At 67.3% G+C, this 112,035-nt stretch carries 105 protein-coding genes and 6 tRNA genes (1 of these 111 cut by a window edge); 57 read left to right on the top strand and 54 right to left on the bottom strand.

Translation table 11 applies throughout. From position 1 onward, the window contains the following. Positions 1-753, top strand: partial view of a phosphocholine-specific phospholipase C gene (locus tag AC1RSI_RS04485; RefSeq protein WP_154725413.1) — the final stretch only. 1,236 nt of this gene lie to the left of the window's left edge; the window shows 753 of its 1,989 coding nt (coding positions 1,237-1,989); its start codon lies beyond the left edge, outside the window; its stop codon occupies positions 751-753. Between the two features lie 62 nt (positions 754-815). Here the strand turns inward: AC1RSI_RS04485 and AC1RSI_RS04480 are convergent, their stop codons facing one another. The 3 genes from AC1RSI_RS04480 to AC1RSI_RS04470 form a co-directional block, all read right to left on the bottom strand. Then, positions 816-2,846, bottom strand: a complete 2,031-nt coding sequence (locus tag AC1RSI_RS04480) for a TonB-dependent receptor (protein ID WP_154725412.1) — start codon at positions 2,844-2,846, stop codon at positions 816-818. A gap of 148 nt (positions 2,847-2,994) precedes the next feature. After that, complete coding sequence (locus AC1RSI_RS04475; protein WP_035310276.1) at positions 2,995-3,189, bottom strand: DUF2842 domain-containing protein; 195 nt, start codon at positions 3,187-3,189, stop codon at positions 2,995-2,997. Beyond that, entirely contained in the window at positions 3,189-3,440 is a 252-nt protein-coding gene (locus AC1RSI_RS04470) for a hypothetical protein (RefSeq protein WP_008260584.1), read from the bottom strand. The genes AC1RSI_RS04475 and AC1RSI_RS04470 overlap by 1 nt, the downstream gene beginning before the upstream one ends. 135 nt (positions 3,441-3,575) lie before the next feature. Between AC1RSI_RS04470 and AC1RSI_RS04465 the strand changes: the two genes are divergently transcribed. Further along, positions 3,576-4,676, top strand: a complete 1,101-nt coding sequence (locus AC1RSI_RS04465) for a COX15/CtaA family protein (RefSeq protein WP_008259416.1) — start codon at positions 3,576-3,578, stop codon at positions 4,674-4,676. Here the strand turns inward: AC1RSI_RS04465 and AC1RSI_RS04460 are convergent. Then, positions 4,645-6,030 carry an alkaline phosphatase PhoX gene (locus AC1RSI_RS04460; protein WP_008264151.1) on the bottom strand — a complete coding sequence of 462 codons (1,386 nt, stop codon included), beginning with the start codon at positions 6,028-6,030 and terminating at the stop codon, positions 4,645-4,647. The two genes, AC1RSI_RS04465 and AC1RSI_RS04460, sit on opposite strands and share 32 nt — an antisense overlap. 265 nt (positions 6,031-6,295) lie before the next feature. On the opposite strand from AC1RSI_RS04460, the gene rplM reads away from it, so the two are divergent. The 4 genes from rplM to msrB all read left to right on the top strand — a co-directional run bounded on the left by rplM (position 6,296) and on the right by msrB (position 8,871). Further along, a complete protein-coding gene (rplM, locus tag AC1RSI_RS04455; RefSeq protein ID WP_183196355.1) occupies positions 6,296-6,769 on the top strand; it encodes a 50S ribosomal protein L13 in 474 nt (157 codons plus the stop codon). Positions 6,770-6,771: 2 nt separating this feature from the next. Then, positions 6,772-7,266 (top strand): 30S ribosomal protein S9, encoded by a 495-nt coding sequence (gene rpsI / locus AC1RSI_RS04450; RefSeq protein ID WP_008260755.1) that lies wholly within the window; start codon positions 6,772-6,774, stop codon positions 7,264-7,266. A 101-nt stretch (positions 7,267-7,367) separates the two neighbouring features. Further along, positions 7,368-8,303, top strand: a complete 936-nt coding sequence (gene argC / locus AC1RSI_RS04445) for an N-acetyl-gamma-glutamyl-phosphate reductase (RefSeq protein ID WP_008261009.1) — start codon at positions 7,368-7,370, stop codon at positions 8,301-8,303. Positions 8,304-8,367: 64 nt separating this feature from the next. After that, positions 8,368-8,871, top strand: a complete 504-nt coding sequence (gene msrB, locus AC1RSI_RS04440; protein ID WP_008263426.1) for a peptide-methionine (R)-S-oxide reductase MsrB — start codon at positions 8,368-8,370, stop codon at positions 8,869-8,871. Here msrB and AC1RSI_RS04435 read toward each other — a convergent pair. Next, the gene (locus AC1RSI_RS04435; protein WP_230307516.1) at positions 8,868-9,071 is read right to left on the bottom strand and encodes a hypothetical protein; all 204 of its coding nucleotides are present in this window, start codon (positions 9,069-9,071) and stop codon (positions 8,868-8,870) included. The genes msrB and AC1RSI_RS04435 overlap by 4 nt on opposite strands. A gap of 168 nt (positions 9,072-9,239) precedes the next feature. Beyond that, entirely contained in the window at positions 9,240-11,324 is a 2,085-nt protein-coding gene (gene phaC, locus AC1RSI_RS04430) for a class I poly(R)-hydroxyalkanoic acid synthase (RefSeq protein ID WP_154725411.1), read from the bottom strand. 89 nt (positions 11,325-11,413) lie between these two features. Between phaC and AC1RSI_RS04425 the strand changes: the two genes are divergently transcribed. From AC1RSI_RS04425 to trhO, 9 genes are all read left to right on the top strand, one after another. Further along, complete coding sequence (locus AC1RSI_RS04425; RefSeq protein WP_230307515.1) at positions 11,414-11,875, top strand: hypothetical protein; 462 nt, start codon at positions 11,414-11,416, stop codon at positions 11,873-11,875. A 40-nt stretch (positions 11,876-11,915) separates the two neighbouring features. Beyond that, entirely contained in the window at positions 11,916-13,727 is a 1,812-nt protein-coding gene (recJ, locus tag AC1RSI_RS04420; RefSeq protein ID WP_035308637.1) for a single-stranded-DNA-specific exonuclease RecJ, read from the top strand. A 96-nt stretch (positions 13,728-13,823) separates the two neighbouring features. Next, positions 13,824-13,898 (top strand) — tRNA-Glu (locus tag AC1RSI_RS04415). Between the two features lie 274 nt (positions 13,899-14,172). Continuing rightward, on the top strand, positions 14,173-14,697 hold the full coding sequence (locus tag AC1RSI_RS04410) for a cold-shock protein (protein WP_008264262.1): 525 nt from the start codon (positions 14,173-14,175) through the stop codon (positions 14,695-14,697). Positions 14,698-14,719: 22 nt separating this feature from the next. Then, positions 14,720-15,199 carry a DUF192 domain-containing protein gene (locus AC1RSI_RS04405; RefSeq protein ID WP_008262859.1) on the top strand — a complete coding sequence of 160 codons (480 nt, stop codon included), beginning with the start codon at positions 14,720-14,722 and terminating at the stop codon, positions 15,197-15,199. A 45-nt stretch (positions 15,200-15,244) separates the two neighbouring features. Beyond that, positions 15,245-15,321, top strand: a tRNA-Pro gene (locus tag AC1RSI_RS04400). 78 nt (positions 15,322-15,399) lie between these two features. After that, positions 15,400-15,705 (top strand): ETC complex I subunit, encoded by a 306-nt coding sequence (locus tag AC1RSI_RS04395; RefSeq protein WP_008258669.1) that lies wholly within the window; start codon positions 15,400-15,402, stop codon positions 15,703-15,705. Between the two features lie 18 nt (positions 15,706-15,723). Beyond that, positions 15,724-15,800: transfer RNA gene (locus AC1RSI_RS04390), tRNA-Arg, on the top strand. Between the two features lie 31 nt (positions 15,801-15,831). Beyond that, positions 15,832-16,788 (top strand): oxygen-dependent tRNA uridine(34) hydroxylase TrhO, encoded by a 957-nt coding sequence (gene trhO / locus AC1RSI_RS04385; protein ID WP_008261535.1) that lies wholly within the window; start codon positions 15,832-15,834, stop codon positions 16,786-16,788. A 148-nt stretch (positions 16,789-16,936) separates the two neighbouring features. On the opposite strand, the gene AC1RSI_RS04380 is transcribed toward trhO, so the two are convergent. Further along, positions 16,937-17,011 (bottom strand) — tRNA-Asn (locus tag AC1RSI_RS04380). Between the two features lie 62 nt (positions 17,012-17,073). Here AC1RSI_RS04380 and AC1RSI_RS04375 point away from each other — a divergent pair. After that, positions 17,074-17,886 (top strand): TrmH family RNA methyltransferase, encoded by an 813-nt coding sequence (locus AC1RSI_RS04375; RefSeq protein WP_154725410.1) that lies wholly within the window; start codon positions 17,074-17,076, stop codon positions 17,884-17,886. Between the two features lie 288 nt (positions 17,887-18,174). On the opposite strand, the gene AC1RSI_RS04370 is transcribed toward AC1RSI_RS04375, so the two are convergent. Further along, positions 18,175-18,248, bottom strand: a tRNA-Cys gene (locus AC1RSI_RS04370). A 133-nt stretch (positions 18,249-18,381) separates the two neighbouring features. Here AC1RSI_RS04370 and AC1RSI_RS04365 point away from each other — a divergent pair. The 5 genes from AC1RSI_RS04365 (at position 18,382) to AC1RSI_RS04345 (ending at position 25,027) form a co-directional block, all read left to right on the top strand. Beyond that, positions 18,382-19,011 carry a protein-L-isoaspartate O-methyltransferase family protein gene (locus tag AC1RSI_RS04365; RefSeq protein ID WP_154725409.1) on the top strand — a complete coding sequence of 210 codons (630 nt, stop codon included), beginning with the start codon at positions 18,382-18,384 and terminating at the stop codon, positions 19,009-19,011. 121 nt (positions 19,012-19,132) lie between these two features. Continuing rightward, positions 19,133-20,668 (top strand): TolC family outer membrane protein, encoded by a 1,536-nt coding sequence (locus AC1RSI_RS04360; RefSeq protein WP_154725408.1) that lies wholly within the window; start codon positions 19,133-19,135, stop codon positions 20,666-20,668. 173 nt (positions 20,669-20,841) lie between these two features. Then, complete coding sequence (locus tag AC1RSI_RS04355) at positions 20,842-21,471, top strand: DUF2497 domain-containing protein (protein WP_154725407.1); 630 nt, start codon at positions 20,842-20,844, stop codon at positions 21,469-21,471. A gap of 104 nt (positions 21,472-21,575) precedes the next feature. Continuing rightward, positions 21,576-24,305: a valine--tRNA ligase gene (locus AC1RSI_RS04350; RefSeq protein WP_154725406.1), complete on the top strand. Its 2,730-nt coding sequence runs from the start codon at positions 21,576-21,578 to the stop codon at positions 24,303-24,305. Beyond that, positions 24,302-25,027 (top strand): TlyA family RNA methyltransferase, encoded by a 726-nt coding sequence (locus AC1RSI_RS04345; protein ID WP_154725405.1) that lies wholly within the window; start codon positions 24,302-24,304, stop codon positions 25,025-25,027. Before AC1RSI_RS04350 ends, AC1RSI_RS04345 begins: the two co-directional genes overlap by 4 nt. 168 nt (positions 25,028-25,195) lie before the next feature. On the opposite strand, the gene AC1RSI_RS04340 is transcribed toward AC1RSI_RS04345, so the two are convergent. Next, positions 25,196-25,867 carry a glycine zipper 2TM domain-containing protein gene (locus tag AC1RSI_RS04340; RefSeq protein ID WP_154725404.1) on the bottom strand — a complete coding sequence of 224 codons (672 nt, stop codon included), beginning with the start codon at positions 25,865-25,867 and terminating at the stop codon, positions 25,196-25,198. A gap of 245 nt (positions 25,868-26,112) precedes the next feature. Here AC1RSI_RS04340 and AC1RSI_RS04335 point away from each other — a divergent pair, with 245 nt between their 5' ends. Both AC1RSI_RS04335 and AC1RSI_RS04330 read left to right on the top strand, forming a co-directional pair. Continuing rightward, positions 26,113-27,357: a class I SAM-dependent RNA methyltransferase gene (locus AC1RSI_RS04335; RefSeq protein ID WP_154725403.1), complete on the top strand. Its 1,245-nt coding sequence runs from the start codon at positions 26,113-26,115 to the stop codon at positions 27,355-27,357. 9 nt (positions 27,358-27,366) lie between these two features. After that, entirely contained in the window at positions 27,367-27,777 is a 411-nt protein-coding gene (locus AC1RSI_RS04330) for a hypothetical protein (RefSeq protein WP_035308614.1), read from the top strand. Here AC1RSI_RS04330 and AC1RSI_RS04325 read toward each other — a convergent pair. After that, complete coding sequence (locus AC1RSI_RS04325) at positions 27,774-28,838, bottom strand: PA0069 family radical SAM protein (RefSeq protein WP_154725402.1); 1,065 nt, start codon at positions 28,836-28,838, stop codon at positions 27,774-27,776. The genes AC1RSI_RS04330 and AC1RSI_RS04325 overlap by 4 nt on opposite strands. 144 nt (positions 28,839-28,982) lie before the next feature. On the opposite strand from AC1RSI_RS04325, the gene AC1RSI_RS04320 reads away from it, so the two are divergent. The 9 genes from AC1RSI_RS04320 (at position 28,983) to gmk (ending at position 37,526) form a co-directional block, all read left to right on the top strand. After that, on the top strand, positions 28,983-29,681 hold the full coding sequence (locus AC1RSI_RS04320; RefSeq protein ID WP_154725401.1) for a YceI family protein: 699 nt from the start codon (positions 28,983-28,985) through the stop codon (positions 29,679-29,681). Positions 29,682-29,763: 82 nt separating this feature from the next. Next, positions 29,764-31,089, top strand: a complete 1,326-nt coding sequence (locus tag AC1RSI_RS04315) for a cytochrome b/b6 domain-containing protein (protein ID WP_035308608.1) — start codon at positions 29,764-29,766, stop codon at positions 31,087-31,089. Between the two features lie 83 nt (positions 31,090-31,172). Then, positions 31,173-32,132, top strand: coding sequence for an ACP S-malonyltransferase (gene fabD, locus AC1RSI_RS04310; RefSeq protein ID WP_035308606.1), 960 nt, complete (start codon positions 31,173-31,175; stop codon positions 32,130-32,132). A 142-nt stretch (positions 32,133-32,274) separates the two neighbouring features. Continuing rightward, positions 32,275-33,015 (top strand): 3-oxoacyl-[acyl-carrier-protein] reductase, encoded by a 741-nt coding sequence (gene fabG, locus AC1RSI_RS04305; protein ID WP_035308603.1) that lies wholly within the window; start codon positions 32,275-32,277, stop codon positions 33,013-33,015. Between the two features lie 170 nt (positions 33,016-33,185). Then, positions 33,186-33,425 (top strand): acyl carrier protein, encoded by a 240-nt coding sequence (locus AC1RSI_RS04300; RefSeq protein WP_008264317.1) that lies wholly within the window; start codon positions 33,186-33,188, stop codon positions 33,423-33,425. Between the two features lie 155 nt (positions 33,426-33,580). Beyond that, positions 33,581-34,852 (top strand): beta-ketoacyl-ACP synthase II, encoded by a 1,272-nt coding sequence (fabF, locus tag AC1RSI_RS04295; RefSeq protein WP_008261779.1) that lies wholly within the window; start codon positions 33,581-33,583, stop codon positions 34,850-34,852. Position 34,853: 1 nt separating this feature from the next. Further along, a complete protein-coding gene (mltG, locus tag AC1RSI_RS04290) occupies positions 34,854-36,014 on the top strand; it encodes an endolytic transglycosylase MltG (protein ID WP_008263944.1) in 1,161 nt (386 codons plus the stop codon). After that, positions 36,011-36,895 (top strand): YicC/YloC family endoribonuclease, encoded by an 885-nt coding sequence (locus tag AC1RSI_RS04285; RefSeq protein WP_035308452.1) that lies wholly within the window; start codon positions 36,011-36,013, stop codon positions 36,893-36,895. The genes mltG and AC1RSI_RS04285 overlap by 4 nt, the downstream gene beginning before the upstream one ends. Beyond that, entirely contained in the window at positions 36,885-37,526 is a 642-nt protein-coding gene (gmk, locus tag AC1RSI_RS04280; protein WP_008262586.1) for a guanylate kinase, read from the top strand. Before AC1RSI_RS04285 ends, gmk begins: the two co-directional genes overlap by 11 nt. 265 nt (positions 37,527-37,791) lie before the next feature. Here gmk and AC1RSI_RS04275 read toward each other — a convergent pair whose 3' ends face one another. The 7 genes from AC1RSI_RS04275 to AC1RSI_RS04245 form a co-directional block, all read right to left on the bottom strand. Beyond that, complete coding sequence (locus AC1RSI_RS04275) at positions 37,792-38,922, bottom strand: pyridoxal phosphate-dependent aminotransferase (RefSeq protein WP_035308454.1); 1,131 nt, start codon at positions 38,920-38,922, stop codon at positions 37,792-37,794. After that, positions 38,919-39,728, bottom strand: a complete 810-nt coding sequence (gene rsmA, locus AC1RSI_RS04270) for a 16S rRNA (adenine(1518)-N(6)/adenine(1519)-N(6))-dimethyltransferase RsmA (protein ID WP_008262691.1) — start codon at positions 39,726-39,728, stop codon at positions 38,919-38,921. Before rsmA ends, AC1RSI_RS04275 begins: the two co-directional genes overlap by 4 nt. An 8-nt stretch (positions 39,729-39,736) precedes the next feature. After that, positions 39,737-40,732 (bottom strand): 4-hydroxythreonine-4-phosphate dehydrogenase PdxA, encoded by a 996-nt coding sequence (gene pdxA, locus AC1RSI_RS04265; protein WP_008264061.1) that lies wholly within the window; start codon positions 40,730-40,732, stop codon positions 39,737-39,739. Further along, a complete protein-coding gene (locus AC1RSI_RS04260) occupies positions 40,729-42,084 on the bottom strand; it encodes a peptidylprolyl isomerase (protein WP_230307514.1) in 1,356 nt (451 codons plus the stop codon). Before AC1RSI_RS04260 ends, pdxA begins: the two co-directional genes overlap by 4 nt. Before the next feature lie 72 nt (positions 42,085-42,156). Continuing rightward, positions 42,157-44,589 carry an LPS-assembly protein LptD gene (locus tag AC1RSI_RS04255; protein ID WP_447941501.1) on the bottom strand — a complete coding sequence of 811 codons (2,433 nt, stop codon included), beginning with the start codon at positions 44,587-44,589 and terminating at the stop codon, positions 42,157-42,159. A 33-nt stretch (positions 44,590-44,622) separates the two neighbouring features. Further along, positions 44,623-45,759, bottom strand: a complete 1,137-nt coding sequence (gene lptG, locus AC1RSI_RS04250; RefSeq protein WP_052005010.1) for an LPS export ABC transporter permease LptG — start codon at positions 45,757-45,759, stop codon at positions 44,623-44,625. Next, positions 45,756-46,892 carry an LptF/LptG family permease gene (locus tag AC1RSI_RS04245; protein WP_035308460.1) on the bottom strand — a complete coding sequence of 379 codons (1,137 nt, stop codon included), beginning with the start codon at positions 46,890-46,892 and terminating at the stop codon, positions 45,756-45,758. The genes lptG and AC1RSI_RS04245 overlap by 4 nt, the downstream gene beginning before the upstream one ends. Positions 46,893-47,036: 144 nt before the next feature. Between AC1RSI_RS04245 and AC1RSI_RS04240 the strand changes: the two genes are divergently transcribed. Genes AC1RSI_RS04240 through AC1RSI_RS04225 form a run of 4 tightly spaced genes read left to right on the top strand, consistent with a single transcriptional unit; the run spans position 47,037 to position 49,642 of the window. Beyond that, on the top strand, positions 47,037-48,512 hold the full coding sequence (locus tag AC1RSI_RS04240) for a leucyl aminopeptidase (RefSeq protein ID WP_154725400.1): 1,476 nt from the start codon (positions 47,037-47,039) through the stop codon (positions 48,510-48,512). 20 nt (positions 48,513-48,532) lie between these two features. Continuing rightward, a complete protein-coding gene (locus tag AC1RSI_RS04235; protein ID WP_035308464.1) occupies positions 48,533-48,991 on the top strand; it encodes a DNA polymerase III subunit chi in 459 nt (152 codons plus the stop codon). Positions 48,992-49,002: 11 nt separating this feature from the next. Continuing rightward, complete coding sequence (locus AC1RSI_RS04230) at positions 49,003-49,317, top strand: hypothetical protein (protein WP_008259400.1); 315 nt, start codon at positions 49,003-49,005, stop codon at positions 49,315-49,317. 25 nt (positions 49,318-49,342) lie between these two features. After that, a complete protein-coding gene (locus tag AC1RSI_RS04225) occupies positions 49,343-49,642 on the top strand; it encodes a hypothetical protein (protein ID WP_008260357.1) in 300 nt (99 codons plus the stop codon). Positions 49,643-49,646: 4 nt separating this feature from the next. On the opposite strand, the gene AC1RSI_RS04220 is transcribed toward AC1RSI_RS04225, so the two are convergent. Further along, positions 49,647-50,573: a LysR family transcriptional regulator gene (locus tag AC1RSI_RS04220; RefSeq protein WP_154725399.1), complete on the bottom strand. Its 927-nt coding sequence runs from the start codon at positions 50,571-50,573 to the stop codon at positions 49,647-49,649. Between the two features lie 117 nt (positions 50,574-50,690). On the opposite strand from AC1RSI_RS04220, the gene AC1RSI_RS04215 reads away from it, so the two are divergent. Further along, positions 50,691-51,389: a pirin family protein gene (locus AC1RSI_RS04215; RefSeq protein ID WP_154725398.1), complete on the top strand. Its 699-nt coding sequence runs from the start codon at positions 50,691-50,693 to the stop codon at positions 51,387-51,389. Positions 51,390-51,449: 60 nt separating this feature from the next. On the opposite strand, the gene pip is transcribed toward AC1RSI_RS04215, so the two are convergent. Both pip and AC1RSI_RS04205 read right to left on the bottom strand, forming a co-directional pair. Further along, positions 51,450-52,424: a prolyl aminopeptidase gene (gene pip / locus AC1RSI_RS04210; protein WP_008260638.1), complete on the bottom strand. Its 975-nt coding sequence runs from the start codon at positions 52,422-52,424 to the stop codon at positions 51,450-51,452. A 46-nt stretch (positions 52,425-52,470) separates the two neighbouring features. Beyond that, positions 52,471-52,827, bottom strand: a complete 357-nt coding sequence (locus AC1RSI_RS04205; protein WP_008260335.1) for a DUF423 domain-containing protein — start codon at positions 52,825-52,827, stop codon at positions 52,471-52,473. A gap of 48 nt (positions 52,828-52,875) precedes the next feature. Here AC1RSI_RS04205 and AC1RSI_RS04200 point away from each other — a divergent pair, with 48 nt between their 5' ends. Next, positions 52,876-54,078 (top strand): MFS transporter, encoded by a 1,203-nt coding sequence (locus AC1RSI_RS04200; protein WP_035308472.1) that lies wholly within the window; start codon positions 52,876-52,878, stop codon positions 54,076-54,078. On the opposite strand, the gene AC1RSI_RS04195 is transcribed toward AC1RSI_RS04200, so the two are convergent. From AC1RSI_RS04195 to AC1RSI_RS04185, 3 genes are all read right to left on the bottom strand, one after another. Next, positions 54,041-54,631 carry a C15 family peptidase gene (locus AC1RSI_RS04195; protein WP_154725397.1) on the bottom strand — a complete coding sequence of 197 codons (591 nt, stop codon included), beginning with the start codon at positions 54,629-54,631 and terminating at the stop codon, positions 54,041-54,043. The genes AC1RSI_RS04200 and AC1RSI_RS04195 overlap by 38 nt on opposite strands. A gap of 79 nt (positions 54,632-54,710) precedes the next feature. After that, positions 54,711-57,386, bottom strand: coding sequence for a tipN (locus tag AC1RSI_RS04190; RefSeq protein ID WP_230307512.1), 2,676 nt, complete (start codon positions 57,384-57,386; stop codon positions 54,711-54,713). 115 nt (positions 57,387-57,501) lie between these two features. Next, positions 57,502-57,681, bottom strand: a complete 180-nt coding sequence (locus AC1RSI_RS04185) for a hypothetical protein (protein WP_008260729.1) — start codon at positions 57,679-57,681, stop codon at positions 57,502-57,504. Positions 57,682-57,843: 162 nt separating this feature from the next. Here AC1RSI_RS04185 and AC1RSI_RS04180 point away from each other — a divergent pair, with 162 nt between their 5' ends. Then, positions 57,844-59,322 (top strand): phospholipase D-like domain-containing protein, encoded by a 1,479-nt coding sequence (locus AC1RSI_RS04180; RefSeq protein ID WP_154725395.1) that lies wholly within the window; start codon positions 57,844-57,846, stop codon positions 59,320-59,322. A 10-nt stretch (positions 59,323-59,332) separates the two neighbouring features. Here the strand turns inward: AC1RSI_RS04180 and AC1RSI_RS04175 are convergent, their stop codons facing one another. The 5 genes from AC1RSI_RS04175 to AC1RSI_RS04155 form a co-directional block, all read right to left on the bottom strand. Next, positions 59,333-60,070 (bottom strand): endonuclease/exonuclease/phosphatase family protein, encoded by a 738-nt coding sequence (locus AC1RSI_RS04175; protein ID WP_154725394.1) that lies wholly within the window; start codon positions 60,068-60,070, stop codon positions 59,333-59,335. 75 nt (positions 60,071-60,145) lie between these two features. Further along, entirely contained in the window at positions 60,146-60,826 is a 681-nt protein-coding gene (locus AC1RSI_RS04170) for a TPM domain-containing protein (RefSeq protein ID WP_230307511.1), read from the bottom strand. Further along, positions 60,826-61,656, bottom strand: a complete 831-nt coding sequence (locus AC1RSI_RS04165) for a TPM domain-containing protein (RefSeq protein WP_447941503.1) — start codon at positions 61,654-61,656, stop codon at positions 60,826-60,828. The genes AC1RSI_RS04170 and AC1RSI_RS04165 overlap by 1 nt, the downstream gene beginning before the upstream one ends. After that, positions 61,653-62,330 carry a LemA family protein gene (locus AC1RSI_RS04160; protein WP_154726525.1) on the bottom strand — a complete coding sequence of 226 codons (678 nt, stop codon included), beginning with the start codon at positions 62,328-62,330 and terminating at the stop codon, positions 61,653-61,655. Before AC1RSI_RS04160 ends, AC1RSI_RS04165 begins: the two co-directional genes overlap by 4 nt. A gap of 61 nt (positions 62,331-62,391) precedes the next feature. Continuing rightward, entirely contained in the window at positions 62,392-63,315 is a 924-nt protein-coding gene (locus AC1RSI_RS04155) for a bifunctional methylenetetrahydrofolate dehydrogenase/methenyltetrahydrofolate cyclohydrolase (protein WP_008259940.1), read from the bottom strand. Positions 63,316-63,405: 90 nt separating this feature from the next. On the opposite strand from AC1RSI_RS04155, the gene AC1RSI_RS04150 reads away from it, so the two are divergent. Beyond that, the gene (locus AC1RSI_RS04150; protein ID WP_154726524.1) at positions 63,406-65,235 is read left to right on the top strand and encodes a PPC domain-containing protein; all 1,830 of its coding nucleotides are present in this window, start codon (positions 63,406-63,408) and stop codon (positions 65,233-65,235) included. Positions 65,236-65,275: 40 nt separating this feature from the next. After that, complete coding sequence (fni, locus tag AC1RSI_RS04145; protein WP_035308902.1) at positions 65,276-66,319, top strand: type 2 isopentenyl-diphosphate Delta-isomerase; 1,044 nt, start codon at positions 65,276-65,278, stop codon at positions 66,317-66,319. An 11-nt stretch (positions 66,320-66,330) separates the two neighbouring features. Here fni and hutH read toward each other — a convergent pair whose 3' ends face one another. From hutH to hutG, 3 genes are read right to left on the bottom strand one after another with little or no spacing between them, the layout of a single operon-like run. Further along, positions 66,331-67,860, bottom strand: a complete 1,530-nt coding sequence (hutH, locus tag AC1RSI_RS04140) for a histidine ammonia-lyase (RefSeq protein WP_035308899.1) — start codon at positions 67,858-67,860, stop codon at positions 66,331-66,333. Between the two features lie 5 nt (positions 67,861-67,865). Next, on the bottom strand, positions 67,866-69,530 hold the full coding sequence (hutU, locus tag AC1RSI_RS04135) for a urocanate hydratase (RefSeq protein ID WP_154726523.1): 1,665 nt from the start codon (positions 69,528-69,530) through the stop codon (positions 67,866-67,868). Continuing rightward, positions 69,527-70,348: an N-formylglutamate deformylase gene (hutG, locus tag AC1RSI_RS04130; protein ID WP_035308895.1), complete on the bottom strand. Its 822-nt coding sequence runs from the start codon at positions 70,346-70,348 to the stop codon at positions 69,527-69,529. The genes hutU and hutG overlap by 4 nt, the downstream gene beginning before the upstream one ends. Before the next feature lie 74 nt (positions 70,349-70,422). Between hutG and AC1RSI_RS04125 the strand changes: the two genes are divergently transcribed. Genes AC1RSI_RS04125 through hutI form a run of 3 tightly spaced genes read left to right on the top strand, consistent with a single transcriptional unit; the run spans position 70,423 to position 73,777 of the window. Next, positions 70,423-71,811, top strand: coding sequence for a formimidoylglutamate deiminase (locus tag AC1RSI_RS04125; RefSeq protein ID WP_230307682.1), 1,389 nt, complete (start codon positions 70,423-70,425; stop codon positions 71,809-71,811). After that, the gene (hutC, locus tag AC1RSI_RS04120) at positions 71,808-72,530 is read left to right on the top strand and encodes a histidine utilization transcriptional repressor HutC (RefSeq protein WP_008263981.1); all 723 of its coding nucleotides are present in this window, start codon (positions 71,808-71,810) and stop codon (positions 72,528-72,530) included. Before AC1RSI_RS04125 ends, hutC begins: the two co-directional genes overlap by 4 nt. Then, the gene (hutI, locus tag AC1RSI_RS04115) at positions 72,527-73,777 is read left to right on the top strand and encodes an imidazolonepropionase (protein WP_008261768.1); all 1,251 of its coding nucleotides are present in this window, start codon (positions 72,527-72,529) and stop codon (positions 73,775-73,777) included. Before hutC ends, hutI begins: the two co-directional genes overlap by 4 nt. Here the strand turns inward: hutI and AC1RSI_RS04110 are convergent. Together AC1RSI_RS04110 and AC1RSI_RS04105 are read right to left on the bottom strand one after the other, a co-directional pair. Then, positions 73,774-74,151: a response regulator gene (locus AC1RSI_RS04110; RefSeq protein ID WP_035308891.1), complete on the bottom strand. Its 378-nt coding sequence runs from the start codon at positions 74,149-74,151 to the stop codon at positions 73,774-73,776. The genes hutI and AC1RSI_RS04110 overlap by 4 nt on opposite strands. Further along, positions 74,148-75,644: a sensor histidine kinase gene (locus AC1RSI_RS04105; RefSeq protein ID WP_230307681.1), complete on the bottom strand. Its 1,497-nt coding sequence runs from the start codon at positions 75,642-75,644 to the stop codon at positions 74,148-74,150. Before AC1RSI_RS04105 ends, AC1RSI_RS04110 begins: the two co-directional genes overlap by 4 nt. Positions 75,645-75,778: 134 nt before the next feature. On the opposite strand from AC1RSI_RS04105, the gene AC1RSI_RS04100 reads away from it, so the two are divergent. Continuing rightward, a complete protein-coding gene (locus tag AC1RSI_RS04100; protein WP_230307680.1) occupies positions 75,779-77,356 on the top strand; it encodes a carboxylesterase/lipase family protein in 1,578 nt (525 codons plus the stop codon). Positions 77,357-77,387: 31 nt separating this feature from the next. Here the strand turns inward: AC1RSI_RS04100 and gor are convergent, their stop codons facing one another. The 4 genes from gor to glmU form a co-directional block, all read right to left on the bottom strand. Then, on the bottom strand, positions 77,388-78,770 hold the full coding sequence (gene gor / locus AC1RSI_RS04095; protein WP_154726521.1) for a glutathione-disulfide reductase: 1,383 nt from the start codon (positions 78,768-78,770) through the stop codon (positions 77,388-77,390). 164 nt (positions 78,771-78,934) lie between these two features. Further along, positions 78,935-79,519 (bottom strand): energy transducer TonB family protein, encoded by a 585-nt coding sequence (locus AC1RSI_RS04090; protein WP_154726520.1) that lies wholly within the window; start codon positions 79,517-79,519, stop codon positions 78,935-78,937. After that, positions 79,516-80,199 (bottom strand): ribose-5-phosphate isomerase RpiA, encoded by a 684-nt coding sequence (gene rpiA / locus AC1RSI_RS04085; protein ID WP_154726519.1) that lies wholly within the window; start codon positions 80,197-80,199, stop codon positions 79,516-79,518. The genes AC1RSI_RS04090 and rpiA overlap by 4 nt, the downstream gene beginning before the upstream one ends. Beyond that, a complete protein-coding gene (gene glmU / locus AC1RSI_RS04080; RefSeq protein ID WP_154726518.1) occupies positions 80,196-81,560 on the bottom strand; it encodes a bifunctional UDP-N-acetylglucosamine diphosphorylase/glucosamine-1-phosphate N-acetyltransferase GlmU in 1,365 nt (454 codons plus the stop codon). Before glmU ends, rpiA begins: the two co-directional genes overlap by 4 nt. A gap of 58 nt (positions 81,561-81,618) precedes the next feature. Here glmU and AC1RSI_RS04075 point away from each other — a divergent pair, with 58 nt between their 5' ends. The 4 genes from AC1RSI_RS04075 to AC1RSI_RS04060 all read left to right on the top strand — a co-directional run bounded on the left by AC1RSI_RS04075 (position 81,619) and on the right by AC1RSI_RS04060 (position 84,138). Continuing rightward, the gene (locus tag AC1RSI_RS04075) at positions 81,619-82,338 is read left to right on the top strand and encodes an HAD-IA family hydrolase (protein ID WP_154726517.1); all 720 of its coding nucleotides are present in this window, start codon (positions 81,619-81,621) and stop codon (positions 82,336-82,338) included. Positions 82,339-82,439: 101 nt separating this feature from the next. After that, positions 82,440-83,729, top strand: coding sequence for a dicarboxylate/amino acid:cation symporter (locus AC1RSI_RS04070; RefSeq protein ID WP_447941505.1), 1,290 nt, complete (start codon positions 82,440-82,442; stop codon positions 83,727-83,729). A 56-nt stretch (positions 83,730-83,785) separates the two neighbouring features. Further along, positions 83,786-83,860, top strand: a tRNA-Val gene (locus AC1RSI_RS04065). Positions 83,861-83,925: 65 nt separating this feature from the next. Further along, a complete protein-coding gene (locus AC1RSI_RS04060; RefSeq protein WP_035306857.1) occupies positions 83,926-84,138 on the top strand; it encodes a hypothetical protein in 213 nt (70 codons plus the stop codon). Positions 84,139-84,163: 25 nt separating this feature from the next. On the opposite strand, the gene AC1RSI_RS04055 is transcribed toward AC1RSI_RS04060, so the two are convergent. Both AC1RSI_RS04055 and AC1RSI_RS04050 read right to left on the bottom strand, forming a co-directional pair. Next, the gene (locus AC1RSI_RS04055) at positions 84,164-85,381 is read right to left on the bottom strand and encodes an LL-diaminopimelate aminotransferase (RefSeq protein WP_154726004.1); all 1,218 of its coding nucleotides are present in this window, start codon (positions 85,379-85,381) and stop codon (positions 84,164-84,166) included. A 162-nt stretch (positions 85,382-85,543) separates the two neighbouring features. After that, on the bottom strand, positions 85,544-85,756 hold the full coding sequence (locus AC1RSI_RS04050; RefSeq protein WP_154726003.1) for a hypothetical protein: 213 nt from the start codon (positions 85,754-85,756) through the stop codon (positions 85,544-85,546). 377 nt (positions 85,757-86,133) lie between these two features. Between AC1RSI_RS04050 and AC1RSI_RS04045 the strand changes: the two genes are divergently transcribed. Continuing rightward, a complete protein-coding gene (locus AC1RSI_RS04045) occupies positions 86,134-86,274 on the top strand; it encodes a hypothetical protein (protein WP_008261426.1) in 141 nt (46 codons plus the stop codon). 66 nt (positions 86,275-86,340) lie between these two features. Next, positions 86,341-87,711, top strand: coding sequence for a class II 3-deoxy-7-phosphoheptulonate synthase (locus tag AC1RSI_RS04040; protein ID WP_154726002.1), 1,371 nt, complete (start codon positions 86,341-86,343; stop codon positions 87,709-87,711). On the opposite strand, the gene AC1RSI_RS04035 is transcribed toward AC1RSI_RS04040, so the two are convergent. Continuing rightward, a complete protein-coding gene (locus AC1RSI_RS04035) occupies positions 87,689-88,900 on the bottom strand; it encodes an FAD-dependent oxidoreductase (RefSeq protein ID WP_230307603.1) in 1,212 nt (403 codons plus the stop codon). The genes AC1RSI_RS04040 and AC1RSI_RS04035 overlap by 23 nt on opposite strands. A 202-nt stretch (positions 88,901-89,102) precedes the next feature. Here AC1RSI_RS04035 and AC1RSI_RS04030 point away from each other — a divergent pair, with 202 nt between their 5' ends. Together AC1RSI_RS04030 and AC1RSI_RS04025 are read left to right on the top strand one after the other, a co-directional pair. Continuing rightward, the gene (locus AC1RSI_RS04030) at positions 89,103-89,669 is read left to right on the top strand and encodes a prephenate dehydratase domain-containing protein (RefSeq protein ID WP_008261806.1); all 567 of its coding nucleotides are present in this window, start codon (positions 89,103-89,105) and stop codon (positions 89,667-89,669) included. Positions 89,670-89,958: 289 nt separating this feature from the next. After that, positions 89,959-90,717, top strand: a complete 759-nt coding sequence (locus AC1RSI_RS04025) for a chorismate mutase (protein WP_008261594.1) — start codon at positions 89,959-89,961, stop codon at positions 90,715-90,717. A 33-nt stretch (positions 90,718-90,750) separates the two neighbouring features. On the opposite strand, the gene AC1RSI_RS04020 is transcribed toward AC1RSI_RS04025, so the two are convergent. From AC1RSI_RS04020 to AC1RSI_RS04010, 3 genes are all read right to left on the bottom strand, one after another. Next, the gene (locus AC1RSI_RS04020; RefSeq protein WP_035306848.1) at positions 90,751-91,656 is read right to left on the bottom strand and encodes an SDR family NAD(P)-dependent oxidoreductase; all 906 of its coding nucleotides are present in this window, start codon (positions 91,654-91,656) and stop codon (positions 90,751-90,753) included. A gap of 102 nt (positions 91,657-91,758) precedes the next feature. Further along, the gene (acs, locus tag AC1RSI_RS04015; protein ID WP_035306845.1) at positions 91,759-93,711 is read right to left on the bottom strand and encodes an acetate--CoA ligase; all 1,953 of its coding nucleotides are present in this window, start codon (positions 93,709-93,711) and stop codon (positions 91,759-91,761) included. Positions 93,712-93,713: 2 nt separating this feature from the next. After that, positions 93,714-95,063 (bottom strand): DcaP family trimeric outer membrane transporter, encoded by a 1,350-nt coding sequence (locus tag AC1RSI_RS04010; protein ID WP_154726000.1) that lies wholly within the window; start codon positions 95,061-95,063, stop codon positions 93,714-93,716. Between the two features lie 160 nt (positions 95,064-95,223). Here AC1RSI_RS04010 and AC1RSI_RS04005 point away from each other — a divergent pair, with 160 nt between their 5' ends. Next, positions 95,224-95,835 carry a response regulator transcription factor gene (locus tag AC1RSI_RS04005; RefSeq protein ID WP_008262719.1) on the top strand — a complete coding sequence of 204 codons (612 nt, stop codon included), beginning with the start codon at positions 95,224-95,226 and terminating at the stop codon, positions 95,833-95,835. Here AC1RSI_RS04005 and AC1RSI_RS04000 read toward each other — a convergent pair. The 4 genes from AC1RSI_RS04000 to AC1RSI_RS03985 form a co-directional block, all read right to left on the bottom strand. Continuing rightward, positions 95,832-99,212 (bottom strand): hybrid sensor histidine kinase/response regulator, encoded by a 3,381-nt coding sequence (locus tag AC1RSI_RS04000; RefSeq protein ID WP_492322660.1) that lies wholly within the window; start codon positions 99,210-99,212, stop codon positions 95,832-95,834. The genes AC1RSI_RS04005 and AC1RSI_RS04000 overlap by 4 nt on opposite strands. A gap of 106 nt (positions 99,213-99,318) precedes the next feature. Next, positions 99,319-100,992 carry an MFS transporter gene (locus AC1RSI_RS03995; RefSeq protein WP_008262186.1) on the bottom strand — a complete coding sequence of 558 codons (1,674 nt, stop codon included), beginning with the start codon at positions 100,990-100,992 and terminating at the stop codon, positions 99,319-99,321. A 169-nt stretch (positions 100,993-101,161) separates the two neighbouring features. Beyond that, positions 101,162-101,488, bottom strand: a complete 327-nt coding sequence (locus AC1RSI_RS03990; RefSeq protein WP_154725997.1) for a hypothetical protein — start codon at positions 101,486-101,488, stop codon at positions 101,162-101,164. Positions 101,489-101,596: 108 nt separating this feature from the next. Then, on the bottom strand, positions 101,597-102,283 hold the full coding sequence (locus AC1RSI_RS03985; RefSeq protein WP_447941507.1) for an AAA family ATPase: 687 nt from the start codon (positions 102,281-102,283) through the stop codon (positions 101,597-101,599). A 649-nt stretch (positions 102,284-102,932) separates the two neighbouring features. On the opposite strand from AC1RSI_RS03985, the gene AC1RSI_RS03980 reads away from it, so the two are divergent. Next, positions 102,933-103,544, top strand: a complete 612-nt coding sequence (locus AC1RSI_RS03980; protein ID WP_152950467.1) for a type IV toxin-antitoxin system AbiEi family antitoxin domain-containing protein — start codon at positions 102,933-102,935, stop codon at positions 103,542-103,544. A 77-nt stretch (positions 103,545-103,621) separates the two neighbouring features. Then, the gene (locus tag AC1RSI_RS03975; protein ID WP_447941508.1) at positions 103,622-104,266 is read left to right on the top strand and encodes a nucleotidyl transferase AbiEii/AbiGii toxin family protein; all 645 of its coding nucleotides are present in this window, start codon (positions 103,622-103,624) and stop codon (positions 104,264-104,266) included. Here the strand turns inward: AC1RSI_RS03975 and AC1RSI_RS03970 are convergent. The 7 genes from AC1RSI_RS03970 to AC1RSI_RS03940 all read right to left on the bottom strand — a co-directional run bounded on the left by AC1RSI_RS03970 (position 104,238) and on the right by AC1RSI_RS03940 (position 111,510). Continuing rightward, positions 104,238-104,756: a TrbJ/VirB5 family protein gene (locus AC1RSI_RS03970; RefSeq protein WP_492322659.1), complete on the bottom strand. Its 519-nt coding sequence runs from the start codon at positions 104,754-104,756 to the stop codon at positions 104,238-104,240. The genes AC1RSI_RS03975 and AC1RSI_RS03970 overlap by 29 nt on opposite strands. Positions 104,757-104,862: 106 nt before the next feature. Next, positions 104,863-107,370, bottom strand: a complete 2,508-nt coding sequence (gene trbE, locus AC1RSI_RS03965; RefSeq protein WP_291755534.1) for a conjugal transfer protein TrbE — start codon at positions 107,368-107,370, stop codon at positions 104,863-104,865. Next, positions 107,324-107,602: a VirB3 family type IV secretion system protein gene (locus AC1RSI_RS03960; RefSeq protein ID WP_152950474.1), complete on the bottom strand. Its 279-nt coding sequence runs from the start codon at positions 107,600-107,602 to the stop codon at positions 107,324-107,326. The genes trbE and AC1RSI_RS03960 overlap by 47 nt, the downstream gene beginning before the upstream one ends. After that, positions 107,602-107,922 (bottom strand): TrbC/VirB2 family type IV secretion system protein, encoded by a 321-nt coding sequence (locus AC1RSI_RS03955; RefSeq protein WP_050771641.1) that lies wholly within the window; start codon positions 107,920-107,922, stop codon positions 107,602-107,604. The genes AC1RSI_RS03960 and AC1RSI_RS03955 overlap by 1 nt, the downstream gene beginning before the upstream one ends. Positions 107,923-108,195: 273 nt before the next feature. After that, a complete protein-coding gene (gene trbB / locus AC1RSI_RS03950; protein ID WP_313552878.1) occupies positions 108,196-109,152 on the bottom strand; it encodes a P-type conjugative transfer ATPase TrbB in 957 nt (318 codons plus the stop codon). Position 109,153: 1 nt separating this feature from the next. Continuing rightward, positions 109,154-109,606, bottom strand: coding sequence for a hypothetical protein (locus AC1RSI_RS03945; RefSeq protein WP_152950476.1), 453 nt, complete (start codon positions 109,604-109,606; stop codon positions 109,154-109,156). Between the two features lie 11 nt (positions 109,607-109,617). Then, positions 109,618-111,510, bottom strand: coding sequence for a type IV secretory system conjugative DNA transfer family protein (locus AC1RSI_RS03940; protein WP_313552877.1), 1,893 nt, complete (start codon positions 111,508-111,510; stop codon positions 109,618-109,620). Between the two features lie 15 nt (positions 111,511-111,525). Between AC1RSI_RS03940 and AC1RSI_RS03935 the strand changes: the two genes are divergently transcribed. Further along, positions 111,526-111,948 (top strand): SRPBCC family protein, encoded by a 423-nt coding sequence (locus tag AC1RSI_RS03935; protein ID WP_291755544.1) that lies wholly within the window; start codon positions 111,526-111,528, stop codon positions 111,946-111,948. The last annotated feature ends 87 nt before the right edge of the window (positions 111,949-112,035 follow it).

The following is a 112,035-nucleotide window of genomic DNA, read 5'->3' as shown; positions in this document are numbered from 1 at the left end:
AGCCGGGGCGGTCGGGTCAATTCCGAGGTGTTCGACCACACCTCGGTGATCCGGTTCCTGGAGGCCCGTTTCGGGGTCATGGAGCCCAATATCTCGCCCTGGCGGCGCGCAGTGTGCGGCGACCTGACGTCCTGCCTCGACTTCTCCGGCGTGGACGCCCGGCCCGTGCCTCTGCCGGCGACCCAGGCAGACGCGGCGCGTGCCGCCGCCCTGGACGGCCGCACCACCCCGCCGACTCCCGCCGAACCGACACGCCCGCACCAGGTCGCCGGCTTCCGCCCGGCCTGTCCCGGCGTCTACGCCCTGGAATGCGAGCGCGAGACGGCGGGCGACCGGGTGCGGTTGAGCTTCGTCAACACGGGCAACCGCACAGCGGTCTTTCATGTCTATGACCGGATGAACCTGGAGGCCGGGCCGCGCCGCTATACGGTCGAAGGCGGCCAACGGCTTCAGGACGACTGGAGCACGGCCGGCGGCGTCGATCTGCAGGTCATGGGGCCGGACGGCTTTCACCGACGGTTCGTCGGCGCGGGGGACGAAGTCGTGTCGGCGCGGCTGGACTGGCGCGGCGCGGCGCCTGTTCTGGTCCTGACAGGCAGGGGCGAGGCGGAGGTGACGGCCGGCGCAGGCGTTCGATCCCTCGCCGTCGACGGCGAACACCGGATGGATCTCGCCTGGGACGACGCCAACCATCGCTATGATATTGCGGTCGAAGCTGCGGGTTGGCGAAGCGAGTTCGCCGGGCGCGGGTGATCAATACAAAAAAAGGGGCGGCGCGCTGATGCGACGCCGCCCCGACATGGTTTCCGCCCGGATCAGAAGCGGTAGGCGACGCCGACCCGCAGGTTGCGGCCCGGCAGAGGCGCGATGTCCTTGAGGAAGGAGACGTGTTCGCGGGCTTCCTCGTCGGTCAGGTTGCGCGCCTCGGCGAAGACGGTGACGTTTCGATCCGTCAGCGGACGCCAGGCGGCGGCCAGGTTCAGCAGGGTGTAGTCGTCGGTCGGCAGTTCGTATTCGTTCGCGACCCGGTCCTGTTCCCCGACATGGCGCACCTCGACGCTGGCGTCGAACGGCGTGGAGGTCCAGGCGACGCGGCCGGTCAGGGAATAGGGCGGAATACGCGCTGCCGGACCCAGGTCCGTCTGGGCGTGGACAAAGTCGGCGGCGGCTTCCAGCGACAGTTTGCGGTCGCCGTTCTGCCAGGCCGTGTAGGAGCCTTCGGCCTCGAAACCATAGAAGCGGGCGTCGGTCTGGACGAACTGATAGACCGGGAATTCCTCGTTCTCTTCCTCGAACAGGAAGGTTTCGCCGGTGGCCCGCTCGTCGATGAAACCGTCGTACCACGAGTGGTAGACGTGCAGGTCGCCCGTGAACCGTCCGCGATCATAGTGCGCCGTGGCTTCGAGCGTATTGACCTTTTCGCTGTTCAGATTGACGTCGCCGGTCTCGTAGGCGGCGGTGGCGATGTGCACCCCGTCGGCGAAAAGCTCCACCTCGCTGGGCGCGCGTTCGTTGTGCGCCAGGCTCAGGCCCAGGAACAGGCCGGGCGCGGGCCGCAGGAAGGCGGCGGCCGAGGCCGACCAGTTGTCGAACGTGCGATCCACCTGGCGGTCTTCGCCGATCGGCGTGGCGCTCAGTTCGCGACGATCATAACGCAGGCCGCCCTCGAAGCCGTAACCCTGGCGGTCCAGACGCTGGACCGTGTAGACGCCCAGTTCGTCGATGTCGGTCGTCGGAACGAAGGCTTCCTCGCCGATGGCCTGGAAGTTGCGCGAAAGGGATTGCACCCCGACCGCGCCGTTCCAGTCGCCGCGCGTGCGTTGCACCAGGTCGGCGCGGCCTTCCCAGCCGTCCGAGTTGAAGACCGTGCCGGGCTCGCCGACATCCTCAAACTCGGTGTGGGTGTAGTCCGCGTGGCCGTAGGATCCGCGCAAGGCCGAGAAGGGGCCGTCGTCGAAGCGATATTCGCCCCGAACATCATAGCGTTCCTGGTTCAGCTTGATGAAGACGGTCTCCTCGGCGACCGTGCCGTATTCACTATCGGTATTCTTGTAGGAGGCGCCCAGGAATCCCTTGTCGCCGATATAGGAACCGCCGACGCCCCAGGCCTCCAGATCCGAATAACTGTTGGGCTGGGATCCGCCTTCGCCCCGTTCCACGCCGTCGGCTGCGGCCTTGCGGGCGGACAGGGCCGGGGCGGGAATGTCGTAATCGTCCGACTTGCGCTTCACGCCATCGATGTTGAAGGCGAAATTGCCGCTGCCGAGGGTGACGCGGCCGAACGCGCTGCGGCCGTCGTCGACGCTGGACGCCTGGGTGGAGACGACGCCTGACATCCCGCCCTCGGGAATGGACGTGGGGATGCGTTCGTCGATGACATTGACCACGCCGCCGATGGCCGATCCGCCATACACCAGCGTCGCCGGCCCGCGGATGATTTCGATGCGGCTGGCCTCGGCCGGGTCGGTGGCTACGGCGTGGTCGGGCGAGACCGAGCTGGCGTCGATCAAGCCGATGCCGTTGGTCAACACCTGCACGCGGGGGCCGGAGAGACCGCGAATGACCGGGCGGCTCGCGCCGGGGGCGAAGTCGGTCGAACGGATGCCGGGGCGAGTGCTGACCAGATCGCCCAGAGACACGGCCGGCGCGGTGGCCAGGGTCTGGGCGTCGATCACGTCTGTGGCGATCGTCGTGGCGCGCTGGCTTATGCCATAGGGCGCGCCGGTGACGATGATGTCGTCAAGATCGACGGGCTTGGGGGCGGTCTGGGCCGAAGCGGCGCCCGCGAGCAAGGCGGAGGCGGCGGCTCCAAGCAGCAAGGAGCGGGAGGAGGAAGTCAGACGCATGAGAAATCTTTCACCGGAGGGTGATGTAGTTATGAGATAACATCACACTTGGTCAAGACTGTCGCAACCCCGCGCGTTTCATCCTCAAGGCCTGTGGCGGATGGGAGACTGTGATCGGTGACCTGGAACGGTCAGGTCCCATGAAGGGTCAGCCCCGCTCGGCCCACTTCAACAGGGGAATGAGCGGCAGGCCCCAGGCTGTGCCGCCGACGCCGAAGAACAGGAAGTCGATCCAGGGGGAGGCTGGCAGAAGCCCGCGCAGGGCGATCAGGCCCCAGACCCAGAAGATCAAAAAGGCCAGCACGCCGACCGCCGCGACGAATCGGCGCGCACGGGGCGGCATCAGCGCTTGTTCCGGAACAGGAAGAAGGCGACCAGGCAGACGCCGGAGCCGATCAGGGCCCAGGGCACCCAGGCCCAGCTGTCCATGGTGCTGACGGCGAAAACCCGCACCGCCAGGAACCAGCCGCAGGCCAGGCCCACGCCGGACACCAGGCTGGTTCCGCCAAAGCCACGGCGGCCGGTGAGCAGATCGGCGATCCAGGCCAGCAGAAGTCCGCCCAGCACGGCGGCGACGATGTCGGCGTATTCCAACCCTGATCTCCTGCGGCGTCAGCGCCGTTAACTCAATCCGACTCGATCTTGTCGCGTCGGGCGGGCATACCGCCACGGTCGCGATTTGGTCACGGTCGAGCGCGACACCATATCCGGGTCAGTGTCGGGCGTCGAATGAACCGTTTCGGAAATCCAGATCGCAATCGCGCCGTCGCCGTGTGGCTGTTCGCCACGGCGGCCGTCGTCTTCCTGATGGTGGTGGTCGGCGGCATCACCCGCCTGACCGGATCGGGTCTGTCGATCACGGAATGGCAGCCCATCATGGGCGCGGTTCCGCCGCTGAACGACGCCCAGTGGGCCGAGGCCTTCGACAAGTACAAACAGATTCCCCAGTACGCCCAGATCAACGCCGGCATGAGCCTGGGCGAATTCCAGGGCATCTTCTGGTGGGAATGGCTGCACCGCCTGATCGGGCGTGTGGTCGGCCTGGTGTTCGCCCTGCCGCTGGTCTTCTTCCTGGCGTGCAGGATGTCGCCGCAGCGTTCGGTCCTGCGGCAATGGGCCATGCCCGACCGGCTGATCTGGCGCTGCGTGTTGCTGCTGGCCCTGGGCGGGCTTCAGGGGCTGATCGGCTGGTGGATGGTGTCCAGCGGCCTGTCGGAGCGGGTCAGCGTCGCGCCCGAGCGTCTGGCGACCCACCTGGGCCTGGCCTTCGTTCTGTTCGCCGCCCTGATCTGGACCGGGCTTGAGGCCTGGAACGGCGAGGATCACGGGCGCGCGCCGGGCGGATGGGCGCGCGGTGCCGGGATTCTGCTGGGCGTGGTCTTCGTCCAGTGTCTGCTGGGCGCCCTGGTCGCGGGCGGTCACGCGGGACTGGTCTATACCGACTGGCCGCTGATGGACGGGGCGATCCTGCCGCCGGCCGACTGGAGCCTGGGCGCCGGGGCCTTCCTGCATGACAAGGCCCTGATTCAGTTCAATCACCGGCTTGTGGCCTATGGGCTGCTGATCGCCGTCAGCATCTACGCCTTCCAGGCCTGGCGCTGGCGCGTGGCCGAAGGAATGGGGCTGGCGGCCTTTGTCCTGGCCGCCGTGGTCTGGCTTCAGGCCGTGCTGGGGATCGTCACCCTGATGCACGCCGTGCCGGTATGGCTGGGCGTGCTGCACCAGGCCGGGGCCGCCGTCGTCCTGGCTGTGGCGACGGCGAACCTTTGGCTGGTGCTGCGGGCTCAGCCCCGGATTTTCATGTCCGGACCGAGGACCATGGGCCTCTGATCGCCAGGGTCATGCCCGGGTACATGATGTTGACGAACAGCACCTCGCCGTCGGGCGAGAAACAGGCGCCCGCGAACTCGGAGTTGCCGGTGAAGACGTTGCGCCCGATCGTATAGACCTTGCCGTCCGGGGTGACGCCCTTCAGGTGGTTGCGGACGTCGGTGGAGTAGTTGTCCTCGCACAGGATCAGATGGCCCCACGGCGCGACGGTGATATTGTCGGCCATGTTCATGGTCTTCAGGTCCGTGCTTTCCACGAACAACTGGAGCCTATCCGCGGCGCCGTTCAGGCCCGGAACCAGCCGCATGACCTGGCCGCGATGGATCGGCCCGCCCGAGGTGGCGGTGAAGTACATTTCATTGTCGCCCCACCACACGCCTTCGCCGCGCGCCACCAGGGCCGCGCCCGCGGCGTGGCCGCGTTTGGCCAGGTCGCCGTTCGGGGATTCGACGTCGTCCAGGTCGATCCATTCGATCTCGCGCCAGTCGCCGACCTCCCACGTGCGGGCGTCATGGTTGCGGGTGTCCGCCGCGGGGACGCCCTTCCAGGCCAGGGCCTGAAGCTTGCCGCCCCGGACCAGTTCGCCGGGCGTGTTGGGAATGAAGCGGTAGAAGAGGCCGGTGTGATCGTCCTCGGTCAGATAGACCATGCCGGTGCGCGGATCGATGCAGACGGCCTCGTGATCGAACCGGCCCATGGCCTTCAGCGGCACGGGATCCACCAGGCCGGTGGCTGTCGCCGGCACTTCGAACACCCAGCCGTGGTTCTTGGCCACGTCCGCGTCGGCCGGCGTTTCAAGGGTTTCCTCGCAGCTGAGCCAGCTGCCCCAGGGCGTCGGGCCGCCGCAGCAGTTGGTCGAGGTGCCGGCCAGGGTCAGGTGCTGGCTGACCTTCTGGCGGGTTTGAAGATCATAGATGATTGTGGAGCATCCGCCGGGCAGGGGGCGGCCGTCCTTGTAGGTGTCATAGGCCTTGGCCGCATCCAGCAGACCGAGACGTTCTTCATGCAGACCGCCTGGGCCCAGATTGCGGTGCAGGCCGGAAGAACCCTTCAGCTCGTGATTGACCACCAGGGCGACCCTAGATCCTTCCAGCGGGAAACAGGCCATGCCGTCGGGTTGACCCGGCACGAACAGTCCGTCGTCCATGGTGTCGCCGCCTTGGACCACCACTTGGTAGGAGAAGCCCTCGGGCAGATCGAGCAGTCGGTTCGGATCGGTGATCAGCGGGCCATAGCCGTGAACCTCGTTGACATAGGTTTCTTCGCCGGCGGTCTGGGCGGAGGCGTGGCGGGCCAGTCCTGCAAAGGCGAGGGCGGCGCTCGAGGCGATCAGGCCGCGACGGTGAAGATTCATAAGGAGGCTCCGAAGGGTTTGGTCCCCGATGACTGCAAATGGCTATGGTTTGATGACGAACGCCGTTAATTTGTAACGGAGAGACGGCTCGTTTCGACGGGTATTTTAATACCGTATATAGAATATCGCTTCAAAACAGTAGTTTGCGCCACATGTCGCGCTTTTCGACGCGTTGACGCGGCGTATCGTCTCCTGTATCAGCGCGCCTTCATTCGGTTCCCTCGGGGGCCGGACCCGATTTTCGTCTCCAGGAACCCCCTCAATGCTGAAGAGCACCACGGCTTCGTTGAAGCCGGCCGAGGTCGAGAAGAAATGGATCCACATCGACGCCGAAGGCGTCGTGGTGGGCCGTCTCGCGACCTTCATCGCCAACCGTCTGCGCGGCAAGCACCGCGGCGACTACACCCCGCACGTTGACTGCGGCGACTATGTCGTCGTCACCAACGTCGACAAGGTGGTGTTCACCGGCAAGAAGTCGACCGACAAGGTCTATTATCGCCACACCGGCCACCCGGGCGGCGTCAAGTCGACGACCCCGGAGAAGGTTCTGGGCGGTCGCTTCCCCGAGCGCGTGCTCGAGAAGGCCGTCGAGCGCATGCTGCCGAAGGAAAGCCCGCTGGCCCGCAAGCAGATGACGCACCTGCGCCTGTTCGCCGGCGGCGCGCACGAACATGAAGCCCAGCAACCGGAAACGATCGACTTCAAGTCGGCGTCGCCCAAGAACACCCGGAGCGTCTGAGCATGACCGACGTGACCAACACCGAAGCCGCCACCGGTTTCGACGCCCTGAAGGGCCTGAGCTCTTCGGTCGAGAACGACGCCCCCGTCTATGTCCAGAAGCTGGACGCCCAGGGCCGCGCCTATTCGACCGGCAAGCGCAAGAACGCCATCGCCCGCGTCTGGGTGAAGCCCGGCACCGGCAAGATCACCATCAACGGCAAGGACCAAGAGCAGTATTTCGCTCGTCCCGTGCTGCGCATGATGATCGCCCAGCCGCTGACCGTCTCGGACCGCGCCACCCAGTATGACGTCGTCTGCACCGTCGAAGGTTCGGGCCTGTCCGGCCAGGCCGGCGCCATCCGCCACGGCCTCTCGCACGCCCTGACGCATTTCGAACCGGAACTGCGCAAGGTCCTGAAGCCGCACGGCTTCCTGACCCGCGACAGCCGCGTCGTCGAGCGCAAGAAGTACGGCCGCGCCAAGGCTCGCCGTTCGTTCCAGTTCTCGAAGCGCTAATCGCGTTCACGCGGTTTGGATTTGGGGCGCTTCGGGGAGACCCGGAGCGCCCTTTTTCTTGTCTATCTTCTCCCGCATGGGGGAAGGGTCAGGAGCAGCCTATGACCCACACCATCTTCATCGACGGCGAAGCCGGCACCACGGGCCTCGAAATCCGCGAGCGGCTGGAGGCGCGCTCGGATCTGGAGCTGATCCTGCTGGGCGACCGTCGGCGCGACGTCGAGGCGCGGCGCGAGGCCCTGAACAGCGCCGATGCGGTGATCCTGTGCCTGCCGGACGACGCGGCGCGCGAGGCGGTGGCCATGGTCGAGAACCCGTCGGTCAAGGTGATCGACGCCTCGACCGCCTATCGGGTCGCGCCGGGCTGGGCCTATGGCTTCCCCGAAATGGACGCAGGCCAGCGCGATCTGATCGCGCGGTCGCAATTCGTGTCCAACCCTGGCTGCTATCCGACCGGCTTCATCGGCCTGATGCGGCCGCTGGTGAAGGCGGGCCTGGTTCCGGCCGGCCATCCGGTCACGGTCAATGCGGTCTCGGGCTATTCCGGCGGCGGCAAGGCCATGATCGCCGAATTCGAAGCGGAAGGCGCTGCAACCGCCTATCGCGCCTATGGTCTGTCGCTGAAGCACAAGCATGTGCCGGAGATGACGAAACACACGGGGCTGAGCCGCGAGGTGCTGTTCGCCCCCGCAGTGGGGAATTACCGCCAGGGCATGCTGGTCGAGGTTCCGCTGCACCTGGCCGCCCTCCCGGAAACCCCGTCGGTCGAGCGGATCCACGGCGCCCTGGTCGAGGCTTATGACGGCCAGTATTTCGTCGAGGTGGCCGATCTGGACGAGACCGAGGCCATGACCGGTCTGGAGCCCGAGGGGCTGAACAGCACCAACCGCCTGCGTCTGCATGTGTTCGGCGACCGATCCGGCGAACAGGCGCGTCTGATCGCTCTGCTGGACAACCTGGGCAAGGGGGCCTCGGGCGCGGCGGTGCAGAACCTCAACATCCTGCTGGGCCTGGATGAGGCGACCGGTCTGATCTGAAACCCTGATCGGGAGAAGAAACGAGGCGAGAAACCTTTCCCCTCGTCCCGTCGTACTGGGTGGCATGACCCAGTCCCCGATCCTCCATCGACGCGGCCTTCTGGCAGGCGCCGGCGCGCTGGCCCTGGCCGCCTGTTCGCCCGAACCGTCCCAGGCGGGGCAGGGGGCCTACGCCGCCTCGCTCTATCGTCGCGTGTCGGACGCCGACTGGCGACGGCGGCTCGGCGACGCGGCCTGGCGCGTGATGCGTCACGAGGACACCGAACGCCCCTACACCAGTCCGCTGAACGACGAACATCGCCGTGGGACCTTCGTCTGCAAGGGGTGCGACCTGGCGCTGTTCCGCTCGAACTGGAAGTTTGACTCCCACACCGGCTGGCCCAGCTTCTATCAGGTCATCGCCGCCAACATCGGCCGCAAGCGCGACCTGGCCATCGGCATTCCCCGCACCGAATACCACTGCGCCCGCTGCCTGGGGCATCAGGGGCATGTGTTCAACGACGGACCGCGGCCCACAGGCCTGCGCTATTGCAACAACGGCGTGGCGCTGAAGTTCGTGGCCGCCTAGCCGCGATTGGCGCGTACAGCCGAATCGACCGTCACCCCGAACCAGACCGCCGCAATGATGATCAGCAGGCCGTAGTCGTGGCCCGGCAGGAAGACCGGGGCGACGGCGGCGGCGATGACCAGCGCGGGAAACAGGCCGGCCCAGGCGGCGGTTCCGGGCGAGGCCGCACGGATGACCGGCTGCGGCGTCGGGCGGTTCATCCGGCGGGCCATCCAGCCGTTCAGGGCGACGCAGGACCGAACAGACGACGGCGCTGATCATATATTTCGCCGTATTGCCCGGCTCGCCGAAGGTGGCCGCCGTCATGATCAGCAGGATCAGGGCGACGCCCGTGCTGACGGCCAGCAGGATATTGGGTTCGATACGGTTCAAGACTTCACTTTCACATACAGACCCGGCGCCGGCGCCAGGGGCGGGAGCGGACCCTTAGCAGGGTCGCGCGCCGGAATCCTGGACCCCGAACGATCATGCAGCCAGCCGGCCCAGTGGTCCCACCAGCTGCCCGGATGTTCGACGGCCCCGGCCTGCCACTCGGCCAGGGTCCCGGGCAGGGCGGGGTTGGTCCAGTGCTGGTATTTCCGCGCCGCCGGGGCGTTGATCACCCCGGCGATATGGCCGGACCCGGCCAGGGTGAAGGTCACGTCCGGGCTGCCGAACAGACGGGCCGAGCGATAGACCGAGTTCATCGGGGCGATGTGATCCTCGCGGCTGGCCTGGAAATACAGGGGGATGGCGACCTTCGACAGGTCCGCCGTCAGGCCGCCGATCTCGAACACGCCGCGCGCCAGGGCGTTGGCGCCGTACATCTGGCGCAGATAGGCCAGGTGCAGGGTCTTTGGCATTCGGGTCTGGTCCGCGTTCCAGAACAGCAGGTCGAAAGCGGGCGGATCCTTGCCCAGCAGGTAGTTGCTGATGAAGAAGGACCAGATCAGGTCGTTGGAGCGCAGGGCGTTGAAGGTGTCGGCCATGGCGGCGCCGGGCAGGACCCCGCCGGCGGCGTCCATCTGGCGTTCGATCTCGGCGATCCAGTGTTCGTCGGTGAACAGCAGCAGATCGCCGGCCTCGGCGAAGTCGTGCTGGGCGGCGAAGAAGGTGGCGGCGGCGACGCGCGTGTCGCCCTTCGCCGCCATATGGGCCAGAGCTGCGCCCAGCAGGGTGCCGCCGATGCAATAGCCGACCGCGTTCAGCCGGTCTGCGCCGGTCTGCTCCAGCGTCTTGTCGATGGCGCGATAGACGCCTTTTTCGAGATAGTCGTCGAAGCCGAGGCCCGCCTTGTCGAGGCCCGGATTGACCCAGGAACAGACGAAGACGGTGAAGCCCTGGGCCGACAGCCAGCGGATCATCGAATTGGTCGGCTGGAGGTCGAGAATATAGAATTTGTTGATCCAGGGCGGGAAGATCAGCAGGGGGATCTGATGCTGGGTCTCGGTCGCCGCATCGTACTGGATCAGTTCGAACAGGTCGTCGCGCCACACCACCTGGCCCGGCGCGGTGGCGACGTTCTCGCCGACGACGAACTTGCCGTCGTCGGCCTGGCTGATGCGCAGCGAACCGCCGCCGCGTTCCAGATCGGCGGCGAAATTCTGCATCCCCTTCACCAGGGATTCGCCGCTGGTCTCGGCCAGGGCCTTCAGGGCCACCGGGTTGGAGGCCAGGAAGTTGGACGGCGAGAAGGCGTCGGTCAGCAGGCGGGTGAAGAACTGGGCGCGCTGCTTGACCGCCGGATCGACGTCCTCGACCCCCGCGATCAGGCCGTTCATCCAGTCCGAGGTCAGCAGATAGGAGCGGCGCATCATGTCGAACATCGGATTGTCCGACCAGGCGGGATCCTTGAACCGCTTGTCGGCGGGGGCGGGCGGCATCGGCTCGCCGGCCGCCTGACGCGCCGTGCCGGTCCACAGATCCATATAGCGGCTGAACAGGTCGGCCTGGGCCTGCAAGAGCTTTTCGGGACGGGAGGCCAGGCTGCTCATGACCGAGGTCATGGCGGGGCCGACATGGAACGGGTCGGGCGACAGGGCGGCGGGGCGGTCGGCCTGGAACAGGGCGGCCTCGGCGAGCGCGCTCTGGGCCATCATGGCCGCCTTGGCCAGGTTCATCGACAGGGTTTCGAGCAGTTGGGCCTGGTCGGCGCCGGGGAAGGGGGCGGGGGCGGGTTCAGCAGGCGTCTCGGCGGAAGGAGCGGCGTCCGACGAGTCGATCCTGGGATCAGGCGCCGGAGTCTTGGCGCGGGGCGGGCGGGGCTTGGCCGAGGTCGGGCGACCGGGCTTGCGCGGCGTCTTGGCGACCGGGGCGTCGTCAAGCGCCATGGGCCCGGGCGTCTTGGCCGCTGCGGGTTTGGACGCCGCCGACTTGGACACCGCTGACTTGGACGCGCCGGGCTTGGCCTTCCGGGCGTCGCCCTTTGGAGCGGGCTGGGACGTCGGGGTCTTGTTCTTCGGAGCTTGGGCCATGAATTTCCTTCGCCTTCCTGGGTTCGGAGGGCTGGTTCGACGCCTCGCCCTTCCGCACGAAGCGATGATGGCATAAGACCGACCCCGACATGAACGCGCACTTTCGAAAAAGAACGGGGCTGACGGCTTCTTTGCTCTGCCTGGCGACGCTGTCGGCGTCTCTGGGGGGCTGTGCGCGCGCGTTTGCGCCGAGCACCGATCCGACGTCGCCGATCGCGCCGCGGGTTCAGGCCCTGGTCGACGCCAATCGCCATTATCCCAGTTGGGAGAACTTCCCCGCCGCGCCGGCCGATCTGCCGCAGGCGGCCCAGGTGGCCGCCCGGGTCCAGGCTCTGGAAGGTCAGGGCGGGGCCTTGGGCGGCGAGGTGGCGCGGATCGACTGGACGCTGGGCGACGCCGAAACCCTGGCCGCCGAGACCCGCGCCCAGGTCGGAGCCGTTCCCGTGTCGCCGGATGCGGCCCGCACCGAGGCCGAGATCGACGCCTTCGCCCAAAGCCTGCGGGATCGCGCCAAGGCCCCGCCGCCGATTGATCGGCGTCCGATTGAATGAGCTTGTCGCCGGGGCTCGAGAATCCCCGGATGATGCGACGATGGCGGACGACGGCGGCTTCAAGATCGATAACGCATTTCTGGGTGTGACCCAGTCCCTGTCCGGTCGGGCCTGGCGTCAGCGCCCGGCCGAGGCCGCGACCATCCGCGCCCATATGCAGGGTCTGGGCCTGGAGGAGCCGCTGGCGCGGGCCCTGGCCTCGCGCGGCGTGCGGGCCGACCAGGGCGCCGACTTCCTGACCCCGACCCTGCGCGCCCTGTTTCCCGATCCGTCCAGCTTCATGGACATGGACGCCGCCGCCGAGGCCTTGCTGGATGCGTTCCAGGCCAAGTCTCAGGTTCACATCTTCGCCGACTATGATGTGGACGGCGCCTCCAGCGCGGCCCTGTTGGTGCGCTGGTTCCGGGCCATGGGGGCGGACCTGCCCATCTATGTTCCTGACCGGCTGACCGAGGGCTATGGCCCCAGCGCCAAGGCCTTCGACACCCTGAAGGCGGCCGGCGCCGACCTGGTGGTGACGGTCGATTGCGGCGCGGCGGCGAACGAGGCCCTGGCCCATGCGGCGGCCATCGACTTGAACGTCGTCGTCATCGACCACCATCTGATGCGCAGCGAACCGCCCAGGGCGCTGGCGGTCGTCAATCCGAATCGGCCGGGCTGCAACTCGGGCCAGGGCAATCTGGCGGCGGCCGGGGTGGTCTTTGTTCTATTGGCCGCCCTGAACCGCGAGGCGCGGCGGCGCGGCCTGTTCGCGGACCGGCCCGAGCCCGATATTCGCCAGTGGCTGGATCTGGCCGCCCTGGGCGCTATCTGCGACGTCACGGCCCTGACCGGGTTCAACCGCGCCCTGACGGGGTTGGGACTGAAGGTCATGAGCGACTGGAAGAACCCGGGCCTGCGCGCCCTGCTGGCCGCCGCCGGCGCCGAACAAGGGCCGGCCAAGAGCAACCACGCCGGCTTTATACTGGGGCCACGCATCAACGCCGGCGGGCGGATCGGCCGATCGGACCTGGGCGCGCGGCTATTGTCGACCGACGATCCTGCAGAGGCCCAGGCCCTGGCGCTGGAGCTGGACGCCCTGAACCTGTCGCGCCGCGAGGTCGAACGCGCCGTGACGGAGGCCGCCGTCCGCCGCGTCGAGGCGACCGGCGCCCACGCCGACGAGACGGCCCTGGTCGTCGTGGCGGGCGAGGACTGGCACCCCGGCGTGGTCGGCATCGTCGCCGGGCGCCTGCGCGAACGCTGGCGCAAGCCGGTGATCGTCATCGGGCTGGATCCGGTGACGGGTCTGGGCAAGGGGTCGGGCCGGTCGCAGCCGGGCATGAACCTGGGCCGCGCCATTCAGGCGGCGTGGGAGGCGGGTATTCTTTTGGCCGGCGGCGGGCACGCCATGGCGGCCGGTCTGACGATGGACGGCGCACGACTGGCTGAACTGACCGACTTCCTGAACGACCGGCTGGCCGGCGAACGGATCGAGGCGGTGGCGATGGATGCGCTGGAGATCGACGCCCTGATCGATCCAGGCGCAGCGACCCGGGCCCTGTTCGAATCCTTCGAGCAACTGGCCCCCTTCGGCCCCTCCAACCCCGAGCCGGTCTTCGCCCTGAACGGGGTTCAGGCGCGCGAACCGGTGCAGATGAACGGCGGCCATGTCCGCTGTCGCCTGGTCGGGCCGGACGGCGCCTCGGTGCGGGCCGTGGCTTGGCGATGCGCCGATCTGCCGACCGGCCAGGCGCTGCTGAGCGGGCAGGGCGGGCTGAATGTCGTCGGCCGTCTGAAGGCGGACGACTGGAACGGCCGTCGCGGCGTGCAGTTCGAGATCGAGGACGTCGCCGATCCGCGCAGGGTTTGAGCGGCGCGGGCACGCCCTGGACCGTCGCAAAAAACTCGAAATCCGCGCTTGCACCCGTCCGAGGGCGCGGCTATATCGCCGGCTCTCCCGCGCAGCGGTCCCTTCGTCTATCGGTTAGGACGTCAGGTTTTCAACCTGAAAAGAGGGGTTCGACTCCCCTAGGGACTGCCACGCGGGATGAATACGGGCCGTGCCGATAGGCCGCCCGAGCGGCGGTCGCCTCTTCATTTGAGTCCTGCACCAACCCCGTCGTCGCCATGGGCGAAAACCATCACGGGTGGTGTCATTCGTGCGACACAACTGGAAGCTTTCCGCCAGAAGGTGCAAGTTTCGGGCGCCTTTCCCCCATTTTGACCTTTCCAAAGATTCGCGGAACAGTGTTAAACGTAATCGTGTCCGTAAGAGGAGCGGACGGGGGTTTGATAATTTGTCTGACTACGATGAGATGGAGACGGCGGAGACCGTTCGTGTCGTCGGGCGCGTGAAGTGGTTCGATCCGGCGAAGGGCTATGGCTTCATCGTGCCGGATGACCCGACGTTGACCGAGCTACGGGATGTTCTTCTGCACATCAGCAGTCTGCGCGACACCGGCCGCGAAACGGCAGATGAAGGCGCGCCTATTGTCTGCGATTGTGTTCGGCGATCCAAAGGCTGGCAGGCCGTCGAGATCCATGACCTGGGAGCGGGCGAGGCGAGCGTCATCGTGCGTCGTTCGGCGCCCATGGCCGAGGCTATCGCGACGTCGCCCGAAATCGATGCGGTCCTGGAGCCGGCCGTGGTCAAATGGTTCAATCGGACCAAGGGCTATGGATTCGTGGTGCGTGATCGCGAACCGGGCGATATCTTCGTCCACATCGAAACCCTGCGGCGCTGCGGCCTGGACGATCTGGTGCCAGGCGACACGGTGCAGGTGCGATTCGCCAGCGGTCCCAAGGGGCTGGTGGTGGCTGAAATCAGACCGGGCGGCTGATCGGTCGCTCCAGGAGGGGCGCATGATCGACGCGACGAGACGTTTTGTTGTGGCCGGCCTGATGGCGCTCGCCGTCGCCGGATGCGCCGCGAAAGCGCCGGCCGGGCCGAATGGCGAGCCCCTGCAGAAGCTGGCCGTGGTGACGGCGTCCGGCGAGCACCCGTTCTGGGTCGAAATCGCCGACGAAGAGCCTGAACGTCAGCGGGGCCTGATGTTCCGCCCGCCGCTGGGCGATGATCGCGGCATGCTGTTCCAGTGGCCCGGAGAGGCGCCGCGGGAACAGAGCTTCTGGATGCGCAATACGCCCAGTTCTCTGGACATTCTCTATATCGATCCGAAAGGCCGGATCGTCTCGATCGCCTCCCACGCCACGCCCTTTTCCGAGGTTCCGATACCGTCGAACGGGGCCGCGAACGGCGTGCTGGAGCTTCGCGCGGGTCGCGCGGCCGAGATCGGCGCCAAGCCCGGCGACAGGATTTTGCATCCTTATTTCAAGCCTTGATTGCGGATCGCGCGACGAAGTGCCAATAGAGCGCTCCGTTCGGTCCGGGGTGTAGCGCAGCCTGGTAGCGCATCTGGTTTGGGACCAGAGGGTCGGAGGTTCGAATCCTCTCGCCCCGACCAATGGACGGCCGCTGGATTCCGTGTCCCGCGCGCGTTATGGCAGGTCCACTGGACCTGCCGATCACTAGGGATTTCGCCATGCTCGCCCGCATCTACCGCCCAGCCAAGACCGCTATGCAGTCCGGCAAGGCCAAGAGCCGCGACTGGCGTCTGGAGTTTGAACCGGCCTCGGCCCGCAGCCTCGATCCGCTGATGGGCTGGACCAGTTCGTCGGACATGAACGGTCAGGTGCGTCTCGCCTTTGATTCGAAGGAAGAAGCCGTCGCCTATGCCGAACGCCACGGCATTCCGTTCCGCCTGCACGAGCCGAACGAGCCCCCGACGATCCTGAAGGCCTACGCCGACAATTTCGCCCCCAATCGCAAACAGCCCTGGACGCATTGACGCCCGGCTCGCTGCCGAGCGCCCTTAGCTCAACCGGATAGAGCACCCGCCTTCTAAGCGGACGGTTGCAGGTTCGAGTCCTGCAGGGCGCGCCACTCTCGCGACGGCGCCGCTGAAAGCCACGCCATGACCGACTCAAAATCCCTGAACCCCGGCGAGATTCGCGTCGCCGCCCTGTATCGATTCGCCGCGATCAAGGACGTCGAGGCGGTGCAGGCGCGGCTGCATAGCGTGTGCGAAGCCGGCGCGGTCAAAGGCACGCTGCTGGTTGCGACCGAGGGGCTGAACGGCACGATCGCCGGTCCTGAATCGGGTATTGAAGCGGTGTTGGCCGACATCCGCGCCATTCCGGGCTTCGCCGATCTGGAGGTCAAATACGCCTGGACCGGCGACATGCCGTTTCTGCGGCTGAAGGTCCGGATCAAGCGCGAGATCGTGACCATGGGTCAGCCGGACCTGGATCCGGCGCGACAGGCCGGAGTCTATGTCGCGCCTCAGGACTGGAACGCCCTGATCGCCGATCCGACCACCCTGGTGATCGACACCCGCAACGACTACGAGGGCGAAATCGGCTCCTTCGAGCGGGCGGTGCAGCCGAACACCCGCAGCTTCCGCGACTTTCCCGACTGGTTCCGCACGGATGGCCGCGCCTTGATGGACCAGATGAAGCCGCAGCGGGTGGCCATGTACTGCACCGGCGGCATCCGCTGCGAAAAATCGACCGCCTTCCTGAAGGCCGAGGGAGTCGAGAACGTCCACCATCTGGAAGGCGGGATCCTGCGCTATCTGGAAGAGGTCGAACCGGCCGACAGCCTGTGGCGCGGCGACTGTTTCGTCTTCGACGAGCGGGTCTCGGTCGGTCATGGCCTGGTGCAGGGCGATCACACCCTGTGCCGGGGGTGCCGTATGCCCCTGGACGCCGAAGGCCGGGCGTCGCCCCATTTCATCGAGGGCGTCTGCTGCAAACGCTGCCGGGATACGCGCGACGACGCGCAGAGGCTACGCTACGCCGAACGTCAGAGACAGATTGAGCTCGCCCGTCTGCGCGGGACGGAACATCTGGGGCGACGCGAAGACGGGTGAACGTCAGGCCCAGGCGCGGCGATGAGGGGGAGAAGAGAACCGGCCAGGGCGTCGCCAACGAAAGAGCGGTCTTTGCTAAACCCGCCGATTTTCAGGCCAAAACAGCGCTGGCGGCGAGATGTCTGATGCCGACAGTCTTAGCCCCGAGTGGCTCCGCGGGTAGGATTCGAACCTACGACCAGCCGATTAACAGTCGGCTGCTCTACCACTGAGCTACCGCGGAACTGCTCGGGAGGCGGGCCTATAGCAGCGGCCATTCGATTCGTGCAATGGGAAAAACGACGAATGCGCACGATCTCCATCAATGACCCCGATGACGCCCGGATCTCCGGCTTTCGCGATATTCGCGAACGCGACCTGACGGGCCGCGAGGGCTTGTTCGTGGCCGAAGGCGAGGTGGTGGTGCGGGTGCTGGCCTCGACCGCCTCACGATGCCGACCCCGCGCCCTGCTGCTGGCGGAGAAACGGGTCGCGGCCCTGAGCGACGTCATCGCAGCGCTTGCGCCGTCGGTTCCCGTCTATGTCGCCGGCCAGACCGTTCTGGACCGGATCGCCGGATTTCCGCTGCATCGGGGCATCCTGGCCCTGGGTGAGAAGCCCGTCGCGCCGCCGGTCGAGCACCTGTTGGCGGCCGTCGCCGACGAGGATGTGTTCGTGATCGCCAGCGGCATCGGCAATCACGACAATATGGGCGGGGTGTTCCGCAATGCGGCGGCCTTCGGGGCGCGGGCCGTCTTGCTGGACGAGACCTGCTGCGACCCCTTCTATCGCAAGGCTATCCGGGTTTCGGTCGGGGCCGTGCTGCGGACACCGTTCACGGTCGGCGGATCGGCCGAGGATCTGGTGGCGGCGATGCAGACGGCGGGGGTGGAGGTGCTGGCCCTGACCCCGTCGGCGACGCTGAGGCTGGCGGACTACCGGCCCAAGGGCCCCGTCGCCCTGATGGTGGGGTCGGAGGGGCCGGGTCTGCCCCGCGCGGTGATTGATCGGTGCCGCGCCGTCGGCGTACCCATGGCGGGGGGCTTTGATTCGTTGAATGTCGCCGTGACCAGCGCCCTGGCGCTTCATCATGTGACCAGCGGGCGGCCCGCAGGCTGACGCCGGCGTTCACCAGGATTTTAGGTCGTTAAGGTTCTGTACACCTTGCGCGGCGGCCGAAACTATGGCGAACCTTGTTCTCGTTGGTGTGGGGGCGCGCAATGAACATTCTGTATTTTCTGAACCGAAACGTCCGGGCGGCGATCTTCATCGCCGCCGGGGTCGCCGGTCTGGGCGCGGCGGGCCTGATCGGCTGGGTGACTGCGCCGATCAGCTGATCCTTCAGGGGCGATAGAGACGAAAAAGGCGCGGATCCCGGGATCCGCGCCTTTTGTTCGTTTGTCGCGATGGAGGCCTGACCGGGAATCGAACCCGGGTGCAAGGATTTGCAGTCCTCTGCGTCACCACTCCGCCATCAGGCCGCCTTGTCCCCGATTTCTCGGGGGCGGTCATCGCGAGGGGCGTTCGCTATCAGATCGGATTGTCCGCTGCAACGCGCGGAACTATAAGCGCGCAAGATTTCCTCCCTGACTACCGATTGAAGGCTGCCCAAAGATGGATTTCACCGCCGAGCGCAAGGCCATGGTCGACTCGCAGGTCCGCGTGAACGATGTGACCAATCACGAGATCCACATGGCCATGATGGCGGTTCCGCGTGAACGCTACTGTGCGCCGGACCGCGTCTTCGCCGCCTATTCGGACGCATCGGTCGAGATCGCGGGCGACCGCAAGCTGATGCCGGCGCGCGACGTCTCCAAGCTGTTGCAGGCCGCCGATGCGCGGGAAGGGGAGAAGGCCCTGGCCATCGCCGCCCCCTATGCCGCTGCGGTGCTGGCGCGCATGGGTCTGACGGTCACGGCGCAAGAGTCTGACGCGGCCGTGTTCGAGGTCGTGGGCGAGGCCCTGGCGGAGGATGGGGTGACGACGGCGGTCGCGCCTCTGGATGCGCCGGTGGGGGAGGGCTGGGACCTGATCGTCTGCGAAGGCGGCGTGGCGGCCTTGCCGGAAGCCTGGGGGCAGGCCCTGCGGACCGGCGGCCGTCTGGTTGTGGTCGAGCGGCGTGGCGCCATCGGCAAGGCCGCCCTCTATGTTAAGGGCCGCGAAGGCCTGTCGCGTCGCGAACTGTTCGATTCATCCCCGGCCCTTCTCGCGGAACTGACGCCGGCGCCTACATTCGCATTCTGACGTAGTCGGCAGCGCTCGCGGGAAGCGTGAAAAAAACTTAACTGGCGTCAGGTCGACTGAGGCCGCAGTTACGCTTGATGACATTCGGGCGCTCCTCGGGGGCGTCAGGCAAGGACGGACAATGTTGAAACGCTCGCGTGTGCTGGCTTCGGCCGCTGTGGTGGCTCTGGTGACAGGGCTTGGCGCGCCCGCCTGGGCCGAGACGCTGCAGGAAGCGATCGCCCTGGCCTATCAGACCAATCCCAGCCTGCTGGCTCAGCGGGCGAATCAGCGCGCGCTGGACGAAACCGTGGTCCAGGCGCGATCGGGCCTGCGCCCGACGCTGAGCGCCTCGGCCGGGGTCGACTACACCCGCAACGATTTCCCGACCGTCACCCAGTTCGTCGACACGAACAACGACGGCGTGCCGGACACCCAGGTGTCCAGTTCATCGTCCGAGAGCGACGGCGCCACCGTGGGCGTCAGCCTGTCGCAGAACATCTGGACCGCCGGCCGCACTACCCTGGCCATCGACCAGGCCCGGGCCGGCGTGATGGCGGGGCGTGAGAACCTGCGCGAGATCGAACAGTCGGTCATGCTGTCGGTCATCCAGGCCTATGTGAACGTCACCCGCGACATGGAAATCCTGCGCATCCGCCAGGAAAACCTCGCCGTGCTGCAACGCCAGCTGGAAGAGACCAGCGCCCGATTCGAGGTCGGCGAGATCACTCGGACCGACGTGGCCCAGGCCGAGGCCTCCTTGGCCCAGTCCGAAGCCGATCTGGCCAACGCCCAGGCCCAGCTGTCGACCACCCGCGCCGCCTATGCCGCCGTCGTGGGCCAGTCGCCCAGCGACCTTGAGGCGGCCCCGGTCCTGCCGACCGTTCCGAACGATTTCGACGCCGCCATGGAAGTCGCCCTGACGCGTAATCCGGGCGTGCTTTCGGCGACCTATTCCTTGCAGGCCGCCGAAGCCGCCGTCGCCGCCGCGCGGGCCGAATATCTGCCTTCCGTTCGCGCCACCGCCTCCTACGGCGGCACGGCGAACGATCTGGGCAATCTGAGTGAACTGGCCGACCGCCGCAGCTTCACCGCCGGCGCCACGCTGTCGGTGCCGCTGTTCACCGGCGGCCTGAACCGGTCGCGCGTCGCCCAGGCCCTGGAACGGGCCAACGCCGCCCAGATCGCCGTCGAGGGCGAGCGCCGCACTGTGCTGCAGAACGTCAGCTCGGCCTATGCCCAGGTCCTGTCGACCCGGTCGAACGTTGCAGCGGGCGAAGAGGCCGTGCGGGCCGCCTCGGTGGCCGCCGAGGGCGTGCGGCAGGAGGCGCAGGTCGGCCTGCGCACCACGCTGGACGTGCTGAACCAGGAAGTGACCCTGCGGGCGTCGCAGACCTCGTTGGCCGCCGCCCGCGCCGCCGAATATGTGGCCCGCGCCTCGCTGCTGTCGGCGATGGGCCAGCTCGAAGGGCCGAACCTGAACGCCAATCTGGACGTCTATGACGCCAAGACCAACTATGACCGCGTCCGCAATCGCGGCGGCCTGCCCTGGGACGGCGTGATCGAGGCCCTGGACCGGGTCGCCTCGCCGCCGGTCGTCGACGCCGACGACGCGCGGGATGCGCCGATCGACACTCAACTCAAGGGCGATGTGATCCGCACTGCGCCCGGCGCATGACGTCGGCCTGACGAACGAGGGGCAAAACGCCCGTTGATTCCGGCGGGCGTTGATGCGACGACAATATCCTGGGGTCGGGAAGGCTAGGTCTTCCGGTCCCGGACCCGTGCATGGCGTTTGGGGGCGACCTCCACGCCCCCAGTTTCATTCCAGGCCTCTCCCAGGGTTAAGTCATGACCGATCAGTCCGCCCCGGAACCCACCATGGAGGAGATCCTGGCGTCGATTCGCCGGATCATCTCCGAAGACGACGCGCCCGCCGAGACGCCGCCGGTTGCGGCCGCGCCCGAGCCGGCTCCCGCGCCGGAGCCAGCGCCCGAACCCACGCCGGAGCCTGAGCCCGAGCCTGCGGCGGCCGAGAGTATTTTCGCCGCGCCCGCCGAGCCGGAGCCGCAGCCGGAACCCGAGGTCGCCGATGACGATGTCCTCGAGCTGACCGAACTCTATGAGGCGCCCGCATCGGAAACCATCGGCGATCTGGACATCGTCGAGGCCGCGCCCGAGCCGGTCGTTTCCGCGCCCGAACCGGCCGAAACCCCCGCCCCGGCCTATGATGCGCTGGTCGGCGAAAGCGCCGCCGCCAGCGCCGCTTCGGCTTTCGCCGGTCTGGCCGCCTCGTTCAAGAAGCCTGAGCCCGCTGCGGCCTCTTCGACGGAAATGCCCTTCGTCAGCGGCAACACCGTCGAGGCCATGGTCGCCGAGATGCTGCGTCCGATGCTGAAGGACTGGTTGGACAACAACCTGCCCGCCATCGTCGAGGCGGCGGTGCAGAGGGAAGTCGAACGCATCGCGCGCAGCGCCTAGCCCTTCGCTTCACCGCAGACTAATCGAGGGGCGGCTCCTGCAGGGGCCGCCCTTTGTCATTCCAGGCCGCCGTTCGGCCGCACGACAACGATCAAAGAAGTCCCATGCTCGAGAAGACCTTCGAACCCCAGGCCGCCGAACCCCGCCTGTACGCCCAGTGGGAAGAGAGCGGCCTGTTCGCGCCCCGCACGGAAGGGGCCGAAGGCGCCTATTCGATCGTCATCCCGCCGCCGAACGTGACGGGCAGCCTGCACATCGGCCATGCGCTGAACAACACGCTGCAGGACATCCTGGCCCGCTATCACCGGATGAAGGGCAAGGCGGTGCTGTGGCTGCCGGGCACGGACCACGCGGGCATCGCCACCCAGATGGTGGTCGAGCGTCAGTTGGCCGCCGCCGGCAATGTGGGGCGGCGCGACATGGGCCGCGAGGCTTTCATCGACAAGGTCTGGGAGTGGAAGGCCGAGAGCGGCGGCACCATCGTGCGCCAGCTGCGTCGCCTGGGCGCGTCCTGCGACTGGTCGCGCGAGCGATTCACCCTGGACGAGGGGCTGAACGCCGCCGTCCGCAAGGTCTTCGTGCAGCTGCACAAGGAAGGCCTGATCTATCGCGACAAGCGGCTGGTGAACTGGGACCCGCATTTCCAGACCGCCATCTCGGACCTGGAGGTCGAACAGCGCGAGGTGGACGGGGCCTATTGGCATTTCGCCTATCCGCTGGCGGACGGCGTGACCTACGAACACCCCATCGCCTTCGACGAGGAGGGCAAGGCGACCGAGTTCGAGACGCGCGACTTCATCGTGGTCGCCACGACGCGGCCTGAAACGATGCTGGGCGACACCGGCGTGGCCGTGCATCCGGAGGATGAGCGGTATGAGGGCTTGGTCGGCAAGTTCGTGACCCTGCCCATCGTCGGCCGGCGCATCCCCATCGTCGCCGACGACTACGCCGATCCGATTAAGGGCTCGGGCGCGGTGAAGATCACGCCGGCGCATGACTTCAACGACTTCGGCGTGGGCAAGCGGGCGGGCCTGCCGTCGCTGAACATCCTCGACGCCTTCGGCCGCATCACCGACGCCGATACGCCGGACGTGCCGTCGGAATACGTCGGCGTCGACCGCTTCGCCGCGCGCAAGGCCATCGTCGCCCGGGCCGAGGAAGAGGGCTGGCTGCGCGAGATCGAGAAGACCAAGCACGTTGTCCCGCACGGCGACCGCTCCGGCGTGGTTATCGAGCCATGGCTGACGGACCAGTGGTACGTCGACGCCAAGGTCCTGGCCCAGCCCGCCCTGAAGGCGGTGGAGCAGGGCGACACGGTGTTCGAGCCGAAGTCGTACGAGAAGATCTATTTCGAATGGCTGCGCAACATCGAACCCTGGTGCATCAGCCGCCAGCTGTGGTGGGGGCACCGCATCCCGGCCTGGTACGGACCGGGCGGCGAGATCTATGTCGCGGAGACGGAAGAGGACGCCCGCGAACTGGCGATGGCGGATTATGATTCCGAAGTGGCCCTGACCCAGGACGAAGACGTCCTCGACACCTGGTTCAGCTCGGCCCTGTGGCCGTTCTCGACCATGGGCTGGCCCGAGAAGACCGAGGATCTGGAGCGGTTCTATCCGACCAGCGACCTGGTCACGGCGGCGGACATCATCTTCTTCTGGGTCGCCCGGATGATGATGATGGGCCTGCACTTCATGGACGAGGTCCCGTTCAAACGGGTCATCATCAACGGCCTGGTCCGCGACGAGAAGGGCCAGAAGATGAGTAAATCCAAGGGGAACGTCATCGACCCCCTGGGCATCATCGACGAGCTGGGCGCCGATCCGCTGCGCTTCACCATGGCCATCCTGTCGGGCACGCGCGACATCAAGCTGTCGAAGCAACGCATTGAGGGCTACCGCAACTTCGGCACCAAGCTCTGGAACGCCGCCCGCTTCAGCCAGATGAACGAGGCGCGGCGGGTCGAGGGCTTCGATCCCGCGACGGTCGAACAGACGATCAACCGCTGGATTCGCGGCGAACTGACCAAGGCCGAGCGCGCTGTGTCCGAGGCCATCGAGGGCGGGCGGTTCGATGATGCGGCGGGCGCGCTGTATCGGTTCGTCTGGAACGTCTTCTGCGACTGGTATCTGGAATTGGCCAAGCCGGTCTTCAACGGCGCCGACGAGGCCGCCAAGGCCGAGACGCGGGCCATGACCGCCTGGACCCTGGATCAGACGCTGAAGCTGCTGCACCCGGTCATGCCCTTCATCACCGAGGAGCTGTGGGCTGAACTGGGCAAGGAGGGGCCGGCTAGGGAAGGCCTGCTGATCGGCGCCGAATGGCCGGTGCTGCCGGACGGCTTTATCGACGCCTCGGCCGAGGCCGAGATCGGCTGGCTGGTCGACCTGGTCGGCGAGATCCGGGGTCTGCGGGCCGAGATGAACGTGCCGCCGGCGGCCAAGCCGCCGCTGGCCTTTGTCGCGCCGGACGCGGTCACGGCCGAGCGGATCGCGCGCCATCGCGACCTGATCCTGACCCTTGGCCGGGTGTCCGAGGTCGGATCGGCGGACGCCGCGCCGACCGGGGCCGTGACCTTCGTTTCGGGCGGATCGACGGTCGCGCTTTCGCTGGCCGGGATCATCGACCTGACCGCCGAACGGGCGCGGTTGGAGAAGGAGATCGCCGTCTTCGAGAGCGATATCGGCCATGTGAACAAGAAGCTGGGCAATCCCAACTTCGTGTCGCGGGCCGCGCCGGAAGTCGTGGACGAACAGCGGGCCAAACTGGCCGAGGCCGAGGCGGGCAAGGCCAAGCTGCAGGCGGCGCTGGCGCGGCTGAGCGAGATCGGATGAGGCTGGACCAGCTTCTCGTCACGCGCGGCCTGGCGGAAAGCCGGGCCAGGGCGAAGGCGGCCATCGAGGCCGGCGGCGTCACCGTGGACGGCGCGCCGGCCAAGTCCGGCTCCCAGACCGTCGGTGCGAACGCCGAGATCGGCTATGCCGACGCCCACCGCTGGGTCGGGCGCGGGGCGCTGAAGCTGGATCACGCCCTGACCGTCTGGCCGGTGGCGGTCGAGGGACGGGTGGTGCTGGATGTCGGCGCGTCGACCGGCGGCTTCACCGAGGTCTGTCTGGATCGCGGGGCGGCCAAGGTGTTCGCGGTCGATGTCGGCTTCGGCCAGATGCACGAGCGGGTGGCGGCCGATCCGCGGGTGGTCAGCCTTGAGCGGACCGATGCGCGCGACCTGACGCCGGATCTGATCCCGGAGCGGCCTTCGCTGATCGTGTGCGACGCCAGCTTCATCAGCCTGATCAAGGTCCTGCCGGTTGCGCTCGATCTGGCGGCCGATGAGGCGGACCTGATCACCCTGGTCAAGCCGCAGTTCGAGGCTGACGGGCCCGGCGGGGTCGGCAAGAAGGGGGTGGTCAAGGATCCCGTGGCCCATGCCTCCGCCGTGGCGCGCGTCGCCGACTGGCTGGAAGCCCTGGGCTGGGCGGTGCAGGCGACGACCGAGAGCCCCATCACCGGCGGAGACGGCAATATCGAGTTCCTGCTGTGGGCCAGGCGGGTCTGAGCCGGCAATCCCTTCACCACGCTTCGCGCGATCCCCCTCCCTACAAGTGGGGAGGAGACGGGCTCAAGCAGGCCGAAGGCCGATAGCCCCCTTAAAAATAAGAAGCCGCCGGAGGATTTCTCCTCCGGCGGCTTCCGTCACGTCGTCGATCGACAGGGGGGCTGAGAATTAATCGACGACGCGATAGCGGCCGTACTGGTCGGGGCAGGTGCGGACGTAACGGGTGTCCGTGCGACCATCGGGCAGACGGATCTGGCTTTCGGCCAGACGGCATCCATCTGAATTCTGATAGGAATCGACCGGGCGCGACCGGTCGTCGTAGTAGCCGCGATCCTGGACATAGTCGCCGCGACGGTCATAATCGTCGTAGCGATAGCCCTGATCGCCGCTGTAGCGGTTGTCGTAATAGCTCGGCTGGCTGTAGCCGTTCTGGGCATAGCCGTTCTGGTTGTAGTAGCCCTGCTGACCGTAGCTGCTCTGGTACGAGCGGCAGGCGTCGGAGCTGGAGCGGCCGACCTGAGACCCGATCACGGCGCCCAGAACCCCGCCCAGGATGCTGCCCTCGGTACGGCGGCCGCGCGCGGCCAGCTGCGAACCGATGACCGCGCCAGCGCCGCCGCCGACGACGGCTCCGGCGCCCGTGCGGCCCTGACGCTCACGGGCGCAGGGGTCGTATTGCCGTTGCTGGTAGCCATTGCCGTAGGCGTAAGAGGGAGCGTAGGCGCCAGTGCCGTAGTTCTGGCTGTAGCCGTAACTCTGGGCCGAGGCGGCCATGGGCGCGGCGACGGCGCCGAGGGTGAAGGCCGCGACGGCGGCGAGGGACTTGGTGGAAAGACGCATCTTCAACCCCTTATGGTCGGACGTTCAGTGACGAGGGCTGAACGGGTGGACCGGCTGTCTGTTGCATTGGGGTTTAGGGGAGTGAAGCTGAACGGCTTTTGAGCGATCCGTTCATTTTCGTTCATGTTTGTTGGCCTATCGCGCTTCGCGACATCTTTGTTGGCCTATCGCGCTTGGCGCTACTTGAGGCCGTGTTCGTTGGCCGTGGCTTGGCGCGGCGGGGCGGCGGGGCTAGAAGCCCGGCGATGCAGACCTTTACGATCAGCCGCGTCGGCGGACAGGGCGACGGCGTCGCCGAGACGCCGCAGGGGCCGGTCTTCGCCGGCCTGACCCTTCCGGGGGAGACGGTGCGGGGCGAGGTCGTGGACGGGCGGCTGGAGCAGGTCGAGATCGTGACCCCCAGTCCGGACCGGATCGCGCCGGTGTCGCCCCAGTACGGCGACTGCGGCGGGTGCTCGCTGCAACACTGGGCGGACAGGCCTTATCTGGAGTGGAAGCGCGAGCAGGTCCGGCTGGCCCTGGCGCGCGAGGGAATCGAGACCGAGGTCGAGGCGACGGTGGCGAGCCCGGCCGGGACGCGGCGGCGCGCAGCCCTGCACGCGCGCCGGACCCAGGACGGCCGGGTGGTGCTGGGCTTCAAGGCGCGGCGGTCGTGGCGGCTGGTCGAGGTGCGGGAATGCCCGGTGGCCGATCCCCGGATCATCCGCGCCATCCCGGCCCTGACCGAGGTGGCGGCGGCCTTTCTGGAGCATCCCAAGTCGGCGCCGACCCTGCACGTGACCTGGACCCTGTCGGGGCTGGACGTGGATGTGACGGGGGTGGAGCGGCGCTCGGGCGGGGGGCTGTCGGCCGACGCCCAGATGCGGGCCATAGCGGCGGCGCACCGGGCCGATCTGGCGCGGCTGAGTCTGGCCGGCGACACCCTGGTGATGGCGCGCCAGCCGAAGATCGGCTTCGGCCCCGCCACCGTGCCCCTGCCGGCGGGGGGCTTCCTGCAAGCCGTACCCCAGGCCGAGGCGGCCATGGTGGAGCGGGCCGTGGCGGCGGTGAAGGGGGCCAGGAAGATCGCCGACCTGTTCTGCGGCGCCGGGACCTTCACCTTCCCGCTGGCGACCGTGGCGCCGGTGATCGCGGCCGATGCGTCCAAGGCGGGGATCGAGGCGCTGAAGGCGGGCGTGGGGTCGGCCAAGGGGATGAAGGCGATCACGGCGGAGGCGCGCGACCTGTTCCGGCGGCCCCTGACACCCTATGACCTGAAGGGGTGCGAGGCCATCGTGTTCGACCCGCCGCGCGCCGGGGCCATCGACCAGACGGCCCAGATCGCCGGGACCAAGGCCGGGGTGGTGGTCGGGGTGTCGTGCAATCCGCAGACCTTTGCGCGGGATGCGCGGGTGCTGATCGACGCCGGGTTCCGGTTGGAGCGGGTCACGCCGGTGGACCAGTTCCTGTGGTCGGCCCATGTCGAACTGGTCAGTGTTTTCAAGCGGTAGGCCGTGAATATGGACGACGATCTGCAGGACGGGCTTGAAGACGACGGCGGCGGGTTCGACGCCGACGACTGGAGCCGGCTGAAGCCCTTTGTCGGGGCGGTGGCGACGCTGGACGATGTCCAGGCGCGCCGGGCCGTCTTCGCCCTGGGCGAGACCGACGATCCGCGCCCGATCGCCATGGACCTGCCCCAGCCGGTGATCTGGTGGGAAGAGGACGGCGAACAGGCGGCGGTCGCGGTCCAGGCCGAGAGCCATCTGGGGCCGGACGGCGAGGAGATGGAGATCCTGGGCCTGATCCTGCCGGACGGGGAGGGGGCGGTGGCCCTGATGGAGGACGTCGATCTGGTCGACGACACGGACCCGACCTGGCGCGATCTGGTGACGCGGGCCGTCGATCCCTCGGCGGCGGACGCCGATTAACCGAACAACTCCAGCTGCGGCCGGGCGTCGGCGGGGACGCGGAACTGGGTTTCGTCCAGCAGTCGCAGCGGCGTATCCAGGCCGTAGCGTTTGACGGCGGCCTTGAAGCGGGCGCCGATCAGTTCGGCGACGGGGCCGGTCCCTTTCATCCGCTGGGACCAGTCGGCGTCATAGTCCTTCCCCCCGCGGGTCTGGCGGATCAGCGACATGACGCGGGCGGCGCGATCGGGGCGGGCGTCGGCCAGCCATTCGCGAAACAGATCCTTGATCTCCAGCGGCAGGCGCAGGGTGACATACATGGCCCGCGTGGCCCCGGCCTTGGCCGCCGCCTCAAGCACGGATTCCAGTTCGTGGTCGTTCAGGCCGGGAATGACCGGGGCGAATCCGACGCCGACCGGACAGCCCGCGTCGGCCAGGCGACGGATCGCCTCCAGCCGTTTGGCCGGGGTCGAGGCGCGGGGCTCCATGGCGCGGGCCAGGCCCCGGTCCAGGGTGGTGATGGAGACGAAGGCCGAGGCCAGGCCGGCCTGACCCATTGGCCCCAGAATATCGGCGTCGCGCGCGATCAGCACCGACTTGGTGATGATGCTGAAGGGGTGGTTGAAGCGCCGCATGACCTCAAGGATCGAGCGGGTCGATTTCAGTTCGCGTTCGACCGGCTGATAGGGGTCGGTGTTGCCGCCTATGTGGATGCGCTTGCACCGGTATCGGGGGGCGAGGAAGGCCTGTTCCAGCAGACGTGCGCCCTCGGGCTTGAAGAAGATCCGGCTCTCGAAATCCAGGCCCGGGGATAGGCCCATCCAGGCATGGGACGGACGGGCGTAGCAGTAGATACAGCCATGTTCGCAACCCTTGTACGGGTTGATGGAGCGGTCGAAGCCGATGTCGGGACTGTCGTTCCGGGCGATGATGGTGCGGGCGTGTTCGGGCGTGAGAGTGGTGCGCAGCGGCGCGGCCTGGGCGTCGTCGTTCGTCCAGCCATCGTCGAACGACTCATGCTGTTCGGGCTCGTAACGGCCTGTGGCATTCGAACGCGCGCCTCTTCCCTTGGCGGATTTCATGAGACGGAGGATGGATCAGAAAAGAGAACAAAGCAAGAACATTTGTTCTGCATGTCGTTCGCAACAAGCCAAACATAAGACACAGTTTCAGTTGCTGTATGGATATGGCGCCGCTAATGGCGAACCTTAGTCGAGGAGTTTCGCATGACGATCAGACATCTGGCGGCCCTGTCCCTTCTGGCCCTGCTGGCCGCCTGCAACCGTCCGGGCGAGGCGCCGGTCACGGCGCCTGCCGCCGAGGCCGAAGCCGCCGTGGCGCTGAAGGCGCCCGCCGGCGTCTATGCGCTGGATCCGACCCACGCGACGCTGCAATGGTCGGTGCTGCACAACACCATCTCGAACTACACCGCCCGTTTCGACAAGCTTGAGGCGACGCTGACGCTGGATCCGGCCAATCTCGAGAACTCCCGGATCACGGCGACCATCGATCCGACCTCGGTCGACGCCGCCTATCCCGCCGACTACGAGGCCTCGCACGCGGGAACCGGTTTCCACAGCTGGAACGACGACATGGCGAATAACGCCAAGTTCCTGAACGCCAAGGCCTTCCCGACGATCAAATTCGTCTCGACCTCGGTCGAACCGACCGGGGCGCGCACGGCCAAGGTGACGGGCGACCTGACCTTCCTGGGCCAGACCCGTCCGGTGACGCTGGACGCGACCTTCAACGGCGAGATCGAACGGCATCCGTTCGCCCAGGTCCCGGCCGTCGGTTTCGCCGCCGAGGGGCGTTTCAAGCGCAGCGACTTCGGCATGGCCGTGGGCCCGGTCGGCGACGAGGTGACCATCCGTTTCGACGGCGAGTTCATCCAGCAGGCCGCCCCGGCCGCGCCGGCGAACTGATCGTCCGCACCGAGACCACCGAAACGGCGGCGGAGGCAGGCTCCGCCGCCGTGCTCATTTTTCGCCTGATCGAAGACCGCTCATGACCGCCGCCCATCGCTATTCCGCCGTCGCCGTCACCCTGCACTGGGTAATCGCCGTCTGCATCCTGTCGATGATTCCGATGGGGTGGTGGATGACTGCGGCCATCGAACAGCCCGACAGCCAGGCCCTGGCCTATCGGGTGTTTCAGATCCACAAGTCGATCGGTTTCCTGATCCTGGCCCTGACCGTGGTGCGGATCGTCTGGCGGCTGACGCACCGGGGGCCGGCCCTGCCGCGCGGGATGAAGCGGTGGGAGGCCTTCGCCGCCCACACGACCCATGTGGCCTTTTACACCCTGATGCTGGCCCTGCCGCTGACGGGGTGGCTGTATGTCTCGGCCGGCTGGGCCGTGTCGCAGGACCGGGCGCTGGAGGTGGCGACCAGCTGGTTCGGCCTGTTTCCCATCCCGCACCTGCCGGGCGTGGCCGAACTGGCGGCGGGCGTGAAACGGGCCCTGGCGTTCCAGGCCATGGGGGCGCATGCGGCGATGGCCTGGGGCGCGGTCATCCTGGTCGCCCTGCATGTCGGGGCGGCGCTGAAGCATCAGCTCGTGGATCGCGACGGCGTGCTGTCGCACATGGTCCCGTTTCTCAAGCCTGGCCTGAAGGCGGGACACGAGCCGTCGGTTTCGGCGCCGTCCTCCCCCTGGGTCGAGCGGGGCGTGGGCGTGGCCCTGATCGCCGTCGTAGCCGTTGCGGGCGCGGTGGCGGCGCGGCCCTACGCCATGCCCGGTCTGGAGATGACCCGGACGGAGGCGCCCGCTCCGGTCTCGGCGCCGGCGTCAGGCCCGGTCTCGGCGGAGGCGCCGGTCACGCCGGGGACGGCCGCCGGCTGGACCATCGACTCCGCCGCCTCGAGCATCGCCTTCTGCGGAACCCATGCGGGCGCGGCCTTCAAGGGGCGGTTCGAACGCTGGGAGGGCCAGGTCTGGTTCGATCCGACGGATCTGGCGGGATCCAAGGCCGTCATCACGGTGCAGACGGCGTCGGCCCGGACCGGCGACCCGACGCAGGAGGGCTCGCTGCAAGGCGCCGAATGGTTCGATCCGAGCCGGTATCCGACCGCCCGGTTCGAGACCACGGGCTTCCGCGCCCTGGGCGGCGACCGCTATGAGGCGACGGGCAGGCTGCGGGTCAGGACGACCACCGTGCCGGTCGTCCTGCCCTTCACTTTCCGAGAAGCCGGCGGCGTCGCCGCGGTGGACGGCCGGCTGGAGCTGGACCGCACGGCGCTGGACATGGGCATGGAGTCGGACGCGACCGGGGACTGGGTGTCGAAGATGATCGGCGTCCAGATCAAGGTCACGGCGCGACGGGCGGAGTAGGGCGCCGAATGCGCCGCCGCTTGCCCTGAGGGAAGTCAGGCCTTAGGGGTCCGCGCCTTGATCAATGATTCAGGGAGCGGTCGATGACCCTCGCACTTCTGTTTCCGGGACAGGGCAGCCAGGCCGTCGGCATGGGCGCGCAACTGGCCGACGCCTTCGCCTCCGCCCGCGACGTCTTCGCCGAGGTGGACGAGGCTCTGGGTCAGAAGCTGTCGGTGCTGATGCGCGAAGGCCCCGAGGACCAGCTGACCCTGACCGAGAACGCTCAGCCCGCCCTGATGGCGGTCTCCGTGGCGGCGATCCGGGCGCTGAAGGTCGAGTTCGGCTTCGACGTCGCGACGGCGGCCTATGTGGCCGGTCACTCGCTGGGCGAATATTCGGCCCTGGCGGCGGCGGGGGCGATCTCGCTGTCGGACACGGCGCGGCTGCTGAAGCTGCGCGGCCAAGCCATGCAGCGCGCGGTTCCGGTGGGGCAGGGGGCCATGGCCTCGCTGATCGGACCCAAGACCGACCTGGCCCTGGCCGAGGCCGCGGCGGCGGCGGGCGCCGAACTGGGCGTCTGCGTGGTCGCCAATGACAACAACGCCGGGAACATCGTCATCTCGGGCGAGAAGGCGGCCGTGGACCGGGCCATCGAGAAGGCCAAGGAACTGGGGGCGCGGGCGATTCCGCTGAACGTCTCGGCGCCCTTCCACTGCCCGCTGATGCAGCCGGCGGCGGACGAGATGGCGCAGGCCCTGGCGTCGGCGACCATCTTGGCGCCGGTCGTGCCCGTGGTGGCCAATGTGCTGGCGCGGCCGGAAAGCGATCCTGAGGTCATCCGCCGCCTGCTGGTGGAGCAGGTGACCGGCCGTGTGCGCTGGCGCGAGAGCATGGAGTGGATGGCGACCCCAGATTCGCAAGACGGGGGCGGCGTGACGCGCTTCGTCGAGATCGGCTCGGGCAAGGTGCTGACCGGCATGGCCAAGCGGATTGCGCCGGACGCAGAATGCCTGCCGCTGAACACGCCGGAAGAGTTGGAAGCCTTCGCGAAGGCTCTGTAATTTCGCCGCTCATCCCGGCGAAAGCCGGGACCCAGATCTTTGGGCGATGAGCGTTTGGGTTTGCGCAGGAACGGTGATCCCGGCCATCCTGCGCGTGAAAGCACTGGGTCCCGGCTTTCGCCGGGATGAGCGGAGGATTTGAATGTTCAATCTTGCAGGCAAGACCGCGCTGGTGACCGGCGCGACGGGCGGGATCGGCGGGGCGGTGGCGCGGGCGCTGCACGCCCAGGGCGCGACCGTGGTGCTGTCGGGCACGCGCGAGGCGGTGCTGGCGGACCTGGCCAAGGAACTGGGCGAACGAGCGCATTTCGCCACGGCGAACCTGTCGGACCCCGAGTCGGTCGACAATCTGGTGAACGCGGCCGAGACGGCGGCGGGCTCAGCCCTGGACATCCTGGTGGCCAATGCGGGCATCACCAAGGACGGCCTGCTGATGCGGATGAAGGACGAGGACTTCCAGTCGGTCATCCAGATCAATCTGGAGAGCTATTTCCGCCTGACCCGCGCGGCGGTGAAGGGGATGATGAAGCGGCGTTCGGGCCGAATCATCGGCGTGACCTCGGTCGTGGGCGTCACCGGAAATCCGGGCCAGACCAACTATTCCGCGTCCAAGGCCGGGATGATCGGGTTTTCCAAGTCGCTGGCCCAAGAGGTCGGGTCGCGCGGCATTACGGTCAACTGCATCGCGCCGGGCTTCATCGCCTCGCCGATGACCGATGTGCTGAACGAGCAGCAGCGTGAGACCATTCTGGCCCGGATTCCGGCTGGTCGGCTGGGCACCGGCGACGAGATCGCGGCCGCCGCCGTCTATCTTTCGTCGAACGAAGCGGCCTATGTCACGGGCCAGACCCTGCATGTGAACGGCGGCATGGCGATGATCTGATCGCGATCACGAAATTCAACAGACTATTTCTTGCCCGAAAGCCTGTGCTAAAGGGCAGAACGCAACGGCGGTTCGGGCTTTCGGGCTTGCGTCGCCTTCGCTGCCGTGAGACGGCGATTTACAAGCTACCCCCGCCTCTACGGCGATTTCAAACAGGCAGAGAGACACTCATGTCCGACACCCTCGAGCGCGTTCGCAAGATCGTCATCGACCACCTGGACGCCGATCCGGACAAGGTCACGGAAAAAGCCAGCTTCATCGACGACCTGGGCGCCGACTCGCTCGACAACGTCGAGCTGGTGATGGCCTTCGAAGAAGAATTCGACATCGAGATCCCGGATGACGCCGCCGAGCACATCCAGACGGTCGGCGATGCGGTCAAGTTCATCGACGAAAAGTCGGCCGGCTGATTTCAGCCCCCGACTGGCGGCCCGATAGGGCCGACGGTTCACAGGGCCGCCCGGCGCTCCTAGCGGAGACGCCCGGCGGCCTTTACTGTTTCTGACCCATGCGAATCCGAAGTGATTCTCCGGGTTCGGACTGGAGAATTTTAGGAGCACGCACCATGCGCCGCGTCGTCGTTACGGGCATCGGTCTGCTGACCCCCCTGGGTTGGGGTGTCGAGAAGAGCTGGAAGGGCATCGTCGAGGGACGGTCGGGCATCCGCCCGATCACCGCCTTCGACACCACAGGCTATGGCTGCACCATCGCCGGCGAAGTGCCGAGCGTGGATGGGCGCGGCGGCGGCGGCGAAGGCGACTTCGACCCCGAGAAGATCATGTCGGTCAAGGACCGCAAGCGAGTCGACGACTTCATCCTGTACGCCATTGCGGCGGCGGACGAGGCCCTGGCCGACGCGGACTGGAAGCCAGAGACCGACGAGGACAAGGAACGCACCGGGGTCATGGTCGGCTCCGGCATCGGCGGCCTGGGCGCCATCGCCGAGACGGCCATCGTGCTGAAGGAACAGGGGGTGCGCCGCGTCAGCCCCTTCTTCATCCCCAGCGCTCTGATCAATCTGGCCGGCGGGCAGATCTCGATCCGCCACGGCCTGAAGGGACCGAACCATGCGGTCGTGACGGCCTGCGCCACCGGCGCCCACGCCATCGGCGATGCGGCCCGGATGATCGCCCTGGACGACGCCGACGTGATGGTGGCCGGCGGGGCGGAGAGCTCGGTCGTGCCGCTGGGCATCGCCGGCTTCCTGGCCTGCAAGGCTCTGTGCACCGCCTATAACGACACGCCGGACAAGGCGTCTCGTCCCTATGACCGGGGCCACGCCGGCTTCATCATGGGCGAGGGCGCCGGGATCCTGGTGCTGGAGGAATACGAACACGCCAAGGCGCGCGGGGCCAAGATCTACGCCGAGGTCGTGGGCTACGGCATGAGCGGCGACGCCCACCACATCACCGCCCCGTCCGAGGACGGCGAGGGCGGGGTGCGGGCCATGAAGATGGCGCTGAAGCGGGCCGGAATGCAGCCCTCGGACCTCGACTATGTCAACGCCCACGGCACCTCGACCATGGCGGACTGGATCGAGCTGAAGGGGATCGAGGGTCTGGTCGGCGATCACGCCCAGAATCTGGCCGTCAGTTCCACCAAGTCGATGACCGGCCACCTGCTGGGCGCCGCCGGGGCCATAGAAGCGGCCTTCTGTGTCCTGGCCATCCGGGACCAGGTGGCGCCGCCGACGATCAATCTGGATGATCCGGAGATGGAGACGCCGATCGACCTGGTCCCGAACAAGGCCAGGCCGATGAAGATCGATGTCGCCATGTCCAACAGTTTCGGCTTCGGGGGCACAAACGCCTCGGTGATCTTCAAGAAGGTCGACTGACATGTTCGGACGGGGGCGGGTTGAAAGGGTGCGGGGCGGTTCGGGTCTGACGGTGACGTTGCTGACCGCCTCGGCGACGTTCAGCCTGTTCCTGATCGCCGCCCTGGCGATTGTCTGGGGCGTCTACTACGGCCCGGGGCCTGGCGCCCGTCAGGGAGACCGCACGGTCGTGACCCTGGCCAGCGGGTCGGGCGTCTCCGCCATCGCCGCACAGCTGAAGGCGGCGGGGGTCATCCGATCGACCGACCTGTTCAAGGCGGCGGCGACCTTCACCGGGGCGGACCGCAAGCTGCGCGCCGGTGAATACGAGGTGCCGTCGGGCACGTCGCTGGGCGGAGTGCTCAAACTGTTGGTCGATGGCCGGGTGGTGCGCCATTTCGTGACCCTGCCGGAAGGCTGGTCCTCGGCCCAGGCGCTCGACATCCTGAACAAGGAGCCGGTGCTGACCGGCACGGTCGAGGTCCTGCCGGAGGAAGGCAGCCTGTGGCCCGACACCTATGAGATCGCACGCGGCGATACGCGCCAGTCGGTGATCGACCGGATGCAGCGGGCCGCCAGCGAGAATCTTCGACTTCTGTGGGCGCAACGCGGGCCGGGAACCGTGGTGCGAAACCCCGAAGAGGCGGTGATCCTGGCCTCCATCGTCGAAAAGGAGACGGGCCTGGCGGCGGAACGTCCGCGGGTGGCGGCGGTATTTTCCAACCGGCTGCGTCAGGGGATGCGGCTGGAGAGCGATCCGACCATCGTCTATGGCGTCACCCAGGGTCGTCCGCTGGGGCGGGGCATCCGTCGGTCGGAGCTGGACCGTCAGACGCCCTGGAACACCTATCAGATCGATGGTCTGCCGCCGACGCCCATCGCCAATCCGGGCAAGGAGGCGCTGCAGGCCGTGCTGAATCCGCCGGCTGAACAGGCCCTGTTCTTCGTCGCCGACGGATCGGGCGGTCACGCCTTCGCCTCCACCTATGAGGAGCATCTGCGCAATGTCTCCCGCTGGCGTCAGATCGAGCGCCAGAAGGTCGGATTGCCGCCCGAGGCGCCGGCGCCGGTCGCGCCGGGAACCAGCGCTGTCCCCATGGCGGAACCGGTCGAACCGGCGCCTCAGACGTCCGGGCAAGCGACCCTGACCCTTCCCGTCGGCGCCTCGCGGGGCGCGCAATGAGCCGGCTGTCCGGCATGACCGGCTTCGGCCGGGCGGACGGGGCGGGCGAAGGCTGGACCTGGTCTGTCGAGGCCCGCTCGGTCAACGGCCGCAATCTGGAGGTCCGGTTCCGCGGCCCCAATGGGTTCGATGGTCTGGAACGCGCCGCCAAGGCGGCGGCCCAGGCGCGTCTGGCGCGTGGCCAGGTCACCATCGGCGTTCAGGCCAAACGGGTCGAGACCGGCGAGGCGGCTGTCACTATCAATGCGGCGGTCCTGGCCCGCTATCTGACCCTGGCCAATGAGCTGGCCGAGGACGGAGCGACCCCGCCGTCGGCTGATGGCCTTCTGGCCTTGCGCGGGGTGATCGAGGCGCCGGAAGAGGTGGACGATCCCGAGGCCCGCGCCATTCTGGAAGCCGCCATGGCCGGAACGGTCGAAGCGGCGCTGGACGCTCTTAAGACGTCCCGCGAGGGCGAAGGCGTGCAGCTGACGCCGGTGCTGGAAGAATTTATCCGCCGAATCGCGGCCCTGGTTGCCCAGGCGGAAGGCGAAGCCCAGGCCCAGGTCGTCGCCATCCGTGATCGGTTCAGCCGCCGCATGGCCGAACTGGCCCCTGATGCGCCGGGTCTGGAAGACCGAATCTTCCTTGAAGCGGCGGCCCTGGCGACCAAGGCGGATGTACGCGAGGAGCTGGATCGGCTGACGGCCCATATCGATGCGGCGCGCCAACTGCTGGTCTCGGCGCCCGCCGGGCGGAAACTGGACTTTCTGATGCAGGAATTCATGCGTGAGGCCAACACGCTCTGCTCGAAATCGGCTACGACCGCGCTCACCGGAATCGGCCTCGAACTGAAGGCCGTCATCGAACAGTTGCGTGAACAGGTCCAGAATGTCGAATGAACGCACGCCCCGCCGGGGCGTCCTCCTGATCGTCGCCAGCCCGTCGGGCGCGGGCAAGACGTCGCTGTGCCGCCGGTTGATGGCGGATCACGGCGGGCTGGAGCTGTCCGTGTCGATGACGACCCGCGGCATCCGGCCGGGCGAGGTCGATGGGCGCGACTATAATTTCGTCGATCGTGAGCGGTTCCAGAAGCTGATCGACGCCGACGCCTTCCTGGAATGGGCCGATGTGCACGGCAATCTGTACGGCAGCCCGCGCGGCCCCGTGGACCGCGCCCTGGCCGAGGGTCGTGACGTGCTGTTCGACATCGACTGGCAGGGCGCGCGGGACGTGGCCGAGAAATGCCCCGAGGATGCGGTGCGGGTGTTCATCCTGCCGCCCAGCCTGGAAGAACTGCGCCGTCGCCTGATCACCCGGTCGCAGGATTCGGACGACGTCATCGAGCGCCGCGTCGCCAACGCCAAGGGCGAGATCGAACACTGCGACGCCTTTGACTATGTGATCGTCAACGAGGATTTCGACCGGTCTTACGCTGAGCTGGCGCACATCTATCATGCCGAACGGTCGCGTCGTTTCCGCAATCTGTGGGTGGGCGACTACAAGGCCGCCCTGCTGCGCGAGCCGGTCTGAGAAGAACCCGATCCGGGCAATCGACCTGGAAAGAACAACGACACCGCGGCCGGCGGAGGGGGAACAGTGCCGCCGCGGTGTCGTCTTCGGCTGAGAAGCGGCGCCGACATCACGCCAGGCGGGGGCGTCCTACGCGACGTCGACTTCGGCGCTGCTCAACTGCACCCTTTATTCCACAACAGGAGTTCCAGAGGGTAAATTTCTATCTAGGGGCGATTGCTTAGGTACGCCCCACGATTGCCAAGTCGATGTTTTGCGGATGCGATCAGAGCGGCGTGCGCGCAGCGAACCAGGGCGTGAGTCGCGCCAGGGCCGTCTCGACCTCGGGCGTGGAAACGGCGAAGCTGATGCGGATGAAGCGATGGCCGTCGACGGGATCGAAATCGACGCCGGGCGCGGTGGCCACGCCGGTATCGCGCAACAGTTGTTCGCAGAAGGCCACGCTGTCGTCCGTCAGATGGCCGATGTCGGCCCAGATGTAGAAGGCGCCGTCGGGCGGCGCGATCTTCTTCAGACCGAGGGCCGGCAGGGCCGCCAGCATCAGGTCGCGGTTGCGGGCGTAGGTCTGGATATGGCCCTCAAGCTCGTCGATCGCGTCCATGGCGACCAGGCCGGCGTGTTGGCTGAGGCTGGGCGGGGTCAGGAACATGTTGCCGATATAGGCGCGGGCGGCGTCGATCAGGGTCTCGGGAACCAGCAGCCAGCCCAGGCGCCAGCCGGCCATGCTCCAGTATTTGGAGAAGCTGTTGATCACCATGGCGTCGGGCGCGAACTGCAGCATCGACGGCGTCGGGCCGACATAGGACAGGCCGTGGTAGATCTCGTCCGAGACGATGGCGATGTCGCGCGCACGACAGACCTCGGCGATGGCGGCGAGTTCGGCGTCGGGGATGACGGTGCCGGTCGGATTGGCGGGGCTGGCGATGATGACGCCGGCGGGGGCCGGATCCAGGGCTTCCAGTTGAGCGGCGGTCAGCTGGAAACGGGTCTCGGGGCCGCAGGCGATCTCGACTGGTTCAAGGTGCAGGGCGCGCAGGGTGTTGCGATAGGCGACATAGCCGGGGCGGGCCAAAGCGATGCGGTCGCCCGGCCTGAAGCGGGTGCTGAGCGCCAGGACGAGGGCGGGGGAGGCGCCGCAGGTCAGCAGGATGCGGTCGGGATCGACCGTGACGCCATAACGCTCGTCGTACAGGCGCGTGATCCGGGCGCGCAGGTCGGGGCTTTCCCAATAGCCCATGGCGTCGGCGTCCAGCACCTGATGCGCGCGGGCGATGGCCGCGGCGGGCGCGCCGGTCGAGGGCTGGCCGAACTCCATATGGATGATCGACCGGCCTTCGGCTTTCAACTGGTGCGCCAAACGGCTGATGGTGATGGCGCGGAAGGGTTCGACGGTCATGCCAGCGCATCCGCAAGTCGCAGGAAGCCCGCGACGTCCACGGTTTCAGCCCGCACGTCCGGCTCGATGCCGGCGGCCTCGCATAGCTCGGCGCCGCCCAGTTGTTTCAGGCTGGAGCGCAGCATCTTGCGGCGCTGGCCGAAGGCGGCGGCGGTGACGCGTTCCAGCTTCTTCAGGCGTTCAGGCGACGGGCGCTCGTCCAGCGGGACCAGATGGACCACGGCCGAGGCCACCTTGGGCGGCGGGGTGAAGGCGGCGGCGGGCAGGTGCATGACGATGCGGGCGGTGCAGACGGCCTGGGAAATGACCGCCAGCCGGCCATAGGCGTCGTCGCCGGGCCCTGCGGCCACACGCTCGGCGACCTCCTTCTGGAACATCAGGGTCAGGCTGTGGGGCAGCCAGGGACCGGTCAGCCATTTGATCAGCAGGGCCGTGCCGACGTTGTAGGGCAGGTTGGAGACCATGTGGGCGGGGCCGGAGACCAGGTCCGCCTCCTTCACCTTCAGCGCATCGGCCTCGACGATGGTCAGACGGCCGGAGCCGTCGTCCAGTTCGGACAGAAGGGGGATGAAGCGCGGGTCCTTTTCCACCAGGACCACGGGGCCGGCGTCGGATTCCAGCAGGGCGCGGGTCAGGCCGCCGGGGCCGGGGCCGACCTCGATCACGGCGCGGCCCTCGAACGGGCCGGCGAGGCGCACGATCTTGCGCGTCACATTGAGGTCCAGCAGGAAATGCTGGCCGAAGCTCTTCTTGGCCAGCAGGCCGTGGGCGTCGAGGGTTTCGCGGAGGGAAGGAAGGTCGGTCACAGGCCCTGTTAGCGCGCGGCGCGCGCCGCCGCCATCTCCGAAGCCAGTCGGACGGCGGCGATCAGGCTGTCGGCGCGGGCGATCCCCTGGCCGGCGATGTCGAAACCGGTGCCGTGATCGGGCGAAGTGCGGATGATCGGCAGGCCCAGGGAGACGTTCACTCCCCCCCAGAAGTCCAGGGTCTTGACCGGGATCAGGGCCTGATCGTGATACATGCACAGGGCGGCGTCATAGCCGGCCCGCGCCTCGTCGTGGAACAGGGTGTCGGCGGGCCTGGGGTCGGTGATGTCGATTCCCTCGGCCCGCAGCTGCGCAGCCACCGGGCGCAGGGTCTCGATCTCCTCCACACCCAGAGCGCCGCCTTCGCCGGCGTGAGGGTTCAGGGCGGCCATGGCCAGGCGCGGACGGGCGATGGCGAAGTCGCGCTTCAGGCTTTCGTGAACCACGCGGGCGGTGCGGGCCACGCGGTCTGCGGTGATCAGTTCTGCGACCTGTCCCAGGGCGACGTGGATGGTGACCAGGCAGGCCCGCAGATCCTTGGCGGTCAGCATCATCACCGGCCCCCGCGTGCCTGGATAGGGGGCGTCCGCAGTCAGTTCGGCGATGAATTCCGTATGGCCCGGAAAGCGGAAACCCGAGGCGTACATCGGGGCCTTGGCGATCGGCGCGGTCACAAGGCCCGACGCCTCGCCGGACAGGACGAAACTGACCGCTTCTTCGATGCCGTCGGCGACGGCCGGCGCATTGGCCGGATCGGGACGGCCGACCTCGACCGCGGCCGGCAAGGGGCGATGGATCACCGGCAGGGCGCGCCCGAAAGGCTGCAGCGCATCGGCGGGGGTGTTGATTTCGACCACCAGCACGCCCTGAGCGCGGAGCAGGTCCGCGTCGCCGATGACGGCGAAGGCCGGCGGCTCGGTCTTCAGGGCGTTCCAGGCGGCGGCCACGATCTCCGGCCCGACGCCGGCGGGTTCGCCCAGCGTCAGGACCAGAGGCCGGGTCATTTGAACTCGATGAGGGCGTCGCTACGCAGGTCGCGCAGATAGCGGCGCTCGAGCACGGCCAGGTTCTGGGAACGCAGACGACCCTCGACCTGTTGACGGTTCGGAGCCTCGGGGCCCCCGACCCGGCGACCGCAGACGGCGACCAGGTGCAGGCCCAGCGGGGTGCGGATCGGCGTGGAGACCGAGCCGATCTCGCCGGTGCGGGCGAACTGCTGGAACTGGGGCGCGAGGTTGGCGACATCTGATTCGCCGAGGTCCGCTCCGATCACGCCCTGGGTCGCGCGCGCCTGGGACAGGATGTTGTCGCAGTTCAGTCCCTGACGCAGGCCTTCCAGAGTGCGGGTCGCGGCGGCCAGATCGGCTTCCGACGCCGTCTCGGGCAGTTCGACCATCAGTTGCCGCAGAGAGACCAGGCTGGTCGCCGCGCCGTCGCGCTTGTCGCGCATATAGATGATGTACACCCCGCCATCGACGGCGATCGGGTTCGACAGCTGGCCGGGCTGGAGTTGGTCGAAGATGGTCTGAAGCGCGGGCTGGACCGTGCCCTTGACCACCCAGCCGGCGTCGCCGGGCACCCGGGCCGAAGCCGAAGGCGCCGATGAGAACTGTTGGGCGACGGCCTGGAAGGGCGCGCCCTGGATGATCTGCTGCACCAGTTGGCGGGCGCCGTTCATGGCGGCTTCCTGACCGCCGACTCGGGCTGCCTCGATATAGATTTCGCCGATCAGATACTGGGGCTGGGCGGCCGCGTCATTGAGACGACGGACTTCCTGATCGACTTGAAGCGTGCTTGGACGCGCGCGGCTGTTGAAGCGACCGGGCACCAGCTGTCCCCAGCCGATCTCGGTGCGCAGGCTCTCGCGGAAGGCGTTCGGCTGGATGCCGCCCTGCTGAAGGAACTCCATATAGGCGGCGGGGGTGACGCCGGCCTGGCGCGCCATCTGGGCGATTTCCTCGTCGATCTCCTGGTCGGTGACTTTCAGGCTTTCGAACTTGGTGATCTCCTGCGCCTTCAGGCGCTGCTCAATCAGCCGGTTGAGGGCGGCCTGCTGGATCGCCGGCAGGTTCTGCTCGGTCGGCTGGACCTGCGACGAGGCGATCAGCATCAGCATCTGCTGACGCAGATCGAATCCCGTGATGATCTTGTCGTTCACCGTGGCGACGATGCCGTCGGCCATCTCGAACTGGGGGGCGGGGCGAGCCGTTGCGGGACCGTCGCCGGCCGCAGGATTCGGCGCTCCGGCGGCGGACGCCTGCGGAGCGGCCGGAGCGGACGCCGTCTGACCATGAGCCGAACCGGCGAGGAGGACCGCCGCGAGCGCAGCCCCCGTCGAATAACGCATCAAACCCATTGGTCGTCCTGATTCCTCACAGCGGTCCGTTTGCCAGGTCGGCAGACGGTCGCGCCCCGTAAAGCGTCATGCTCAACGCATTTCACCCTGTCCATAACCTGAACCTCCGAAAGTGGCGAGGTTTAGGCGTATATAGACGCCATCCGACGGTCCGCTGGCCCGCACCCGTGTATTGTCGCGGCGATATCCGAACTCGACGCGGAAACAGTCGTCGTCGAACAGCACGCCGACCTCCTGACGGGTGATGACGTTCCGTTCGAGATCGGCGATGCCCGTGACGGCGACGCCCCAGTCGCCATAGACGAACTGTTGTCCCGAAAGCTGGACGAATTCGTAGTTTCGATTCTGATCGCCGGACAAGGGATTGGATCGATCGACGATATAGCTGACGGACGCGAGATTTCGGCGTCCCCAGCGGCCGTCCACTGCGGCCTCGGCGCGACGAATGTCGCCGGACCCGTCAATGGTGGCGTGACCCCAGCTGCGAATTCGGTCGGAAGGAGAGAAATTGCCCTGCACCACCCAGTCCGACGCCGAGGACGCAAGACCGGTCGGATCGTAAAGCGCGCCGGTCGTGCTGTCCGGCACCGTGGTGCGGAAGGCGTCTTCGTCATCGGCGCGATAGCTTCGGCCGATGAACAGGCTGGCGCTACGTCCTTCGGACCAGCGAACCGTCGCACGACCGCCGGCCGTGACCCGCGATCCGCCCTCGACCAGATCGTATCCGGAGAAGCGATCCATGCGGAACAACGATGACTCGTCCAACTCGATGACCTGCGAATCCTCGTTCGGGATGCGGGGATCTATGTCGGTCTTGTTGGAAACCGAAACCTGTACGACCGGCTCGAGGATGATGTCCGCGCGCTGGGTGCGTTTGATCAACGGATAGCTGACATCGACCCCGGCGCTGAAGCGTGTGCGGCTGAGCGACTCGTCGCTGTCGCCCCCCATCATCGGCGGCAGATCGGACAGGGAGTAGAGATCGACCCTCGCGTCGACAAACGGCTCAACCCGCAGACCCAGGCCAGTGATGAAGGTTCGACGCCATTCCGCCTGGGCGGTCACTCGCCGGCTATCCACGCCGGACAAGCCCGTCGTCACCGCCGGCACGATGTCAGGGTTCAGGATCGGCGTGCCGACGAAATTATCGCGGTACAGCGAAACCGCCGATCCCTTCAGCCGCAGTCGACCGCCGAAGACGTAGCCTGCGGGTTCCCAGCGCGCATCGATCAGCGGCGCGACCAGGGGCAGGTCGTCGTCCTCCTCGAACACCTTGAAGCCGGAGGCGTCGCGGAAGTCGTTGGCCTCGAACGCGGGGTCCAGCCGCAGGCTCTGAATGGAGAAGGCGGCGACCGAAACATAGGATTGCTCGGTCTGACGCTCGGCGTAGATCTGGCTGATCAGCCGACGACGGTCACCGTAATACAGCCCGTTGTCCTGATAGGTGTTGCGCACGTCATACCGGTCGAACAGGGTCTTGTCGGACGTGCGCTCCGCCGTGAAGCCGAAACGCCAGGGGCCGTCAGGATCGTATTCGCCGTGGGACAGCAGATAGCTGCGGTGTTCCTTGTCGCCGAAACGGACGTTGCTTTCATAGGCGCCGTCGCCGTTCAGGTCGAAATCGCCGAAATTGCGTTCGTAGGTGTAGCCGCCGCGCGCAAAGATCGAAGCGTTCACGAACCGGCGGCGCCATTGCAGGTTCAGCAGCGGCGCGACGCGCGTGTTGATCTGCGGACTGATGAGCCAGTCCTCGGACGGCGACACGACGTGAAGATAGGGAGCCTCGATCGAGACGCCCCGGCCTTCATCATAGTTGATGATCGGCACCAGCAGGCCAGACGCCCGTTTCACCGTAGGGTCGGGGTGGGCGAAAAACGGGGTGTAGAAGACCGGGACGCCGCCGACCCGGAAGATGGCGTTGCGATAGATGACGGCGCGCAGGGCTTCGTCCTGGACCACCTTTTCCGCCTGGATCGAGATGCTGGGCCGTTTGGGACCGTTTGCATCACAGATCGGGCAGGGGGTGAAAATGGCGTAGTTCAGTTCATTGACGTTTTCGCTGCGCCGCACCGCCGTCGCCGCCATCAGACTGGCGCCGTTCTCGAACCGTGTCGCGAAATCGACCGCTATGGCCGCCTTCAGGTCGCGATCGGTTTCCAGATGGCTGGCGTAGACGATGGTCCCATCCGCCGACACGGCTTCGACGCGCCCGCTGGCCGAGGCGGCGCCGCTGGACAGGTCATAGGCGAGGTTGTCGCCACGCAGCACATTGCCGTCTGCGCGCAGATAGACCCGGTCGCCGCCGTTGCTTTCGGCGGTGATTAGATCGCCGGTGCGGCTGGTGCTGACGGCGTCGACATAGACGGCGCCTTGAGGCAGGCCGTCCGAGGCGGGCGTCGTCTGCGCTGCGGCGACACCGGCGAAGGGGACGCAGACGAACAGGGCCGCGCCGGCCAGAAGCCGCGCCCGGAAGGCCTTCGAACGCTGATCGCGATCACCCTGCATGAACCATCCGTCTGTCTTGAGCGAGGCGCTCGCTTAGCCGTCTTCGGTATAGAACAGCAAGGTGAAGGCGGCGAGCGCCGTCAATATCGGCGGCAACCAGGCCGCCACGAAGGGGGGCACCACCTCGGCCGATCCCATGGCGGACGAAAACTGGTTCAGGAAGAAGAAAGCGAAGCCCAGGACAACGGCCGCCACGCTCATCTTCGCCAGGTCGCCCAGACGCATCAGTCGCAACGAAAACGCCGCCGCCAGGATCGACATGGCCGCAAACACCAGGGGGGTGACCAGCAGCTGCTGGAAGCGCAGGCGATAGGCGGTGGAGGCGAAGCCGGCGTCCTCGATTCGCTGGATCTGATTCGGCAATGACCAGAAGGGCGTCGATTGGGGGCGGGCGAACCGCTCGAAGGCCTCTTCATCCGCCAGGCTGGAGAGGAGGTCGAGGCTGGAATAGGTCACGGCGCGCTGGCCGATGCTGGCGCCCACCGCATCGGTCAACCGCCAGCGGCCGGCGCTGAGAGCGGCGGACCGGGCGTCGATCCGTTCCGAAAAGTCCCGGTTGCCCTCTGCATCGGTCGTGTAGATGAAGAAGGTGACATCCAGCAGCCGGGCGTTGGCGCGGTCCTGCCGCCCGGCGCGAATGATCATCTGCCTCTGGTCGTCGCCCTCGCGCAGCCAGATGGCGTCGTTGGAACTGGCGCCGGGGGCTGTTCCGGAGATGCGCGCCCGTTCGCGCTGCCACAGGCCGTCGCCGGCCGAAGCGAGCGGGCCCAGAACGGTCACGGTCAGAACCCCCAGGACCAAGGCCATGCCTGCAGCCGGCAGCACGAACCGCCAGGCCGAAACGCCCGCCGCCCGCATGGCCACCAGTTCGCTGCGCCGATTCAGGCCGATATAGGCGGCCAAGGTTCCGAACAGGAAGACGAAGGGCAGAAGCTGAACGATCACCGACGGCGACTTCAGGGCTACGAGGCCCAGGATACGCAGGGCGGACAGGTCCTGATCCGAACCCACGCCGCGCGACACCTCGACGAAGTCGATAAGCATGACCAGGGCGGAGATCACGGCCAGGGCCACGCCCAGGGAACGAAGCTGCTGGATCAGCACATAGCGTTCGATCCGCCCCAGCCGAGGCAGGCGCAATCGGGAAGGCGAGAGAAGGGCCAGGGTCATGCGAATCTCGCGCGCAGCCGGTCGATGACCGGCGACTTTCGGCGCTTGCGGGGCTTGAGGGCGCGGAACAGCAGCCGCACGGCCGCTGCGACGACGATCAGGGGCGCCAGATACTGCAGGATGTTCATCCACGGGTTCCAGGCGCTGGCGGCCACCAGTCCGTAGCCGATCACCCGGACCAACAGGAAGACGCCCGCCGCCTTGGCGATCCGCAGCGAATAGCCGGTGCGGCTGAACGATCCGCCCATGATGGCGGCCAGGGCCATGGCCATGGCGACAAGGGCGTAGAGCGGGGCGGCGATGCGGGCGTGGGCCTCGGCCAGCAGCTCGCCGCGCGAGCCGGCGGTCTCCAGCACGCGGGGCGAGGGGTTCAACAACTGGCGAAGATAGAGGTCGGCCGGCTTGTAGCGAATCTGCTCGGTCACGCCGGAGAACTGGCCCAGGGGGAAGTCGTATCTGTCAAAGGACAGTGTCTCGAGCACGCCGCGCGACGAATATTTCTGCCAGGAACCGTCGATCATGGTGAGAACCGGCTCATTGGCGGCGTCACGACCGAAACGCGCCTCGGCGGCGCTCCAGTTCTGGGTCGACTTGCCGTCATCGAGGTAGACGAACAGGTTTTTCAGAAGGCCGTTCTGTTCGATCTGCTGGACATAGACGGTCAAGCCGTCCGGTCCCTGGACGAACTGGCCCTCCTCGACCAGCAGGGCCGCCAGGTCCGTGCGAATGGCGAAAGCCTGGTTGCGGGCTTCACGCTGGGCCCACGGCTGGGCGAACAGGGTCATCACGAGATTCAGAATCAGCACGAGGAACGCCAGTCGCGCCGCGGGCGAGATTACCTGCCATCGCGTCATTCCGCCGGCGAAGGCCGCCGTCAGTTCCTGCTCGCGCTGCATTCGGGTCAGGGCGATGAGGGCGCCGACGAACAGACCGATCGGCAGGATGACCGCCAGCAGCTGGGGCAAGGCCAGCAGGGTCAGTTTCACCATGACCCACACGCTCTGGCCGCGTTCGACAATGACTTCCAGTTGGTCGAGGCTTTGGCTCAGAATTCCGATTCCAGCCAAGGAAGCGCAGGCCGCAACCACGGGCAGCGAGATCTGGCGGAAAAGGTATCTTTGAATCAGGGTCATGGGCGGATGGACTTCGCCCGGTTGCAGGCGGCGATAATGAGGCGCATCTAGTAGCACAGGAGGGCGCGTCCGCGACAAGCAGACGCGCCGTTTGTCTTTTTCTTCCGTTGTAAACGCCGGGTGGGGCCTGGCTGGAGTCACTGTATGAAGATCGAGTTCGTCGCTGCCGTGGACGCCGCTGAAATTCTCGCCGTGCCGGTTCATGAGGACCGCACGCTTGCCGGTTCAGGCCCGGAACTGGACGCCAAGGCCAACGGCGCCCTGACTAGAGCCATGTCCAAGAGCCGTTTCGTCGGCAAGTCTGGACAGACGCTGAGCATCGCCGCGCCGTCGGGTGTGAACGCCGATTGCGTGTTGCTGGTCGGCGCCGGGGCTGCGGACAAGCTGGACGACCTGGCGGTCGAGGCCTTCGGCGGCGCCGCCTATGCGGCGGTGAAACTGTCGGGCGCCGAGGTTCTGACCATCGACGCCTCGGGCCTGACGCCGGAACAGGCGGCCCGCGTTGGCTTCGCCGCCCGTCTGGCCGCCTATCGGTTCGACAAGTACCGGACCACCCAGAAGCCCGACAAGATCCCGTCGATCACCGCGATCCGCGTCGTGACGTCGGACCTGCGCGCCGCCGAGGCCGCGCTGGAGCCCCTCTCGGCCGTCGCCGACGGCGTGATCTTCGCCCGCGACCTGGTGTCCGAACCCGCCAACGTCCTGTACCCGGCCGAGTTCGCCAAACGCGTCAAGGCGCTGGAAAGCCTGGGTCTTGAGGTCGAAATCCTCGGCGAGGCCGAGATGGAGACGCTGGGCATGCGCACCCTTCTGGGCGTCGGCCAGGGCAGCCGTCGCGAAAGCCAGTTGGCGGTCATGAAGTGGAACGGCGGCGAGGCCGGCGGCCAGCCGATCGCCTTCGTCGGCAAGGGCGTCTGCTTCGACACCGGCGGCATCTCGATCAAGCCGGCCGACGGCATGGAAGACATGAAGTGGGACATGGGCGGCGCGGCCGCCGTGACCGGAACCATGATCGCCCTGGCCGGCCGCAAGGCCAAGGTCAACGCCGTCGGCGTGCTGGGTCTGGTCGAGAACATGCCGGACGGCGACGCCCAGCGTCCGGGCGACGTGGTCGTGTCGATGTCGGGTCAGACGGTCGAGGTGATCAACACCGACGCCGAGGGCCGCCTCGTCCTGGCCGACGCCCTCTGGTACACGCAGCAGCGTTTCAAGCCGAAATTCATGATCGACCTGGCCACCCTGACGGGCGCCATGATCGTGGCCCTGGGCCTGGATTACGCCGGCGTCTTCTCCAACTCGGACGCGGTGGCCGATCCGATCCTGGCGGCGTCGAAGAAGGTGGGCGAGAATTTCTGGCGGATGCCGATCCCCGACATCTATGAACAGCACATCGACTCGAAGATCGCCGATGTGAAGAACACCGGCAACGGCCGCGCCGGCGGTTCGATCACCGCCGCCCTGTTCCTGCAGCGCTTCACCAACGGCGTGCCGTGGGCGCACCTGGACATCGCCCCGACCGCCTGGGCCAACAAGAGCCCCAGCCCCACCGTGCCGGAAGGCGGCGTCGGCTTCGCCGTGCGCACGCTGGATCGCATGGTGGCCGACGCCTACGAAGCCTGAGTTCCGGACGGTAGAGCCGGATGAGCGGCAAGCCCGAAATCTGGTTCTACCATCTGGAGCGTTCCACGCTGGACCAGGTGCTGCCGACCCTGCTCGAGAAGACCCTCGAGCGGGGCTGGCGCGCCCTGATCAAGTCGGCGCACGCCCATCGGCTGGACGATGTCGATGAGCGGCTGTGGAGTTTTCATGATGAGAGTTTCCTGCCGCATGGCCGGGCCGATCAGCCCCATGCGGATCGCCAGCCTGTGCTGCTGAGCGAATCGGGAGAGAACCTGAACGGCGCTCAGGCGCTGTTCATCGTCGACGACGCAGAACTGGGCGTGACGGAAGGGTTTGAACGATGCTTCATCATTTTCGACGGTCGGGACGAGCCGGCGCTGCAACACGCGCGCGGGCGCTGGAAGACGCTGAAAGAACAGGGCGCCAATCTGGCCTATTGGCGTCAGACGGACGAAGGGCGCTGGGAAAAGGCGGCCTGATCGCCGGGTTCGTGGGACTGGGTCTGCTGGCGGCCTGTTCGACGCCCGTCGCCGACCAGCCGGCGCCCCGCACGGTCGAACGCGCCCAGCTGAACCCGCCGGTCGGCAGCCGTATGCCGACCGGACAGACGACCGACATCTGCAAGGCCGGCGAAATGCAGTATCTGGTCGGCAAGTCCCGGACCGAGATTCCCGTGCCGGTGGATGTGGTGAACCGCCGCGTCACCTGCACCACCTGTCCTGTCAGCCAGGACTATTCGGCCTATCGGCTGAACATCTTCTACAACGCCGACACCGGCATCATCGAACAGGTCCGCTGCGGCTAGGCCGTGACGGACCCTGGAGACGACCATGAAGACCGCCTTCATCCTGAGTTCCCTGATGGCCGCCGGACTTGCGCTGTCGGCCTGCGCCCAAACGCCCGCAACGCCCCCAGCGCCGGGCGGCGAGACCGCCTTCAAGGCCTGCAGGGTCGAGGATTACCAGGCCTATGTCGGGCGCAATCGTTCGACGCTGCCCGCCGCGCCGCAAGGGCAGAGCTTCAGGGTGCTGTGCACCACCTGCGCCGCGACCATGGACTATCGCGAGAACCGGGTGAACTTCGTCTATGACGAGGCGTCGGGCGTGATCCAGCAGGTGAAGTGCGGCTGAGGCGTCAGCGCCCGACCGTATCACCGGGCCACAGGGGGCCGCTGAACCGTCTGGCCAGATAGTCCATCAGGGCCGTGACCCGCGCCGGTCGCGGCCCGCCGCCCGGCGCGACCAGGTGCAGGGCGATGGGCGCCAGTCGCCAGTCGCTCATCACCGTCTCCAGATGACCGTCGGCGACGTCCTTCCAGTAGATGAAGTCCGGCTGAGGGAAGACTCCCAGGCCCGCGCAAAGCGAGGCGGTCAGGGCGTCTGAGTTGTTGGCCCGAAGCGGGCCGCGCGGTCGGACCGACACTTCCTCCCCCGCGTCATTGATGAACCGCCAGACGTCGGGGGTGGGCATATAGGCGTATCCGAGACAGGCATGACGTTCCAGATCGTGCGGATGGGTCGGGCGGCCGCGCTGGGCCAGATAGTCCGGCGAGGCCACCAGCCGGCGCTCGACAGGCCTCAGGCGACGCGCCGTCAGGGAGGAATCCGGCAGGGTGGCGATGCGCAGGGCGCAATCGAATCCGCCGCCGACCAGGTCGATCACCTCGTCCGACAGATGCAGGTCGACAGAGACGTCGGGATGGGTGGCCAGAAACTCGGGCAGGGCGGGGGCGACATAGGCCATGCCAAAGGACATGGGGGCGGCCACCCGCACGAGGCCGCGCGGCGTTACCGACATGTCCAGGGCCTCCGACACCGCCCCCTCGGCCTCGGCCAGCATCAGGCCCGCGCGCGCCGCCAGGGTCCGACCCGCGTCGGTCAGGGAGAAGCGGCGCGAGGTCCGGTGCAGCAGGGTGGTCTTCAGCTGCTGCTCCAGCCGTGTAACCGCCTTGGACACGGTCGCCTTGGACATTCCCATTACGTCGGCCGCGCCGGAAAAGGACTGGGCCTCCGCCACCTTGGCGAAGATGGCGATGGCCTCGAGGTCGGGCAGGCGGGACATGGCGGCCTCTGCGTTGGAAACGATGAGTTTCAGGTGTTTCTATTTCTGTTCGGTCGTCGATCTCTATCTTGGCGTCAAGTCAATGACGCCGGGACGGCCCGGCCTGAGGATAGACCGATGATCGAGCGTAGACCGTTTGAATCGCTGGGCGGCGCCAACCATGGCTGGCTGAACGCCAAGCATCACTTCTCCTTCGCCAACTATTATGATCCCAAGCGGATGAGCTGGGGCAATCTGCGGGTCTGGAACGACGATGAAATCGCCGCCGGCACCGGTTTCCCGCCCCATCCGCACGCCGATATGGAGATCATCACCTATGTCCGCGACGGGGCCATCACCCATGAGGACAGCCTGGGCAACAAGGGCCGCACCGTGGCCGGGGACGTCCAGGTGATGAGCGCGGGCACCGGCATCCGTCACTCGGAATACAACGCCGAGCCCGATCTGACCCGGATCTTCCAGATCTGGATCGAGCCGACCAAGCGTGGCGAGGCGCCCAGCTGGGGCACCAAACCCTTCCCCAAAGGCGAACGTTCGGGCCAGTTCGTGGTCCTGGCCTCGGGCTTTGCAGGTGATGCGGACGCCTTGTCGATCCGCACCGACGCCCGGATCGTGGCGGCGACCCTGAACGCCGGCGACAGCGCCGACTACGCCCTGGGATCGAACCGCCGCGCCTATCTGGTTCCGGCCAAGGGCGAGATCGAAGTCAATGGCGTTCGCCTGAACGCCCGCGACGGCGCTGCGATCGCCCAGGAGGATGTCGTGACCGTCAGGGCGATCTCGGACGCCGAGGTCGTGCTGGTGGACGCGGCCTGACGACGAACGGCGCCGGGCGGGACGAACCTGCCCGGCGCCGTCATTCGCCCGTTTCTGAGATCAGAGTCCGGCGGCCCAGTCTGTGGCGCGGACCAGGCTGTCGACAATGCCCGGCTCCGACGAGGCGTGGCCGGCGTCGGCGACGATGTCCAGCTTCGCCTCGGGCCAGGCCCGGTGCAGGGACCAGGCGCTGGCGATCGGGGTGACGACATCGAACCGGCCCTGGGCGATCCAGCAGGGGATGTGGCGCATCCGGTCCACATTCTTCACGATCCAGCCATCCTCGGGGAAGAAGCCCGCGTTGGTGAAGAACCAGTTCTCGATCCGGGCGAAGGCGACCGCAAATTCGGGTTCGGCGAACTTGTCCGGCCTGGCGTTGGGGCCCTCGACGCTGACCGTCTCGCCTTCCCAGCTGGACCAGGCGACCGCGCAACGTTCGCGGTCGGCGACGTCGTCACCGATCAGCCGCTTGTAATAGGCGCCCATCAGGTCGCCGCGTTCGGCTTCGGGTATGGGGGCGACGAACCTTTCCCAGGCGTCCGGGAAGATCATCGAGGCGCCGTCCTGATAGAACCAGTGCAACTCCTTCCTGGTCAGCAGGAAGATGCCACGCAGAACCAGGGCCAGGACGCGCTCAGGATGAGTGATGGCGTAGGCCATGGACAGGGTCGAGCCCCAGGACCCGCCGAACACCACCCATTTGTCGACGCCGCACCGTTCCCGCAGCCGCTCAATGTCCTCGATCAGGGTCCAGGTGGTGTTGTTTTCCAGCGAGGCGTGGGGGCGGGATTGGCCGCAGCCGCGCTGATCGAACATGATGATCCGATACTGGGCCGGATCGAAATAGCGGCGCATGCCGGGATTGACGGCGCCGCCGGGTCCGCCGTGCAGCACCAGAACCGGCCGGCCCTGCGGATTGCCGCTTTCCTCGTAATAGATTTCGTGGACGCCGTCGGTGGTCATCCAGCCTGAGGCGAAGGGTTCGATCTCGGGGTAGAGTTCGCGACGCGGCTCGACGGGCGTGGGGAAGGCCATGCTTGCGAGGTCTTTCTATTGGGCCCGTATGCGGCCGTACTGAGGGTTAGGAACGAAATGCCGCAAAGGCCAGGCAAAGCCAACCGGCGATCATGAGCAGGCCGCCGATCGGAGCGACGGCGCCCATGACGGGCAGACTGAGCAGGGCGACGAAGGCCAGGGCGAGCGAGAACACAAGTCCGCCCGCCGCGCCCAGCCAGCCGGCGATCCGCGCCCATCGACCGCCGCCGGTCCACAGGGTGCAGGCCAGGGCGAAGACGGCGTGGGCCAGTTGATAATGGGCGCCGGTGGACAGCAGCGTCTTGACCTGCGGCCCGGCGCCATGGGCCGCAAAGGCGCCCAGGGCGACGGCAAGAGCCCCGTTCAGGGCGGCGAAGACGATCAGATTGCGACTCGGTGTCATGCAAGGAACCTAGCCTGACGAATCCGGGAAGTCTGCTATGCGCGGGCGATGGAATTGGGATCCAGATCGCGCGCGGCGCTGCAATATGTCCTGATGTTCGGCGGATTGGGCGTCAGCCTGCCCTACGCCGGCCTCTGGATGCGCGCCCAGGGACTGAGCGGGGCGGAGATCGGCGTCCTTCTGGCCGCCCCCATGCTGGGACGGCTGATCACGGGGCCTGCCCTGGCCGTCTGGGCCGACGGCTTTCGCTATCGCCGCACGCCTATAGCCCTTCTCGCCGCCCTGGCCGGCCTGGGATACGGAGCGGCGGGTCTGTCCGAAGGATTCGCGGCCTGGGCGGTCTGCTGGTTCATCGGCGCGACAGGCGCGGCGGCGATCATCCCGCTGACGGACGTTCTCACCCTGAGACTGGCCCGTCGTGAAGGATTCAGCTTCGCCGTGCCGCGCGGTTTCGGCTCCGCCGCCTTTGTCGCGACCAATATCGCCGTGGGGTTCGTCCTGCGGGCGACGGGGCCCGAGGCGGTCATCGTCGGCGTGATCCTGGCCTGTCTGGGCATAGCGGTCGTAGCCTGGCGGGTGCTGCCCGCCGAGCCGGTGCATGACGGCCCTCCGATCCCCGGCTGGGATCGGTTTCGGGGCATGGGGCGGCTGTTGAAAGATCCCGTTCTGGTGACGGCCCTGGTCGCCATAGGCGCGGTGCAGGCGGCCCATGCCTTCTACTATGGTTTCTCCGCGATTGTCTGGCGGGGGCAGGGGATTGAACCGCATCTGACGGGGCTGTTGTGGGCCTTCGCCGTGGCGGCCGAGATCGGCTTCATGTGGATTGTCGATCCCTGGCGTCGTCGTCGCGGAATTGGAGCCTGGCCGCTGCTGGCGCTCGCTGCGGCGGCGGCCGTGCTGCGCTGGGGGCTGATGGCGGCGGCGCCCCCGTTGTGGATCCTGTGGCCGCTCCAGGCGCTGCACGCCCTCAGTTTTGCGGCCAGCTATCTGGCCGGGATCGAACTGATCGAACGGCTGGCCCCACGCGACAGCCAGACGGCGGCCCAGACCCTGAGCTCGACCCTGTCGGCGGGGGTGTTGATCGGTCTGGCGACCCTGGCGAGCGGTCCGCTGTACGACGCCTATGGCGCGGGCGGATATCTGGCGATGGCCGGCCTGGCCGGATTGGGCCTGATCGCCGTCATGGCCTTGAAGCCGATGCTGGTTGCTCGGGCTAGGTTCGAGGCGACAGGGCCATATGGCCGGCCATGATCGAGGCGGCGGCCTTGACCGCCTTCTTCACCGCCGTCTCATCGGCGGACGCCGGAGACCGCAACAGGCCCACGGCGGGGGTGTGCGGTCCATCGTCGAGGTCGGCGAGGATGCGATAGAGCAGATAGGAGCCCGCATCGTCCTCAGCCTCTGACGAGGCCTCGGCGGGCAGGCCGGAGGCGTGAAGGGCGCGCAGGATGTCGGCGACGGGAGCGGTGGTGCGGGCCACGCCCGGACCGGTGACAGACAGACGGTCCTTTCGGTCCAAGGCCCTGTTTTCAGCCCGCATCTGGATGCGGAAGGCGGCGCCCTTGTGCGTGCGACCGACCAGGAGAACGGCGCGGCAGCGGCCGTCTTTCAGATCCGCGCCCAAGGTGTCGGCCAGGGCGTCCGGATCGCCCATGGACACCCGGATCGTGCGGGCCCCCGGGGGACTCCAGGCTTCGCCGGAGAGATCCTCGACCAGATCCCAGCCGGAATCGCCGTCATAGGTGCAGATCGCGATTCCGGGGCGTCGGTCAGGCCGGTTGGGGCCTTCGGTCTCGTTCGTCATTTCGACCTTAAACCCCGCCCACCGCGTGACGTTTTCGTGACCGAGGCAGGTGGCTCGAACTTGGGTCCGCCGTCAAGCCTCAACCGAGGTCTCCAACGGCCGCGTCCAACAGCATGAAGGCGCGACCCCCGTCAGAGGCGAGGCGGTTCTGCACGGCCTGAGCGTCGCCGCTGCGCGCGTAGGTGGATATGTCCTGAGAGAAGACGGCCACATAGCGCTCGGCGTCGGCGCGCAGTTCGGGGTCGCTGAGCACACGGCGCGAGACGCTGCGGACGGCGGCCGGCGCCACACGGCGCACGATGCGACGCGCGCCGTCGGCGTCGCCGTCGCCCAGCATACGCGCCGCCTCTTCCACGCGTGAACGGGGCAGGAGCGCATTGGGATCGACGCCCATGCGGCGGATCGCGGCCGCGACCCGGTCCGACAGGGCGGCGGTTTCCGCAGGGCTGGCCGTCGGCGTGTCCAGATCCAGAGGCGGATCGTCGCGGCCGCCGGACACCAGATCGTTCCAGTCGAGGCCGGCGTCCGGCGCGGGCGCAGCGCGCGGCGTTTCCGTCGGGGCCAGACGCAGACGATTGCGAAGCCCGAAGCCCCTGTCGGCCGCCCTGTCTTCCGGCGAGGGCTCGGTCGGCGTGGCGCTTCGCGGCTGCCGATGGCGTTCCGGCTCAGGCGGAAGCTCGCGAATACGGCCGGTCGGGGCGTCGCCCGAGACCACCCCCATCAGGCGCACGGCCTCGGTCAGCATGTCATAGTTGCGGCGGACCCGTTCCTGGAAGCCGACATCCAGGGCCTCCGTGTCTTCGGCGGCCTTGCGTGAGGCGGCGGCGAGGGACGCCAGGCCTTCCTCCACGCTCGCGCGGACGGCGTCGACGCGGGCGCGCGCCTGTTCCGGCAGACGCGCGGCGCGTTCGTCCACATCGGCGACGGCGGTGTCGATCTCGGACAGAGCGGAGTTAAGGCGGTCCACCAGGCTTTCCAGCCGTTTGACCATCCGCTCGCCGGCCTCGTCCACCAGGCCCGAGGTCTCGCCGACGATGCGACGGGCATCCTCGATACGGGCGTCGGCGGCCTGATCGGCCTTTTGGGCCGCCTCGAACAAGGCCTCGCCCAGCCGGTCGGCGCGCAGTCGCGCCTGTTCGGCGGCGTCGGCGGCGGCGGCGCGGGAATCTTCGGCCGTGGCGCGCATCTGTTCCAGCGCCCGGCGGGTTTCCTCCATCAGGGTGTCGCGGGCGTCGGCGGCCAGGGCCTCGAACCGATCCAGCGAAACCTTGGTTGCGGCGTCGAAACCGTCGGCCTCGCGTTGGGACATGTCCACCAGGGCGCGGAACTGGTCGCCGGCGGCTTCCAGGATTTCGCGCAGGCTCTCGATCGACGTCTGAGAGGTCCGGCCCATTTCATCGGCGGCTGTGCGTGTCGCCGACAGATTTTCGACGAACTGGGCCCGCTGGCTCTCGACCTGGGCGGAGAAGTCTTCCTGATCGGTGCGCAGGGCGTAGGCGGCCGTGACCAGGGCGGCGCGCTGCTGGCTCAGCCCCTGTTCGACCGACTGGATCTGTTCGGCCACGCCGGAGCCGGCGTTTTCCAGCCGTATGGTCTGGCGGGCCAGGTCGTCGGCGGCGACGCGGGCGGCGTCCTGGGCCTCGCCGGCCGCGGCGGCCAGATCGGCGGCGCGAGCCGCCAGGGCGGCCTCGGCCTCGCGGAGCTGGGCCTGGGCCAGGTCGGAGGCGTCGGCGACCATTCGCGACTGCCGCTCGACCGCATCGATGACGCCTGTGGCCTGGCTGTCGAGATGGACCCCCAGGGTCTGCATCTGATCACGCTCGCGAGCGAGGTTTTCGGTCAGGCGACGCGCCGTGCGGGCGGCGTTCTCGGCGGCTGCGTTCAGGCGATCCGTCTCCTCGGCCAGGGCCTGGCGCAAAAGGACCATGTCGTTGCGGGCGCGTTCGGCCGCGAGGGCTGCGTGGTCGATATCGGTCCGCAGGGAATTCAGCACCTGGCCGGTCTGCTGGGCGGCCAGGGCGGTGGGGGCGACCAGGGCCTCGGCCATATCGCGGGCGCGCCGTGTCTCGGCGGCCAGACCGGCGCCCTGGCGTACGGCGTGGGCCAGCATTATGGCGAGGCCGGCCGGCGCCAGCGCCATCAGGGCGTAGATGGCGAAGCGCAACGGATCCAGGTCCGCCGCGCCGGAGCCGAACTCATACGCGGCCCATGAAGCGACACCGCCGATCCACAGGGCCGAGGCCAGGACGGCGATCAGATAGGCGGTCCGGCCGCTCGCGGTCGCTGCAGCACGCGCGGAAACGCTTGATCTCAGGGTTTGAGGCGACGACAGCTCGAACGGCGCCGGGGGCTTGCCTGCGGCCACGGCCATCTCGACAGCGGCGGAAGATTCAAACGTCGGTTCCGGATCGATCTCCGGCGCGACGGACGGGACGACGTCGAGGGATTCGACGGGCGGCGGGGCAGGCTCGGCCTCGGGCAGGGGCTCCGGCTTGGGTTTCAGAGCGGCGGCGGCGCGTTCCTCGGCCTGGCGCGCCTCTTCCGCCAGACGGCGGCGGCGGCGTTCGGACATGGGCCGTTCGGGCGGCCTTACGGGCAGAGGCTCCAACTCCGCATGCGGCTCGGCTTCAATCTCGGGCGTCGGCCCGACCTCGACTTCGATCTCGACGTCAGACGCAGGCGTGTCCGGCATCTCGAGGGGCGGGACGGCCTCGTCGTTGGTCAGTTTAAGCGGCGGCCGGTTACGGGATTTCATCAGGCGTCGAGCTCGATTCATGCGCGTGGCGCGCGAGAACGCGCCGATTCGACCCTAGCGGGTCAAAACCCAAGGTCCAAGCCGTACAGATTCAACAGACGTGGACTGTTCGCGATCAGCAATCGCGCCTGGTATCTGCGCTGAAGGCGGCGGACTTGTCCGGACGGCAGTCTGCGCTGCGATGGACTTCGCGTTCCGCAGGCTGGGACGAATGGATGTCGACGCCGAACTGCGACAGTACGGCAGCCGCCAGCAATGCGATGAAGCCAGCGATCAGTTCCACCAGCGCCTGCATAGACGGCGTCTCCAACAGCCCCCATGGCCGATTGTTTTATGCGCCTGTTTGGCGAACGTCACAATCCCGCCGCGTAAAGATTGACCGGGCGTGGCGTGCATGAAACGGAGAAGAGGAGGGCGTCCGCATCGCGGTGTCATGCGAATCGGGCAGGCAGGCTGAATGACCCAAGACGGCGACAGCTATGACGGCAGTCTGCTGACCCCCGGAGCGGGCGTCTGGCGCAGCGAGATCGCGCACAGGTTTTCCATCCTGATGGAGAACGAAACCTATTTCGACGCGCTGTCCTCCGCCCTCCAGAAAGCTGAACGGTCGATCGTTGTCCTGGGTTGGCAGTTCGACCCCCGCACCCACCTGGATCCGGAGACCCGGCCCGGCGAAAGACAGCATGAGATCGGCCACCAGTTGCGCATGCTGGTGAAGCGCAAGCCGGACCTGGACGTCCGGCTGCTGATCTGGAAGTCGCCTTTGCTGATTGCCGCGTCCCAGGGCTTCTATCCCCACCGCGCCCAGCGCTGGTTCCGCAGGCGGATGGTCGAGTTCCGCATGGACGCGCCTGGCCCAATCGGGGCCTGTCACCACCAGAAGGTCATCGTCATTGACGACCGCGTCGCCTTCTGCGGCGGGGGCGACATCTCGACGGATCGTTGGGATTCTGTCGAACATCTGGACGGAGATCCGCGTCGCGCCCTGCCGAACGGCGTGATCTGCAAGGCCCGGCATGAGGTGATGTGCGTGATGGATGGGCCGGCCGCGCGCGCTCTGGGCGATCTGGCGCGCGAACGCTGGTTCAAGGCGACCTGGGAACGGACCGTGCCGGACGAGGTCGAGAGCGATCCCTGGCCTGACGGCGTGCCGGTGCAGATGACCGAGGCGCCGGTCGGCATCGCCCGCACCGAACCCAAGTGGAGCGGCCGCCACGAGGTGCGTGAAAACGAGGCCTTGCACCTGGAGGCGATCCGGCGGGCCAAACGACTGATCTATTTCGAGAACCAGTATTTCACCTCGCCGATCATCGCCGCCGCCCTGGCCGAGCGCCTGGCCGAGGTCGACGGCCCGGAAGTGGTTGTCGTCTCTACCGGCAAGAGCCCCAGCTGGTTCGACAGCATGACCATGGATACGGCCCGCGCCGAGGTGTTGTACCGGCTTGAACAGGCCGACAAATACAATCGGTTCTTCGCCTTCGCGCCTTTGACGGCGGAGGGCGACCGCATCATCGTTCACGCCAAGGTGTCGATCATCGATGATCGGCTGTTGCGGATCGGATCGTCCAATCTGAACAACCGGTCGATGGGGCTGGACACCGAATGCGACGTCGCGGTCGAGCCGACCGATGCGGCCGGCCGCGCGGTCATCGTCCATCATCGCCATCGCACCATCGGTCACTGGATCGGCGTCCCAGCTCAGGATTTTGCGGCTGTGGAGGGGGTGCTGGGGTCGACGGGCGCGGCCATCAGCAGTTTCGGCAGTGACCGGCTCAAGTCCTTGGGTTCGGATCCGCCGACGCGGATCCAGCGGATCTTCGCCGAATGGCAACTGGGCGACCCCACCTCATCGACCGACGCCTGGCGGCCCTGGAAAAGGCTGAACCGTTCGCACCGCACGCGGCCCGCGTCGGAAGGCGGCCAGGCCCCCGGCTAGGGGCCTCGTCCTAGCGGGACGGCTGGACGATCTCGAAGTCGATGATCAGCGGCAGGTGATCCGAGGCGACCCGAGCCAGGGGCGAGAAGTCCGCCTTGACCCCTGTGATGCGGATCTCCGGGCTGACGAAACAATGGTCGATACGGATGGCGGGGAAGCCCGAGGGGAAGGTCTTGACCGACGGCTTCAGGTTCAAAAGGCGCTGACAATCGCCCAATCGGCGCGCCAGCGTCTGGTAGGGCCGGGTGATCGAAGTGGCGTTGAAGTCGCCTGCCAGCAGGGTGGGGCCGGTGCAGCCGGCCAACCAGCCGTCGCCCGCAAGGGCCGCCGCCTGCAGGCGTTGTTCACGCGGGACCAGGCCCAGATGGGTGGTCAGCACATTGACCCCGACGCCGTCGATCTGGATCTCGGACCAGATGGCGCCGCGCGGCTCCAGGCCGGGGATGCCGCGCACCGTCGGCAGGGCGTCGGCGCGGATCAGCTTGTCCGGATGCGGCGTCAGAATGGCGTCGCCATACAGTTCGGCCTCGACCCTCATGGCCGGATGGAACCGCGAGGTCATGGCCAGGCCTTCGGCGATGGCTTCGGCCTGATCCACCTTGCCGGTGCGGGCCCGGCCCACGTCCAGCTCCTGAAGGCAGACGATGTCGGCTTCGTGTTCGCCGATCACGGCGACGATGCGATCGACATCCAGACGCTTGTCCGTCCCGACGCAGCGATGGACGTTATAGGTCAGAAGGCGGGGCATGATTTCCCAGGGACGTGTCCGAATCCAGCGGACGGCTAGGCCTTTTGGCCGCCGATTGCGACCCCTGTGCGACGATCAAAGCAGGACCAGATGATCCGGCAGTTCATTGGGATTGTCGGCGCGGGGCGGGAAATGGGCCGCCAGGACCCGGCCGCACTGGTCGATGGCCGCCTCGAAGCCGGCGACCGGTCGGCCGGCCTTCAGTTCGCGGGTCAGGGCGGCGACAGCGTCGGCCCACACCCCTTCATCGACCTTCTGGTGGATCAGTTCGTCGGCGATCAGTTCGACCTGATGTTCTTTCAGAGCGGCGAAGATCAGCACCCCGGTTCGCTCGCGCGTGACGTGGACGCCATGCGCCAGGAACTGCTGCAGGGCCGCCTTGCGCACACGGGCCTGACGCAGACTGCGCGGCGTGATCCAACGGAGCACCGGAGGGATGCGGGTCAGCAGGAAGACCGCGACGAAGATCACCGCCTGGACCAGGGCGTAGAAGGCCAGGGCTTGACCGACGCCGACGGCCTGGGCCGTGACGTGGGCGGCTTCCCAACCGTCTCCGACCGGCCAGGACAGGGTGAAGCCCAGCGGGATGAGCGCGGTCGGCGCCAGCAGGGCCGCGGCGGCCGCCCAGGCCAGGCTGACATCCGCGTAAGACGAGACCCCGCGCGAGACGACGCAGAATATCTCGCCCGAGGTGCCGCGCTCGGCCGAGGCGATGGCGTCGGCGACCCGCGCGCGGTCGTCTTCGGTAAACCGCATCACCATCCTCCCGAAGCGCCGCCGCCGCCGAAGCTTCCGCCGCCGCCGCCAAATCCTCCGCCGCCGCCGCCGAAGCCGCCCCCGCCGCCCCCTCGACCGGCGTTTCTCAAAGCCTCCGACGCCGCCCAGATCAGTATGGGAGTGACGCCGTCGCGACGATGACGACGCCCGCGTCCGCCCGAACCGATCGCGCCGACCAAAAAGATGATGAAGATCAAGCCGATGATGACAACAGGCAGGATCACCGCGCCGCCCGCGCCCTCCGGTTCGGTCGCCGCGGCCGCCGCCCGCGCCTGGGCCTCGGCCGGATCCAGCTCCAGCTGGGTGATCAGGGCGTCCACGCCCCTGACGACGCCTGTCTGATAGTCGCCGTCGCGGAAGGCCGGCAGGATGTCGTCGCGGATGACCATGGACGAGAAGGCGTCGGTCAGGATCGGCTCCAGCCCGTACCCGACTTCGATCCGCACCTTGCGTTCGGTCGGCGCGACGATCAGCAGGGCGCCATTGTCGCCCTCCTTCTGTCCGATGCCCCAGGCCCGGCCCAGCTGATAGCCATAGTCCTCGATCTCCTGATCCTGCAGGCTGCGGACCGTGACCACCACCAACTGGTCGCTGGATCGGGCTTCCAACGCGGCCAGCTTGTCGGTCAGCGCCTGTTCGGTCGCCGTATCCAGCAGATCAGCCTGATCGACCACGCGTCCGGACAGGGGCGGAAAGTCGAGCTTCGTCTGCGCCGTCGCCGGCACGGCGAACAGCAGGACGGCCATCAGACCGAACAGACTGGCGACGACGCCCGCTGGACGTCCTGTCCGAACGGGGCGAAGGCTCACGGGGCGGGCGGGGTCGAGCCCGGCGCGACCGGCGCGGCGCCGCCGCCGGGCGTGGCGGCCGGAGCGCCGTTCAGGTTGAAGTTCACCTGGGGCGCCGACTGGGCCTCCGCCGTGGCGGTGAACAACTGCATCGGTTGCGATCCGCTATGCACCGTCTTGGCCCAGATCACGTTCGGGAAGGTGCGCAGGGTGGTGTTGTAGTCGCGCACGGCCTCATTGTAGTCGCGGCGCGCGATGGTGATCCGGTTTTCGGTGCCTTCCAGCTGGGACTGCAGGGTCAGGAAATTCTGATTGGCCTGAAGCTGGGGATAGGCCTCGACCGAGACCAGCAGGCGCGACAGGGCGCCGGACAGCTGGCCCTGAGCCTGCTGATATTGCTGGAAGGCCTGCGGATTGCTGAGGTCGGCGGCCGAGACATTGACCGAGGTGGCGCGGGCGCGGGCGTTGATCACGTCCGTCAGGGTGGTGCGTTCCTGGATCGCCGCGCCCTGGACGGTGGCGACCAGATTGGGCACCAGGTCGGCGCGACGCTGGTACTGGGCCTGGACATCGGCCCAGGCCGCCTCGGCCCGTTCCTGCTTGGTCGGAATAGTGTTGTAGCCGCAGCCGGTGACGGCGGGCGCCGCGACGAGAACGGTCGTCAGAGCCAGAGCGCGAGCGTTGAAGCGAGCCATGGATTTTCCCCTGTCGGCGATTGCGCCGGTGCGGCGACTATCGCCTCAGGACCGCAACGCTTCAAGCGTCCAATGGCTCCGGTTCGACGCCGATCGAGCGACAGGCCGCCGAATAGGTGTTGGCCAGCAGGCAGGCGATGGTCATGGGGCCGACGCCGCCGGGGACGGGGGTGATGCGTCCGGCGATCTCGACGGCTTCCTTGAAAGCGACGTCGCCGACGACGCGGGTCTTTCCCTCCGCCGCCTTGACCGGGTCGGCCGAGGGAACGCGGTTGATGCCGACGTCGATCACGGTCGCGCCCGGCTTGATCCAGTCGCCCTTGATCATCTCCGGCCGGCCGACGGCGGCGACCAGGATGTCGGCGGTGCGGCAGAGGGCAGGCAGGTCGCGGGTCCTGGAATGGGCGATGGTGACGGTGCAGCTTTCGCCCAGCAGCAGTTGCGCCATCGGCTTGCCGACGATGTTGGACCGGCCGACGATGACGGCGTTCAGGCCCGTCAGATCGCCCAACTGGTCCTTCAGCAGCATCAGACTGCCCAGGGGGGTGCAGGGGACCAGGCCCGGCAGGCCGACCGCCAGGCGTCCGGCGTTTACCACGTGGAAGCCGTCCACATCCTTGTCGGGATCGATGGCGTCCAGCACGACCGATGAATCGATGTGTTTCGGCAGGGGCAGCTGAACCAGGACGCCGTGGATGCCGGCGTCGGCGTTCAGACGGGCGATCAGGGCCAGAAGCTCGTCCTGGGTCGTGGTCTCGTCCAGACGGTGCGTGTCGGACCGCATGCCCGCGCGCAGGGTCGTTTCGCCCTTGTTGCGAACATAGATCTGGCTGGCGGGATCCTCGCCGACGATGACGACGGCCAGGCCCGGCTTGACGCCCTGGCTGGCTTCCAGACGCGCGGCGGCGGCGGCGACGCGGTCCACCAGGTCGACCGAAAAGGCCTTGCCGTCGATCAGGGTCGCGCGTGCGGGCTCGGCTGACATGGGGAAGACTCCGGGGGGATGAGGATGCGGCGATTTACAGCCGTCATGGTTCGGCGTCTATGATCCGCGACAAACTCCGGAGTGTTCTTGATGAAGCGTTCGTCCCTCGTCGCCGCCGCCAGCGCCCTTGCCCTCGCCTGGGCCGCCTCGCCCGCCTTGGCTCAGGACGTACAGGGCCTGCGCATCGGGGCTGCGGTGGATGGCGCATTGACCGAGACGGACGCGGCCACGACCGGCGAGGACGCCTATCGTTATGACGCCTACCGATTCGAGGCGCGTGCGGGGCAGAGGCTGGAGGCGGTGCTGAGGTCCGACGCTTTCGACGCCTATCTGGCCATCTATGCCGAAGGCGGCGACGAACCGCTGGCCGAAGATGACGACGGCCTGGGCGAAGGCACGGACGCCCGGCTGCGCTTCACGCCGGAAACCAGCGGGACCTACGTCCTGCGCGCCCGCACCCTGGCCGGGCTGGAAGGCGGGGACTACAGCCTGTCCCTGCGCGAACGCCCCGCGCCCCCGCGCGCACCGCGTCCGGTCGGCCTTCGCGTCGGTGATGAGCGAGCCGGGACGCTGACGGACCGTGATCCGGAACAGGAAGACGGCGGCCGCTACGACGCCTACACCTTCCGCGCCTCTGCAGGTCAGAGGGTGATCGTCACCCTGGAGTCCGAGGCCTTCGATCCACTGGTTCGCGTGGGCCGGATGAACGGGGCCGACTTCGTCGAACTGGCTCAGAACGACGATGGACCCGACGACGGACTGAACTCGCGCCTCGTCTTTACCGCCCCGACGGCTGGGGAATATCTGGCTCGCGTCACCGCCATCAGGGATGGGGAGGGCGCCTACACCCTGGGCCTGTCGGAAGCGCCGCCTGCGCCGCCGGCCAAGCCCATCGCCGTCGGCGACAGCATTGACGGGAATCTGAACGATGAGACGGGACTGAACGACGATGGCCAGCGCACCGAATTCTATCGGTTCACGGCTGAGGCGGGCCAGCGCGTCGCCATCGAGATGTCGTCGAAGGATTTCGACACCTATCTGACGCTGCGCCAGGCGTCGGACAATTCAGTCCTGGATCAGGACGACGACGGCGCCGGATCGGGCACGGACTCACGCATCGTCCGGACGCTGGAGACAGCCGGCGACTATGTGATCGAGGCGCGCGCCCTGGGCGATGACGGCGAAGGCCGTTTCACCCTCAAGATCAGCGAAGTCGCCCCGCCCCCTGCGCCGTCTGCGATCACCTTTGGCCAGACCGTGGAAGGCGAGATCACGCCCGAAAAGCCCCAGAACGACGAGGGCAAACACTATGACGCCTATGTCTTCACCGGCCAGGAAGGCCAGCGCGTCCAAGCCGTTCTGCGATCCGGCGATTTCGACGCCTATCTCGAGATCAGCGCCGCCGACGGCGAGTTTTCCGCCCTGTCGAGCGATGACGACGGGCTGGCCGAGGGAACGGATTCGCGTCTGAACTTCACCCTGCCGTCGTCCGGCGACTACATTCTGCGGGCCTCTCCGCTGTCGAACGAGGGGAAGGGGCTCTATTCGCTGGCGTTGATCGATCGCGGCCCGGAGCCCAAGCCGGGCAGTATTCTGGTCGGCGCGACGGCGCGCGGCACGCTGAGCCTTTCCGACGCCCTGATCGACGGGGGCGCCTATTACGACGCCTATCGGTTCCAGGCGAAGAAGGACGAGAAACTGCGGATCACCCTGGTCTCCAACGCCTTCGACGCCTTCATCGACCTGGGCGAGGACGGCGAGGACTTCACCAGCCTGGCCACGGACGACGACGGTCTTTCGGACACCCACGCCAAGCTGGACTGGACCGCGCCGGAAGACGGCTGGTTCGTCGTCCGAGCCCGGTCGTTGGGCCCGAATGAGACGGGCGCCTATGCCCTGACCGTCGAACGCCAGCCCTGACCGCCCCATGCGGGCCACGATCCGGTCCTAGGCGAACCCGATGACCGACGCCATTTCGCCCGGCGCCCTTGGCCGCAAGGATCAGCACCTCGACGTGGTGCTGTCCGGGCGTGGTCGGCACGCCCGCGACGCCGGGTTCGACGCGATCCGGTTCGTGCACGAGGCCCTGCCGGATCTGGATCACGACAAGATCGACCTGGGCGCCGACTTCCTGGGGCGCCGATTGAAGGCGCCCCTGCTGATCAGCGCCATGACCGGCGGTCCGGCGCGGGCCGAGGCCGTGAACGCCCGTCTGGCCGAGGCGGCCCAGCACCTGGGAATCGCCCTGGCGGTCGGGTCCCAACGCACGGCTCTGGAAGAGGGGGCCAGCGGCGGCCTGGACATAGGGCTGCGCCACCGGGCGCCCGACACCCCCATCCTGGCCAATATCGGCGCGGCGCAACTGACGCGGGGGTTCGGTCTGGACGAGGCGCGGCGGGTGATCGAGATGATCGGGGCGAACGCCCTGATCGTCCATCTGAACCCGCTTCAGGAAGCCTGTCAGCCCGAAGGTGATCGCGACTGGTGGGGCGTCGGCGCCGCACTAGAGGCTCTGATCCGCAGGATCGAGGTTCCTGTGGTGGTCAAGGAGACCGGAGCCGGCCTGTCGGGCCGAACCGCGCGCCGCCTGACCGACATGGGCGCCGCCGCCGTGGATATCGCCGGCGCGGGCGGTTCGAACTGGGCGCTCATCGAGGGCGAGCGGGCGACGGATCCCGCCGACAGGGCCCACGCCGCCGCCTTTGGCGACTGGGGCATGCCGACGGCGCGGACCATCGTTGATGTGCGCCGGGCCTGTCCAGACGCGGTCGTGATCGGTTCGGGCGGCGTGCGCGACGGTCTGGACGTCGCGCGCGCGATCCGCCTTGGGGCCGACATCGCGGGTCAGGCCGCCGGCGTCCTGTCGGCGGCGATGGTGTCGACGGAAGCGGTGGTCGCCCACTTCCAACTGGTCATGCGCCAGTTGAGGACCGTCTGCTTCTGCACGAATTCTGCTAATCTTTCAGCCCTGCGCCGGGCGCCGCTTCAACCGCTGGACGAATAGAGGTCAGCGACCTATGCGGACGGCAGCAGGTCGTGCGCGAAGAGGCGATACCGTCCCGCGCGCACGCCGTCGGTGGCCCTGGCGATATCCGGCGCGAAATAATGGTCGCTGGCGTAGGGCGCGGCCGCCTCACGCACGACGGTGACGACCTGTTCCAGCAGGGGCGAACTGGTCAGGGGACGATGGAATTCCAGCCCCTGGGCCGCCGCCAGCAACTCGATTCCGACCACGGTCGCCGTATTCTCGGCCATGTCCAGCAGCCGCCTGGCGCCGTGGGTCGCCATGGAGACATGATCTTCCTGATTGGCGCTGGTGGGAACCGTGTCCACGCTGCACGGATGGGCCACCATCCGGTTCTCGGCCACCAGAGCCGCCGCCGTGACCTGGGCGATCATGAAGCCCGAGTTCAGGCCGCTTTCCTTGACCAGGAAGGCCGGCAGTTCGCTCATCTTCGGATCGACCAGGATGGCGGTCCGGCGTTCGGAGATATTGCCGATCTCGCACAGGGCCATGGCGATCTGATCGGCAGCAAAAGCAACAGGTTCAGCGTGGAAGTTTCCACCTGATATGACATCCCCGTCCTCAATGAAGACCAGAGGATTGTCGGTCACGGCGTTGGCTTCACGTTCCAGCGTGGCGGCCGCCGTGGCCAGGACGTCCAGCACCGCCCCCATGACCTGAGGCTGGCAGCGCAGCGAATAGGGATCCTGCACCTTGGCGCAGTCGTCGCGGTGGCTGTCGCGGATGGCCGAACCCGCCATCAGGGTCCTGAGCCGTGCGGCCACGGCGATCTGACCGGGTTGACCCCGAAGGGCGTGAATGCGGGCGTCGAACGGCGCGTCCGATCCCTTCAAGGCGTCGACCGACAGGGCCCCCGCCGCCACGCCGGCGGCGAAGACCGCCTCGGCTGCGAACAGACCCGCCAGGGCCAGGGCGGTCGAACACTGTGTCCCGTTCAGCAGCGCCAGCCCCTCCTTCGGTCCCAGGACCAGAGGCTTGAGCCCGGCCCGCTCAAGCGCGGCCTCGACCTCCAGGGTTTCACCCTTGTGCCGGGCCTCGCCGACCCCGATCAGGACGCAGCTCATATGGGCCAGAGGAGCCAGATCGCCCGAGGCCCCGACCGAGCCCTTGGACGGGATACAGGGCAGGATGTCGGCGTTGACGAGCGCGATCAGGGCCTGGAGGGTTTCGCGCCGAACGCCCGAGGCGCCGCGTGACAGGGAGGCGATCTTCAGCACCATCAGCAGTCGCGTCACGCTGTCCGGCAGCAAGGGACCGACCCCGCACGCATGGCTGAGCACCAGGTTCCGCTGCAAGGTCTCCAGGTCGGCGGACGCGATGGAGGTGTTGGCCAGCAGGCCGAATCCGGTGTTGACCCCATAGACGGTGCGCCCTTCGGCCACGATGGCGGCGATGGTCGCGGCGCCCCTGTCCACATCGGCCCAGGCCTCGGGCGCCACAGCGACCGTCACGGGGCCGTCCAGGACGCCGCGCAACTGGGCCAGGGTCAGGGGCGAACGGCCGAGGGTCAGGGTCGTCATGGAGGTCAGGCCTTCAGGCTGGGGAGGTTCAGGCCGTGTTCGCGGGCTGCGGCGCGGGCGATGTCGTAACCGGCGTCGGCATGGCGCATGACGCCCGTCGCCGGATCGTTCCAAAGCACGCGCTCCAGCCGCTGCGCCGCTTCCGGCGTGCCGTCGGCGACGATCACGACGCCCGAATGCTGGGAATAGCCCATGCCGACCCCGCCGCCGTGGTGCAGCGAGACCCAGCTGGCGCCCGAGGCTGTGTTCAGAAGCGCGTTGAGAAGGGGCCAGTCCGAAACAGCGTCTGATCCGTCCATCATGGCCTCGGTCTCACGGTTCGGGCTGGCGACCGAGCCCGAGTCGAGATGATCCCGGCCGATCACGATCGGTCCCGACAATTCACCGGACGCCACCATGTCGTTGAACATCAGGCCCGCCCGGTGGCGCTCGCCCAATCCAATCCAGCAGATTCTCGCCGGAAGTCCTTGGAAAGCGATACGTTCGCTGGCCATGTCGAGCCAGCGATGCAGACCTGCGTTGTCCGGGAACAGCCGCTTCATCGCCGCATCGGTCTTGCGAATGTCGTCCGGATCACCGGTCAGGGCCGCCCATCGGAACGGTCCGATCCCGCGGCAGAACAGGGGGCGGATATAGGCGGGGACGAAGCCGGGAAAGTCGAAGGCGTTCGTAACCCCTTCGTCAAAGGCGACCTGACGGATATTGTTGCCATAATCGACGACAGGAACCCCGGCCGACTGAAAGTCGAGCATGGCGCGGACGTGGGCCGCGATGGAGGGGCGGGCGGCCGCCGCGACCGAGGCAGGTTCGCTGACCCGCTTGTCTTCCCACTCGGCGACGGTCCAACCGGCCGGCAGATAGCCGTTGACCAAATCATGGGCGCTGGTCTGGTCGGTCACCAGGTCCGGCCGAACTCCCCGGCGGACCATCTCAGGCAAGACATCGGCAGAGTTACCTAATAGGCCGACAGATATGGGTTTTCCAGTCCGATTTGCGTCTTCGATCAGGGCCAGGGCTTCGTCCAGGCTCTGGGCCGCCACATCAAGATAGCGTGTCTTCAGCCGCATCTCGATCCGGCTTTGCTGGCATTCCACCGCCAGGCAGGACGCCCCCGCCAGGGTCGCGGCCAAGGTCTGGGCCCCGCCCATACCGCCCAGGCCTGCGGTCAGGATCCATTTTCCGGACCAGTCGCCGCCGTAGTGCTGGCGGCCCGCCTCCATGAAGGTCTCATACGTGCCTTGGACGATGCCCTGGGTGCCGATGTAGATCCAGGATCCGGCCGTCATCTGGCCGTACATCATCAAGCCCTTGCGATCGAGTTCCGAGAAATGCTCCCAGGTCGCCCATTTGGGCACGAGGTTGGAGTTGGCGATCAGGACCCGGGGCGCATCGGCATGGGTGCGGAAGACCCCGACCGGCTTGCCGGACTGGACCAGCAGGGTCTCGTCGGCCTCCAGCGTCTTCAGGGTCTCCACGATCCTGTCGAAGGCGGCCCAATCGCGCGCCGCCTTGCCGATGCCGCCATAGACGACAAGATCCTGAGGACGTTCAGCCACTTCGGGATCAAGATTGTTCATCAACATTCGCATGGCCGCCTCGGCCGCCCAGGTCTTGGCCGTCCTTTCCGATCCGCGCGGGCTTCGGATGACGCGAGCGTTGGGCTGGTTCATGTCTGGCTCTCGGCGAAGGCGATACAGGCGGTCAGGACGCGGTGCAGGTTTCGACGCATCGCCTCGGCCCGCTCCGGCTCATAGGGACTGGGCCAGTTGTCGGGGGACAAAGGGCTCGCCGGGTCGCCCATGTAGCCCCGGTCCGCCAGTTCCATCTGGATAGCGTGAACGCCGAGGTGGGGCCGGCCGTAGTGACGCGTGGTCCAGCCGCCCTTGAACCGGCCGTTGACGATCAGGCTGGAGCCGCTGATCGCGCAGGCGGCCTCGACGGCCTGGGTCAGTTCTGGGGCGCAGGTGGTCCCGTCGTTGTCGCCGATGTTGAACTGGGGCAACTCGCCGGCGAACAGCCGCGGGACGACAGAACGGATCGAATGGGCGTCATAGAGGACGACGGGGCCACGGGCGCGCAGCCGGTCGATCTGGGCCTTCAGCTGGGCATGATAGGGATCAAACCAGGTCGCGCGACGCTCTGCGATCTCGGCCGCATCGGGCGCTTCGCCGGCCCGATACAGGGGCTCGCCGTCGAAGGTCTCGACCGGGCAGAGGCCCGTGGTGGTCATGCCGGGATACAGGGACACGCCGGATGGATCGCGGTTCACGTCGATGACGCTGCGAGAAACTGCGGTGCGCACCAGAGTGGCGCCCAGATCCACGGCGAAATCATAGAGCCGATCCACCCACCAGTCGGCGTCCTTGCGCGCCAGCCAGGGGGATCGAAACCGCGCCATCAGAACGTCCGGGATTTCGGTCCCCGTGTGCGGCAAGCCGATCACCAGCGGCCCCGAGCCTTCATGGACGGTCAGCCAGTCACGCGTCATCTCGGCCTCCCTCGCCAAATCGATCCGTCGTGGTATGTCTAGACATATTGATCGCAACAAGACGGACCTGTCCAGTGAGCCTTGAGTCGCAGCCTGTGGATCGCACCCTCTGGTTCGAGGCCGCCCTCTTGCCGTACGGCTGGGCGCGGGATGTGCGGATCGGGATTGCGAGGGGTCGGATTTCAAGCCTCGAGACCGGCGTATCCCGCGGAGCCGCGGACGAAGGAGACGGCGTGGCCTTGCCGGGCGTCGTCAATGTCCACAGCCATGCCTTCCAGCGCGCCATGGCCGGGCTGACCGAGGCGCGTGGGCCCCAGGGCCAACACGGCGATGATGATTTCTGGTCCTGGCGCGACCTGATGTACCGCTTCCTTGATCGGGGCGGGCCCGAAGAGATCGAGGCCATCACCGCCCTGGCCTTCGCCGAAATGCTCGAGGGCGGTTTCACCCGCGTGGCCGAGTTCCACTATCTTCACAACGCCCCGTCCGGCGCGGCCTATGCGGACCGGGGAGAGATCGCGGCGCGGATTGTCGCGGCGGCCCAGACGACCGGAATCGCCCTGACCCTGCTGCCGGTCTTCTACGCCCACGCCGGATTTGGCGGCCTGGCGCCGACCCGGGGGCAGAGACGGTTCATCACCGATCTGGACGGATTCGCGGAGCTGACCGACCGTTGCCGCCGCCTGACCGCCGATATGGCGGACGCTGTGGTGGGGGTCGCGCCGCACAGCCTGCGGGCTGTCAGCCCGGCTGAGCTGGCCGCCATGCCCGGTCTGGCAGGCGATGGGCCCATCCATATCCATGTGGCCGAACAGACCAAGGAGGTCGAAGACTGCCTGGCCTGGTCCGGCGCCCGGCCGGTGGAATGGCTGCTCGCCAACGCCCCGGTCGATCCGCGCTGGTGCCTGATCCACTCGACCCATGTGACCGAGGCGGAGTGGCGGGGCGTGATCGAACGGGGCGCGGTCGTCGGCCTGTGCCCGATCACGGAGGCCAATCTGGGCGACGGCGTCTTTCCGGCCGCCGCCTATGCGCGGGCGGGCGGGCGGTTCGGCGTGGGGACCGACTCCAATGTGCAGATCGGCGTGGCCGAGGAACTGCGGATGCTGGAATACAGCCAGCGGCTGGCCTTGAGGCGCCGTTCGGTCATGGCGGATGCGGATCGCTCGACAGGACGCGCCCTGTTCGAAGACGTGCTGGCGGGCGGGCGCCAGGCCGGGGGCGCGGCGAACGACCTGGTCATCGGCGGATCGGCCGATCTGGTTTGCCTGGATACGCGCGGCGCCGGCTTCCATGGCCGTTCGGGCGACGCCTTGCTGGACAGCTGGATCTTCGGCGCGCCGGCGGGCGCCGTCGCCTCGGTCTGGCGGGCGGGGCGGCAGGTGGTGCGGGACGGGCGGCATGTGGCGCGCGAGGCTATCGAGGCACGGTACCGCAAGGCCCTGAACACGGTGCTGGGATGACGCCTGAGCCCCTGCACCGCCGAATCTACGCGGACCTCGAAGGCCGCATCCTCTCGGGCGAGCTGTCGCCGGGCGCACGCATTCCCTTCGAACACGAATTGACCGCCCAATACGGCTGTTCGCGCGCCACCGTCTCCAAGGCCCTGTCGGAACTGGCGGGCAGGGGACTGGTCACACGGCGGCGTCGCGCGGGCAGCTTCGTGGCCCAGCCCAAGGCCCATGCCGCCTTCCTGGCCATCCCCGATCTGCGAGCCGAGGTGATGGAGCGGGGCCAGGCCTATGGCTACAGGCTGCTGGACCAGATGGAACGCGATCCGGACGGCGGCGCTGAAATTGAACTCGCCGCCGGCGGTCCGCTCCTGGCCTTGACCTGTCTGCATAGCGCCGACGCGATCCCTCTGGCTCTGGAGCATCGACTGATCGCTCTGGCCGCGGCTCCCCAAGCGATAAAGGTGAATTTTCAAATCACTCCGCCTGGAACCTGGCTTCTGGACTATGAACCCTGGACCGAGGCCGAGAACCGGATCGGCTCCATGGAGGCCGACGCCGTGACCGCGCGTCTGCTGCAGATCAAGCCCGGCGCGGCCTGTCTGTCTGTCGAAAGGCGGACCTGGCGCGACGGCCAGGGCGTGACGCGGGTTCGTCAGCTGTTCCCTGGGGATCGCTATGATCTGGTCGCGCTTTTCTCCTCCGCCCACGCCAAGGACCTGAGCCGATGAAGGCCGACCGCCTGCTGATCGACTGTCATGCCGCCACCATGGTTCCGGGCGGGGCCGCCTATGGGGCCATCCGCGACGCCGCCGTGGTCATCGCCGACGGCCGTATCGCCTGGATCGGACCGCGCGCGGATTTGCCGTCCGTGGAGGCGGTCGAGACGGAGCGGCTGGGCGGACGCTGGCTCACGCCGGGACTGATCGACTGTCACACGCATCTGGTCTTCGGCGGCGACCGCTCGGGCGAATTCGAACAGAGGCTGGGCGGGGCCACCTATGAGGATATCGCCCGCGCCGGCGGCGGGATCGTCGCTTCGGTCAAGGCCACGCGCGCGGCGTCGGAGGACGAACTGTACGCCTCCGCCATGGACCGGCTGCAAGGGCTCAAGGCCACGGGCGTCACCACGGTCGAGATCAAGTCGGGCTATGGACTGGATCAGGACAGCGAATTGAAGATGTTGCGGGTCGCCCGCCGCATCGGCCGGGAAGGCGGGGTTCGCGTGCGCACCACCTATCTGGGTCTGCACGCCGTTCCGCCCGAGCATCGGGCGAACCGCGCCGCCTATGTCGATCTGGCCGTCGATCACATCCTGCCGGCCGCACAGGCCGAGGGGCTGGTGGACGCCGTGGACGCCTATTGCGAGCCTATCGCCTTCTCGATCGAGGAGGTGGCGCGCCTGTTCGACAAGGCCCGCACCCTGGGCCTGCCGGTCAAGCTGCACGCCGATCAGTTGTCGAACGGGGGCGGCGCAGCCTTGGCGGCGCGTTACGGCGCCGTGTCGGCTGATCACATAGAACATGCGACGGAAGACGGAATCAAAGCCATGGCGCGGGCAGGGGTGACGGCGGTTCTGCTGCCCGGCGCCTTCCTGATGCTGCGCGAAACCCAGGCGCCCCCGGTCGGTCTGTTACGCGCCCATGGCGTTCGCATGGCCGTTGCGACCGACTGCAATCCCGGCACCTCTCCTGTCGCGTCCATGACCGACGCCCTGAACCTGGCCTGTGTTCAGTTTCGCCTGACCCCGGAAGAAGCCCTGGCGGGCGCGACGCGGGAAGCCGCATGGGCCCTGGGGCTGCAAGATCAGATCGGAACCCTGGCGGTCGGCAAGGTCGCCGACCTGGCGGCCTGGGATGTCCAGCGCCCCGCAGAGCTGGCCTATTGGCTGGGCAAGCCCATGCTGCACGGCCGCTGGAGAGACGGCGTCAGGACAAGCGCCGATCCTGCAAGGATCGACGGTCCGCCTGATTTCTAGACCTGGGCGACGCCCATGACCTTCATCAGGGCGTCTCGAACGGCGGCCTCGGTGAAGGGTTTCTGAATGGTGGTGGCGCCGCGCCACTCTTCCGGCAACCCACCTTCGCCGTAGCCGGTGGAGAAGACGAAGGGCACGCCGCGCGCCTTCAGCGCCTCGGCGACCGGGAAGACCTGACGGCCGGCGACATTGACGTCCAGCAGGGCGGCGTCGAGATCGACAGTGTCGCGCGCCATGGCTTCACCATCGTCGATATTGGACGCGGGGCCGACGGGAATGCACTCCATGTCCTCGAGGATGGTCTCGAGCAACATGGCGACCAGGGATTCGTCTTCCACCACAAGTATGCGGCGACCGTTTAGAGGTTGGGTCATGGGGCGGGTGTCCTGTCGAGTGGAACCGTCAGTTCCGCAATCAATCCATCGCTGGCGTAGACTAGATCGATCTCCCCCGCCAGATCGTGGCGAATGTTTCGTTCAATCAATCGGCTACCGAAGCCTCTTCTGTCCGGTCGCGTAACTTTCGGACCGCCTATTTCACGCCAGACAAGCTTCAGCTTTCGATCGCGTTGATCGGCCAAACTCCAGTCGATCAGAACACGCCCATCGGGCGTGGAAAGGGCTCCGTATTTGGCGGCGTTTGTCGCAAGCTCATGGAAGATCATGCCCAGGGACAGGGCTGTGGCGGGGGGCAGCGCCGTCGCCGGGCCGTTGAGATTGATGCGGGTGGGACCGAAGGCTTCGGTCTCGTGTTCCAGGATCGCCCGCAGATCCGCGCCTTCCCAATGGGTTCGCGTCAACAGGTCGTGGGTGTGGGACAGGGCCAGTATCCGCGACTGGAAGGTTGCGGCGAAGGTGGCGGGGTCGACGTGGGAACGCGCGGTCTGGATGGCGATCGACTGGACCGTGGCGAGGGTGTTCTTAACCCGATGGTTCAATTCGTCGATCATCAGCTTCTGGCGCTGGGTCGCCAGGACGTTGGCTGTGACGTCATGGCCCTGAACGAAGATGCCGACCACGGCGTCCGCCTCGTCACGGATCGGCTGATAGATGAAGTTGAGATAGAGGGTTTCCAGCGGGCCGCCGGGAGTCCTTTGCAATTTCGCCAGGCTCTCTCGCCCTTCGTAGGGCTCGCCCGTTTCGAAGACGGTGTCCAGAAACTCGTGATAGCCCTGTCCGACCAGTTCCGGCAGGGCGTCGCGTATGGACTTGCCCGCGATGTCGCGATGGCCGATCAACTGGCTGTAGGCGTCGTTGTGCATCTGGAAACAGTGGTTGCGGCCGGTCAGGATGGCTACGAACCCCGGCGCCTGCATGAACATCTCGACCAGACGGTTGCGCTCGCTCTCCAGGCGACGATTGTCCTCCTGAACCGACTGAGCTCGCCGCAGGACCGACCCGCCGATCAGGGCGTCCAGGGCGGTTGTCGGTTCATCGGTGCGGATCGCCGGCGACAGGTCGGTGATGTCCATGGTGTGCTGAAGAAGCAGCACGACATCGCCTTCAGCGTTCAGGACTGGCGTATGGGTCGCGCTCCAGATTCGTTCCTCGAACACCTCCTGGCCGTCGGACAATTTGCGCGGCATGGCGTATCGCACGACGGCGAGGTGGTCGCGCTGGCGGGTGTCGCGCGCCTTTTCGAGGGACGCCCGGACCTGACGCACGTTTTCGGGCGCATCTTCGCCGGGGCCGGCGTCGAAGGTCGTGAACAGGGGACGGCCCAGGATCTCCTCGCGGCGAGCGCCTGTGACCTCGACATAGGCGTGATTGACCTCGGCGATGCGCAGATCCGGCGTAAGCAGAAGATAAGGATTTGGCGACGCCTCGAAGGCCGCCGCCAAATCGACTACGGAAGCGCCCGGTTTCACTTGTACTGTCAATCTACACCCCAGCCCAACCGGTGCCGAACGCGCGAGGAGGCAAAGAGTTCGCTACCGTACCCAGAATTCGCCTTTCACCTGATCGTCATTGGCGTGTCAGGAGAATTTGCTAAGGACGGGACATGACATTTGCCGGCGCCTTGGCCACCCTCTCCCTCATGATGGCTCAACCGACAGATCAGCCGCCTCCCGAACAGCCGGTCGTCCAGTTGGCCCAAGGCGTGCTGGCCGGGCGGGCCGACGACACGGTCGCCGCGTTCAAGAACATTCCCTATGCGGCCCCGCCGGTGGCGGAACTGCGCTGGCGGCCGCCGGGCGCGGCCCCGACCTGGGAAGGGCGGCGCGACGCCTCGACCTATGGGCCGATCTGCATCCAGGCCACGCCGCAGGGCGACCCCGGCGTGGGGCCCTTGCCGATGAGCGAGGACTGCCTGAACCTGAATGTGTGGCGGCCGACCGACGTCGCCGCGTCGCCGGCCCCGGTCATGGTGTGGATCCACGGCGGGGGCCTAGTCAATGGATCGGGCACGGCGGCCCTGTACGACGGATCCCATCTGGCCCGTCAGGGCATGGTCTTGGTCTCGATGAACTATCGGCTGGGGCGGTTGGGCTTCTTCGACCACCCGGCCCTGGCGGCGGAACGACCGGCGGACGAGGCGGCGGGCAACTACGGCCTGATGGACGTCATCGCGGCCCTGCAGTGGGTCAGGGCGAACATCGCGGTCTTCGGCGGCGACCCGGCCAATGTGACGATCTTCGGGGAGTCGGCGGGCGGCGCCATCGTCACCCGGATGATGATTTCGCCGCCGGCGCGGGGCCTGTTCGATCGCGCCATCGTGCAGTCGGGCCTGGGGCGCGAGTTGCAGACCCCGCTGGACCGGCGCGGCGCCTATGACCTGCCGTCGGCGCGTGAGCGGGGCGAGGTCTGGGCCCACGGTCATAACCTGTTGACTGCGGCCGATCTGCGCGCTGCGCCGGTCGAGCTGCTGCTGACCCCGGCGCCCGTCTTCGCTAACGGAGATCTGTCCCTGATCGACGGCCGGATCGTGCCCTCGACCGTGGAAGCGGCCTTCCGAGCCGGGCGGCAGGCGCCTGTGCCGATGGTGATCGGGACCAACAGCGCCGAGTTCTGGTGGATGAAGCCGACGGATCGCAACGGCTACGGCATGATCGACGACGACCTGACCTGGCTGGAGCGGGCCACGATCACGGCGGCCTATGGCGGGGAGGCGGGCTTCGACCGGGGCTTCATCACCGACGCGGTCTTCTCCGAGCCGGCGCGGCGGCTGGCGCGGCTGCACGCGGCGGCGGGGCATCCGGCCTATCTATACCGGTTCGACATCTCGTCGCCGGACAATCCCGAACCGCACGGCGGGGCGACCCACGCCATCGAGCGCCCCTATGTGTTCGGCACCCTGCCGCTGCTGCCCTATCCGGTCCGAGAGGCGGATGTCGCGGCCTCGGCGGCGATGATGGGCTACTGGATCGCCTTCTCACGGTCCGGCGACCCCAATGGGGTGGGGCGGCCGGACTGGCCGATGGCCGGGGGCGGCGACACTCAGCTGATGCTGTTCCGCAACGACGGCCCCAGCGCCACGCCGGTTCCGGACAGCGCGCGGCTGGATCTGATCGAACGGTTCCGGGAGCGGCCTCACGCTATCAGCAAGTCGACACAAGCTACTGTAAAAACGCACTATTAGACAGATGTTCGGCCGCTCAAAGACCCCGCCGTCACCCCGCCGAGGTCGCGCCCGACTGTTTTTCTCTCATCGTGACCAGTTCCTCGGCCATGGTCGGGTGGACCGCGCAGGTGGCGTCCCATTGGGCCTTGGTCAGGCCGGCCTTCACGGCGATGGCGGCGAGCTGGATCATTTCCGGGCTGTCGGGCCCGACGATGTGGACGCCGACAACCCTTTGGCTTTCGGCGTCGACCACCAGCTTCATGAGGACGCGCTCCTCTGATCCGGTGAAGGCGTATTTCATCGGCCGGAAACGGGTCAGATAGACATCGACCCCGGCCGAACATGACCGACGCGCCTCGGATTCCGTCAGGCCGACGATGCCCACAGGCGGCTGGCTGAAGACGGCGGTGGCGACGGCCTCGTAGTCGAAATGCTGGGGATTGTCGCGATAGACGGTCTGGTGGAAGGCGACGGCCTCGCGGATGGCGACGGGGGTCAGGTTCATCCGGTCGGTCACGTCGCCGATGGCCCAGATATTGTCGGCCGTCGTTTTGGACCAGGGATCGACCTTGATCGCGCCCTCGTCGTTCAGTTCGACGCCGGCCGCCTCCAGGCCGAGGTCCTTGACGTGGGGGATGCGCCCTGTGGCGAACATGACCACGTCGGTCTCCAGCTTCATCCCGTTCTCGAGGTGGTTGACCAGGCCCGTGGCGGTCTTCTCGATCTTCTCGTGCTGGCAGCCCAGGACGACCTTGATCCCGCGCTTCTCGATCTCGCCGGCCAGGTGGGCGCGCACATCGTCGTCGAAGCCGCGCAGGATATTGGGGCCCCGGTAGATCAGGGTCGTCTCGACGCCCAGGCCGGCGAAGATCCCCGCGAACTCCACCGCGATATAGCCGCCGCCGGCGATCAGGATGCGTTTGGGCAGTTCGGGCAGGTGGAAGGCTTCTTCGGAGGTGATGGCGTGTTCGATGCCCTCCAGGCTTTCCGGCTTCCACGGGCGGCCGCCCGTAGCGATCAGGATCTTCTCGGCGGTGAAGGTCTGGTTCTTGCCGACGATCTCGACCGTATGGGCGTCCTTCAGCACGGCGCGCCCATGAACCAGCTCCACCCCGGCCTTGCCCAGGTTGGCGGCGTAGATGCCCGACAGGCGCGCGATCTCGACGTCCTTGGCCTCCAGGAAGGTCGGCCAGTCGAACCGGGCGTTGTCGAAGGACCAGCCGTAGCCCTCGGCGATCTCGAGCGCGTGGCTGACCTCGGAGGCCATGACCATGAATTTCTTGGGCACACAGCCCCGGATGACGCAGGTGCCGCCGACCCGGTACTCCTCAGCGATGGCGACCTTCTTGCCGCCCAGGGCCGTCAGCCGGGCCGCTCGGACCCCGCCGGAGCCGGCGCCGATGACGAAAAGGTCGTAGTCGTATTCGGCCATCGGGTGCTCCGTTCAGACTCGAAAAACAGGGTCTGAATAGTCTGAATCGTCTGAAATCGGTTCCGGGCAAGCCGGGGCAGGGTCTCGGACTTAGGCGCCGAGGCGCGTGCGGACAAGGTTGGCGGACAAGGTTGCCAGACCGTTTACTTCGCCTGACGCCCTTGTCACGAAGACTGCCTCATCTCGTCGTGCAGGATCGTCGTGAAACGTGCGCTCGGCGAACGCTCGCAACGATCAACCGTCTTAGAAAACGCGCTCTCGAATCCGCGCACGCCTGCCAAAGCGGCGTTTAATCCCTGTGCCTGCCGCCGGCTCAGGGTTTCGTAGCCCAACGCCATGACGTAGACGATTGTGTCCTTCTGCGTCCGTTCCGGCCATGCGGCCTCGTACCAGCGAACTTGCCGCGCGAAGGTGTCACACCTCATGGTCAGCAAATCGGTCGGTCGGAATTCCACCGTCATCCGGATGCGAACGGGTTGGGCGGGGTTCTGTCCCACCTTGGCTTCGAGCACCGTGGACAGAGCGTCCGCATCGAGAAACTGCGACCTGGCGCTTTCCCTGATTTCGGCGTCGCGGAATTTACCGTCTACTCCGAGAGTGGCCTCCACGACAGCCCGCCCGGTGTGGCCCGCAGCATCGCCCAGTTCGCTGAAACTGACCAAGGGCGCCTGGCGCACCGATGTCGCCGGGGGCGCCGCAGCCGAAGCCGCATCCTGAAATGAAAGAGCGGCGAAAAGAAACCGTATCATGGCGTCTTAACTTCCACCCCGTCGTCCGTGCCAATAATCGCCAGATCCGCCAGGTCCAGGAAAAGCCCGTGTTCGACCACGCCGGTGATCAGCTTCAGATCATCGGCCAGCCGGACGGGGTCGTGAATGGCCTTGCAGGCGGCGTCATAGATCAGATTGCCGCCGTCGGTCCGCACCAGGCCGCGATCGGCCTGGCGCACGCGGGCCGGCGAGTTGATGTCATGGTCGATCAGGACGTCGGCGATGCGGTTGGCCGTGGTCTTGTGACCGAAGGCGACGACCTCGATCGGCAGGGGGAAGGCGCCCAGGACCGGCACCACCTTGGCGGCGTCGGCGATGACAATGCAGCGGCTGGACGCTTCCCAGACCAGTTTCTCACGCAGCAGGGCCGCGCCGCCGCCCTTGATCAGGGCCAGGCCGGGACCGACCTCGTCGGCGCCGTCGACGGTCAGGTCGATGCGGGGCGTGTCTTCCAGCGTCGACAGGGTCAGCCCCAGTTCGCGCGCCAGATCGGCGGTCTTCTCCGAGGTCGGGACGCAGCGCAGACCCGAAAGGCCGCGCGCCGCCAGGGCCTTGACGAACCAGGCGGCGGTCGAGCCGGTGCCCAGGCCTACCACCATCCCGGCCTCGACATGGGCGGCGGCGGCTTCGCCGGCGTTCTTCTTCTGTAGGTCGCTCATTTCAGCTTGGCGGCCTTCGCCGCTTCCTTCCTGGCTTTGGCCTTCTCGCGGAAGGCGGCGCCGGCGTCCGGCTTAAGGGTTTGACGGGCGCGGCCGAAGGCGAGGGCGTCGGCCGGCACGTCCTCGGTGATCACGGAGCCCGAGGCGACGATGGCCCCGGCGCCGATGACGACCGGGGCGACCAGGCTGGAGTTCGAACCGACGAAGGCTCCGGCGCCGACCTCGGTCTGCGCCTTGTTGAAGCCGTCGTAGTTGCAGAAGATGGTTCCGGCGCCGATGTTGGCGGCCGCGCCGACCGAGCCGTCGCCCAGATAGGCCAGGTGATTGGCCTTGGCGCCTGCGGCCATCTTCACATTCTTCACCTCGACGAAATTGCCGATCTTGACCCCCTCGGCCAGGTCCGCGCCGGGCCGCAGGCGGGCGTAGGGGCCGACCTCGGCGCCGGACGCCACGCGCGCCCCCTCGATATGGCTGAAGCTGCGGATGCGGGCGCCGCCCTCGATCACCGCGCCGGGACCGAAGACGACGAAGGGCTCGATCATGGTTCCGCCGCCGACCTGGGTGTCCCAAGCGAAGTGGACGGTGTCGGGCGCGGCCATGGTGACGCCGGCGGCCAGGAAGGCGTCCCGCTGGACGCTCTGGAACAGGGCCTCGGCCTGGGCCAGTTCGGCTTGGGAATTGACGCCCATGACGGAATCCTCGGCCGCGAAGACGGCGCGGGTCGGGCGGCCGGCCTTGCGGGCCAGTTCGACCACGTCGGTCAGATAGTATTCGCCCTTGGCGTTGTCGTTACGGACATCGGCAAGAAGGGCGAACAGCAGGTCCGCCGGAGCGGCCATGACGCCGGAGTTGCAGGCCGTGATCGCCAGGACCTCGGGCGAGGCCTCCTTGGCCTCGGTGATGGCGGCCAGGGCGTCGCCGTCGAGGATCAGCCGGCCATAGGCGCCCGGATCGCGCGCCTCGAAGCCGATGACGGTCAGGCCCTCGGGGTTGAACACCGGTTCGATGTCGGCGGCCTTCAGCAAGGGGACGTCGCCATAGGTGACGACCACATCCCCGTCGAACCCGGCCAGGGCCTGTTCGGCGGCGCGGACGGCGTGGCCGGTGCCCAGGGGCGGGTCCTGAACGGCGATGGCCGCCTCGCCAAGGCGTTTGACGACATGGGCGCGGACCTCGGGCGAATGGGTTCCGACCACCACGATGATCTTCTGGCAGCCCAGGGCCTGGGCCGCGTCGATGGCGTGGTCCAGCATGGCGCGACCGCCCACCGGATGCAGCACCTTGGGCAGGGGCGACTTCATCCGGGTGCCCTGGCCGGCGGCGAGAATGATGGCGGCGCGAGGGCGCGTCTGGCTGGTCATGAATCGTTCCGGCGTCTAGTCGTCCTGCGATCTAACCCATCATGCGGGCCAGCGGGAGATGTGGATGACCGATCGCGACCTGGAAGGCTGGACCATTGTCTTCGACCTGGACGGGACCCTGGTCGATTCCGCGCCGGACCTGACCGGAACCCTGAACCGGCTGCTGGTCGAGGAAGGGTTGCCGCCCGTGCCGATGGAAGCCGCCTCGACCCTGATCGGTTCGGGCGCGCGGGCGCTGCTGGTTCATGGGTTCGAGGCGGCCGGGGCATCGGTCGAACGGGCGCAATCGGACGAGCTGTTCGAGCGGTTTCTGGTCGATTACACCGCCCACATCGCCGACGGTTCGCAGCCGTTCGAGGGGGTGGTCGAGACGCTGGAGCGGCTGAGCGAACGCGGGGCGATCCTGGTGGTGGCGACCAACAAGCGGTCGGACCTGTCAGAGCTTCTGCTCGAGAAGCTGGGCCTGACCCGGCATTTCGCCGCCATCGTCGGGCCGGATCGGGTCAGCGCGCGAAAGCCCGCAGGCGCCCATCTGAAGGAGGCCGTGGTCAAGGGCGGCGGCGACCCCGAGCGGGCCATCATGGTCGGAGACGCGGCGCCGGACGCCGAGGCGGCGCGGGACGCAGGCATGCCCTGTATTCTGACGACCTTCGGCTACACGCCGGTTCCGGTCGAAACCCTGGGCGGCGACGTCCTGATTGACGCCTTCGAGGAGGTCGAGGAGGCGATCGACGGCGTCCTGTCCGACTTCTACGTGATGAGAGCGCTGAAATTCTGAGGGCGCCGGACAGTAAATCTGGGGTCTGAACCCGCACTCGCGCGGTTGCGGATAGTCGGCGCGATGACCAGTTTGGCGCACCCCTTGTCGAAAGCGCCTCCATGTTCGCTCGTTTCTTCAGAATACCCTTGTGGCAACGCACCTTCGCCGGCTTGGCCTTGGGCGTTGTCGCGGGGCTGATCCTGCGCGAACGGGCCGAGGTCTGGCTGCAGCCCATCGGCGACGTCTATCTGAACCTGATCCGGATGGTGGTGGCGCCCCTGGTGCTGTTCACCATCGCCAGCTCCATCGCCAAGCTTGGGGAGGGGGCCGGGGCGGTGCGGCTGGGGGTGCGGACCATCGTCTGGTTCGCCATCACCTCGCTGCTGGCCGTGCTGGTCGGTTTCGCCTTCGGCCATATCATCAATCCGGGCGTGGGCCTGGCCAACCTGCCGCTGGGCGAGGTCAAGGACCGGGTGATCCCGACCCCGCTGGAGGTGCTGATCGGGGTGGTGCCGACCAATCCGTTCGCGGCCCTGGCCGAGGGCAAGGTGCTGCAGATCATCTTCTTCTCGGCCCTGGTCGGGGTGGCCCTGGTGGCGCTGGGCGACCGGGCCCAGGGGGTGCGGCGCCTGGTGGACGAAGGCGCCGCGGTCATCTTCCGCATCACCCGCTGGGTGATCCAGCTGACGCCCATCGGCGTGTTCGGTCTGATCGGCTCGGTCGTCGGCGGCTATGGCTGGGAGGCCCTGCTGCCGCTGCTGAAGTTCATCGTCGCCATCTATGCGGCCTGCCTGTTCCATATCCTGGTGGTCTATTCAGGCCTGCTGAAAGTGCACGGGCTGAAAGTCACCAGCTTCTTCCGCGGCGCCTTCGCGGCCCAGCAGACGGCGTTCGCCACCTCGTCCTCGCTGGGCACCTTGCCCATCACCCTGCGCCAGACGGTCGAGCGTCTGGGCGTGCCCCAGGCCTATGCGGCCTTCGCCGTGCCCCTGGGCGCCAATGTGAAGATGGACGGGTGCGGGGCCATCTATCCGGCCATCGCCTCGATCTTCATCGCCCAGTATTTCCAGATCGACCTGACCCTGACCCAATACATCCTGATCGGTCTGACCGCGGTGCTGGGCTCATTGGGCACGGCGGGGGTGCCGGGAACCTCCATCGTCATGCTGACCCTGACCCTGTCCACGGCGGGTCTGCCGCTGGAAGGCATCGGCTATATCGTCGCCATCGACCGGATCATCGACATGATGCGCACGGCGACCAACGTCACCGGCCAGATGCTGGTCCCGGTGCTGGTGGCCAAGGAAGAAGGCATTCTGGACGAAGGCATCTACAACGGTCACGTCGCCTGGCTGCCCGGCGATCCGGAGGCGGAGACGCCCGAGGCGGTCCGGGCCGCAGGAATCTGAAACGGACGCTTGCGCGGGGCGGGCGACCGGGCTATGTCGCCGCCTCCGCAAGGCATGGATGCGTAGCTCAGCGGGAGAGCACCTCGTTCACACCGAGGGGGTCACAGGTTCAATCCCTGTCGCATCCACCATCTTCTCCGTTCCCGCCCGTTCCCGATAGCCGCGTCGCCGCGCGCAGCCGCCGATGGAAACGCCGATGCCCCAGGTCAATGACACCGTCCACATCCGTTTCTCGCTGAGAGGCCTGGGCGGCCCCTTCTGGCAGACCAACGCCACCGTCGCCTCGGTCAGCCAGGGCGTGGCCCTGCTGGATGGGCTGGACCGGCAGGTGCCTGCCGCCGTCAGCGAGCTGAAGCGGGCCGGCGCCAACCGCTGGACGCTGGACTGGGAAGTCCGAAGCCGGCCGTAGCCGGCTCCCAAACCAATTGGGAGAATCAGACGTCGGGCACGTCCCGGCCGGGGGGCACGTTGACGCCCATGGACTTCAGATAGGTCTTGATGTTGCGCCCGGCCTGACGGATGCGCTGCTCGTTCTCGACCAGGGCGATGCGGACGAAACCCTCGCCGTTTTCGCCGTAGCCGACCCCCGCAGCGACCGCGACCTTGGCGTGGGTCAACAGTTGCTTGGAAAACTCCAGACTGCCCAGATGGGCCAGGGCCGGGGGCAGGGGCGCCCAGGCGAACATGGAGGCGGCGGGCTTGGGGATCTCCCAGCCGGCGCGGCCGAAGCTGTCGACCAGCACGTCACGGCGACGGTGATACAGGGCGCGGTTCTGCTCGACGATGTCCTGCGGCCCGTTCAGGGCGGCGACAGCCGCCGCCTGGATGGGCGTATAGGCGCCATAGTCGAGATAGGATTTCACCCGCGCCATGGCGGCGATCAGTCTGGGATTGCCGACCGCGAAGCCGATCCGCCAGCCGGCCATGCTGTAGGTCTTGCTCAGCGAGGTGAATTCGACGGCCACATCCTTGGCGCCCGGCACTTGCAGGATCGAGACGGTCGGCTTGCCGTCATAATAGAGCTCGGAATAGGCCAGGTCGCTGATGATCCACAGGTCGTTGGCCTTGGCGAAGGCGACGACCCGTTCATAGAAGGCCAGATCGACCGTTTCCGCCGTCGGATTGGACGGATAGTTCATCACCAGCACCTTGGGGCGCGGCACGGTGTAGGCCATGGCCCGTTCGAGGCTTTCGAAATAGCGCTCGTCCGGCGTGGTCGGCACGCTGCGGATCGCCGCCCCGGCGATGATGAAGCCAAAGGTGTGGATCGGGTAGGAGGGGTTGGGCGCCAGGACGACGTCGCCGGGTTCGGTGATAGCCGTCGCCAGACTGGCCAGACCTTCCTTGGAGCCCATGGTGACGATCACCTCGGCGTCGGGATCCAGGTCCACGCCGAAACGGCGGGCGTAGTAGTTGGCCTGGGCGCGACGCAGGCCGGGAATGCCGCGCGACGCCGAATAGCCGTGGGCGTCGGGCTTGCGCGCCACTTCGCACAGCTTGTCGATCACGTGCGGCGGCGGCGGCAGATCGGGATTGCCCATGCCCAGGTCGATGACGTCCTCGCCTGCCGCGCGGGCGGTGGCGCGCATGGCGTTGGTCTCCGCGATCACATACGGAGGCAGGCGTTTCATGCGGTAGAATTCTTCGGACATGTCGAACTTCGCAGGGGGGCAGGAAAAGAGGGCGTCAGCGATGCCATCAATGGCGACGCTGCGATACCGAAAGATCGTCCGTTTCCACGGTTTTTACGCCAAAAACATCTGATCCGGCGCCGGAGGGCGCCGTCTCCGGCATGAACCGTGCGGTCTGGCCGGTCAGTCGGCGAAGTTCTGTGGCTCCGGAGCGACGACGTCGTAACGAACGGCGAAGCCGGAGCCTGCCGTCGGGCCAAGCCCCGGACCGCGACGCCGGCGTACATGCTCGGACAGACGCCGCACCTGGGCTTCAGCCACGCCGTCGCGATCCATCAACTGCCGCACCATGGGGTCGGCCAGCATCTCGTCCAGGGTCAGGTCATAGGGCCTCATATCGCACCTCTGGTCTGTCGACTCGCCCCCGATCACAGATGGGCGAGGCGAGGGCGAGCGCCAGAGTCGTTCGGTCGATGTCGTCGAAAATTCACGCCCCGCTACCTCCATCGGGCGCGGGCATCCAAGGCGCGGGGCAGATCGACGAGAGGGTGCGACCGATGGGTCGGCGGATGAACATCAAGGCGCACGAGGCGTTCAGACCGTATGACAATCTTCGCCGAGATTCTGATCGTGCTGCACCGCCTGGCCAAGTTTCTGACCCGCAAGGAGCGCCTTCTGTAGGCTCACGTCAGCGGACGGAGCGATTTGGCGATTGCGTCCCGCGTGGCGGGCCGTCAGTTTGGGGCCAGACTATCGACCATACGAGGACGCCCATGGCCCGCAAGCCCAACTACAGTTTCGAACGGCAGGAACGTGAGCGCGCGGCGGCCATAAAGGCGGCTGAAAAGGCGGCCGCCAAGGCCGAACGCAAGGCGGCGGATGCGGCGGAAAAGGCGCCGCCCGCCGAAGACTGAGGCTCAACGGCAAAATCCATTCGTGTTTTCGTTGTTTGAGCGGCCGCAAAGCCCTATTCTTGCCCAATGACACGCTGGACCCCCGAAAGCTGGAGAACCAAGACCGCCCTGCACATGCCGGCGGACTATCCAGATCCCAAAGCCCTCGCCGCCGTCGAGGACGAGTTGCGCGCCCTGCCGCCGCTCGTCTTCGCGGGCGAGGCGCGCCGCCTGACGTCAAAACTGGCCCAGGTCGAGCGGGGCGAGGCCTTCCTGCTCCAGGGCGGCGACTGCGCCGAGAGCTTCAAGGAGTTCTCGACCGACAATATCCGCGACACCTTCCGCCTGATCCTGCAGATGGCGGTCGTCCTGACCTTCGCCGGACGCAAGCCGGTGGTGAAGGTCGGCCGGATCGCGGGTCAGTTCGCCAAGCCGCGCTCGTCGCCGCTGGAAGAGATCGACGGCGTCGAACTGCCCAGCTATCGCGGCGACATCATCAACGGCATGGGCTTCACGCCGGAAGAGCGCGCGCCTGATCCGCAACGGTTGATCCGCGCCTACAACCAGTCGGCCTCGACCCTGAACCTGCTGCGCGCCTTCGCCGGCGGCGGTTACGCCGATCTGTACAACATCCATCGCTGGACCCTGGGCTTCGCGGGCGACAACGCCGCGGGCGCCCAGTATCGCGAACTGGCCGACAAGATCACCGAGGCCCTGGCCTTCATGGAGGCGGTCGGTGTCACGCCCGAGAGCCATCCGGACCTGAGCCGGGTCGAGGTCTTCACCAGCCACGAGGCCCTGCTGCTCAACGTCGAGAGCGCCCTGACGCGGCTGGACGGCGGTTCGGGCGAATGGTTCGACACCTCGGCCCACATGCTGTGGATCGGCGAGCGCACCCGCCAGCTGGACGGCGCCCATGTCGAGTTCATGAAGGGGATCAAGAACCCCATCGGCGTGAAGTGCGGACCGACGATGACGGCCGACGACCTGTTGCCGCTGATCGACGCCCTGAACCCGGATAATGTGTCGGGCCGCCTGACCCTGATCGGCCGTTTCGGTCACGACAAGGTCGGCGAGCGCCTGCCCAAGCTGATGCGCGAAGTGAAGGCCTCGGGCCGCAAGGTGATCTGGTCCATCGACCCGATGCACGGCAATACGCTGAAGGCCGGCAACGGCTACAAGACCCGGCCGTTCGACCGGATCCTGGGCGAGGTGCGGACCTTTATTGATGTTGCGGAGGCCGAGGGCGTCCACCCCGGCGGCGTCCATCTGGAGATGACCGGCCAGAACGTCACCGAATGCATCGGCGGGGCCCAGGCCGTGACCGAGGACGACCTGTCCAACCGCTATCACACCCACTGCGACCCGCGCCTGAACGCCGACCAGGCGCTGGAGCTGGCCTTCCTGGTGGCTGAACGGTTGAAGTCGGGCCGGATCAGCCGCTCGGAAGCCGCCTGATCGACGGGAACAGCGGGGCGACGAGGCCGATGGTCGCGTTCGCCTCGGCCCGGTCCGGCGTCTCGTCGTCGACGCCGACGCCGTTCATGTCGTTGCGCGTGGCCTGAACCACGATCCCGTCCGGTCTCGACAGCACGGTCACGCCCCGGAAATGCAGGCCGTAGTTCGCCTCGGGCTGGGGCGCGAGCCAGGCGATCTGACCGCGCACCGGGATCAGATCCTTGTCCTCGAACAGGGCTTTTGCGCCATAGCCGGTGCAGTTGATCACGATCTTCTCGGGCAGGGTCGTCAGATCCGCCGGCGTGTTGAAGGTGCGGGTCTCGATCTGCCCGCCCTGGCTCAGAAACTCGGTCTCCAACCTGTGCGCCAGTTCGGCGACGTTGAACTGCATGGCGCTGACCATCCGCGTCTCCCCGACCGGAAAGGGCGAGGCCGAGGCGGGGAGGGGGATGGATCGCGGCGCCAGCCCGTCCAGCCTGTATTCGGCGAATCGGATCGGCTTTATGCCGGGGCCGGTGCGGATCGGCGGCGGTTCGGGCGAACGGGGCAGGGCCGCGCCGCCGGACAGCATGTAGCGGTCGCTGAAGACGACCGGGTCGCCCTCTGTTCCCAGATAGGTCTGGTGGGTCGCATAGGTCTCGCGCGCCATCTGCTCCCACAGCGCCGGGAATTCGGTCGAGACGCGGTCGGCGTCGGCGATGCGGCTGTCCGGCGTCCAACTGCCCGTGGCGCGCATCGACCGGGTGAAGGCGGCGCGTTCACGGGCATAGATGGTCACCCGCGCGCCCATCCGCTGAAGCTGGAGCGCCGAGGTCAGACCCAGGGCGCCGCTGCCGATCACCGCGACGACGGGCGGACCGCCGGCGACCTCGGCCAGGGCCATGGCCTTGCGCGCTGCTATGGCGCTGGAGCCCCAGGACAGGGACCAGCCGCTGCCGCCGTGGCCGTAGTTGTGAACCACCCTGCTCTCGCCGACCGTCTCCACGTCCAGACGCGGGCCGGCGGGGCGGAAGGGGCGGGTGCAGACGGTGATGCGGATGATCCGCTCGGGCTCCATCAGGATCGGGGCGATCCGGCGGGGGGCGAAGCCGGCCGCGAGCGGGACAGGCGGCGTCGCGGCGCAGCCCGCGACGGACCCCGCCAGGCCGGTCAGTACGGCGCGACGGCTGGAGTGGGCGACGACGGACATGAAGCCTCCAGGATCGGGAACAGCAAGGCTAGCGCGCCCATAGCCGGTTCGATAGCCGGCCGGCGCCATATTCGGCTTGTGGGAACAGGGGCGGCGCCGCAGATACGCTCGGATACGGCCATGGCGCGGACAAGGATGTTCCGTCTGATCAGCGGCCAACGACAAGGAAAGGCGTTCGGGGACGATCCCGGACGTAACGAATATGGATACGCCTGCGCACCAAGACGACAAGCCCGGCCGGGTCGCCTACCAGGGCGCGCCGGGGGCGTTCAGCCACGAGGCCTGCACGGCCCTGCGGCCTTGGGACGTGGCCGTGCCCTTCGAGACCTTTGCAGCGGCCATTGAGGCGCTGAAGACCGGGGACTGCGACTGCGCCCTGATCCCGGTCGAGAACTCGTCCATCGGCGTGGTCGAACCGGCGGCGACCCTGGTGCGTGAATCCGGTCTTCCCGTGGTGGCGGAGGCCTGGCGGCCGATCCGTCATGCGTTGATGGGCCTTGAGGGCGCCCGGATCGCCGATCTGAAACGGGTGCTCAGCCATCCCATCGCCCTTGCCCAGTGCGAACAGACGCTGAAGGGCATGAGGCTGAACGTGGTCGAGCATTTCGACACCGCCGGCGCCGCCCGCGACGTCGCCGAGGCCGGCGATCCGACCCAGGCGGCCGTAGCGCCGGTGGGCGCGGCGGAGGTCTATGGCCTGTCGATCCTGCGCAACGATCTTCAGGATTCCAGCGACAACCGGACGCGTTTCGTCCTTCTGGGCGTCTGAAGGGCTTGACGGCGCACGGTCTTTGCGTGCTTTAAGGCCGCACGGATCGCAATCGATCCGCATAACCGGACCCGGACCCATGTCCCGCCAGCGCGTTCTTTCTGTTTCCTTCGACCGTTCGCGCGCGGTTTCCGGCCTCTATTTCGGCTACGGATTTTACGGCTTTCGATACGCCGGCTGAGGCGTCGGGCGCTCTTCGTCCCTGACTGTCTCGCCGGCGACCGCTCTGGACCAGAGCGGCTGTCCGCCCCTGCACATCGAAATCCCCCTTTGCCGAAAGCCCGAACCCATGCCCAATTCCAACGTCCAGCAAGTGTGGCCTGACGTGGTCGAACTGACCCCCGAACAACAGGCCCTGGCCGCGCTGCGCGCCGAGATCGACGCCATCGACGATCAGATCCTGGCCTTGTTCGAACAACGCCTCGCCGTCGCCGCCACCGTCGGCCGCGCCAAGGACGCCCCCACCGGCCCCCACACCAAGCTGCGCCCCGACCGCGAACAGACCGTTCTGTCGCGCATGCTGTCCAAGGCCCAGCCCGAGAACGCCGAAGCCGTCGAACACCTGTGGCGCGAAATCATCGGCTGGGGCCTGGCGCGCCAGGGGCGGCTCCAGGTCCAGGTCTGGGCGCCCATCGAGCCGACCCGCGCCTATGACGGCGCCCGCCTGCGTTTCGGCGCCGCCGCCGACATCAAGATGGTCCGCGACCCGCAAAAGGCCCTGGCCTTCGCCGCCGAGGGGCACGGTGTCGCCGTCCTGGCCATCAACACCGAGGACGCCTGGTGGATGGGTCTGCGTCGGGAATGGTCGATGCTGAGCGTCTTCGACGGTTACGGCGGCGAGACGCCGACGTCTCTGGCCGTGGGCAAGATCGACCCGCCGGCGCTCCCAAGGGGCCGCCGCGTCGTCGTCACCGCCGGCGGTGATGCGGGTGACGGCGGCGGCGCGCGTCGCTGGGGTCTGAACACCCACCACGGCTGGACCATCGCCCTGACCGAGGCGGAACTGACGCCCGGCGAGGCGGAAGGCTGCGTCGGCGCGATCGGCTGACCGCGCCGACTAGAGCGCTCAGGAGGCGTGCGCCTAAGTGTGCGCCTTCTGGGCCTTGGTCAGTTCGATCATCCCCTGGGCGGCGCCCATCTCCGGCACGATCTCTTTCGACCGGTCGGAGATGGCGTCGAACCGGGCCGCCACCTGTTCCGGCGCATCCTCGCCGGTGATGTGGACGCCCTCGGTCAGGGTGACATAGGCGCGCTCGAACCCGCCGGCGCCCGCCGCCAGGATACAGCGGCTGGGCGCGTCCCGGCTCAGTAGATACAGCAGGCCCGGCGTCACCAGCTCCGGCCCCAGGGCCTCAAGGGGCAGGGCGGCGCCCAGGTCTTCGGTCATGCGCGTATGGGCCGTGGGCGCCAGGCAGTTGACGCGGATGTCGTTCTTGGCCCCCTCGATCGACAGGGTCTGCATCAGTCCGACCAGCGCCATCTTGGCCGCGCCATAGTTCGACTGGCCGAAATTGCCGTACAGGCCGGACGACGAGGTCGTCATGACGATCCGGCCGTAATTCTGAGCCCGCATGATCTCCCACACCGCCTTGGTGCAGTTGACCGCTCCCATCAGATGGACGTCGACGACGAAGCGGAAATCCTCCAGCTCCATCTTCGCGAAACTCTTGTCCCGCAGCACCCCGGCGTTGTTCACCAGCAGGTCGACCCGGCCCCATTTGGCCATGGCCGCCTCGACCATGGCCTGAACGGCGGCGAAGTCGGTCACCGAGGCGGCATTGGCGATCGCCTCGCCGCCGGCCGCCTCGATCTCGGCGACCACGGCCTCGGCGGCGGTGGCCGAACCGCCCGAACCGTCGCGGGCGCCGCCCAGATCATTGACCACTATCTTGGCCCCGCGCGCCGCCAAGGCCAGGGCGTGTTCTCGCCCCAGACCGCCGCCCGCGCCCGTCACAATGGCCACCTGGCCGTCAAATCGGATCGTCATCTCGTCGTCTCCACCCAAGGCCTGAGGCGTTCGGCTCCAGGGCCGGCCCCTTGGTCCGGTTTTGACGAGACTGGAGGCGGCGCACAAGCCCGGCCGGCGTGCTCAGCCCGCGCGGTTCTGGACCAGATCCTCGACGACGGACGGATCGGCCAGGGTCGAGATGTCGCCCAGCGCCCCGATCTCGTTCTCGGCGATCTTGCGCAGGATGCGGCGCATGATCTTGCCCGACCGGGTCTTGGGGAGGCCGGGGGCCCACTGGATCACGTCGGGCGTGGCGATCGGACCGATCTCGCGGCGGACATGGGCCCCCAGGGCCTTGCGCAGATCCTCGGTCGCCTCGACCCCCTTGTTCAGGGTGACATAGGCGTAGATGCCCTGGCCCTTGATGTCGTGGGGATAGCCGACCACGGCCGCCTCGGCGACATCGTCGTGCAGCACCAGGGCGCTCTCGATCTCGGCCGTGCCCATCCGGTGGCCCGAGACATTGATGACGTCGTCGACCCGGCCGGTGATCCAGTAATAGCCGTCCTGATCCCGGCGGCAGCCGTCGCCGGTGAAATACCGCCCCGGGTAGGTCGAGAAATAGGTGTCGAAGAAGCGCTGGTCGTCGCCATAGACGGTGCGCATCTGGCCCGGCCAGCTGTCGGTGATGCACAGATTGCCCGAGACGGCGCCGACCAGTTCCTGGCCCTCCGCATCGACGATCTGCAGTTCGACGCCAGGCAGGGGCAGGGTGGCCGAGCCGGGCTTCAGGTCGGTAGCGCCGGGCAGGGGGGTGATCAGATGCCCGCCGGTCTCGGTCTGCCACCAGGTGTCCACGACGGGGCAGCGGCCGTCTCCGACCACCTCGTGATACCAGCGCCAGGCCTCGGGATTGATCGGTTCGCCGACCGTGCCGAGCACCCGCAGCGACTTGCGCGAGGTCGCCTTCACGGGCGCGTCGCCTTCGCGCATCAGGGCGCGCAGGGCCGTGGGGGCGGTGTAGAAGGCCTCGACCTTGTGCTTGTCCACCACCTGCCAGAAACGGCTGGCGTCGGGGTAGTTTGGCACGCCTTCGAACATCAGGGTGGTCGCCGCATTCGCCAGCGGCCCATAGACCAGATACGAGTGGCCCGTGACCCAGCCCACGTCGGCGGTGCACCAGAAGACCTCGCCGGGACGATAGTCGAAGGTCAGCTCATGGGTCCAGGCGGCCCAGAACAGGTAGCCGCCCGTCGTGTGAAGAACGCCTTTCGGCTTTCCAGTGGAGCCTGAGGTGTAGAGGATAAACAACGGATCTTCCGCGTTCATCGGCTCGGGCGGGCATTCGGTCGCGGCCTTGGCGGCCTCGACGGCGTAGTCCACGTCGCGGCCCTCGATCATCGGCACGTCGGCGCCGGTGCGACGGATCACCAGGACGGTGTCGACCTTCACCTTCTCCAGGGCCGCATCGACATTGGCCTTCAGCGGCACGATCTTGCCGCCCCGCACGCCCTCGTCGGCGGTGATGACCAGGGTGGAGCCGCAGTCCTCGATCCGGCCGCACAGGCTGTCGGGTGAAAAGCCGCCGAAGACCACGGAATGGACCGCCCCGATGCGGGCGCAGGCCAGCATGGCGTAGGCGGCCTCGGGGATCATCGGCATATAGATGGTGATCCGGTCGCCCTTCCTGGCGCCATGCGCCTTCAGCACATTGGCCATGCGGCAGACTTCGTCGTGCAGCCGGCCATAGGTGATGTGCTGGCTGTCCGCCGGATCGTCGCCTTCCCAGATGATGGCCGTCTCGTCCTGGCGATGGGGCAGGTGGCGGTCGATGCAGTTGGTGGCGACGTTCAGGACGCCGTCCTCGAACCAGCGGATGCGGAAATCTTCCTTCTTGAAGGAGACGTCCTTGATCTTGGTCGGCGCCTTGATCCAGTCGAGGCGCTGGGCCTGCTCGGACCAGAAGGCTTGGGGCGTCTCGCGCGCCGCAACCCGCGCCGCCTCATAGGCCTGCCGGTCCATGTGGGCACGGGCGGCGAAGTCTGCGGGGACGGGGTAGAGTTCGGAATCGGGCACGCGAGACGTCTCCAGCATTTTCAGAATCCGTATTTGGCGAACAGGATCAGTCGGGTCATGTCGCCGCTCGCGCCGGATTCGATTTCGCGATCAGCGAACATCAGCTCGGCCCCCACATCAAACGCCGTAACGGGCGACCAGATCAAGTTGGCGTGGATGCTCTGGGCGGACCGGTTGACGGCCAGACCGGTCACGCTGGTGTCGTTGTCCACCTTCTGGGCCGACCAGATCAGGCTGGAGCGCCAGCCGGGCGCCCAGACGTGACGATAGGCGGCGAAGCCGGCGACGACGCCGATCGCATCCAGTTCGCCCGAGGCGTCCAGCACAGCGTCGTTGGAGAAGTTCAGCCCCACATAACGGCCGATGCCTTCGCCGCCCGTCACCATCAGTCGGAGGTCATCCTTGGCCCCGACCTTGATCTTGGTCGAGGCGGACAGGCCCCAGCCCGTGGCAGTGGAATCGATGTCCGTCGCCGGGTTCTGATATTTCAGCTGACGCAACAGACCGGCGAACTGCAGATCCCCCCACGGCCGCGCCACGGCGTAGCGGGCGGTGAAGTCCGGAAGACTGCTGTCGTCGGCGATGATCCGTGCTCCGCCGGTGAACGGGGTGACGGTCGTCTCGGGGTTCTCGACCGAGATCGAGAAGGGTCCGCGCGTGTATCGCACCTGAACCTGGCGGGCGAAGACCGTGCCCTCTGCCGCGCCGATGAAGTCGGCGGATTCCGGCAGGACGGCGGTGTTCTGGAAATTGGTCCACTCTTGGCCGATCAGCCAGTTGTCGATGGTGACGAAGGCGCGGCGCAGGGCCGGGTTGGCCGGGCTGGTGGTGCGCTGGTCCGCCGTGCCGGGCAGGGTCTGGAAGTCCATCTCCAGCCGGGTGCCGACCTTGTGGCCGCCGACCAGACCGTCCGTCGTCAGCCAGAAGCGGGTCTGGCGGGCGTTGAAGTCGGTCGCCGTATCCTCGTCGGCGCCGCCGATGGGAATGGAGCCGGGAATGTGGAATTCGCGCAGGGCGTCGCCGTTGGCCGGATCGCCGCCGGAATAGTTCGAGGCCGAGGCGTCGACCTTGACGAAGCCGCCGAACTTCACCGTGTGGTCGCCGATGCGGAAGCCGTCGCTGGGCGCGGCCGCCTGCTGGACCGGGGGCGGGGGGGCAGGACGGGTCTCCAGCCGGATGATGTCCTGCTGCTGCGCCGCCTGCTGGGTGCGGGCGGCGACGACTTCGGACTTGAGGCTGTTCAACTCGGCTTCGAGCTGGGCGATACGGGCTTCGAGCGCGGCCTGGGCGTCCTGGGCGAAGGCGGCGCCGGGCGCGAGAATCATGGCCGCAGCCACGCACCCGCCCAGAAGACTGGACTTGATCATCATGGTTCCTCCCGCGCCCATCTGATGCGGGCGTCCTGCGTGAACCTTTCCTTTTGGGCCGTAGGCGGCCATTAGCCATTGGTCTAGTTTCGACCAAAGTCGAACCACGCCATGCTGTCGACGACGCGGCCGACAAGCATGCCGTGCAAGGGAAGGACGCCTTATGGATCGTATCGTCGTCGCCGACGATCACCCGCTGTTTCGCGCCGCGCTGCGTTCGGCCGTCGACAAGGCCGCGCCAGGGGTGCGGATCGACGAATGCGCCAGTCTGGCCGAAGCCCGAACCGCCCTGAACATCGGGGGGGTCGATCTGCTGCTGCTGGACCTGAAACTGTCGGACAGCGAGGGCATGGCGGGTCTGGCCGCCATCCGCGCCGAACATCCGACCGTGCCGGTCGCCGTGGTCTCGGCCAGTGAAGACGCCACGGTCGTGCGCCACGCCCTGGGTCTGGGCGCCGCCGGCTTCATTCCCAAGTCGGCAAGTCTTCCGGAGATGGTCGAGGCCATCGCCGCCATCCTGGCCGGCGACGGCTGGGCGCCGGAGACGCCGGACGTCGCGGACGACGACCTGCCGGCGCGGGTCGCCAGCCTGACGCCGTCGCAGTTGCGTATCCTCGAAGGCCTGAAGGCCGGCCGCCTGAACAAGCAGATCGCCTTCGACCTCGGCGTGTCCGAGGCCACGATCAAGGCGCATCTGACCAGCGTCTTCCGCAAACTGGGGGTCCATAACCGCACCCAGGCGGTGATCCTGGCCAAACAGATGGACCCCTCCTAGCTCGACAGGAAGGCCTTCAGGGTCGCTGGCTTGATCGGCTTGGGCAGCAGCACGGCCCCGGCGGCGGCGGCCTTTTCGTTCAGCCCGTCCCGGGTGTCGGCCGTGACCAGGGCGATCCGGCGCACCCCGAGCGGCCGCAGCCAGTCGATGACGGCGAATCCGTCCGGCCCGTCGCCCAGGTGCAGATCGACGACGGCGGCGTCGAACGGTCCTTGCGCGGCCATGGCCGCCTCGACCCCAGAGACCAGGGTGGGGCGCGCGCCCCAGCGGGTCAGCAGGGCGTTCAGCGCGTCCAGGATCACCGGCTCGTTGTCCACGCACAGGACGCGCAGACCGGCCAGGGGCAGGCGGACCTCATGCGTGGGCGCGGTCTCGACGACCCGATCCGGCGGGCTGCGCGGCACAGTGATGCGGAAGATGGTGCCGCGCCCGAAGCGGGAGTTCAGCTCCAGCGGATGGTCCAGCAGGCTGGACAAGCGGCGCACGATAGCCAGACCCAGTCCGGCGCCCGGCTCGTCGACAGGGGCGCCGGGCAGGCGCACGAACTCGCCGAACACCATCTCCTGTTCCGCATCGGGGATGCCGCGTCCGGTGTCGCAGACCAGCAGCCGCACGGCGTCGCCGCTCCGCCTCGCCCCGACCAGCACCCGACCGGCGTCCGTATAGCGGATGGCGTTGGCGATCAGGTTCTGCAGCATGGACCGCAGCAGATCCCGGTCGGACGAGACCCACAGGCGGCTGGGCACAAGGGTCAGAACCAGTCCCTTGGCCTCGGCCACCGGCGCATATTCGCGTCTCAGTTCGTCGAACAGACCGTCCAGCGACAGGCGGGTCACGGCCGCCTTGACCCCGCCGGCCTCCAGCTTGGACAGGTTCAGCAGAGCGGTCAGCAGGCGGTGGGCGCTGTCGATGGCGCGGTCGGCGTTGACGGCCAGGGTGCGGCTGGTCGGTTCGGCCCCGGGGCCGGAAACCGCCGGCTCCTCCTTCAGGGCGGCGATGAACAGGCGCGCGGCGTGCAGGGGCTGCAGCAGGTCATGACTGGCGGCGGCCAGGAAACGGGTCTTGGACGCCGTCGCGTCCTCCGCCACGCGCCGGGCTTCGTCCAGACGGGCGGTGCGGTCGGCCACGCGGGCTTCCAGACGTTCGTTGGCTTCTTCCAGCTGACGGGCGGCCCGGCGCAGGGCGGTGATGTCGGTGTAGCTGGTGACATAGCCGCCGCCGGGGATGGGGGCGCCGGAGGACCGCAAGACCCGGCCGTCGGGCTGGCGCCGTTCGTGGTCGTGCGGGATACGCCGGCTCAGGGCCTCCAGTCGGCGCTCCACCCAGGCCTCGATATCGTCCGGGCTCTCGCCGCGCTCGGCGTTCAGCCGATAGATGCTGGCGATCGACAGGCCGACATGGACGAAGCCAACGGGCAGGCCGAACATCTCGACATAACGGCGATTCCAAGCGGTTACACGTAGATCTTCGTCCACCACAATCACGCCCTGGTCGATATTGTCCAGGGTGGTCTGCAGCAGGTCGCGGCTGAACTGCACGGCCTGGGAGGCCTCGTCCAGCATCCGCACGACATCCTCTGGCGCACGACCGCCGCCCGCCAGGGCGGCGGCGATGACCCGCCGCGCCGAGGCCGCGCCGATGGCGCCGGCCAGCATCCGTTCGGCGGCCCGGGCGAGGGCGGCGTCGGCCGGGTCGGCGTCGCGAAGCCGGATGTCGGTCTCCGCGCTCCAGGCGGCGAAGGCCCGTTCGGCCCGCTCGTCGCCGATGAAGCGCGCGACCAAGGCGCGCAGGTCGCCGACCGAGGCGCCGGACGGCGATGGCTTCGACTCCAGCCAGTCCGGCCCCAGCCGATCCACGAAGGCCCGCGCCTGCACCCGATCAATCAGACGCGGCTGGGCGAAACGCGACACCCCGACATAGGCGACGAGGTTCAGCCCCAGGCTGACGAAGACGCCCAGAGCCAGCGGATCCTTCACCCCCATCATGACATGCAGATGCCAGGGGGCGCCGGGCGCCAGCTGGGGCAGGGCCAGCATGACGATCCACACGAAAACCCCGACGCTCATGCCCGCCAGAGCGCCATGGGCATGCCCGCCGCGCCACAGCACAGCCCCGAACAGGGACGGCGCCAACTGGGCCATGGCGGCGAAGGACACCAGACCCATGGCGGCCAGCCCGCGAGACTGGTCCGTCGCCTGATAATAAAGCCAGGCCAGCAGAAGCACGGCGACGATGGCGCCGCGCCGCACCTGCAGGATCGTGCCGGCCATGTCCGACGAGTCGCCTCTGACCCGCCATCGGTCACGGGCCAGGAAGGGCAGGATCAGACTGTTGGAGACCATGGCCGACAGGGCCACGGCCTCGACGATCACCATGGCCGTGGCGGCAGAGAAGCCGCCGACAAACACGATGGCCGTCAACCAGGACTCACCCCGCCCGAACGGCAGGGCCAGCACCAGAAGATCGGGGTTCGCCGCCGGCGCGAACAGGGCCCCCGCCGCGACTAGGGGCAGGACGGCCAGGCTGGTCAGAAGAAGATAGATCGGAAAGATCCAGCGGGCCTTCTTCACGTCCGCCGGCTGGGCGCCCTCGACGAAGGCGACGTGGAACTGGCGCGGCAGGCAGAAGATGGCCAGGGTCGAGACTAGGGTGATGGCCGTGAAGCGCGGCGTGATCTCGGGCGGCGAGGCGAGGGCGCCCAGCCCCTCGACGATACGCGGGCTCGATCCGTCGTGGATCAGCAGGATCAGGGCGAAGATCGCCACGAACAGCAGGGCGCCCAGCTTGACCAGGGATTCCAGGCCGATGGCCTGGATCAGACCGCGATTATGTTCGGTCAGGTCCGGGCGTCGGGCGCCGAACAGGATGGCGAACCCCGCCAGAACCCCGGCCAGCGCCAGAACAGTCAGCCGTTCTCCCCCCGCCACCGGCGTGCCCGCGGTCAGCAGGGCGCCGGCCATCGACAGGGATTTCAGCTGCAGCGCGATATAGGGCAGGGAGCCCAGGATGGCCACGATGGTGACTGCGGCGCCCAAGGTCTGGCTCTTGCCGTAGCGTGACGCCACGAAGTCCGCCATCGACCCCACGTTCTCGCGCCGGGCGGCGGCGGCTATGCGTCGCCATAGGGGGAAGAGCAGGGTCAGACCGATCACGGGTCCGATATAGATGGGCAGATACTCCCACCCATCGCGGGCAGCGGTGCCGACCGCCCCATAATAGGTCCAGGACGTGCAGTAGATGGCCAGCGACAGGGCGTAGACCCAGGGCGCGAGCGCGCGGCCCCGCGCCTGCGCCGCAGGCCGCTCCTGCCACCAGGCGACGGCGAACAGGATCGCCATATAGCCGGCCACGAGGCCGAGGATCACCAGGCTGAACATGAGCGGGATGTGAACCGTGCAGGGTGGGTTTCACAAGGGCGGACAGGCAAATGAAAGGGCGGGCTGTCCGAAGACAGCCCGCCCCTCATCACGCCCGAAAGCAGGATCAGGCGTTCAGATCGACGTCCTTGCCTTCCTTGACCAGCAGGAAGCCCAGCACGACCGTCGCCAGCGCCACGATGATCGGATACCAGAGGCCGGAGTAGATGTTTCCGGTCGCCGCCACGATGGCGAAGGCCGTCGTCGGCAGGAAGCCGCCGAACCAGCCGTTGCCGATATGATAGGGCAGGGACATGGAGGTGTAGCGGATATTGGTCGGGAACATCTCGACCAGGGCGGCCGCGATCGGTCCGTAGACCATGGTCACATAGAAGCCGAGGATGAACAGGATCAGCACCACCATCGGCTTGTTGACCAGGGCGCTGTCCGCCTTGGCCGGATAGCCGGCGGCGGTCAGGGCCTCGCTCAGGCCCTTGTCCCAGGTCTTCTTCTGAGCCGCGAAGTCCGCCGGGGTCATGGCGTCGCCGCGGAAGCTCTGGACGACCGACTGATCACCGATGCGAACCTCGGCCACCGTCCCGGCAGGCGCCGCGACATTGGTGTAGGTGACGCCGGCCTTGGCCAGATGCGACTTGGCCACGTCGCAGGACTGGTTGAACACCGTCTTGCCGATGGGGTCGAACTGGACGTTGCAGTCCGCCGGATCAGCATAGACCACGACCGGCGCCGAGGCGGCGGCGGCGGCCAGGCGCGGATTGGCGGCCTGGGTCAGGGCGTTGAACAGCGGGAAATAGGTGAGGGCGGCGATCAGGCACCCGGCCAGGATGACCGGCTTGCGCCCCACCTTGTCCGATAGCCAGCCCCAGAAGATGAAGAAGGGCGAGGCCGCGACCAGAGCGATGGTCAGCATCACATAGACCAGGGTGGCGTCCAGCTTCATCACCCGTTCCAGGAAGAACAGGGCGTAGAACTGGCCCGTGTACCAGATCACGGCCTGGCCGGCGGTCAGGCCCAGCAGGGCGATCAGCACCAGCTTCAGATTGGGCCATTTGCCGAACGAGTCCTTCAGCGGGGTCTTGGAGCCCTTGCCCTCGGCCTTCATCCGCTTGAACGAAGGGCTCTCGGACAGCTTCAGGCGGATCCACAGCGACACGGCCAGCAGCAGGATCGAGACCAGGAACGGAATCCGCCAGCCCCATTCCGCAAAGGCTTCTTCACCCACAGCGACGCGAACGCCCAGGATGACCACCAGGCTGAGCACCAGGCCGGCGGTCGCCGTGATCTGGATGAAGGAGGTGTAGAAGCCGCGTTTGCCGTGCGGCGCATGCTCGGCGACATAGGTGGCGGCGCCGCCGTACTCGCCGCCCAGGGCCAGGCCCTGGATCAGGCGCATCAGCACCAGGATGATGGGCGCCGCGATGCCGATGGCGGCGTAGGGCGGCAGAAGACCGACCACGAAGGTCGAGAGGCCCATCAGCAGCATGGTGACCAGGAAGGTGTTCTTGCGGCCCCACAGATCGCCCAGGCGCCCGAAGACGATCGCGCCGAACGGCCGCACCGCGAAACCGGCGGCGAAGGCCATCAGGGCGAAGATATAGCCGGTCGTCTCATTCACGCCGGAGAAGAACTGCACGGTGATGATCGCGGCGAGCGACCCGTACAGATAGAAATCATACCACTCGATGACAGTGCCGACCGACGACGCCAGGATCACCAGCTTGTCGTTCTTGCCGACCACATATTCATCATCGACCGGCGCACCAATGGCGCTGTCCGTCATTTGCGTTAGCCTCCCAGCTATCAGGTCTTTCCGACCGTTTCACGCCCATACGCTGCGCATTGCAGGGACGTTGGCATCGTCGCGCGGGAAGCGTCAGGGAGACTTTGGTCGTATCCGATGTACGTCTAAGATATATTATGCGAAATTTAGACGTCCGACGGCGTGACGATCAGGAAGGCTCGACCTCGGTCGCCCCCTCGCGGAATTCTTCTGCGGTCACGCAAGCGGAGCCGTCTTCGTCGAGCACCCATACGCCGATCAGGGATGCGTGGTCAGGCGTGATGTCCTCGTCGATCAGATCGCCGTCATAGACGCCGACATTGCTGTAATCGAAATCCAGCAGGAGCTGATGGGCCATGTCGATCATCTCGTCGGCCATCCGACGCGCATAACCCAGCGCCTCGCTGTCGTTGGCGAAGTCGTCCGTCAGCGTGTTGACCTCGGCGGTGTCGCCGCCCTGGACCGCACTGGTGGTTACGATGGTGTACGCGGGCATTTTCGAACTCTTTCAGGTTTGAATCTCTCGACTAGCCTGATTGGCTGCGGGAAAGGCCATAATTCGTCCGAACCCGTCTTGAGGAGGATTGGAACCGATCACGGACGATCAGTCGCCGCCGCCCCGCTCGTTCCTCTTGGTGGCGCGGTACACCTTCTGCAGCGCGCCGAGCCGGCGACGCTCGACCGGAGGCGGGATGGTTTCGATCAGGTCCGCGCGGGACAGGAAGGCGGCGTCGACCGCCTGTGGATAGTTGGTCGTGGCGATCAGCAGGATATTCTTGTGGGTCCGCGTCAGCAGATCGAGTCCGGCGAGCACGGCGTCGGTCGCCCGGTGCACATCGACGGGATTGGCTTCTAGGCTCATCCGGCGCCGATCGGCCGCCAAGGTCTCCACTTCATCCAGTAACACGACGGCGACGCCGCCCATGCCCGCTTCCGGAATGGTCTGGGTGAACAGCGTGGTGACCTGCTGCTGGCTCTTGCCGAGCGAGGCGCTCGCCAGACCGTGCGGATCGATCTGCAGGAAGGTCACCTTCTGACCTGGAAGCATCGATGCCACCTTGGTGGCGAGGCCCCGGGCCAACGTCGTCTTGCCGGTTCCGGGAACACCGGCCAGGACGATCAGACCATGGAGCGGCGCGGCGTCGAAAGGGACTGACCGGCGGACGGTCAAGGCCAGCATCGACTGGGCGAGAAGGCGATCCTTGACGCCTTGATCGATCTTGATGGCGGCCCATGCGGTCTCGAACTGGACGTCGGGCAGAGGGCAGCGGTAGGCGATTCCTGAATTCATGGTTCAGTCCTTTCGGTTCGGGGAGGAAGAATCCGAGAGGGCTGTGTCGCGGCCACGGTTGTGTGGGCGCGACGGCGATGCATAAGATCGCGCCGCTGGCTCGGATGAGTCGGTATCGGGGAGAGATCGGCCTCCTGAGTGACGGCCAAGTCGAAGTTGGCCGGCCTCTCCCCACCTTGTTCACGCTCAGATCACTGGACAGCCCCGTCGTCTGATGCCGACCAGACCGTCGCGCATGACGGCCGCGTCGTCGTTTGAATTCTGAGGGAATCGGAACAGCCAACACCCAATGCTCAGGGACTCGTTAAGGCGAGTCGCAGGCGACGCAAAGGGAACGTTAACGCGTCTTCACTCTGATGCGATTCGTGCCCTGTGTCGAATGCCACGTCAAGATGTTGTGGTGAGATTGTTGTTCGACCCCACATACGGGCTTCGTGGAAGGGATCATGCCGCGTTGGGGCAGCCCGCCGTTTTTAACATCTTTCGATGAGGGAGGCTTTAGCGATCGTGATGGATCCTGTTCTTGCGGCCTCTCCACGCCGCCTCAATTTAGGTCAACCCGCCGGGCGCGTGGACGCTAGCCTCAGACTGTGGCAAGTAACATATCCTTGCACTTTGGGCGTGTAGATATAGGAAATGTAACATCGCCATGGCGACCATGACCCACATCGAACGCGCCCTCGCCGTCGCCCAGGCCCAAGGCGTCGCGCGCACCCGCGATTTCGTCACCGCTGGCGTCCCCCGCGTCTATCTCAAGCGACTGGTCGAGGATGGTCGACTGAGCCAGGTCGGCCGCGGCCTTTACAGACCTAACGACGTTTCTCTGCCCACGACCTCCAGCCTGGCCGAAGCGGCGCGCGTGGTACCGAACGGGGTGATCGCGCTTCTGTCCGCCCTGCGATTTCACGGACTGACCACCCAGGCCCCTCATGCCGTCTGGCTTCTTATCGGCACGCGGGCGTGGACTCCTGTAAATCCGCCCATGCGGCTGAAGATCGTTCGAGCCAGCGGCCCCTCGCTGACGGAGGGCGTGGAGACACACGACATCGACGGCGTCTCCGTGCCCATCACATCCCCCGCCAAGACCGTAGTCGACTGCTTCAAATATCGGCGGAGGGTCGGGCTCGACGTCGCCCTTGAGGCGCTTCAGGATTTCATGAAGGACAGCGCACACGGTCGCCAGCGCGACGCGCTCTGGAGATATGCCGAGATCGACCGGGTCCAAACCGTGATCCGTCCCTATCTGGAAGCGCTCAGCTGACCCGCCGACCGGTCCGTAATGTCGCCGCCTCGGTCCGAGATCGGCTGACCGCTAGGGCACGGCTGCGCCGTGAGGACGTGCAACTCGTCTTCCTGCGCTATGCGATCGAGCGTCTGCTCTATCGATTGAGCGTCTCCAACCACCACGACCGCTTCATCCTGAAAGGCGCGATGTTGTTCGCCCAATGGGCGCCGACGCCGCACCGACCGAGCGGCGACCTCGATCTCCTGGGCCTCGGCGACAGCGCCCCTGACGTCGTGCGCGACATCTTTCGCGAGGTTGTGGCGATCCCCGTTGACGATGACGGCGTGCTGTTTCTGCCAGATACGCTGGTCGCCGAAATCGCGCGGCCCGACGCGGAATACAGCGGCGTGTCGGTGGACGTCAGCGCGGAGATCAACGGCGCGAAGCTCAAGGTCCACATCGACATCGGATACGGAGACACCATCACGCCGGCGGCCGTGCAGATCGAATATCCATCGCTCCTGGATCAGCCGAGGGCCAAGCTGCTGGCCTATCCGCGAGAGACCGTCGTCGCCGAGAAGTTCCAGGCCATGGTCGAACTGGGGATGGCCAACACGCGGTTGAAGGACTTCTTCGATCTGTGGGCGATCGCCAACACCTTTGAGTTCGACGGCGAGACTTTGGCGGAAGCGTTCGCCCGCACCTTCGATCGTCGCGATACGGCACTCCCTACATCAGCCGCGACTGAGCGAGCATGATGGTGCGCATCGAGCTCAGGTCCTCGGCCAGAACGGCGAGGATCTGGGTCGAGGACTGGATGGCGGCGGTCTGGCCCTCGGCCCGTTCGCTGGCCGACAGGGCACCCTGCAGTCGCCGGTCCCGCCCCTGGCTGAGCCGCTCCAGTTCGGCGGCGGTGCGGGCCAGGTCCTGGGCCGTCTCTCGCGCCGCCGTTGTTCGCCGTTCGCTCTGCTGAAGCGCATTGGCCGGGTCGAGGCCCTCGACGGCGGTCGGATAGAGATCGGTGAACTGGTCTTCGAGCTGGGTGACGGTCGAGGCGACGCCCCGGACATTCCGGGCCAGTTCCCCGATGTCACGCAGGGTGGAGGTGGTCTCGCCAAGATGGCTGTAGGGCGAGGCGGCCAGCTCGCGCGCCTGGTTGGCCAGCATCCGGGCCTCGTTGGCGAGGCTGTCGAGCTGGCGCGAGGCCTGGAGCGCGTTCTCGATGTGATTGCGCGGGTCGAACACCACGGCCTGCGGTGGGGCCGGCGGCGGCGCGGGCGGTGGACTGGCCTTGGCCGGCTCGGGCTCGGAACAGGCCGCCAGGGTGACGGCGAGGCCGGCGAGCAGGAGCCCCCTACTCCGCCGCGATGGGCAGGTCGAAAGCGTCCAAGCCCATTGAATCGAAGATGGCGTCCACATGGGTCACTCCCTTGGCTTTGAGGAATTCACGGGCGAAGGCTGACGGATCGGCGTGGCTGTCGCCGAGCCGCTCCAGTACGTCGTCGATCAGGGTCTGGTCCTCGGGCGAGGACGCGCCGCAAAGTGCCAAGGCCACGCCCGAAAGCTTGAGATCGAACAGCCGCCGGCCCCGAGGCTGACGCCAGTAGTAGGCGCGCTTGGGCGTGGCGAAGGCGATCAGCTCCAGCTGGCGGCGATTGAGGCCGAAGCCGCGATAGAGGTCGGCGGAAGACGGCTCCAGCGCCCGCGGATTGGGCAGGAAGACCTGGGTCGGGCAGCTCTCGATCAGACTCGACGCGATCGGCGAGGCGGCGATGTCGTCAAGCGACTGGGTGGCGAACACCACGGCGACGCGCTTCTTCCTCAGCGTCTTCAGCCATTCACGGATCTTGGCGGCGAAGGCGGTCTCGCCGAGGAACAGCCAGGCCTCGTCCAGGATCAGCATCGTCGGACGGCCGTCGAACTCCCGCTCCAGGTGATGGAACAGGGCCGAGAGCACCGGGGCCACGGCCGACGGCGTCGCCATCAGGCTTTCCAGCTCGAAGGTGTCGAATCGGGTCGGCTCCAGCGCCTCAAACGCCCCATCCAGCAGGGCACCGTGCGGACCCTTCAGGGTCAGGGGTTCCAGGGCGGCGGCCACCGCCCGGTCCTGAACCAGGGCGCAGAACACCGTAAGGGTCCGCTGCGAGACCGGCGCATCCGCCAGCGCCGCCAGGGCGATCCAGATCTCTTCGCGCAGGCGCGGGCTGGGGTCCAGCCCGGCCAGTTTGCAGGTCTCGGCCAGCCACTCGGCCGCCCAGGCCCGCTCCGGCTCCTGATCGACCCGCGCGAGGGGTTGCAGGGCGAAGGGCGTCCCGGCCTCCAGGGCCCGCCAGCGTCCACCGGCCGCCAGGGTCGCGGCCCGGGCCGATCGGCCCTTGTCGAAGAACACCACCCGGGCCCCGGGATAGCGGAACCACTGCAGGGCCAGGAAGGACAGCAGCGCAGACTTGCCCGAGCCGGTGGGGCCCACGACCATGGCGTGGCCGACGTCGCCGACGTGCAACACGAGCCGGAACGGCGTAGAGCCCGTCGTCCGCGCCACGGCCAGAGGCGGGCCGTCGAGATGGGCGTCGATCGCCGGCCCGGCCCAGACGGCCGAAACAGGCAGGAGGTCGGCCAGGTTCAGGGTGGAGACCAGGGGTCGCCGGACATCGGCATAGGGCTCGCCGGGCAGGGAGCCGAGCCAGGCCTCGACCGCGTTCAGATCCTCGATCCGGGCGACGAGGCCCTGAGCGTTCAGCGCCGCCTCGATGGCACGAGCCTTCTCGGCGGCGACCGCCTCGTTTTGATCCATGACGGTCACGGTCAGGGTCAGATAGCCGAAGGCGCAGGCCTCGGCTCCCAAGGCCTCAAGCGCCCCGTCGCATTCCTCCGTCTTGGAGGCGGCGTCGGTGTCCAGAAGCGGGACCTCCTCCTTGGTGATGGCCTCACGAAGCAGGATGCCGACGCCCTTTCTCTTGGCGAACCAGCGCTTCCTCAGCTTGACGATCTCCCGCTCGGCCTCGGCCTTGTCGAGTCCGATCCAGCGCGCGCTCCAGCGATAGGCGAAGGGCAGCGACCCCAAGGCGTCGAGCAGCCCGGGCCGGGTGGTCGAGGGCAGGCCCCGCACCGAGACCACCTTCAGCCAGCGATCGCCGAGCCTGGGTGCCACGCCGCCGGTGAGGCCCGCGTCGGTCAGCCAGGCGTCCAGGAACATCGGCGTCTCGGGCGGCCGGACGGCGAAGGCTTTCGGTGAGACGCAGTCGTGCAGCCAGGTCAGCAGGGCCGGATCGTCCAGCGCCACCACTTCCGGCAGGGCATCGGCCAGGAGGTCCAGCACGCCGCCGGCCTCGCGGCGGAAGGTGTCCAGCGCCGTGCGCCAATCCCGCCCGCCTTTTTCCAGGCCGTCGAACAGCCAGCGCTCCATGTGCCGCGCGTCGTCCATCGGCGGCAGCCAGGTCAGGGCCGCGCGGAAATCGGTCTCGAACGCCGGGTCTGCGCCCTCGAACAGGGCCCGGAGCTCGGCGTCCACCAGCCAGGCCGCCTCGACCGCAATCTCGCCATCAGGATAGGCGGCGGCCGGTCGGCGGCTGGCCTCGACATGAAGGCACCAGCCAGTGCCGAGGCGTTTCAAAGCATTGTTGAGCCGGGCCCGCACCGCCATCAGCTCGTCCTCGGTCGAGGATTCCAGGTCCGGTCCCCGGAAGCGGAAGCCCGAGGTGAAGGAGCCGTCCTTGTTCAGCACCACGCCGGGGGCGACCAGCGCCGCCCACGGCAGATGGTCCGCCAGGGCCGCCGGTCGACGGCGATGCTCGTCGAGGAACCGCAAGGCCGCCTCACCCGTCCAGATGGCCGGGCAGCGCCAGATGACGCCGCAGGACATCGAAGAAGCGCCGGTCGGTGCGGGCGGCATAGAGGCCGATCGCATGGGCGATAGCCCACCACAGCAGACCCAGCCACCAGATGCGCAGCGCTAGGCCGAGCATCAGGGCGATGGTGCCCATGAGGATGGCGTAGTCGCGCGGCATCCCGGCCATCAGCATCGGCTCGGCCAGGGCCTGGGCGACCGGAAGCTCATAGCCGTCCGGCCGGCGGTCGAGCGAGATCTGCGCCATCACCCGATCTCCACGCCGCCGGCGAAGCCGAAGAAGTCGAGGAAGAAGGTCGAGGCGGCGAAGGCGATGGAGAGGCCAAACATAATGCCCAGGCCCCGCCGCATCGACGAGCCGTTCTCGCTCATGGCGATGCCGGCTCCGAACAGGACCACGGCCACCACGGCCGCGGCCTGGACCACGGGACCGGTGATGGACTCCACCACCTGCTGGAGCGGCCCTTCCCAGGGCATCCCCGACCCGCCCGCCAGGGCCTGGCCCGCCATCAGCAGGCCGCAGGTCGCCGTCGCGGCCGAAAGGCCGCGTAGAAGTAATCTACGCATCGGTTGCTTCCTGTTTGTAGGCGCATCAGCCGGCGCCGCGAATCAAGACAAACAAACTCATCCACATTTTTTCAACAGTGATGATGAGTATTTTTGCACAGCTCAAATCCGAGTTAGAGATGACTTAGGTGAACTCACAGCACAAACTCAATCTGACCCTCATAGGTGACTTGCCGTAAGTCACTCTGCGACTTGCCGTGACTTGCGTCCTATTCAGCAGTAGCGGAGGTTTTATGACCCTCGCCTCGGTCCGGTCCCCGTTTGTTCGGCGGCTCAAGCCAGAGTGCGCATGCGATAGCCGTCGTCTTCGGCGCCATCGACCGCGAGCACGGTTTCAACTCTTCGACCCTCCGGCGTGCGGCGGATGTGGACGATCCGGTCCACAGCCTGGCCGATCGCGCGCCGGGGCACGGTGCTCGAGACCTCGGCGATCAGATCTTCTAATCGGCGCAAGGCCTCCTCGGCGGAGTTGGCGTGCAGGGTCGACAGCCCGCCCGGATGGCCGGTGTTCCAGCTCTTGAGCGTCTCCAGCGCCGCCGCCCCCTCGCGCATCTCGCCGACCACGATCCGGTCCGGCCGCATCCGCAGGGCGTCGCGGACCAGATCGACCACGCCGATGACCTTGGGATATCGGCGCGTGAGCACAGAGACCACATCCCAGGCCGAGCACTGCAGTTCCGGCGTGTCCTCGACCAGGAAGACGCGATCATCGGCGAAGGCCGGCTCCGCCAGCACCGCATTGGCCAGAGTGGTCTTGCCCGACCCGGTGCCGCCGGAGATCAGGATGTTCCGACGCTCCACCGCCGCGGACCGAAGCGCCTCCGCCTGCGCCTCGCTGATCACGCCGTCGCGGACATAGTCGTCCAGCCGCCAGATCACCGCCGGGCGTTTTCGGATCGAAAAGGCCGGGGCCGACGACACCGGCGGCAGAACCCCCTGAAAGCGCTCGCCGGTCTCGGGCAGGACGCCCGACAGACGCGGATCGTCGCGCGTCACGGGTTCGCCGACATAGTCCGCGATCAGCTTGATGGTCCGGTCGCGCGCCTCGGCCGACAGTCGTTCGCCTGTGTCCCGGCGGCCCGACCCCAGCACGTCGAGCACGATGCGGCCGTCGGGGTTGGCGAGGATCTCGACCACGGTCGGCTCGACCAGGGCCGCCAGCACGGTATCGCCGAGTGCGTGGCGCAGGGCCTCGAGCTTGCGCTCGGCGACAATCGGATGGGCCCGCACCTCAGTTGGCCGCGCCGAAGGATCGGGGCTCAGCGTCGAACCGAGACGGCGGCTCCGGCCGGGGGTCGCGACCCTGAACGATGCGGGACGCCGCCGCATCCAGCAGCCGGTCTATGCGCCGGTCCACCGCCGCCTGGACGGTCGGATCCTGATCGGCGACCGCATCAGGCAGGCGCAGGAACATCGCCTTGGCCACCTCGATCAGGACTTCCTGGACGATCTGCATGTCGCGCGAGTTGGACCGCATATGATCCCGAAGCGACCGCTCCAGCTGCAGCAGACGGTCCTCGGGATCGGCCTGGGGCGCCTTGGCCAGACCCCGCGCGATCGCCCGGCCCGCCGCCTGGCTGAGGGTGGCCTTGGAGGCCTTGGCCTCCCGATTGAGGCCGGCAATGACCCGGGCGTCGGTGAGATAGACCTGCACCCGCGTGCGGGCAGCGACCGTCTTGGGCATTCCTCTACTCCTTACAACTGACTGCGCGCCCCACCCTGACCTTGCAATTGATCCAAGGCCGCCTGCTGGGCGGCCATCTCCCCCGCGACCCGTTCGTAGATTTCTGCGGCCTTGGCGGCCGCCTTCTTGTCGTCGATCGCCCCAGCCACCTCCTTGAACAGGGGCAGCGTGGCCTCGGGGTTTTCGCCGAGCGCACGGCGGCCCGCCCACGGATGGGGCGCGCGCCCGGGGGTGTCGATCCGCGCGGCCTGATCCGGTGGTGGAAGCTTGGCCCGCGACCGGAACGGTTCGCGGCGGTCGTATTTTAGCTTCCTGGTCCGCAGCGGCTTGAAGCCGGCGACGAAGACGAGCTGATCGTCGTCCGGCAGAGCTCTGACTTCTCCCGGCTCCAGCAGAGGGCGCTCGATCTCAGAACGCGAGACCGAGCTGCGACCGGCTCCCAAACCGGCGGGACCGCTTCGGCTCGTCCGCGTCTCAGTGACCGTGCCGGTGAGTTTGGAGACCTTGTCCTGGGTCAGCGGGTCGAGCGCGGCGAAGGCGGTGTAGACGTGGCAGTTGTCGAGGATCGTGTTGTGCGGGCCGTAGGTCTCGACGATGTCGTTCAGCGACTGGGCCACGAACATGGTCTTGATGCCGTAGCCGCTCATCAACCGCAGCGATTTCTCGAAGAAGGCGAGACGACCCAACAACGGGAACTCATCCATCAGCATCAGGAGCTTGTGGCGTTTAGGCCGGCCGGTGGCGTCGGTCTTCTCGTGGGCCGTGAGAGACTGGGCGGCGGCGTAGAAAAACAACCGGACGAGAGGACGGAGCGCGGCCGCATCGGCCGGAGCGACCTGAACGTAAAGCGACACCGGGGCCTCGGCGCACATCAGATCGCCCATGCGGAAGTCCGAGGCGGACAGGCAGCGTTCGACGTCCTCGCCCGCCAGCCATTTGAGATAGGACCGCGCCGTGCCCTGAACCGAGGTGCGGAAGCGGTCGTGCATGGCCGCATAGCCTTTGACCGCGGTCTTGATGAAGGGATGGGTCTCGGGCTCGCCGTTGGGGCCGGGCCGGTGCAAAGTCTTGATCATCACGTCGGCGATATCGTCGAGGTCGGCGAGGAGTTCGCGGACCTTCAGCAGCGTCTTGTCGGCATCGTCGGCTGTGTAGAGGACGTGGAGGATGACGGCCTCGAGGATCTCCGAGGCGGCCTTGTCCCAGATGGCTTCGTCGTCGCGGGCGCCGCCGGGATCGGACAGGATCGCGACCAGGCGCTGGACCTGAGCCAACTCGCCGGAGCCGAGGGAGATTTCGGTGAGCGGGTTCCAGCGGGCGGATGCTGGATTGCGGGGATTGATGAACAGCGCATGAGAGAAGGTCGCTCGCCAACCCGCCGACAGCGCGAACAACTCGCCTTTGGGGTCATGGGCAAGAACGCTGCCTGTCCATGACAGCAGGGTGGGGACGACATGGCCCCTACCCTTTCCAGATCGAGTGCCCCCGGTTACCAGCGTCGGTCTAAGATCGACCGTCGCCAGTATCCGTCCGCGCAGAAGGCCAATCATCGCCCCGGTGGAGATCAGAAGCGACGCACGTCTGGCCTCTGCTACCCCACCCCATCCCCGCACACGAGAATTTCGCGCGTCGCCATCGAACAGAACACCAAGGCCCAGGCCCGCCGATGCCCCCAGGAGCATGAGTGCGGTGCTCGCCGCGAAGGCCTGGGGTTCTTCAGCACCGAACCGCGCACGCCACTCAAGGATCGACCAGGGCTGATAGAAGACCCAATCGGGGCCCAACCTCCAGCCAGCACCAAGGACGCTGGCCCACTGGAAGGTCCAGCCGATGTATTGCGTCGCGGCCTGTAGCCCGGCGAGAACGCCCAGACTGCCGGCCGCAAGCTTCAGACCCAAGCTCACAACACGCGTCCGTCAGTGACCGGCTTTCGCCAAATCGCCCACACCCCGGACAGGATGCAGGATGAGCATTTTCAACTTGCACGTGACGGCGATTTTTGGGCCGTCGCATTAGAGTTTTGCGACAGGCTGACGGGCCGCATGCTCGATCGTCGCAAGCCGAACCTGATCGCATGGCGATTGGGCATGCGCGGCTTCGTCTTCTTGAGCATGTCCTACACCCTAACGCCCCGTGGCAACGGAACCCATGTTTCGTTCTCCGCCGAGGTCAGCGGATTTGTACCCAGGATCTTCCCAAATCACTTTCCGAACCTGTTGCCTGCCCCGATGGCGGGAACCTTGCGCGCGCTTAAGCGCCGTGCGGAGATGAGGGGTAGTCGGCCTGCCTCCGTACCCGGGAAAAAGCCGCGTCATGGCGGACCCCACCCCGCCGACGCTTAGAGAATACTGTCGCTGAAGATGAGGCCAACTCCGACAGTCTGCAGAGCAGCAACCATTAAGCGCCAGCGCAAAGAAAACTCGGTGGAT

It is taken from the genome of Brevundimonas sp. GW821-FHT10E09 (assembly GCF_058809375.1).
This window is presented reverse-complemented; position numbering and strand designations above follow the sequence as displayed.

Bases quoted from the DNA above. Each gene is read 5' to 3' on its own strand.
- AC1RSI_RS04255 (WP_447941501.1), bottom strand. From the start codon at position 44,589: ATGCAGGGTGATCGCGATCAGCGTTCGAAGGCCTTCCGGGCGCGGCTT.
- AC1RSI_RS04205 (WP_008260335.1), bottom strand. From the start codon at position 52,827: ATGACACCGAGTCGCAATCTGATCGTCTTCGCCGCCCTGAACGGGGCT.
- lptG (WP_052005010.1), bottom strand. From the start codon at position 45,759: ATGACCCTGGCCCTTCTCTCGCCTTCCCGATTGCGCCTGCCTCGGCTG.
- AC1RSI_RS04040 (WP_154726002.1), top strand. From the start codon at position 86,341: ATGACACGCTGGACCCCCGAAAGCTGGAGAACCAAGACCGCCCTGCAC.
- fabF (WP_008261779.1), top strand. From the start codon at position 33,581: ATGCGCCGCGTCGTCGTTACGGGCATCGGTCTGCTGACCCCCCTGGGT.
- AC1RSI_RS04025 (WP_008261594.1), top strand. From the start codon at position 89,959: ATGCCCAATTCCAACGTCCAGCAAGTGTGGCCTGACGTGGTCGAACTG.
- rpiA (WP_154726519.1), bottom strand. From the start codon at position 80,199: ATGAGCGACCTACAGAAGAAGAACGCCGGCGAAGCCGCCGCCGCCCAT.
- AC1RSI_RS03955 (WP_050771641.1), bottom strand. From the start codon at position 107,922: ATGCGTAGATTACTTCTACGCGGCCTTTCGGCCGCGACGGCGACCTGC.
- trhO (WP_008261535.1), top strand. From the start codon at position 15,832: ATGACCGACTCAAAATCCCTGAACCCCGGCGAGATTCGCGTCGCCGCC.
- AC1RSI_RS04275 (WP_035308454.1), bottom strand. From the start codon at position 38,922: ATGACCGTCGAACCCTTCCGCGCCATCACCATCAGCCGTTTGGCGCAC.
- AC1RSI_RS03985 (WP_447941507.1), bottom strand. From the start codon at position 102,283: ATGAATTCAGGAATCGCCTACCGCTGCCCTCTGCCCGACGTCCAGTTC.
- hutC (WP_008263981.1), top strand. From the start codon at position 71,808: ATGACGCCTGAGCCCCTGCACCGCCGAATCTACGCGGACCTCGAAGGC.
- pip (WP_008260638.1), bottom strand. From the start codon at position 52,424: ATGGCCTTCCCCACGCCCGTCGAGCCGCGTCGCGAACTCTACCCCGAG.
- fabG (WP_035308603.1), top strand. From the start codon at position 32,275: ATGTTCAATCTTGCAGGCAAGACCGCGCTGGTGACCGGCGCGACGGGC.
- msrB (WP_008263426.1), top strand. From the start codon at position 8,368: ATGACCCAGTCCCCGATCCTCCATCGACGCGGCCTTCTGGCAGGCGCC.
- AC1RSI_RS04045 (WP_008261426.1), top strand. From the start codon at position 86,134: ATGGCCCGCAAGCCCAACTACAGTTTCGAACGGCAGGAACGTGAGCGC.
- AC1RSI_RS04190 (WP_230307512.1), bottom strand. From the start codon at position 57,386: ATGAAATCCCGTAACCGGCCGCCGCTTAAACTGACCAACGACGAGGCC.
- AC1RSI_RS04170 (WP_230307511.1), bottom strand. From the start codon at position 60,826: ATGCGGTTTACCGAAGACGACCGCGCGCGGGTCGCCGACGCCATCGCC.
- AC1RSI_RS04150 (WP_154726524.1), top strand. From the start codon at position 63,406: ATGAAGCGTTCGTCCCTCGTCGCCGCCGCCAGCGCCCTTGCCCTCGCC.
- AC1RSI_RS04240 (WP_154725400.1), top strand. From the start codon at position 47,037: ATGAAGATCGAGTTCGTCGCTGCCGTGGACGCCGCTGAAATTCTCGCC.
- AC1RSI_RS04315 (WP_035308608.1), top strand. From the start codon at position 29,764: ATGACCGCCGCCCATCGCTATTCCGCCGTCGCCGTCACCCTGCACTGG.
- AC1RSI_RS04405 (WP_008262859.1), top strand. From the start codon at position 14,720: ATGATCGACGCGACGAGACGTTTTGTTGTGGCCGGCCTGATGGCGCTC.
- AC1RSI_RS04325 (WP_154725402.1), bottom strand. From the start codon at position 28,838: ATGAAATCCGCCAAGGGAAGAGGCGCGCGTTCGAATGCCACAGGCCGT.
- AC1RSI_RS04160 (WP_154726525.1), bottom strand. From the start codon at position 62,330: ATGGCTCGCTTCAACGCTCGCGCTCTGGCTCTGACGACCGTTCTCGTC.
- AC1RSI_RS04050 (WP_154726003.1), bottom strand. From the start codon at position 85,756: ATGAGGCCCTATGACCTGACCCTGGACGAGATGCTGGCCGACCCCATG.
- AC1RSI_RS04300 (WP_008264317.1), top strand. From the start codon at position 33,186: ATGTCCGACACCCTCGAGCGCGTTCGCAAGATCGTCATCGACCACCTG.
- AC1RSI_RS04330 (WP_035308614.1), top strand. From the start codon at position 27,367: ATGGACGACGATCTGCAGGACGGGCTTGAAGACGACGGCGGCGGGTTC.
- recJ (WP_035308637.1), top strand. From the start codon at position 11,916: ATGGCGGACGACGGCGGCTTCAAGATCGATAACGCATTTCTGGGTGTG.
- AC1RSI_RS04185 (WP_008260729.1), bottom strand. From the start codon at position 57,681: ATGCAGGCGCTGGTGGAACTGATCGCTGGCTTCATCGCATTGCTGGCG.
- AC1RSI_RS04175 (WP_154725394.1), bottom strand. From the start codon at position 60,070: ATGCCCCGCCTTCTGACCTATAACGTCCATCGCTGCGTCGGGACGGAC.
- AC1RSI_RS04355 (WP_154725407.1), top strand. From the start codon at position 20,842: ATGACCGATCAGTCCGCCCCGGAACCCACCATGGAGGAGATCCTGGCG.
- AC1RSI_RS04475 (WP_035310276.1), bottom strand. From the start codon at position 3,189: ATGCCGCCCCGTGCGCGCCGATTCGTCGCGGCGGTCGGCGTGCTGGCC.
- AC1RSI_RS04350 (WP_154725406.1), top strand. From the start codon at position 21,576: ATGCTCGAGAAGACCTTCGAACCCCAGGCCGCCGAACCCCGCCTGTAC.
- AC1RSI_RS04035 (WP_230307603.1), bottom strand. From the start codon at position 88,900: ATGTCCGTCGTCGCCCACTCCAGCCGTCGCGCCGTACTGACCGGCCTG.
- hutU (WP_154726523.1), bottom strand. From the start codon at position 69,530: ATGAACCAGCCCAACGCTCGCGTCATCCGAAGCCCGCGCGGATCGGAA.
- AC1RSI_RS04225 (WP_008260357.1), top strand. From the start codon at position 49,343: ATGAAGACCGCCTTCATCCTGAGTTCCCTGATGGCCGCCGGACTTGCG.
- AC1RSI_RS03980 (WP_152950467.1), top strand. From the start codon at position 102,933: ATGGCGACCATGACCCACATCGAACGCGCCCTCGCCGTCGCCCAGGCC.
- hutH (WP_035308899.1), bottom strand. From the start codon at position 67,860: ATGACGACCCTGACCCTCGGCCGTTCGCCCCTGACCCTGGCCCAGTTG.
- AC1RSI_RS04360 (WP_154725408.1), top strand. From the start codon at position 19,133: ATGTTGAAACGCTCGCGTGTGCTGGCTTCGGCCGCTGTGGTGGCTCTG.
- AC1RSI_RS04340 (WP_154725404.1), bottom strand. From the start codon at position 25,867: ATGCGTCTTTCCACCAAGTCCCTCGCCGCCGTCGCGGCCTTCACCCTC.
- AC1RSI_RS04090 (WP_154726520.1), bottom strand. From the start codon at position 79,519: ATGATACGGTTTCTTTTCGCCGCTCTTTCATTTCAGGATGCGGCTTCG.
- hutG (WP_035308895.1), bottom strand. From the start codon at position 70,348: ATGACGCGTGACTGGCTGACCGTCCATGAAGGCTCGGGGCCGCTGGTG.
- AC1RSI_RS04220 (WP_154725399.1), bottom strand. From the start codon at position 50,573: ATGTCCCGCCTGCCCGACCTCGAGGCCATCGCCATCTTCGCCAAGGTG.
- AC1RSI_RS04100 (WP_230307680.1), top strand. From the start codon at position 75,779: ATGACATTTGCCGGCGCCTTGGCCACCCTCTCCCTCATGATGGCTCAA.
- pdxA (WP_008264061.1), bottom strand. From the start codon at position 40,732: ATGACCCGGCCTCTGGTCCTGACGCTGGGCGAACCCGCCGGCGTCGGG.
- mltG (WP_008263944.1), top strand. From the start codon at position 34,854: ATGTTCGGACGGGGGCGGGTTGAAAGGGTGCGGGGCGGTTCGGGTCTG.
- fni (WP_035308902.1), top strand. From the start codon at position 65,276: ATGACCGACGCCATTTCGCCCGGCGCCCTTGGCCGCAAGGATCAGCAC.
- hutI (WP_008261768.1), top strand. From the start codon at position 72,527: ATGAAGGCCGACCGCCTGCTGATCGACTGTCATGCCGCCACCATGGTT.
- AC1RSI_RS04235 (WP_035308464.1), top strand. From the start codon at position 48,533: ATGAGCGGCAAGCCCGAAATCTGGTTCTACCATCTGGAGCGTTCCACG.
- fabD (WP_035308606.1), top strand. From the start codon at position 31,173: ATGACCCTCGCACTTCTGTTTCCGGGACAGGGCAGCCAGGCCGTCGGC.
- AC1RSI_RS04410 (WP_008264262.1), top strand. From the start codon at position 14,173: ATGGAGACGGCGGAGACCGTTCGTGTCGTCGGGCGCGTGAAGTGGTTC.
- AC1RSI_RS04005 (WP_008262719.1), top strand. From the start codon at position 95,224: ATGGATCGTATCGTCGTCGCCGACGATCACCCGCTGTTTCGCGCCGCG.
- AC1RSI_RS04000 (WP_492322660.1), bottom strand. From the start codon at position 99,212: ATGTTCAGCCTGGTGATCCTCGGCCTCGTGGCCGGCTATATGGCGATC.
- AC1RSI_RS04285 (WP_035308452.1), top strand. From the start codon at position 36,011: ATGAGCCGGCTGTCCGGCATGACCGGCTTCGGCCGGGCGGACGGGGCG.
- AC1RSI_RS04395 (WP_008258669.1), top strand. From the start codon at position 15,400: ATGCTCGCCCGCATCTACCGCCCAGCCAAGACCGCTATGCAGTCCGGC.
- AC1RSI_RS04155 (WP_008259940.1), bottom strand. From the start codon at position 63,315: ATGTCAGCCGAGCCCGCACGCGCGACCCTGATCGACGGCAAGGCCTTT.
- AC1RSI_RS04195 (WP_154725397.1), bottom strand. From the start codon at position 54,631: ATGACGAACGAGACCGAAGGCCCCAACCGGCCTGACCGACGCCCCGGA.
- AC1RSI_RS04010 (WP_154726000.1), bottom strand. From the start codon at position 95,063: ATGATGATCAAGTCCAGTCTTCTGGGCGGGTGCGTGGCTGCGGCCATG.
- glmU (WP_154726518.1), bottom strand. From the start codon at position 81,560: ATGACCAGCCAGACGCGCCCTCGCGCCGCCATCATTCTCGCCGCCGGC.
- AC1RSI_RS04335 (WP_154725403.1), top strand. From the start codon at position 26,113: ATGCAGACCTTTACGATCAGCCGCGTCGGCGGACAGGGCGACGGCGTC.
- AC1RSI_RS04480 (WP_154725412.1), bottom strand. From the start codon at position 2,846: ATGCGTCTGACTTCCTCCTCCCGCTCCTTGCTGCTTGGAGCCGCCGCC.
- AC1RSI_RS04075 (WP_154726517.1), top strand. From the start codon at position 81,619: ATGTGGATGACCGATCGCGACCTGGAAGGCTGGACCATTGTCTTCGAC.
- AC1RSI_RS04435 (WP_230307516.1), bottom strand. From the start codon at position 9,071: ATGAACCGCCCGACGCCGCAGCCGGTCATCCGTGCGGCCTCGCCCGGA.
- trbE (WP_291755534.1), bottom strand. From the start codon at position 107,370: ATGTCCTGCGGCGTCATCTGGCGCTGCCCGGCCATCTGGACGGGTGAG.
- rpsI (WP_008260755.1), top strand. From the start codon at position 6,772: ATGACCGACGTGACCAACACCGAAGCCGCCACCGGTTTCGACGCCCTG.
- AC1RSI_RS03945 (WP_152950476.1), bottom strand. From the start codon at position 109,606: ATGCCCAAGACGGTCGCTGCCCGCACGCGGGTGCAGGTCTATCTCACC.
- AC1RSI_RS04375 (WP_154725410.1), top strand. From the start codon at position 17,074: ATGCGCACGATCTCCATCAATGACCCCGATGACGCCCGGATCTCCGGC.
- gmk (WP_008262586.1), top strand. From the start codon at position 36,885: ATGTCGAATGAACGCACGCCCCGCCGGGGCGTCCTCCTGATCGTCGCC.
- AC1RSI_RS04070 (WP_447941505.1), top strand. From the start codon at position 82,440: ATGTTCGCTCGTTTCTTCAGAATACCCTTGTGGCAACGCACCTTCGCC.
- AC1RSI_RS04020 (WP_035306848.1), bottom strand. From the start codon at position 91,656: ATGACGATCCGATTTGACGGCCAGGTGGCCATTGTGACGGGCGCGGGC.
- AC1RSI_RS04320 (WP_154725401.1), top strand. From the start codon at position 28,983: ATGACGATCAGACATCTGGCGGCCCTGTCCCTTCTGGCCCTGCTGGCC.
- argC (WP_008261009.1), top strand. From the start codon at position 7,368: ATGACCCACACCATCTTCATCGACGGCGAAGCCGGCACCACGGGCCTC.
- AC1RSI_RS04200 (WP_035308472.1), top strand. From the start codon at position 52,876: ATGGAATTGGGATCCAGATCGCGCGCGGCGCTGCAATATGTCCTGATG.
- AC1RSI_RS04465 (WP_008259416.1), top strand. From the start codon at position 3,576: ATGAACCGTTTCGGAAATCCAGATCGCAATCGCGCCGTCGCCGTGTGG.
- AC1RSI_RS04215 (WP_154725398.1), top strand. From the start codon at position 50,691: ATGATCGAGCGTAGACCGTTTGAATCGCTGGGCGGCGCCAACCATGGC.
- AC1RSI_RS03995 (WP_008262186.1), bottom strand. From the start codon at position 100,992: ATGACGGACAGCGCCATTGGTGCGCCGGTCGATGATGAATATGTGGTC.
- acs (WP_035306845.1), bottom strand. From the start codon at position 93,711: ATGCTGGAGACGTCTCGCGTGCCCGATTCCGAACTCTACCCCGTCCCC.
- AC1RSI_RS04365 (WP_154725409.1), top strand. From the start codon at position 18,382: ATGGATTTCACCGCCGAGCGCAAGGCCATGGTCGACTCGCAGGTCCGC.
- AC1RSI_RS04460 (WP_008264151.1), bottom strand. From the start codon at position 6,030: ATGAATCTTCACCGTCGCGGCCTGATCGCCTCGAGCGCCGCCCTCGCC.
- AC1RSI_RS04260 (WP_230307514.1), bottom strand. From the start codon at position 42,084: ATGGGTTTGATGCGTTATTCGACGGGGGCTGCGCTCGCGGCGGTCCTC.
- AC1RSI_RS04110 (WP_035308891.1), bottom strand. From the start codon at position 74,151: ATGACCCAACCTCTAAACGGTCGCCGCATACTTGTGGTGGAAGACGAA.
- AC1RSI_RS04245 (WP_035308460.1), bottom strand. From the start codon at position 46,892: ATGACCCTGATTCAAAGATACCTTTTCCGCCAGATCTCGCTGCCCGTG.
- AC1RSI_RS04180 (WP_154725395.1), top strand. From the start codon at position 57,844: ATGACCCAAGACGGCGACAGCTATGACGGCAGTCTGCTGACCCCCGGA.
- AC1RSI_RS04060 (WP_035306857.1), top strand. From the start codon at position 83,926: ATGCCCCAGGTCAATGACACCGTCCACATCCGTTTCTCGCTGAGAGGC.
- AC1RSI_RS04030 (WP_008261806.1), top strand. From the start codon at position 89,103: ATGGATACGCCTGCGCACCAAGACGACAAGCCCGGCCGGGTCGCCTAC.
- AC1RSI_RS04055 (WP_154726004.1), bottom strand. From the start codon at position 85,381: ATGTCCGAAGAATTCTACCGCATGAAACGCCTGCCTCCGTATGTGATC.
- gor (WP_154726521.1), bottom strand. From the start codon at position 78,770: ATGGCCGAATACGACTACGACCTTTTCGTCATCGGCGCCGGCTCCGGC.
- phaC (WP_154725411.1), bottom strand. From the start codon at position 11,324: ATGGCCCAAGCTCCGAAGAACAAGACCCCGACGTCCCAGCCCGCTCCA.
- AC1RSI_RS03990 (WP_154725997.1), bottom strand. From the start codon at position 101,488: ATGCCCGCGTACACCATCGTAACCACCAGTGCGGTCCAGGGCGGCGAC.
- AC1RSI_RS04425 (WP_230307515.1), top strand. From the start codon at position 11,414: ATGAACGCGCACTTTCGAAAAAGAACGGGGCTGACGGCTTCTTTGCTC.
- AC1RSI_RS03960 (WP_152950474.1), bottom strand. From the start codon at position 107,602: ATGGCGCAGATCTCGCTCGACCGCCGGCCGGACGGCTATGAGCTTCCG.
- AC1RSI_RS04345 (WP_154725405.1), top strand. From the start codon at position 24,302: ATGAGGCTGGACCAGCTTCTCGTCACGCGCGGCCTGGCGGAAAGCCGG.